A 112791-nucleotide genomic window follows, 5' to 3' on the forward strand; every position below is an offset into this window, starting at 1 on the left:
ATGGACCGCGCCTGCTTCTGCACCCGCGAGTCCCGACGGACGTCGTTGTCGACCAGGATCACCACGCGCGGGCGCCGGGCGGACGCGTCGTCGTCAGCCGGGACGTCGTCGGTTCGAGCATCGCCGGGCGGCAACATCGCGTTGGGCTCCCCACTGTGGATCGTGCGGTCCCGGGTTCGGGACGGCACCGCCGTACGATACCGAGGCGCGTCGCTTCTCCCGATTTCGCCTGCGAAAGGATTTTCTTGAACACCGACAGGCCCCGACGGCTCCTGTTCCTCGCCTTCGGGTTCCCGCCCGCGTTGAAGAGCTCCTCGTACCGGCTTCGGGAGATCGCGAACACCTTCGCTGCTGCCGGCTGGCAGGCGACCGTCCTCAACGCGGCACGGGAGATGTGGGAGAACGAGTTCGGCCTGGACGAGTCCTTGCTGGACAACGTGGACCCGTCGATCCGGGTGATCGAGCTCCCGCTCGCCCGGGCCGACCTGGAGACGGACATCCGCACCTTCGACGAGGCGCGGGCGCTGACCCCGGGACGCTGGTTGAAGGAGTGGCGGGAGAAGAACGAGGAGTCGTTCCCGGAACCGACCTTCGGTGGCTGGCGCGACGACCTGGAGCGCGTGGTGGTGGACCTGCATCGCGAGGACCCGTTCGACCTGGTCCTGGTGAGCTGTGTCCCGTACGTCTCCCTGGCTGCTGCGTTGCGCCTGCACGAGGAGCACCAGGTGCCGATGGCCGTCGACTTCCGCGACGGCTGGTCGGTCGACGTGATCCATGGGGGCGAGGCCTTCGAGAGGGACTCGATCAGCGGCCAGTGGGAACAGCGGGCGCTCGAGGCCACGACGTCGTTGTGGCTGGTCAACGAACCGATCGCCGATCACTATCGCCACCGGTATCCGGAGCTGACGGACAAGGTCCGCGTCGTCCGCAACGGATTCGACCGGGACAGCATCCCCACCGCGATCCCGCAGCCTCCGGTCGGGCCGCTGCGCTTCGGCTACCTCGGCACGATCAACTTCCGGCCCGAGTTCGTCAGCACCGTCCTGGGCGCATGGCGTGAGGCGCGCGCGACCAACCCGCTGCTCGAGGGCGCGACGTGGGACTGGCGGGGCAACCTCGGCGCCGGCGCGGTGCGCGGTTCCTCGGTCGTGCTGGAGCAGCTGATCGCAGCGGAAGCCGACGGAGTCACGTACGGCGGCCCGGTGCCCAAGCGCGATGTCGGGGAGTTCTACGGCAGCCTGGACGCCGTGACCTTCATGGTCATCGGCGGTGCGTTCATGACGTCCGGCAAGGTCTACGAGTGCATGGCGACGGCCCTGCCGATCGTCTCGGCCCACGAGGTACGGCACGACGCATCGACCCTGCTCGAGGGCTATCCCTTGTGGACCGGGGTGGCCGGGCTCGACCACGACTTCCTGGTCTCCGCGTTCGGCCGCGCTGCCGAGCTCGCGCTCGGTGCTGACGACGCGTTGCGTCGCTCCGCCCGCGACTACGCCGAGCAGTTCGAGCGGAGCCGGATCATGATCGATGCGGTGTCCGCACTCACCGACAAGGTGGCCCCCCGATGAGCGCGGTCGTGCTGTTCGTCGGAACCCGCCACGAGCCTCGCTTCCTGGCCGACGTGGTCCGCCAGTTCGAGGACCGCGGGGCGCAGGTCACCCTGGTGTCGGTCCCGTCCGTCGACGTACCGGTCGGTCCCGGGACCGAGGTGCGGCTCATCAACGAGGTCTCGGAGGGTCACCCGCCCGCCTTCTGGCGACGCAGCATCGTGGTCATCCCGCCGCGCCGGATGTGGTTCGAGATCGAGCGCGACGCATGGACCGTCCAGCGTGCGTTGGCCGCTGACCTCCTCGTTGCGGTCGACAACCGCGCCGTCTTCGCGGTCTGGCGCCTGGCCCAGCGCAATCCCCGGGCCGCGGCCCGGGCGGGCGTCTACGCCGGGCTCCAGTCACTCGACCGCCTCGGCGCCACGCCGGCCGTCGACCAGCCGGCGACGGACGCCGCGGCGGCGCCGAGGTCCACGCCCGACGTGCCCCAGCCGGAACAGCCGTCCTGGGTGGTCCGGGGCCGGCGCAAGGCCCGGCGCGTCGCCGGGCGGGTGCGTCGCTCGGCCACGAGGGTCCGGAGGCCCGAGGCTCCGCCGCCCGCCGTCGAGGAGACGCGGGTGCGGGCCGACGAGCTCGGCACCGTCGCCTTCGCGGAGCTCGCGGCAGCACGGGTTCCGGCGAACCTCACCGACGCGGTCGCCGCCGAGCTCGCGCACGCCGACCAGCTGCTGGCCGCAGGGGAGACCCGCAACGCGCTGGGGTCCTTCCTCACCGCGACGCGGCTCGCCTTCTACCCGGGCATCCACTTCGACTCGCTGGAGTCCCCCCTCGCGGCCGACCCGTCCGGGTTCACCGCGGCGCTGAAGGACAGCGAGGTGCTGCGCCGGCTGGCGACCCCTGCCGGACGCCGGCACCCGGCGGAGCCGGTCGATGCGGGCCGCCCACCCCGGGTGGTGATCGTGTCGAGCGGGAACACCAACTTCGTCGGGGCGATCACCGCGCGCCTCGAGCGCGACCGGGGTGCCGAGGTCAGGATCCTCGGCCCGGCCGAGCTCGGGATCCAGGGTGGCATGAACCCGATCCTCCAGTCCCTCATCAACGGCGACGGCCGTGCCGTGGAGATGGCCGAGGAGCGGCTCCGCGAGCACTACGACTGGGCCGACGTCGTCCTCATCGAGTGGTGCACGCCGACGGCGGCCTTCGCGACGTTGGCCGACCCGGGCACCGCACGGGTGGTGCTGCGGCTGCACAGCTTCGAGGCGTGGACCCTGTGGCCCCACCTGGTCGACTTCTCCCGCGTCGACGAGGTCGTCTTCGTCAGCGAGCACCTGCGCGAGCTGAGCCAGGCCGCCGTGCCCGCCCTGGCCGCCCATCCGGCGGTCGCCGTGGTCCCGAACGTGATCGACCTGGGCGGCTACGACCGGGCCAAGGACGAGGACGCCCGCTTCACGCTCGCGCTGATCGGCATTTCCGCGGTCGCCAAGGACGTGCGGTGGGCCATCGACGTCGTACGCCGGTTGCACGCGCACGACGAGCGCTACCGGCTGCTCCTGTTCGGGGACGACCTGGCGAACACCGGCTCCGCCATCGGCCGTGCGTACGACGCCGGGTACTTCGCCGACCTGAACGAGCTGGAGCCACGCGGCGTCGTCGAGCGTCGCGGCTACACCAACGACGTGCCCGGGGCGCTCCGCGAGGTCGGCGTCATCCTCAGCTCATCGGTGCGCGAGAGCGCGCACCTCGTCGTCGTGGAGGGTGCCGCCAGCGGCGCCGTACCGGTGGTGCGGGACTGGCCGTTCTTCGCCCACAGCGAGCACGGGGCACGCACCTTCTACCCCACACCGTGGGTGGTGGGCTCCGTCGAGGAGGCCGTCGCCCGCGTCCTGGCGACCACGGGGACCGCCGAACAGTGGCAGGCCGAGTCGGCGGCGGCTCGCCACGCGGCCGACCAGTGGGACGTGGCCGCGACGGGACCGGCCTTCGACGCGGCCCTGTTCGGGAAGTGAACAGCGCCGCGTCGTTTCCCTGACACGCGCCCGGCATGATTAGGTCGGGTGCGTTGGCGCGAGCCTGCAAGCAGTACGACGAGAGGACAAGAATGACCGACTCCGCGATTCAGAACATCCCGGCCGCCCGGCCGGTGATCGACGAGTCCGACATCCAGGCCGTTGTCGACGTCATGCGCTCCGGCATGGTGGTCCAGGGCCCGCAGGTGAAGGCGTTCGAGGAGGAGTTTTCTGCCGTCGTCGACGGGCGCCACTGCGTCGCCGTCAACAGCGGTACGTCGGCACTGCACCTCACGCTGCTCGCCCTCGGCTTCGGCCCGGGCGACGAGGTGATCTGCCCGTCGTTCACGTTCGCCGCGACGGCCAACGCGATCCGGCTCGTCGGTGCGACCCCGGTCTTCGCGGACATCCAGCCCGACACGTTCAACATCGACCCGGCCGCCGTCGAGGCGCTCGTGGGCCCGAGGACCGTCGCGATCATGCCGGTCCACCTCTACGGCCTGCCTGCTGACATGACGGCCCTCAACGCGATCGCGGAGCGCCACAACCTGGCCGTCGTCGAGGACGCCGCGCAGGCCCACCTCGCGGCGATCGACGGTCGCCCGGTCGGCTCGCTCGGCGTCGCCGGCTGCTTCAGCTTCTACCCGACCAAGAACATGCACTCCCTCGAGGGCGGCATGATCACCACGGCCGACGCCGAGCTCGCCCGCCAGCTGCGCCTGCTGCGCAACCAGGGCATGGAGCAGCGCTACGCCAACGAGGTCGTCGGCACCAACACCCGGATGACCGACGTCGCCGCAGCCGTGGGCCGCAACCAGCTCCGCCGCCTCGCGGGCTGGACGGACCAGCGTCGGGCCAACGCCGCGACCCTGACCGCCGGGATCACCGCGGCGGCCACGCCCGTCGTGCCCGAGGGCTACCTCCACTCGTACCACCAGTACACCGTCCGTTCGGCCGAGCGCGACGCGCTGCAGGCACGGCTCACCGAGCAGGGCATCGGCAGCGCGACGTACTACCCGACGCCGGTGCACCGCCTGAAGCCGTTCCTCACCGAGGCCGGCGTGCCCGACCCGCGCTGGGAGCTCCCGGAGACCGAGAAGGCCGCGCTGGAAGCGCTGTCGCTGCCGGTGTTCCCGACCCTCACCGCCGAAGAGCTCGACCGCATCGTCGTGGCGGTCAACGCATGACGCTGAAGGCCGGTCTGGTGGGCCTGGGCGCCATGGGGCGCAACCACGCACGCATCCTGTCGATCCTCGACGACGTCGAGTTCGTCGGTGCCGCCGACGCGGTCGTCACCGACCAGCGCGTCTCGCACGGAGCGCCGATCGTCCCCGACGTCGACGCCCTGATCGCGCTGAAGCCCGACTACGTCGTGGTGGCGGCTCCGACCGGCACCCACGAGGAGATCGGGCTCAAGCTCGCGGCGGCCGGCATCCACGCCCTGATCGAGAAGCCGCTCGCGCCGTCGGTCGACGGGGCCAAGCGCCTCGTCGACGCCTTCGCGGAGAAGGGCCTGGTCGGCGGTGTCGGCCACATCGAGCGCTACAACCCCGCCCTGCAGAGCCTGCGTACCCGCCTCGCAGCCGGGGACCTCGGCGAGATCTACCAGGTCGTCACCCGCCGACAGGGCCCGTTCCCCGGCCGGATCGCCGATGTCGGTGTGGTCAAGGACCTCGCGACCCATGACATCGACCTCACCGCGTGGGTCACCGGACAGAACTACGTCTCGGTGTCCGCGCGGGCTGCCCGCCGCAGCGGTCGCGAGCACGAGGACCTGATCGTGGTCGTCGGCGAGCTCGACGGTGGCGCCGTGGTCAACCACCTCGTCAACTGGCTGAGCCCGCTCAAGGAGCGGTCCACGGTGGTCACCGGTGAGCGCGGCGCGTTCGTCGCCGACACCCTGACCGCCGACCTGACGTTCTACGCCAACGGTGCCGTCCCGACCGAGTGGGAAGCCGTCAGCGCCTTCCGGGGCGTCGTCGAGGGTGACGTCACCCGGTTCGCGATCCCGAAGCGGGAACCGCTGCTGCGCGAGCACGAGCAGTTCCGTGACGCCGTGCTCGGCAAGGACGCCGACATCGTGACGCTCGCCCAGGGCATGCGGACCGTCGAGGTCGCCGCCGGCATCCTCGCGTCGTCGACGGACGGCGGAGTCGTCCGGCTCTAGGCCGGACACAGGCAGATGCACACGCCCGTCGTCGATGTCACCGTCATCATCCCGGTCTACAACACCGTCGACTACCTGAGCGCCTGCCTGGACTCCCTGATCGGCCAGACCATCGGCCACGAGCGGCTCGAGGTCGTGGCAGTCGACGACGGGTCGACGGACGGCAGCGGAGAATTGCTCGAGAAGTACGCGGCGTCGTACCCCGAGGTCGTCCGGGTGTTCCACCAGGACAACTCGGGCGGCCCGGCCGGACCGTGCAACGTCGGTCTCGAGCACGCGACGGGCCGGTACCTGTTCTTCCTCGGCTCCGACGACTACCTCGCGCTCGATGCGCTGGAGCGCCTGGTCCAGCGTGCCGATGAGTGGCAGGCAGATGTCGTGGTGCCGGTCTCCGAGGGAGTCAACGGCCGCAACGTCGACCAGCGGCTGTTCCGGAGCGAGCACCCGGACCTCGCCTACCCCGGCACGTTGCTCCCGTACTCACTGTCGAACACGAAGCTGTATCGGCGCGACCTCGTCGTCGAGCACGGGCTGCGCTATCCCCTGGACCTGCGCGTCGGCAGCGACCAGCCCTTCACCCTCGCGGCGATGCGCGCTGCGCGGCGGATCGGCGTGCTGGGCCGGCCGACGGCGTACTTCGCCGTCAAGCGCAGCGATGACAGCAACATCAGCTACAAGATCGACTGGCCGACCCGGCTGGCCGACCTGACGGCCGTCGTCGAGCACCTCTGCGAGATCGAGCCGCCGGGTGACGACCGGGATGCGCTGCTCGTGCGGCACTTCTCGTGGGAGTTCGACAAGCTCCTCACCCGCGACCTGCCCCTGCTCTCCGACGAGGACGGGGCCGGCCTCGTCGCCGCCCTGGCGGTGCTCGCGGAGCGCTACCTGACCGAGGGAGTCCGGCGCCGCCTCATCGTGCCGCGGCGGATTCGCTGGCACCACGTGATGGCGGGCGACCTGGCCGCGGTGCGCGCGGCCTCGGACGAGGCGCCGCCCACCGGGACGCTGCTGGTCGATGCCGCGGGAGCGTTCCGGATGCTGCCCGGTTTCCGCGACGGGCTCCCCGACGACCTGTTCGCGATCCCGCAGGGCGCGATCACGCCGTGGACCCAGAGCATCGAGACGGACGCAACGGTTCGCCTCGACGGCCACACGATCGTCGTGACCGGCTCGACGACCACGCTCGACCCGACGTCGGCGAAGCACGCGCACGTGACGCTCGGCCCCCTGGACGGCGCCGGCGAACCGCACCCGGCCCTCGACCTCCCGCCGGCCGAGGCGCCGCGGGTGCTGGCCAGCGGCCCGGTGACCATCGACGCCGACGGAGCCGTCCGGGCGGAGCTCGACCTGATGCCGTTCATCGAACAGGGCGGCAGCCGTGCCGGACTCCGGCTCCGGATCGAGACCGACGACCGGATCATCGACCGGCCCATCCGGGTGCCCGTGAGCGCTGTCTCCGAGGTGGCCACCCGATCGCGAAAGGTCGCCGTCAGGGTGACATCATCGACCGGGGATCGGGTCCTGGTCGACGTGGCCGTTCCACGGACACTCGCCCGCCGGGCAGCCGGACGGCTGCGCCGCGAACTCGGTCGGCTCGGAAGCAAATGAGGAGAGCAGGAAACGTGGACATCTGTGTGGTCGCGCTCGGCAAGATCGGGCTCCCCCTGGCAGTGCAGTTCGCCAGCAAGGGGCACCGCGTCGTCGGTGCCGACGTCGACCAGAATGCAGTCGACCTGGTGAATCGCGGCGAGGAGCCGTTCCCCGGCGAGGCCCACCTCGCCGAGAAGCTCCGCGAGGCCGTCGACGCCGGACTGCTGTCGGCCACCACCGACACCACCGCCGCGGTCGCCGCAGCGCAGGCAGTCGTCATCGTCGTACCCCTGTTCGTGGCGGCGGACGGCACGCCGAGTTGGGCGTGGATGGACGCGGCGACCGAGGCCGTGGGCCGTGGCCTGAAGCCGGGCACCCTGGTCAGCTACGAGACGACGCTGCCCATCGGCACCACCCGCAACCGCTTCGGCCCCAAGCTCGAGGAGCTCTCCGGGCTCAAGGCCGGCGAGGACTTCCACCTGGTGTTCAGCCCCGAGCGCGTGCTCACCGGCCGGGTGTTCGAGGACCTCCGCAAGTACCCCAAGCTCATCGGCGGCATCAACCAGGCCTCGGCCGACGCGGCCATGGACTTCTACCGCGCCGTCCTCGACTTCGACGACCGTCCCGACCTGCCCGAGCCCAACGGCGTGTGGGACCTCGGATCGTCGGAGGCCTCGGAGTTCGCGAAGCTCGCCGAGACGACCTACCGCGACGTGAACATCGGACTGGCCAACCAGTTCGCCCGGTACGCCGACCAGATCGACGTCGACGTGCTCAAGGTGATCGACGCGTCCAACTCGCAGCCCTACAGCCACATCCACCGCCCCGGCATCGCCGTGGGTGGGCACTGCATCCCGATCTACCCGCGGCTCTACCTGTGGAACGACCCCGCGGCCACGGTCGTGACGGCCGCTCGCGAGGCGAACGCCGGCATGCCGTCGTACGCCCTCGACCTGCTGGCGGCTGCGCACGGCGACCTCACCGGCCTGCCGGTGCTGGTGCTCGGTGCGGCCTACCGCGGCGCGGTGAAGGAGACGGCGTTCTCCGGCGTCTTCCCGCTCGTCGAGGGCCTGAAGGCCCGCGGTGCGGTGCCGTTCGTGTCCGACCCGATGTACACCGACGCCGAGCTCGAGGCGCTCGGCCTGCCCGCCCACCGGGGCGAGCCGGTCAGCGCCGCGATCGTGCAGGCCGACCACCCGGAGTACAAGGCGCTCACCCCGGCCGACCTGCCCGGCGTCACCGTCCTCGTGGACGGTCGCCGTGCGACGGACGCCGCCGCGTGGAACGTCGAGGGCGTCCGCCGGGTCGTCATCGGCGGCTGAGGACGCCGTCCTTCTCGTCGTAGACGTCACTGGTCTCGGGGCAGGTCCACTCGCCCGGCGCTGACTCGGTCAGGCGAACGCCCGCCCGGCCGACCCAGCCGATACGGCGGGCGGGGACGCCGGCCACCAGGGCGAAGTCGGGGACGTCGCGCGTGACGACGGCACCGGCGGCGACCAGTGCCCAGGCGCCGACCTTGAGGGGTGCGACGCACACGGCGCGCGCGCCGATGGAGGCGCCGTCGCCGATCTCGACACCGACCGCTTCCCAGTCGTGGGCGCGCTTCAGGTCGCCGTCCGGGGAGACCGAGCGGGGGTACTGGTCGTTGGTCAGTACGGCGGCCGGACCGATGAAGACCCCGTCGCCGAGCGTTGCGGGCTCGTAGACGAGTGCGTAGTTCTGCAGCTTGCAGCGATCGCCCATGGTGACGCCGGTGCCGACGTAGGCGCCGCGTCCGATCACGCAGCTCTCGCCGAGCGTCGCGTCCTCGCGAATCTGGGCCAGCTCCCAGACGGTGGTGCCATCGCCCAGCCGGGCCGAGTCCGCGACCTGCGCGGTGTCCTTGACGGTTGCATTCACGCTCCCACCGTACTGATGCACGCGGTCTGCCGACCGTTAGCCTCCTCCCCATGAGCGCGGCTGCGGCACCGTTGGTGATGGGCGTCGTCAACGTCACGCCCGACTCCTTCTCCGACGGTGGTCGGTACGACGACCCGCAGCGTGCGATCGCGCACGGGCTGCAGCTGCTGGCCGATGGCGCGGACATCCTCGACGTGGGAGGCGAGTCGACCCGGCCGGGTGCCACCCGACCCCTGCTCGCCGACGAGCTCGACCGCGTCGTACCCGTCATCGAGGCACTCGCCGCGCAGGGGGCCGTGGTGTCGGTCGACACGATGCGGTCCGAGGTCGCGGCGCGGGCCGTCGAGGCGGGTGCCGGGATCGTCAACGACGTCTCCGGCGGCCTGGCCGACCCCGCGATCCTCGACGTGGTCGCCCGCACGGGCGTCACCTACGTCGCGATGCACTGGCGTGCCCACAGCGACCGCATGCAGCAGCTCGCCGACTACGAGGGTGGCGTCGTCGAAGCGGTGCGTGCCGAGCTGGCTGACCGGGTGGCGGCCCTGCGCGCCGCGGGCATCGCCGACGACCGGATCGTGCTCGACCCCGGCCTGGGGTTCGCGAAGCTGGGCCACCACAACTGGGAGCTGTTGCGCCGACTGGACGTGCTGGCCGGTCTCGGGTTCCCGCTGCTGGTCGGCGCGAGCCGCAAGACGTTCCTGGGACGGCTCCTCGAGGACCCCGACGGCGAGCCGCGGCCGGTGGCCGAGCGCGAGGCGGCAGGGGTCGCGCTGTCCGCCCTGCTCGCCGCCGGCGTGGCCGGGACCCCGGTCTGGTGCCTGCGGGTCCACGATGTGCGCGCCCACCGCGACGCCCTTGCCGTTGCGGCACAGTGGGGCACTCAGAACGCTGATCGGGCAGCGACCGGGAAGGAACGCGCGTGACGGATGGTCCTCTGGATGAACTGAGCATCCTCGGCATCGAGTGCTTCGCACATCACGGCGTCTTCGACCACGAGCGGCGAGACGGGCAGGTCTTCAAGTTCGACCTCGTTCTCGGCGTCGACACCCGACCAGCGGCCGCATCGGACGACTTGCGCGACACCGTGGACTACGGAAGCCTCGTGGACCAGGTAGTAGCGGAAGTGACGAGGGACCCGGTCGACCTGATCGAGACCCTCGTGCAGCGGATTGCCGATGTGTGTCTGTTGGACCGTCGTGTTGAATGGGCGCGTGTGACCGTGCACAAGCCGGATGCGCCGATCCAGGCGACGTTCGCCGACGTACAGCTCACCGTCACCCGTCGTCGCGAGACGCCTGCAGCGGGAGACCGAACCGGAAAGGCAGAGGGCCCAGCATGACCGAGACCCCCAACCCGAACATCATCGATGCAGACACCCTGACGGGGGAGATGCGACCCATTCGTCGGGTGGTGATCGGCCTCGGCTCGAATCTCGGTGAACGGTTCGCGAACCTGCAAGGTGCAGTCGACGCGCTCGCCGACACCCCCAACGTCTGGGTCACCGGCGTCTCGCCGGTCTACGAGAGCGAACCGGTCGACTGCCCGCCGGACTCGGCGACCTTCCTCAACGCCGTGGTCCTGATCGACACCACGCTGTCGGCACACCGCCTGCTGGACCGCGCGCTCGCCATCGAGGACGCCTACGACCGGATGCGCAGCGACGTCAAGAACGCCCCGCGGACCCTCGACGTCGACCTGATCGCCGTCGGCGACCGCCGCAGCGAGACCGATGCCCTCCGCCTGCCGCACCCGCAGGCACACGAGCGCGCCTTCGTGCTGCAGCCGTGGAGCGACCTCGAGTCCGACGCCGAGTTCCCGGGCCTGGGCCCGGTCTCGGAGCTGCTCGCCAAGGTGGACACGAGCGGCCTGAAGCAGCGTGCTGACCTGGTCCTCGAGTTCGAGTGACCTAGGGCGTGGACCAGGACCCCGACAGCGGCAACCTGCGGCCCACCGCGCTGATCAGCCTGCTGGGCTGGGCGCTGGTGGGCCTGGTCGGCGGCTGGGCGGTCCATCCGCTCTGTGAGCGCCTGGGCGTCGTACCGCCTCTCGTGACGGCACCGCAGCCACTGGCCCTGCTCCTGCTGGCGGCGATCCTCGGCTACGTCGCCTGGGCGACCCACCGGGCCGTCCAGGTACGACGCGAGCGGCTCGAGGCACACAAGGCGGTCAACCGGCTGGTGCTGGCCAGGGCCAGCGCCCTGGTGGGCGCGCTGGTGGGCGGCGGCTACCTCGGTTACGCGATCAGCTGGATCGGCGATCCGGCCGAGCTCGCTGACGACCGACTGGTGAGGTCGCTGATCGCGACCGGTTGCGCGGTGGCTGCAATGGTGGCGGCCCTCCTGCTCGAGCGGGCCTGCCGGGTCCGCGAGGACGACCCCGAACCACGCTGACCGCACCTGCCAGCGGTCGACTCCGTTGCAACCCGTGTGACTGTTGTGACAGTTGTGTCAAGCGTGTCGTCCGTCTCATCCGGTCCCGGAGGCTTACCGTTCGGACATGACTTCCCCCGCCGGCAACCGTCGTCGTCAGCGGTCCACTCGTCTCCTGGTGGCCGTCGCTCTCCTCACGCTCGCGGCGCTGGCCGTTGCGGGTACCGCCGTGACCGGTTCGTGGTTGCTGGTCACCGTCGCTGCTGCGGGCTCCGTGGTCCTCGGCGCGGCCGCTCTCAAGATCGCCCACACCGAACTGATCGCCACCCGTCACGATGCTGCGCGCGACCGCGCCGGCCAGGCCCGCGCCTACGCCGACCTGACCGAGGTCCGTACGGCCGAGAACGTCGAGTTCGCGGCCGACATGACCGGCAAGCTCGCCAAGCGTGACGCCACCATCTCGCGGCTCGAGAAGCGCCTCGGCGACGCGGCCTCGGAGCTGGCCGACGCCCGCCAGGAGCTGGCCGACGCCCACGACCAGGCCGCGGAGGCCCAGCGGGTCGCCGAGCGCCTCGGCGAGCGGCTCACCGACGCCGAGGAGCGCGCCGGCCAGGCCATCGTGCGCGTTGCCGAGCTCGAGGCCGAACTCGACGTCCTGCAGGCCGAGTGGCAGCTGATGGAGTCGCGGACCCGCGGGAGCGCTCGCAAGGCGGTCTGACGCCACGGCTCACGGGGCCGGGGCGCAGCCGACCCGCGGGTGGGTCGATCGGATCGTTAGGATTCACGACAACCCGTAAGTCGACCGTCCGCCGTACCTGAAGGATCCACTCTTGGCCTACGACCGCGCGCGAGCCCGGCAGTCCCTGATCCGGCTCGCGAAGTCGGGGCCCGGACGGATGCGCGGCCCCGTCGGTCGGGCGACGCGTCGTTTCCGGATGGGTTTCTCCGGTCCACTGGTCTCCGTGGTCCTCCCGCTCAGCGACGACGAGACCACCCGGATCGGCCCCTGCCTGGACACCCTGCGGTCCCAGACCCACCGCAACCTCGACATCGTCGTGGTGCCCTATGGCCGCCATGACAAGGTGCTGGACCTCGCCCGGGGCCATGCCGTCGCCGACTGGCGGATCCGGATCCGCGGCAAGGCCCAGCGGAGCCTCGCGGCTGCGCGCAACGCCGGCATCGCGTCGGCCCGGGGCGGGCTCGTGGTCGTCGCCAGTGGCGGCGACGACTTCCTGCTGACCGCCATCGCCCGGCTGGTGACGGCGCACGAGGCGTCCGGTTCGCCGCTCGTGGTCGGCCAGATGAAGGAGCCGGACACCGTCGGCTGGGTCCTGGACGCGCCGTACGCCGCCGCACACCACGTGGACGTCTCCCGCACCACCCTGGCTGCGTCGCCCGTGGCGGTCACGGACCTCGGGGTCGGCAACAAGCTGTTCACCGCGGACCTCTGGCGCACGGCCGGTCTCCGGTTCGCCGATGCCCAGCCCAGCGGCGCCGATGTCGCCCTCGGCCTGCTGCGCCACGCGTCGACCTTCGACCTGCTCAAGCAGGCGACCTACGTCCCGACCGGCCGCAAGGACGGCGTCGGGGTGGGCTCGGTTCCCGACGTCCTCTCGGGTCTCGACGCGTGGATCCACGAGCACACGCGGACCTGGCAGGCGGTGACCGCGCTGGAGCTGCCCGATGCCCGCGACTGGTGGTTGTGGGGCCTCCTGGACGCGGCCGTGCAGCCGCTCCTGGCCGACGTCGAACGTGCCGACGACCGGCAGTGGCAGACCCTGCGGGACCACGTCAGCATGCTGCTGGAGTCGGCCGACGAGACGGTCTGGGCGCGTCTGTCGGCGGAGTCGCGCATCAAGATCTGGCTGTTGCAGCACGACCATCGCGAACAGCTGGCGTCGTACGCCGCGGCGCGCTTGTTCACCGGTGGCAGCCGAACGACCGTGGTCCGCGACGGCAAGGTCTTCGCCGAGCTGCCGTTCCACGACGACGAGGACCTCGCCATCCCGGCCGAGCTGTTCGAGATGTCGCCTGACGAGACGCGACTCTCGGCGGTGCTGCGCGACGTGCGCTGGGTCGGGGCCGAGGCCGTCGAGCTGAGCGTCTTCGCCGCCATCGACTTCGTCTCGATGTCCGCTCTCCCCGACGTGACGTGCGCCCTGGTCGACCAGGACTCGGGTGAGCGGATCGAGCTCGCGCTGCGCCAGGTCCGCGACCTGCGGGCCAACGAGGGGTGGGAACTGATGTCCCGCCGGTGCCAGGACGGTTCTTGGGGCGCCTTCCTCGCCACCGTCGCGGTGCCCGATCTGGTCGCCGCCTCCCGAACGGCAGGACTGCCGTCGGCAGGGCGCACCTGGCGACTCGACGTCACCCTCACCGTCGACGGCGTGACCCGGTCCGGGCCGGTCGCCCGCGTCGATGCGCAGGGCTCGGCCGGATTCGTCGGCGAGGACCACCTGGCGCCCCGGCCCGCCGCAGGCGCCCTGATCGGCTTCAGTCCGCGCGCCTCCCTCGCCGGCCTCCGGGTCCTCCCGGACACCGGCCCACGGTTGCGGTCGGTCGAGGTCACCGGCCGCACCGTCAGCGGCTCCCTGGACGACGCCGGTCTCTCCCTCGTCGCGGTCCGCGCGGCCGCGGGTGCGCTGCAGGCCCGCGCCGTGACCGTCGTGGCCGACGACGGGTCCACCACCTTCCGGCTCGACCTGCCTCCCGCCTGGACCGGCCAGAAGCACTGGTCGCTGGCCGCCCTGGGCGCCGACGGCACGGAGCACCCCATCGGGTGGCCCGCCGTCCACGAGCAGTGGCTGGGCGTCGGAGGTGGCGGGGTCGTCTTCAGCCGCAACGCCCACGGCCACGCCGAGCTCCTCGAGGCTGCCGGCGTGCTGGTCGTCGACGACGTGGTGGTCGACGACCTCGACGTCACCGTGACCGGCCGCTGGCTCGCAGCCGTTCCGCCCGCCGACGTACGCATCGAACTGGTGGGGCAGAAGGCCACCGTCCGCGGAACGATCGACCCCGAGGCCCCCTCCGGTGAGGTGCGCGTGGGCTTCCGCCTCGTCGGCGATCCCTGGGGCCTGCGCGAGGCACCGGTGCCGCTGGGCATCTATCCCGTCACCGTCGTCACCGGCGGCCAGTCGTCGATCGCCCCGCTCGGTGAGTCGGCCATCGACAAGCTGCACCAGTACACCGTCGGTCCGTCCTACACGTCGCGCCTGATGCGCTTCGGCCGCGACTGCAACATCGAGCTGCACCGTTCGATGGCGGACGACGAGCGCGGGCCGTACGCCCAGCAGGTGCTCCAGGACTGGTACGCCACCACGGACTTCCCGCTCGAGCGGGACGCCGTCTATCTCCAGTCGTACGTCGGTGCGTCGGCCACCGACAGCCAGTTGGCCATCCACGAGGAGCTGCGTCGTACGCACCCCGGGCTGACGATCTACTGGGGCGTTGCCGATGCTGCGTCGTGGGTCCCCGAGGGCGGCATCCCGGTCACCCTGAACACGCGTGAGTGGTACCGCGTCCTCGGCAGCGTCGAGTACCTCTGCCTCAACATCGACCCGGAGCGGTGGTTCGCCCGCAAGCCGGGACAGAAGATGCTGCAGACCTTCCACGGCTACCCGTCCAAGTCGATGGGCCTGCGGATGTGGCGGGGCAAGAACTTCACCCAGAAGCGGATCGACCTCGAGCTCGCGCGCACGTCGGGGGAGTGGGACCTGATCCTCACGCCCGAGCCGTCGATGGACGAGCACTACCGCCGCGAGTACGCCTACGACGGGCCGATCTTCAGCCACGGCTACCCGCGCGACGACGTCCTCGTGTCGGCAGACGCCACGGCGCTGCGGGAGGCGACCCGGCTCCGGCTCGGGATCCGTCCCGAGCAGAAGGCCGTCCTCTACGCACCGACCTGGCGCGACGACCTGGCCACCAACTGGCGCAGCGCCGAGATGGTGCACCACCTCGACCTGGAAGCAGCCAGCCGTGCGCTCGGGCCGGACTACGTCCTGCTGATGCGCGGTCACCGGTTCCACTCGACGGCCACCACCACGGGCGACGGCGCCGCACGCTTCCTCGACGTGACCGACTATCCCGAGATCAACCACCTGATCCTGGCGTCGGACGCTGCGGTGCTCGACTACTCCTCGCTGCGCTTCGACTTCGCCCTGACCCAGCGCCCGATGATCTTCCTGGTCCCCGACCTCGACTCGTACGTCGGCGGCGTCCGGGGCTTCCTCTACGACTACCGCGACTCCGCGCCCGGCCCCCTGGTCGACACCGCCGACGAGGCCGTGAAGCTGCTGCGGGACTTCGCAGGCCTCGAGCGCAGGTGTGCGCCCGAGCTGGCCCGGTTCCACGAGAAGTACAACCACCTCCAGGACGGCCAGTCCGCCCGCCGGGTGGTCGAGGCGTTCTTCGGCTGACGACCCCTCGGGCGACGACTTCGGGGGTTGAGCGGAGGGCCACTAACCTGTTCTCCATGTCGAACCCCGCGAAGAACGTGGCCGTCCTCCTCGCCGGTGGCGTGGGAAGCCGGGTGGGCCTCGACATCCCGAAGCAGCTGATCAAGGTCGCGGGCAAGACGCTGCTCGAGCACACCCTGGTCGCGCTGCACGACCACCCCGACGTCGACGAGCTGGTCGTGATGATGGCCCCCGGCCACACCGACGCGGTCCGCGAGATCACCCGCGCCGGCGCGTACCCGAAGGTCACCGCGATCCTCGAGGGCGGCGACACCCGCAACGCCACGACGCAGCTCGCGATCAACCACCTGCAGGCGAGCGCCGCGGGTGCCGACGTGCGGATCCTGTTGCACGACGCGGTGCGCCCGCTGGTCACGCCGCGGATCATCGGCGAGTGCTTCGCCGCCCTCGAGACGTACCCCGCCGTCGATGTCGCGATCCCGTCGGCGGACACGATCATCGAGGTTGCCGAGGACGACACGATCCGGAGCATCCCGCCGCGTGCGTCATTGCGCCGGGGGCAGACGCCGCAGGCCTTCCGCCTCTACGTCCTCGCGAAGGCCTACGAGATCGCCGCTGCCGACCCGGAGTTCACGGCCACCGACGACTGCAGCGTGGTGCTGCGCTACCTCCCGGACGAGCCGATCATCGTGGTGCACGGCGACGACCGGAACATGAAGGTCACCGAGCCGATCGACGTGTTCATCGCCGACAAGCTCTTCCAGCTGACCGGCATCGACCTGCCCCGCGCCCGGACGGACGAGGGCTACCGGACGGCGCTTGCCGGCAAGACGATGGTGGTCTTCGGCGGCAGCTACGGCATCGGCGCGGACATCGCAGCCCTCGCGTCGTCGTACGGCGCCACGGTGCTGACGTTCAGCCGGTCCACCACCAACACCGATGTGGGCCGACGCGCCGACGTGGCCGCTGCTGCGAAGCAGGCGATCGCCGCGACGGGCTCGATCGACTTCGTCGTCAACACCGCAGGCGTCCTGCCGCGCGGTGAGCTCCTGGAGACCAGCGAGGAGACGGTCTACGCCGCGACCGAGATCAACTACCTCGGCCCGATCTTCATCGCCCAGGAGTTCTTCCCGCACCTGGCCGCCTCGCGCGGCGCGCTGCTGCTCTTCACGTCGAGCTCCTACACCCGCGGTCGCAGCGGCTACAGCCTCTACTCCTCGGCGAAGGCGGCGACGGTCAACCTCACCCAGGCGCTCGCCGACGAGTGGGCCGACGCGGGAGTGCGGGTCAACTGCATCAACCCGGAGCGCACCGGCACCCCGATGCGGACCAAGGCGTTCGGTGACGAGGCGCCCGGGACGCTGCTCGATTCCCAGGTCGTGGCGCACACGTCGGTCGACGTACTGATCTCCGACCAGTCGGGCCACGTGTACGACGTCCGCAAGGACGACCCGTTCAGCCTCGGCGACTGAGCCACCCACGCATGCCCGCTAGCGTTCACGGTGTGAAGCGAATTCTCCTGCGGTCGGGGAAGGACCCGTTCGACGTGGTCAGCGTCGAGGAGTCGATCGAACGCGACGTCCTCGGGACCAACGCAGGCAACCTGATCTTCAGCAACGCCGCCCACAAGATCCTCTCGACGCCGGACACCCAGGTGGTCTCCAACGGCCTCGTCGTCTACCGCGGGCTCGTCGAGAAGATCAACAGCGAGTACGACGCCTTCGTCGTACCCCTCGCCAACGCCTTCCGGCCCAGCTTCGCGCCGGCGCTGCAGCGGCTGACGCGCGTCATCCGTCAGGTGAAGGTTCCCGTCGTCGTCCTCGGCGTCGGTGCACAGGCCAATGCCGAAGGGGATCTGGCCGCCCTCGGTCCGCTGGAGGACTCGGTGCGCGACTTCGTCTCGGCCGTCCTCGACCACGGCCCCACGATCGGCGTGCGCGGCGAGTTCACCGCCGACTACCTGGCGGGCCTGGGATTCCGCGACGTCGAGGTGATCGGCTGCCCGTCGATGTTCTTCGAGGGTCCCGTCCTGCCGACCATGAGGCCCGTCGGGGAGCTGACGGAGGCCTCGCGGATCGCCGTCAACGGCGCCCACTCCGCCGTACGGAGCCTGGGCCTGGACCGCATCATCGCGCGGATCCACGAGCAGTTCCCCCAGGCGACGTTCATCGGGCAGAACACCGCGGAGGCCGCGCAGCTGCGCTGGCGCGACATCGCGAGCCCGTCGGGGGCAGTGAAGCTGATGCCGACCCATCCGGAGCATCCGATGTTCCAGGAGGGCAAGGCACGGGTGTACGTCGACCCGGCGACGTGGATCGACGACCTGCGGGGCTTCGACGTCTCCATCGGTGCCCGGATCCACGGGAGCATCGCCGCCCTGCTCGCCGGCACCCCCGCAGTGGTGCTCTGTGGCGACGCCCGCACCCTCGAGCTGTGCCGCTACTTCGAGATCCCGCACCGGTTGCTGCGCTCGCTGCCCGAGGACGTCGACCCGGTCACCCTCGTGGAGGAGGCGGACTGGGCGCCGATGGTGCGGGGTCACCGCGAGCGCTACGACCGGTTCGCCGCGTACCTCGACAAGCACGGACTGGCGAACACGTTCGCCCACGGTGACGGGGGCGTTGCCTTCAACGAGCAGATGGCGGGCATCGACTTCCCGGACGGGATCGAGCCCTCGCAGCTCTCGGACCTGGAGGCCACCCGCGAGCACGTCGCGTGGCTGCGTGAACAGGCCCGGGAGGCACGGCGCCAGGACCAGGGTCGCCTCAGCCAGGAGCTGCTCGACCGCCTGTCGCCGGCCGGGGGCGCATCGCCCACGCGCCGCGCGGCCAGGCTGATCGCCCGTGCCGGGCAGCGCAGGGCCCGCGGCTGATGTGACAGGGGCCACGGGGGCACCCCGTTCCGCGGGTGGCGCAACCGGCGTACCGTTGTCTCGTCCCGGAACCCCGGGGCGCAGGAAAACGTGAGCACAACGTCCGGTACCCACCCCGGCTCCCCCCACCAGGGAGGAGTGGTCGGAGGGACGGGAACGAAAGGTTCTCAGATGTCCCACAAGTTCCGCGTGGGCGTGATCGGTGCTGGCCGCGTCGGCGCCGTCCTCGCTGCGGGTCTGCACGCCGCCGGTCACCATGTCGTGTCCGCTGCCGGCGAGTCCGACGCTTCTCGCCGCCGCGCCGCCGAGCTGTTGCCCGGTGTCCCGCTGCGCAAGCCGAGCGATGTCGCGCGCGACGCCGACCTGCTGCTGCTCACCGTCCCCGACGACATGCTCCCCAACGTGGTGCAGGTCCTCGCCGCGAGCGGTGCCCTCCGGGCCGGGCAGTACGTCGCCCACACCTCCGGTCGCCACGGCCTGGCCGTGCTCGACCCGGCCGCCGAGGTCGGCGCGCACGTGATCGCGCTCCACCCGGCGATGACCTTCACCGGCACCGTCGTCGACATCGAGCGCCTCCACGGCTGCGTCTTCGGCCTCACCGCCGGACCGGCGGAGCGCGAGGTCGCCGAGGGCCTCGTCGCCGACCTCGGCGGACGCCCCACCTGGGTGCCCGAGGAGATGCGCACGCTCTACCACGCGGGCCTCGCCCACGGCGCCAACCACCTCGTCACCCTCGTGAGCGAGGCGATGAGCATGCTCGCCGCCGCCGGGGTGGACGACCCGTCCGGCACCCTGCGCCCGCTGCTCGACGCCGCCCTCGACAACGCCCTCGCCCACGGAGACGCCGCCCTCACGGGGCCGATCGTCCGCGGCGACGTGCAGACCGTCGCGGCCCACTTGGCCGACATCTCGCGCAACGCACCCGACACCCTGCCGTCGTACGTCGCGATGGCCTGGGCCACGCTCGACCGCGCTGTCACCGACGGTCGCCTGATCCCGATCCGTGCGCAGAAGATGGCCGACGTGCTCGGTGCGTACGGCGACCGCGGCTTCAGTGGCGGCTTCACCCGTACCTCCGGCGACGCGGGAGCCGACCAGGCATGACCGCAACCACCACGCCGGCTGTCGCACGCAGCCGGGCAGACCTTGCCGGCCTGCTCTGGTCTCGAGACGGTCGCAGCGCGACCTCCTCGACCAACGGCACCGGGCCGGTCGTGCTGGTGCCCACCATGGGCGCGCTGCACGAGGGCCACGCGACGCTGATGCGCGCGGCCCGCGAGCGCGCTGGCAGCGATGGCGTCGTCGTGGTCTCGATCTTCGTCAACCCGCTGCAATTCGGAGCCGGCGAGGATCTCGACCGCTATCCGCGCACCTTCGACACCGACCTCGAGATGGCGGCGGCCGAAGGCGTCGACGTCGTCTTCGCGCCGGTCATCGCCGAGATGTACCCCGACGGCGTCCCGCACGACGGCGTGCCGTCGCAGGCGGTCACCGTCCAGCCCGGCCCGCTCGCCGACATCCTCGAAGGCGCCAGCCGCCCCGGACACTTCCGCGGTGTCCTCACCGTGGTTGCCAAGCTCTTCGGCCTGGTCCGTCCCGACGTCGCCGTCTTCGGCGAGAAGGACTACCAGCAGCTGACCCTGATCCGGCGGATGGTCTCCGACCTCTGCCTCGGCATCGAGATCGTCGGTGCCCCCACGGATCGGGAGCCCGACGGGCTCGCCCGGTCCAGCCGCAACCGGTACCTCGACGACGGACAGCGCCAGCACGCTGCCACGTTGAGCCGTGCCCTGCGTGCGGCCCAGGAACGGGCGCCGTACGGCGTCCCGGCGGCCCGTTGGGCAGCCATGAGCGTCATCAAGGAGGAGCCGGGCGTGGAGCTCGACTACCTCGCGCTCACCGACACCGGTCTGGGCGAGCTGCCCGACTTCCCGGAAGCCGGCACCGAAGGCCGGATCCTCGTTGCAGCCAGGGTCGGCACGACCCGGCTCATCGACAACATGACCCTGCAGTTCTGAGCAGTTCAAACTCCTGAGGGGGAACCCCATGCTGCGCACCATGATGAAGAGCAAGATCCACCGCGCGACCGTGACGCAGGCCGACCTGCACTACGTCGGCTCGGTCACCGTCGACGAGGACCTGCTCGACGCGGCCGACCTGCTGGCGGGCGAGCTCGTGCACATCGTCGACATCGACAACGGCGCCCGCCTCGAGACCTACACGATCGCCGGCGAGCGGGGCACCGGCGTCATCGGCATCAACGGTGCCGCCGCCCGCCTCGTGCACCCTGGCGACCTGGTCATCCTCATCGGCTACGGCCAGATGTCGACCGAGGAGGCCAAGGAGTTCAAGCCGAGCGTGGTCTTCGTCGACGCCGACAACAAGATCATGGCCACCGGTTTCGACCCGGCCGAGACCTTCGGCGACCCGAGCCTCGAGCGCGGCGACGTCACCGCGGCGCGCTGACCCGGCTCCGGATCAGTAGCCTGCAGGAATGTCTGACCACGTGGCCCCCAGTCCGACGGCCGTACGACGCCTTCCGGGACGACTGGACGCGCCCGGGCCCGGCTGGACCACCCGCGCCGACGTCGTCATCGTCGGCTCCGGCATCGCCGGGCTCACGGCTGCGCTGCGCCTGCGTGGGCAGGTCGACAAGATCCTCGTCGTCACCAAGGACGTCCTGGCGGCCGGCTCGACCCAGTGGGCCCAGGGCGGCATCGCCGCGGCGCTCGGTCCGGGCGACACCCCCGAGGAGCACGAGGTCGACACCCTCGTCGCCGGCGCGGGCGCCTGCGACCTGGACGCCGTCCGGGTGCTGGTCAACGAGGGCCCCGAGGCGGTCCGCGAGCTGATCGCGCTCGGCACCAACTTCGACCAAACCGACGACGGCGAGCTCTCGCTCACCCGCGAGGGCGGGCACCACCGCGACCGGATCGCGCACGCCGGCGGAGACGCCACGGGTGCTGAGATCCAGCGCGCGCTGATCGCGGCCATCGAGGCAGCCCCCGACATCGAGGTCATCCAGCACGCGCTGGCCGTCGACCTGCTGCTCGGCGAGGACGAGCGCGGCGTCACCGGCGTCGCGGGCCTGACCCTGCACGTCATCGGTGAGGGTGAGCGCGACGGCGTCGGTGCCGTCGACTGCCGCGCGGTCGTGCTGGCCAGCGGCGGTCTCGGCCAGGTGTTCTCGCAGACCACGAACCCGTCGGTCGCGACCGGCGACGGCATGGCGCTGGCACTGCGCGCCGGCGCGACGCTGCGCGACCTGGAGTTCGTCCAGTTCCACCCGACCGTGATGTACCTCGGACCCGACTCGCGCGGCCAGCAGCCGCTCATCTCCGAGGCGGTTCGCGGCGAGGGCGCGTTCCTCGTCGACGGCCCGCCGGAAGAGGGTGGCACCCGCTTCATGCAGGGCGTGCACGAGCTCGCCGACCTCGCTCCGCGCGACGTGGTCGCCAAGGCGATCATGAAGCGGATGATCGAGACGGGCCGGCCCCACATGTGGCTCGACGCCCGGCACCTCGGCGCGGAGTTCTGGGAGAAGCGCTTCCCGACCATCCTCGCCACGGCCCGCTCGCACGGGGTCGACCCGGTCACCGCGCTGATTCCCGTTGCGCCTGCCTGCCACTACGCCTCCGGCGGCGTCCGCACCGACCTCCACGGCCGTACCGACCTGCCCGGGCTCTACGCCACCGGCGAGGTCGCCTGCTCGGGCGTGCACGGCGCCAACCGGCTCGCGTCGAACTCGCTGCTCGAGGGACTCGTCTTCTCGCGGCGCATCGCCGACGTGCTGCCCGGCGAGATCGCCCCGTGGCGCGAGCCGTCCGAGGACGGCCGTACGGCGGGCCTCGTTGCCGGCGACGTGCGCCGGGAGCTGCAGGAGGCGATGTCCTCCAGGGTCGGCGTCCTGCGGACCGCGCCCGGCCTGGCCGAGGCCGGTGCGGTGCTCGACAAGCTCGCCGGCCACACCGCCGACGTCGTGGGGCAGGACGCGTGGGAGGCGACCAACCTGGTCACCATCAGCGCCGCCCTCACCGATGCCGCCGCGCTGCGCGAGGAGACCCGCGGTTCGCACTGGCGTGAGGACTTCCCCGATCGCGACGACGCCCACTGGGCCGGCCACTTCGACGTACGGATGAGCGACGGCGTGACCACGGTTGCGTTCGTGGCCTCGCCTGCGACCGACGGCACCGTGAATGGCGCCGTCGTCGGTGGAGGTGCGGCGTGATCGCCCGGACGCCGTACGACGCCCTGCCGGCGTCGCTCGTCGAGGAGATCGCCGCGGCCGGGCTCGACCCGAAGGCGGTCTACGACCACATCGCGCTGGCGTTCGAGGAGGACCTGCCCGGTGGCGCCGACGACGTCACCAGCGCCGCGATGCCCGACATGGGCCGCGCCGTGGCTGACTTCGTGGCGCGCGAGCCGGGTGTCGTCGCCGGCCTCGCGATCGCCGAGCTCTCGTTCCTCTACGCCCTCGGCGACACGGTGGAGCTGAGCGGGCGCGTGGCCGACGGCACGCGCGTCCAGCCCGGCGACGTCGTCCTCACGGTGGCGGGTCCCGTCCAGGGCGTCCTGACCGCCGAGCGCACCGCCCTCAACTTCGCGTCGCACCTGTCCGGCGTCGCCACGGCGACGGCCGCGTGGGTCGACGCCCTGGCCGGCACCAGCGCGCGGGTGCTCGACACCCGCAAGACACTGCCCGGCTGGCGCGCCCTGCAGAAGTACGCCGTCGCGTGTGGCGGCGGCGTCAACCACCGGTTCAGCCTCGTCGACCGGGCGATGGTCAAGGACAACCACGCCGTCGCTGCGGGTGGTGTCGTGGCCGCCTACCGGGCCGTCGTCGCCGCGAACCCCGGCCTCCGCGTCGAGGTCGAGGTGATGGACCTCGACGAGCTGCGCGACGTGCTCGCCGCCGGTTGCACCGAGGTGCTGCTCGACAACATGAGCACCGCGGACATGGCCGAGGCCGTCCGGATCAACCAGGCGGCCGGGGGCAACGCAACCCTCGAGGCGTCGGGTGGACTCACGCTCGAGCGCGCCCGCGAGGTCGCCGAGACCGGAGTCGACTTCATCTCGGTCGGTGCGCTGACCCACTCGGTCAACGTCTTCGACCTCGGCCTGGACTTCCGGACGACGTAGTCCCATGCCGCTGCTCGCCGCCGACATCGGCAACGCCCACACCGTCCTCGGGTTGCTCGAGGACGGCGACGTCGTTGCCGACTGGCGGGTGTCGACCGACGAGCGGCGTACTGCTGACGAGTGGTCGGTGCTGCTGCGCGGCCTCCTCGGTGACCTCGAGCAGGACGTCACCGGGATTGTCGTGTGCTCGACCGTTCCCGCCGGGCTCAATGCGTGGCGCGAGATGCTCGCGGTCCATTTCGCCGATGTCGCGCAGGTGATTGTCGAACCCGGTATTCGCACCGGAGTTCCGATCATGGTCGACAATCCCCGTGAAGTCGGCACCGACCGGATCATCAATGCCCTTTCCGCAGCGGCCGATTATTCGGGGCCCGCGATCGTCGTCGACTTCGGTGGGACGGCCACGACTTTCGATGTCGTCGATGCGCAGGGCCGGTACGTCGGCGGTGCGATCACGCCCGGAATCGAGATCTCCCTCGACGCCTTGAGCCGCGGTGGCGCGCAATTGCGGATGGTCGAACTCGTGCGACCGCGCGGCGTCATCGGCAAGAACACCGTCGAGGCACTCCAGTCAGGGATGGTCTTCGGCGTCGCCAGCCAGGTGGAGGGCATGGTCGAACGCCTGATTGCCGCGCTGGGATGCGTGACCGAGGACGTCGCGGTGATTGCCACCGGACACCTGGCTCCACTTGTTCTCGAGGAATGCCGCTGTTTCACCGACCATTCCCCGTGGTTGACCCTGCGCGGACTGGAAAAGGTGTTTCTGCGCAATCAACGCTGATTCAGATATTCGCGGCCGTGTGCTTTGATCGTGGCAATGCGACTCGTACGTCGAGTTGATTCCGATATTGCGACGAAAAGGAGATTATCCGATGGCCCAGAAGGTCAGCATCACACTGGTGGACGACATCGACGGCACCGAGGCGAGCCAGACAGTGGTCTTCGGCCTCGACGGCACCAGCTACGAGATCGATCTCAACGACAAGAACGCCGATGCGCTGCGCGAGTCGCTGGCGACCTACGTCGGCCACGGACGCAAGGTCGGCCGCGCCGCCCGCCGCGGTGCCCGTGCCGCGACCTCCGCCGACGGCGGTGCTTCCGCCAAGGAGATCCGCGAATGGGCCCGTTCCAACGGCTTCGCCGTCCCCGAGCGCGGCCGGATCCCCGCCGACGTACGTGAGGCGTTCGACTCCGCGAGCTGAGCATGTGGTGCAGGAGTACCCGCTTATGCGGGTATTCCTGCGCTCCTTGACTGTTGCAACGGCCAAGGAGCGCCAGTTTCCCCGCTTCAGCGGGGATTCCTGCACGTCCCTGTTCGCTGTCAGCGGACTGGAAATGAACCCGTACATGGAACGCGTAGGCTGTTCGAAGGGTTGTATCTCCAGAACTTCCCTGTGACGTGAGGAGCGTGCTGATGTTCGAGCGGTTTACTGACCGAGCCCGCCGTGTGGTCGTGTTGGCCCAGGAAGAGGCTCGCATGCTCTCCCACAACTACATCGGGACCGAGCACATCCTGCTCGGCCTGATCCACGAGGGTGAGGGAGTCGCCGCGAAGGCGCTGGAGTCCCTCGACATCTCGCTGGAGGCGGTCCGCGCCCAGGTTGAGGAGATCATCGGCCAGGGCCAGCAGGCGCCGTCGGGACACATTCCCTTCACGCCTCGTGCCAAGAAGGTGCTCGAGCTGTCCCTGCGCGAGGCGCTGCAGCTCGGCCACTCCTACATCGGGACCGAGCACATCCTGCTCGGCCTGATCCGCGAGGGCGAGGGCGTGGCCGCCCAGGTCCTCCAGAAGCTCGGCGCCGACCTCAACCGGGTGCGCCAGCAGGTCATCCAGCTGCTGTCCGGCTTCCAGGGCAAGGAGAGCGGTGCGTCCGCTTCCGCGTCCGGCAGCACGAGCGGTGGCGAGACCCCGTCGTCGTCGCTGGTCCTCGACCAGTTCGGCCGCAACCTGACGCAGGACGCCCGCGAGGGCAAGCTCGACCCGATCATCGGCCGCGCGCCGCAGATCGAGCGGGTCATGCAGGTGCTGTCGCGTCGTACCAAGAACAACCCGGTCCTCATCGGTGAGCCCGGTGTCGGCAAGACCTCGATCGTGGAGGGTCTCGCCCAGGACATCGTCAAGGGCAATGTGCCGGAGACGCTGAAGGACAAGCAGATCTACACGCTCGACCTCGGCGCCCTGGTTGCCGGTTCCCGCTACCGCGGTGACTTCGAGGAGCGGTTGAAGAAGGTCCTCAAGGAGATCCGCACGCGCGGCGACATCGTGCTGTTCATCGACGAGATCCACACCCTCGTCGGTGCCGGTGCGGCCGAGGGCGCGATCGACGCGGCGAGCATCCTCAAGCCGATGCTGGCCCGCGGCGAGCTGCAGACCATCGGTGCGACCACCCTCGACGAGTACCGCAAGTACCTCGAGAAGGACGCCGCGCTGGAGCGCCGTTTCCAGCCGATCCAGGTTCCCGAGCCCTCCGTCGCGGACACGATCGAGATGCTCAAGGGCATCCGGGACCGCTACGAAGCGCACCACCGGGTGACCATCACCGACCTGGCGCTCGTCTCGGCCGCGACCCTGGCCGACCGCTACATCTCCGACCGGTTCCTGCCGGACAAGGCGATCGACCTGATCGACGAGGCCGGCTCGCGCCTGCGGATCCGCCGGATGACGGCGCCCGCCGACCTGCGTGAGTACGACGACAAGATCAACGACGTTCGTCAGCGCAAGGAAGCGGCCATCGATGGTCAGGACTTCGAAGCCGCCGCGCGCCTGCGCGACGAGGAGAAGCAGCTGATCCTTGCCAAGTCGGACCGCGAGAAGCAGTGGCGCTCCGGTGACATGGACGAGGTCGCGGAGGTCGACGAGGAGCTGATCGCCGAGGTGCTGGCGGTCGCGACCGGCATTCCGATCATCAAGCTCTCCGAGGAGGAGTCCTCGCGACTGCTCAAGATGGAGGAGGAGCTCCACAAGCGGGTCATCGGCCAGGAAGAGGCCGTGCGCGCACTGAGCCGCGCCATCCGTCGTACGCGCGCCGGGTTGAAGGACCCCAAGCGCCCTGGTGGTTCGTTCATCTTCGCCGGCCCGTCCGGTGTCGGTAAGACCTGGTTGTCCAAGACGCTCGCCGAGTTCCTCTTCGGCGACGAGGACGCGCTGATCCAGCTCGACATGTCGGAGTTCAGCGAGAAGCACACCGTCTCGCGCCTCTTCGGCTCGCCTCCGGGCTACGTCGGCTACGAAGAGGGCGGTCAGCTCACCGAGAAGGTGCGCCGCAAGCCGTTCTCCGTGGTCCTCTTCGACGAGGTCGAGAAGGCCCACCCCGACATCTTCAACTCGCTGTTGCAGATCCTGGAGGAAGGTCGCCTGACCGACTCCCAGGGCCGGGTCGTGGACTTCAAGAACACCGTCATCATCATGACCACGAACCTGGGCACGAAGGACATCAACAAGTCCGTCAACCTCGGCTTCCAGCAGGGCAACGACGCCGCGGGCTCCTACGAGCGGATGAAGAACAAGGTGCAGGACGAGCTCAAGCAGCACTTCCGGCCCGAGTTCCTCAACCGTGTCGACGAGATCATCGTGTTCCCGCCGCTGTCGCAGGAGCAGATCGTCGCGATGGTCGACAACATGATCGCGTCGGTCGAGCTCCGGCTCAAGGACCGCGACATGCAGCTCGAGCTGACCCAGGCAGCGAAGAACCTGCTCGCCTCGCGGGGCTTCGACCCGGTGCTGGGTGCGCGGCCATTGCGTCGCACGATCCAGCGCGAGATCGAGGACACCCTCGCCGAGAAGATGCTCTTCGGCGAGGTCGGCCCCGGCCAGATCGTGCTCGTGGGCGTCGACGGCGAAGGGCCGGACGCGTCGTTCACCTTCGAGGGCCAGAAGGTCAACAGCGTCCCGGACATGCCGCCGCTGGAGACGGTCTCCGAGCCCTCAGGTGATGTCGCTGAGCTGTCCGGCGACTCGGACCCGCTCGCCAGCAACGAATAAGCAGGCACCGTCCGACCCGGTCCGTCATCGACGGGCCGGGTCGGACCTGCTTTGATCGGGTCATGGCGAGCATTCCTGACTACCGCTGGGGCACGGAGAACGCGTTCGTGCAGGGCCTGGCCGTCCGGATCGCGTCCAGCAAGCCGGGCTCGTTGGTGATCCGCAAGCTGATGCCCCTTGACCGCAAGGTCCTGCTGCGTACCCGGGGGCGTCGTACGGTGCTCGGGCCCATCGGGTTGCCCACGCTGTTGTTGGAGACGGTCGGCCGCAAGTCGGGCCAGAAGCGGCTGAGCCCGCTGCTGTATGCCCGCGATGCCGGTGAGTCGGTGATCGTGGTGGGCTCCAACTTCGGTCAGGCGCACCACCCCGCCTGGACCGGCAACCTGCTGGCCCAGCCCCAGGCGCGCGTCATCAGCGGTGGCACCGAGATCACGGTTCACGCCGAACTCCTCTCCGGTGACGAAGCGGACGCCGGATGGCAGAAGATGGTCGACCTCGCCGGCAACTACGCCGTCTACAAGACCCGTACCGATCGGGAGATCCGGGTCTTCCGCCTGACACCCTCCTGATGCCCGTGGGGTAGTCCCGGGCCAAAAGCACCGGATACCCGCGTGTCTCGGTGCTTTTGACCCGGGACTATCGCGGTCAGGGGAGGGCGTAGTGGCCGTCAGTGGTGCGGACGAGCAGGCCGTCGGCCAGCAGTGAGGCGAGGGCGCGTTCGCGCTGCACGGGTTCGTCCCAGGCTGCGTCCAGGCGTTGCTTCGGTACGGCGCCCGGGGCATCGCGCAGGACCGCGAGCAGCCGTCCGCGGCACTGCCGGTCGGTGCCCGCGTAGCCCTGCACCGGTCGCGGTGGTCCGTCGTACGACGGCGCGCCGGCCTGTTGCCAGGCGCAGGTGTCCCGCACCGGGCAGTCACCGCAGCGCGGCCGATCGGCGGTGCAGACCAGGGCCCCCAGCTCCATCACGGCGACCGACCACGTCGCGGCGGTCGGCGCATCGGGCGGCAGCAGGGCGGCGGCGAGGTCGCGCTCTGCGCGGTTGACCGAGCGCGCGGGGAACTCCACACCCGTCACCGTGCGCGCCAGCACCCGGCGCACGTTGGTGTCGAGCACGACCTGGCGTTGCCCGTAGGCGAACGCTGCAATGGCGGCCGCCGTGTAGTCGCCGATGCCGGGCAGGGCCAACAGCTCGTCGTAGGAGTCGGGCACCACGCCGTCGTGCTGCTCGGTGATCGCGACGGCCGCCGCGTGCAGGCGCAGGGCCCGTCGGGGATAGCCGAGACGGCCCCAGGCACGGACCGCTTCGCCGGAGGTGTCGGCGGCGAGGGCCGCCGGGGTGGGCCAGCGATCCAGCCAGGCCTCGTGGACGGGCAGCACCCGGACCACGGGGGTCTGCTGCAGCATGAACTCGCTGACCAGGACCGACCACGCGGATGCCTCGGGCCGACGCCACGGAAGGTCGCGAGCGTGCTCGTCGTACCACCGGAGAATCGGGTCGACCAGGCGTTCGTCGGGGTTCGCTGGGGTCGTCGTCATGGCAGACCCATTGTGACTTCGGCCCTGTCCGGCGGGTCAGCCGGGATCGTGGTGCGTGGCTGACTACCGTCGGTGGCATGTCGTCGCAGCGCCGTCCCTCCAGCGCCCGCGGCCGGACCACCCGCGGCCCGCTGCCGCCTGATGTCTACTGGCGGCGGCGCCTGTTCGTCGGCACCGTTGCCTTCTCGCTCGTGTTCGTGATCGCGCAATGGCTGACTGGTGGCAGCGACGGATCCTCGGACGAGACGCCCACGGCCGAGCAGGCCGGCGCGCAGGTGTCGGCGACGCAGACGGTGACCGCCGGCGACGCGACCTCGACCGCACCGGTGACCCCGGGTGCGAAGGCGACCCCGACCCTGGCTGCGCCGGAGGGCGTCTGCAAGCCCGCGGACGTCGCGGTCACTCCGTCCGTCGCAGGGGGTCAGGCCGCCGGAGCGAACGTCACCCTCAGCCTGTCGCTGCAGACCATCACGTCCGAGGCGTGCACGTGGCAGGTCGCCAGCAACAGCCTCACGGTGCGGATCGCCCAGGGCAAGGAAGAGATCTGGTCGACCCGTCAGTGCCGGAAGGCGGTGCCTTCCCAGTCCGTCGTCGTACGACGAGCGGTGGCCACCGTCGTCACGATGACCTGGAATGCCCGCGAGTCGAACCAGGGCTGCACCTCGCGCACCGCGTGGGTGCTGCCCGGTGACTTCACCATTGCAGCGGCTGCGCTCGGCGGGGAGCCGGCGGAGGCTGCGTTCAGCCTCGTGCGACCGGCCACGCGGACGATCGAAGTGACGCCGACGGACACGGCGACCAAGCCGACGACCTGAAGTCAGACGTAACGCTCGAGGATCGTCGACTCGGCGAGGCGGCTGAGCCCCTCGCGCACGCTGCGGGCGCGCAGCTCGCCGACGCCCTCGACGGCCTGGAGGTCGTCGATGCCGGCGGAGAGCAGCTTCTGCAGGGTGCCGAAGTGGTCGACCAGGCCCTCCACGACGTTCGTGGGGAGGCGGGGGACCTTCGTGAGCAGGCGGTAGCCCCGGGGCGCGACGGCGCCGTCGAGGTGTTCGCCGGTGCCGATGCCGAGCACCTTGGAGACGGCCGACGGGTCGACCAGGTCGGTTGCCGAGAGGGCTTCGAGCTTCGACAGCAGCTCGTTCGGGTCGCGGCTGCGGCGACGCGAGGGGACGTAGTCGCGGATCACGAGCTCGCGCTCGGTGTCGACGCCGGTGATCAGCTCCTCGAGCTGGAGCGCGAGGAGGCGGCCGTCGGTGCCGAGCTCCAGGACGTAGTCCTCGATCTCGCGCGCGATCCGGGTGACCATCTCCAGGCGCTGGGCGACGACGGCAACGTCGCGCACGGTGACGAGGTCCTCGATCTCCAGCGCGGACAGGGTGCTCGACACCTCGTCGAGGCGCAGCTTGTAGCGCTCCAGCGTCGCGAGTGCCTGGTTGGCGCGGGAGAGGATCTGGCCGGAGTCCTCGAGCACGTGGCGCACGTCGCCGACGTACGCGGCGATGATCTGCATCGACTGGGACACCGAGATGACGGGGTGTCCGGTCTGCTTGGCGACGCGGTCGGCGGTGCGGTGCCGGGTGCCGGTCTCCTCCGACGGAATGCTGTGGTCGGGCATCAGGTGGACGGCGGCCCGGATGATCCGCGTGAGGTCGCTGTCGACGATGATCGCGCCGTCCATCTTGGCCAGCTCACGCAGGCCCGTGGCGGTGAAGGGGACGTCGAGCTCGAAGCCGCCGGTGCACAGCGTCTCGACGAGCTTGTCCTGGCCGAGCACGATCAGCGCGCCGGTGCGGCCACGCAGGATCCGCTCGAGCCCGTCGCGCAGCGGAGTGCCGGGCGCGATCAGGGCGAGCGTCTCGCGGAGTCGGGGATCGGCCGACGTGATCACGAGGGCTCCTCCCTTGCTTGATGACTTGCCTGACGGACGGTGTTGATGAAACCTGCTGGTGAAACTGGAACGCTCGTACCCTATCCACCGCCGCGCACCATGGCGCGGGGTTATCGGTTCTGGCGTGTGTTCCGCTCCGTTCGGAACCGCTGCAGGAGCACGGTCAGTCGGCCGCTTCGAGGACCTCCAGTGCGTGCTTGGTACGACGGTCGAGGTGCAGCAGACGCAGGGCGGTCGCGACGTCGGGAGCCTCCACGACCCGCATTCCTTCGACCATGCGGTCCGTGCTGGCGCGCCGCACTCCTTGCGCGGCGCCCGGATCGGCCGGCACCACGGCCATCTCGAACCCGAGCCGCGCGGCTTCGGCGAGGCGCAGTGGCAGGTCGCGCACACGACGGAGCTCGCCGGACAGGCCGATCTCGCCCATCGCCACGACGCCGGCCGGTGGCGCGCTGACGAAGGTCGCCGACGCGACCGCGACGGCGACGGCGAGGTCGCTGCCGGGATCGGTGAGTCGCGCGCCGCCGACGGTGGACGCGAACACGTCGTGCTGGTGGAGCTTGATGCCGCAGTGCTGCTGGAGCACCGCGAGCACCATGGCCAGTCGCGAGCCGTCGAGCCCGGACGTCGTCCGCCGCGGGCGCTCGGCGGGGGAGACCGTCACCAGCGACTGGACCTCCGCCAGCAGGGGGCGACGGCCCTCCATCGTGACCGCGACGCAGGTGCCGGCGACCCGGCCGTGGTGGCGCTCGGTGAAGATCCCGGTGGGGTCGTCGACGGCGCGGATGCCGTCGGGACCGAGGTCGAAGCAGCCGACCTCGTCGACCGGGCCGAAGCGGTTCTTGACCGCGCGCAGCATCCGGAAGCGCGAGTCGCGGTCGCCCTCGAAGTGCAGGACGACGTCGACGAGGTGCTCCAGCACGCGGGGTCCGGCGATCCCGCCGTCCTTGGTGACGTGGCCGATCATCACGACCGTGATGTCGCGGCTCTTAGCCATCCGCACCAGTGCCTGGGCGACCTCCTTGACCTGGGTGACGCCTCCGGAGACGCCGTCGACCTCCGACGCGCTGATGGTCTGCACGGAGTCGACCACCACCATCTTCGGGCGGACCTGCTCGATGTGGGTGAGGACGGCTCCGAGGTCGGTCTCGGCGGCGAGGTAGAGCTCGTCGTGGATCGCTCCCGTGCGGTCGGCGCGCAGCCGCACCTGGGCAGGTGACTCCTCGCCCGTGATGTAGAGCGTGCGCTGCGAGCGCTGGGCGGTGCGGGCGGCGACCTCGAGCAGCAGGGTCGACTTGCCGACGCCGGGCTCGCCCGCCAGCAGCACGGCGGCGCCGGGGACGAGTCCGCCACCGAGCACCCGGTCGAGCTCGGGCACGCCGGAGAGGTGGTGCACCGCCGTGTCGGCGGAGATCTGCCCGATCGGCACCGCTGCCGAGGTCACGGCGGTGGCCGTCGTACGACTGGTGGAGGCACTGGACGTGGCCGCCTCGGCGACCGAGCCCCACGCCTGGCACTCGCCGCACCGGCCCACCCACTTGGCCGTGGACCAGCCGCACTCGCCGCATCGGTAAGTCGAACGTACTTTCGAACCAGCCATGCCCCAGACGTTAGGACATGCCTCCGACACGACCCGGAAGCCACGCCCGGTGGTGCGTGGGATCATGGGCCGGTGGACACCCCCCGGCCTCCGGCGACCCTCGCCGACGTCGCCGAGCGCGCGGGTGTGTCCCGCCAGACGGTCTCCAACGCGATCAACAGCCCCGACCTGCTGCGCGCCGACACCCTCGAGCGCGTGCGGGCGGTCATCGACGACCTCGGCTACACCCCCAACCAGGCCGCCCGACAGCTCCGCACCCGCTCCTCGCGCCTGATCGGCCTGCGCCTGACGCCGCCGCAGGAGTTCACCGCGAACATGGCGATGGACCGGTTCGTGCGGAGCCTGGTCGAGGCGTCGCGGGTGGTCGGGTACCACGTCCTGCTCCTGTCGACCGGCCCCGTCGCCGAGGGTGCCCGGCCCGAGCCGATGAGCGGGTACGACGACCTGCTCCGCTCCACGGCCGTCGACGCCTTCGTCGTCACCGACACGTATCTCGGCAACCAGCAGACGGTCGGACTGGCGCAGCGGCGGGCACCGTTCGTCGCGTTCGGCCGGCCGTGGGACGACCCGGGTGCCACGCACCCGTGGGTCGATGTCGACGGTGCTGCGGGCGTGCAGGCGGCGACCGACCACGTCCGCGAGCTCGGCCACGAGCGGATCGCGTGGGTGGGCTGGCAGCCGGGCTCACGCCTCGGCGAGGACCGCCGGTCGGGCTGGCACCGCGCGATGGCGGCCCACGGACTCTCGACGTCCGGCCTCGAAGCCGCTGTCGAGGACACCGTCGAATCGGGCCGCCAGGCCGCATCGGAGCTCCTCGACGCGGTCGGGCCGTCGGCCTTCGTCTGTGCCTCCGACACCCTCGCCGTGGGTGTCCTCCAGGCGCTCACCGACCGCGGGATGTCCGCAGGTCGCGACGTCGCCGTCGTCGGGTTCGACGACTCGCAGGTGGCGCAGGTGCTGGGCCTGACGTCGGTCCGGCAGCCGCTCGAGCAGGTTGCCGTCGAGCTGGTCGACGCCCTCACCGGACTGCTCGGGCCCACCGGGTACGACGGCGGCGGAGTCCTGCTCGCGCCGACACTCGCCGTTCGGCGTACGACCTCGGGCTGAGCAGAATCTCCTGCCCCGGAGGGGGCGACAAGGACACTGTCCGGGTGTGAGGATGACGTCGCAGCAATCCTGCATCTCTCTCGGAAGGAACATTCATGTCCTTTGGTGTCCATCGGCGACTCCGCGTCGCCGCCCTCACGGTCGCAACCGGCCTCACCCTGGCCAGTCTTGCCGTGACCGGATCCGGTGCCAGCGCGGCACCGACCGGCGCCCTCGACGGGCCGCCGTCCACCCCGGTCCCGATCTCCACGCCCGACGGCGTGGTGTCGGCGTACCTGCTGAACACGAAGATCGTGAACCCCGGCCAGGTTCGCCTGGTCGAGCGGGCGGTGCGCGCCGCGGACGGCGTGGTCGTCCAGACCTGGCCGCAGATCGGCGTCATCGTCGCGCACAGCGACCAGGCCGACTTCCGCGACCAGGTCCGCGCCCTCGCGGGCCGCGCGCTCGAGTCCGTCGGTGCCACCCGCACCGTGCCGGTGCTCGAGGGCACGCCCGACGGCGTCCCGGCCCCGTGGGGTCCCGGCAACGGCCAGATCGCCAGGAGTGCCACCGCTGACCGCAGCACCGACACGACCGGCGCCGAGGAGACAGTGGCCGTCGCGCCCGATCCGCGTGAGTCCGAGCAGTGGGACCTCGCCATGATCAAGGCCGACCAGGCGCACGAGATCACCGATGGTTCGAGCGATGTCGTCGTCGGCGTCCTCGACAGCGGCATCGACCCCGACCACCCCGACCTCGCGGCCAACATCGACGTCGCCGACTCGGTGAACTGCACCGACGCCGGCCGGCCGGACACCTCGGCCACCGGCTGGTACCCCACGACGAGCGACCACGGCACCCACGTGGCCGGCACCATCGGCGCCGCTCGCAACGGCACCGGCATCGTCGGCGTCGCCCCGGGCGTGAAGATGGCGTCGGTGAAGGTCGTCAGTGACGAGGGCTTCATCTACCCGGAGTTCGCGGTCTGTGGCTTCGTCTGGGCCGGCCAGCACGGCATGGACGTCACCAACAACAGCTACTACGTCGACCCGTTCATGTTCTACTGCGAGGACCAGGCCGACCAGTACGCCGCCAAGGAAGCCGTACGACGTGCGGTGACCTGGTCCACCGAGCAGGGCGTCGTGCACGCCGCTGCGGCCGGCAACGCGTCGTACGACCTGTCGAACAAGACGACCGACGACACCAGCCCGGACGACAGCACGCCGATCGTGCGGACGATCAACAGCGAGTGCGACGACATCCCGACCGAGCTGGACGGCGTCGTCACCGTCTCGTCGCTGGAGCGCTTCCCGACCACGGGCCTCGAGAACCGGCTGTCCGGATTCAGCAACCGCGGTCTCGGCGTCATCGACGTCGCCGCGCCCGGGTCGCGCATCCTGTCGACCATCGTCACCAACAACGGCTACGGCCTGAAGTCGGGTACGTCGATGGCGTCGCCGCACGTCGCCGGGGTCCTCGCACTGATGAAGTCGGTGCACCCGGACTGGACGCCCGCGCAGATGGTCGAGAAGCTGCGGTCCCAGGCCGACGACCACGCGTGCGTGGTCGCGACCGCCGGGGCGCCGTGCGTGGGCACCGACCAGGAGAACAGCTACTACGGCGAGGGCGTCGTCGACGCCCTCGACGCGGTCAGCTGACGGTCTGCTGACCGCCTGCTGGGCAGCGTCGTCAACCTCTGGTCAATACCTGCGTGACCAGAGGTTGACGGCGTAGTCCACCTCGACGCCGTCGTGGTGGCGCAGGATCTCCTCGGCGATCTCCGGCTTGAACTCGATGCGCACCACGGCCTCGAGGTCGGCTCGGTTCCCGAACCGCCAGCCCATGTCGACGCGATCGATCGTCCAGCCACGGATGGCCCAGAACCGTTCGGTGTCCTCGGGGGAGTCCAGGTGCGGATAGCCGCGCCGGAACCACCCGCCGAACGTGGAGCGCGAGCCGTCGTTGTCGATGACCAGCGCGGTGCCACCGGGCCGCAGCACCCGGTCGAGCTCGACCAGGCCGGGTTCGCAACCGCGTCCGAAGAAGTACGCCCACCGCGCCTGGACGACGTCCACGGACGAGTCGGGCAACGGGATCGCCTGCGCCGTGCCGGCCAGCACCTCGGCGTTGGTGGTGCCGCGCGCGCGGAGTCGGCGCTCGGCCAGCCGGATCAGCCCGGGGTGTGGCTCGACGCCGATGACCTTCGCCGCGGTCGTGGCGAAGCGCGGCAGGTGGAAGCCCGAGCCGCAGCCCAGGTCGAGCACGACCTGCCCGGACCAGTCGACCCGCGACTCCATGGCCGACCAGAGTCGACCGTCGGGGTCGGCGGCCTCGTTCTCGAGCTCGTAGGTGGCGGTGTGGTGCCAGATGTTCGGGCTCGGGATCGCGCCCTGCACCGGAGACACGCTCGGCCGATCAAGCTCAGATACGGACGATGCCGTTCGGCGTGAGGACCTGCGCGGCAAGGATGCCGGGGGTGCCGTGCGGAGCGACCCACTCGACCTTGACGTCCTCGAGCGGGGCTTCGACGGTCTCGCCGAGCCACTCGCTGACCCGCTGCGGGTCACCGGCGATCTCGATGCCCGCGAGGGACACGGTGCCGTCGGCGCCGGCGGACGGGTGCAGCTCGGCCGGGACGTCCCAGTTGATGAAGAAGGGGAGCTGCGGGTCGGCGATCAGGCCGTTGATGCCGATCTGCTGCCACTTCAGCGAGGTGCCGTCGGGGCGGTGCCGTGAGCCGGGTGCGGCCGCGCGGCCGAGGCGCTGCTCGACGACCGAGATGTCCGGGACGGCGACGGCCCAGCCGAGCCACCCGCCACCGAGGGCGGAGCGGGCCTTGACGGCCTGGCCGAACGGCGCCTTGTCGGATGCCGGGTGGTCGAGTGCCTGGACGATCTCGAGGTAGATGCCGTCGGCCAGCGGAAGGATCATGTTGACCGTGCCGAAGCGGGGGTGGACACCCCCGTCGACGAACTCGCGACCGAGTGCTGCGCCGAGGCGCGCAGCGGTGCTCTCGAGTCCGTCGGGTCCTGCCGCGTAGGAGAGATGGTCGAGGCGCATGTCAGACATTCTGAACATGGGCTGAGAGAACGAAACCGGCGGGGTACCGGTTTCTTGATGTCGAGAGGTGGTCGCCACTCCCGGTGCGGGTTCATCAAGGGATGCAGATGAGTCCTCACTTCCCTGCCTCTGCTCACCGGGGGAAGTGCAGGTTCACCAACATCCCTTGATGAACCAGCCTCAGCGCGGGTCGGCCGGATGCAGGGCCAGGGCCGACCGCGAACGCAGGTGCGCCTCGCAGTGGCGGACCAGTTCGTCGTACCCCTTGCGGCCGATCAGGGCGACCAGCTCGGCCTCGTTGGAGACGTAGACCGGCTCCATGGCGACATGGGCCTCGGTGTTGCCGGAGCAGTACCAGTCGAGGTCGTGGCCGCCGGCGCCCCAGCCGCGGCGGTCGTACTCGGTGATGCAGACCTCCGTGTACGACGACCCGTCCATCCGCTCGACCTCGCGGAAGGTGCGCCGGATCGGCAACTGCCAGCACACGTCCGGCTTGGTCTCGAGCGGGTTGCGGCCCTGGTCGAGGGCGAGCCCGTGGAGCGCGCATCCCGCTCCTGCGTGGAAATTGTCGCGATTCGCGAACACGCAGGAGCTCTGGCCGTCGACCTTGTGGGCGCGTGTCTTGCGTTCGCCGTCATCGTCCTTCTCCACCCAGTCCTTGCGCTTCACGGGACGTCCCGGGTGGTGCTGCCACTGCTCGGGAGTGAGCTGCTCGACGAAGCCGGCGACCCGCTCCTCGTCCTCCTTGTCGGCGAAGTGCGCGCCGAGGGTGCAGCAGCCGACGTCGGGGGAGTCGGCGTAGATGCCGGCACAGCCGTTGCCGAAGATGCAGGTGAAGGACGACGTCAGCCAGGTCAGGTCACAACGCAGGACCTCGGTCTCGTCGGCGGGGTTGGTGAATTCCACCCACGCGCGGGGAAAGTCGAGCGGGACCTCAGGCATCCGCCCAATCTAGAGGACTTCTCGTGGCTGGAGGCGCCACGACTAGTACCTTGGACGCATGCGGCTGGGCGTCCTCGACATCGGTTCCAACACCGGTCACCTCCTCGTGGTCGACGCCCACGACGGTGCCGCCCCGCTCCCGGCGTACTCCTACAAGGAGCCGCTCCGTCTCGCCGAACACCTCGACGCGGCCGGTGACGTGTCGCAGACCGGCATCGACGCCCTGGCTGCGTTCACGGCGCAGGCCGTCCGTGTGGCCGAGGAGAAGGGGTGCGAGGAGATGCTGTCCTTCGCGACCTCCGCGGTGCGCGACGCCGGCAACTCCGAGGCGGTCCTCGCGCACGTCGAGCAGCAGACCGGCGTGCGGATCGCCGTGCTCCCGGGGGAGGACGAGGCCCGCCTCACCTTCCTGGCCGTACGACGATGGTTCGGCTGGTCGGCCGGTCGACTCGCCGTCTTCGACATCGGCGGGGGTTCCCTCGAGATCGCGGCGGGCTCCGACGAACGCCCGACCGTGGCGTGGTCGCTGCCGCTGGGCGCTGCGCGCCTGGCCCGTGCGGACTTCGCGGAGGCCCCGTCCGAGGAGCACCTGCGCCAGATCCGCCGACGGATCCGTTCCGAGATCGCCCGCGATGCCGGCCACCTGTTGCGCGCCGGCACCACGCACCGGGCGGCCGCGACGTCGAAGACCTTCCGATCGCTCGCGCGCATCTGTGGCTCGGCGCCGTCCGGCGACGGTCCGCTGGTGCCGCGCAGCCTGCCCCTCGCCGAGCTGCGGCAGTGGATCCCCAAGCTGGTCGCGATGACGCCCGAGGAGCTGGCCGAGCTGCCCGGTGTGTCGCCGAGCCGCACCCACCAGATCGTTCCGGGCGCCCTGGTCGCCGAGGCGTGCATGGACATCTTCGATCTCGCCGAGCTCGAGATCTGCCCGTGGGCGTTGCGCGAAGGCGTGATCCTGGAGCGCATCGACAAGCTCGGCGTGGCCGACGGACCGTGACGGTCCCCGCGAACCGCCCTCGGATCGGACTGTCCACCAGTTCGGTCTATCCCGAGTCGACCGCGCACGGCTTCGCGTATGCGGCCAGCGTCGGCTACGAGGCGGTCGAGGTGATGGTCGGCATCGACGCGCTGTCGCAGCAGGTCAGTGCGGTCAAGCACCTCTCCGAGCACCACGAGATGCCGGTCAGTGCGATCCATGCGCCGTGCCTGCTGTTCACGCAGGCGGTCTGGGGAGTCGAGCCGTGGGGCAAGCTCGAGCGCTCCGCGGCGATGGCGCACGAGGTCGGTGCCGAGGTCGTCGTCGTCCACCCGCCGTTCCGGTGGCAGAAGGAGTACGCCCGCGACTTCGTCAACGGCATCGCTGCGCTCGAGGAGTCGTCGGGCATCGCGTTCGCCGTGGAGAACATGTATCCGTGGCGGGCCTCTCGCCGGCAGATGGAGATGTACCTGCCGGGCTGGGACCCGTCCGCGGAGCCCTACGCCAACACCACCATCGACCTCTCCCACGCGTCGATCGCGCGGTCCGACCCGATCGCGATGGCCGAGCGGCTCGGTTCCCGGTTGCGCCACATCCACCTGACCGACGGCACCGACTCCGCCAAGGACGAACACCTGGTGCCGGGTCGTGGCGACATCGGTGCGGCGGCCTTCCTCGAGCACCTGGCCGCCACCGGCTTCGCGGGCGAGGTGGTGCTCGAGATCAACACCCGGCGCTGCACGACCCGCGAGGAGCGCGAGGCGGACCTGCGCGAGTCGCTGGAGTTCGCCAAGCAGCACCTGACCGTCGTACCGGTGGAGGATCATTCGACGCATGGCGAGTGATGCGGTGGTGACGATCGAGGCGCTGCGGGTGGTCCGCGGCGGCAACGTCGTCCTCGAGGGCCTGGACCTCGTGATCGGCCCCGGCGTCACCGGCCTCCTGGGCCCTTCCGGGTGCGGGAAGTCGACCCTGTTGCGCAGCATCGTCGGCGTGCAGCGGATCGCCGCCGGCACCGTCACCGTTCTCGGGGTGGAGGCCGGAAGCCCCGCCGTGCGCGACCGCGTCGGCTACCAGACCCAGTCCTCCAGCGTGTACGACGACCTGACGGTCACCGAGAACCTCCGCTTCTTCGCGCGGGTGCTCGGCAGGTCGGCCGGCACCGTGGACGAGGCCGTGGCCGCGGTCGACCTCGGCAGCCACCGCGACAGCGTGGTGTCCCGGCTCAGTGGCGGGCAGCGATCGCGCGTCGGACTGGCCGTGGCGCTCCTCGGGAAGCCGGACCTGCTGGTCCTCGACGAGCCCACGGTCGGGCTCGACCCCGTGCTGAGGCGCGACCTGTGGGCGCTGTTCCACCGGATCGCGGACGCCGGCACGGCGGTGCTGGTGTCGAGCCACGTCATGGACGAGGCCGAGCGCTGTGACCACCTGCTGCTGATGCGCGAGGGGCGGATCCTCGCCCAGGGCACGCCTGCCGCCATCAAGGAGCGCGCGGGAGCCACCGACATCGAGAGCGCGTTCCTCGCCCTCGTCGAAGGGGACGCCGCATGAACCCGCGCGTCACGCTCGCCATCGCCACCCGCGTGCTGACCCAGCTGCGCCGCGACCACCGCACCCTCGCGATGCTGCTCGTCCTGCCCTGCCTGCTGCAGGCCTTGCTGTGGTGGGTCTTCCAGGACACGCCACTGGTCTTCGACCGGATCGGCCCGGCGCTGCTCGCGATCTTCCCGTTCTTCGTGATGTTCCTCGTGACCAGCGTGACGACGCTGCGCGAGCGGTCGAGCGGGACCCTCGAGCGGCTGTTCACCATGCCCATGGGTCGCCTGGACTTCCTGCTGGGCTACGCCCTCGCGTTCGGTGCCGTCGCAGCTGTCCAGGCCTCCTTCGCCGCAGGCGTTGCGATCGGCCTGCTCGACCTCGACATCCGAGGGGCCGCCGGACTGCTCGTCGTCGTCGGCGTGGCCGACGCGGTCCTCGGCACGGCGCTCGGCCTGTTCGTGTCCGCGTTCGCGCGCACCGAGTTCCAGGCCGTCCAGTTCCTGCCGGCGATCGTGGTGCCGCAGATCCTGCTGTGTGGCCTCCTCGTGCCGCGCGACCGGCTCCCGCGGGCACTCGAGGTCGTGGCCGACCTGTTGCCGTTGTCCTATGCGGTCGACGCCATGGAGCAGCTGGCGACGAGCACGCGCTCGGGCGAGGTGTGGCGCGACGTGGCGATCGTGGCCGGGTTCGCGGTCGCGGCACTGGCCCTCGGAGCGGCGACCCTCCGGCGTCGTACGGACTGATGAAGGCGGGCGGCGTGGGGTTGGTCTCATCCCTCGCTCGGCCACGAAACCCCCATTCCTTGGGCACTTTGCGTAGGTTGGAACCATGCGACCGGTTCGGGATTCACTCCTCGTGCTGGCGCGTAGCGGCACCGTCAAGAAGGTCGTGACGACGCTGCCGATCACTTCGGGAATCGTGCGCAGCTACGTGCCCGGCGAGACGGTCCGCGACGCCCTGACCGCCGTCGAGAGGCTTGCCGCGCACGGCATCCACACGACGATCGACCGCCTTGGCGAGGACGTCTTCGACGAGGCACAGGCAACGGCCACCGTCCAGGCCTACCGGATCCTGCTCGACAAGATCGCCGACCAGCGTCTTGGCAGCCGCGCCGAGGTGTCCCTGAAGCTCACCGCCGTCGGCCTGCTCCTCGATGACGGTGAGCGGATCGCGCTCGCGAACGCCCGCAAGATCTGTCGCGCGGCCAGCGGCGCGGGCACCACGGTCACCATCGACATGGAGGACCACACCGTCACCGACGCCACGCTCGGCATCGTGCTGGCCTTGCGGGAGGAGTTCCCGACGGTCGGCGCGGTCGTGCAGGCGTACCTCCACCGGACCGAGGCCGACTGCCGGACCCTGGCGTACGCCGGGAGCCGCGTCCGCCTCTGCAAGGGCGCGTACGACGAACCGGCCGACGTCGCGTTCACGGACCCCGGCGACATCGACCGGTCCTACGTCCGCTGCCTCAAGGCGCTCTTCTCCGGCGACGCCTATCCGATGATCGCCACCCATGATCCGCGGCTGATCGAGATCGCCGCGTCGCTCGCGAGCCGCTACGGCAAGGCGCCCGGCACCTACGAGTTCCAGATGCTCTACGGCATCCGCCCGGCCGAGCAGCGACGGCTGGCCGACAGCGGCGAGAAGGTGCGGGTCTACCTGCCCTACGGCGAGCAGTGGTACGGCTACCTGATGCGGCGACTGGCGGAGCGTCCGCAGAACCTGTCACTGTTTCTCACGTCCTTGATCTCCAGGAAGTGAGTGACGCATGACTGAGTCCCGACGGACTGCCGTGATCGGTGCCGGTGTGATGGGGGAGACCCTGTTGTCAGGCCTGATCCGGTCCGGCCGCGCCGTCGACCGGCTCGTCGTCGTCGAGAAGCGCGTCGAGCGCGCCGCCGAGCTCAGTGAGAAGTACGGCGTCTCCGTGGTCGCCGACGCCTCCGCTGCCGCAGAGGCCGACACCGTGCTGCTGGTCGTCAAGCCACAGGACATGTCCGACGTGCTCGCCGAGATCGGCCCGGCCCTGCGCCCCGGCCAGCTGCTCGTCTCGCTCGCGGCGGGCATCACCACCGGCTTCATCGAGTCGAAGGTCCCCGAGGGCGTCGCTGTCGTCCGGGTCATGCCGAACACGCCTGCCCTGATCGATCAGGGCATGGCTGCGATCTCGCCCGGTACCCACTGCGACGAGGGGCACCTCGCCGAGGCCGAGGGGTTGATGAGCTCGGTCGGGAAGGTCGTGCGCGTGCCCGAGAAGCAGCAGGACGCGGTCACCGCGATCAGCGGCTCCGGTCCGGCATACGTCTTCTTCGTCGTCGAGGCCATGATCGAGGCGGGCGTCCACCTCGGCCTGCCCCGCACCGTCGCCCACGAACTGGCCGTGCAGACCCTGGTCGGGTCGGCCCTGATGTTGCGCGAGACGGGCGAACACCCCGCCGTCCTGCGCGAACAGGTCACCTCGCCCGGCGGTACGACGGCCGCGGCACTGCGCGAGCTCGAGGTGCACGGCGTCCGTGCGGCCTTCCTCGCCGCCCTGGAAGCTGCCCGGGACCGGTCGCAGGAGCTCGGTTCGTAGGACGGTTCCTAGCTGGCGATCTGGCCGACCAGGTCGTTGAGCTCGGTCAGCCCGCGCACGGACTGGACGCGATCGCGGTCGCTGCGGGCGTCGTAGCGACCGTGGCGGTCGAGCAGGCGCGCCTGCAGGCCCGCCCGCTGGGCGCCGACGACGTCGTGGCGCAACGAGTCGCCCACCATCAGCGTCGAGGCAGGTGCGACGCCGAGCCGCGCGCACGCGGTGAGGTAGGACCGCGGGTCCGGCTTGGCGGCCGGGAGCGCTGAGGAAGCGAAGACGGGGACGTCCGGGCGGAGCAGGCCGGTGCGGCGCAGCTTGTTGGTCTGGATCGTCTCGTCGCCGTTGGTGAGGATGCCGAGCGGGATGCCGGCCCGGCGGACACGGGCGATCAGCGCTGCTGCGTCGTCGAACGCGCGCCAGGCTGCCTGGTAGCAGCCGAGGAAGCCGGCGAACACGTCGTCGGCCAGCTCGTCGTCGGCAAGGTCCCAGCTGGGCAGGAACGCACGGATCCGCACGCGCCGCTGCTCGGTGTAGGTCAGCTCCCGCCGCTGGGCGCGCTCGTAGTGGCGCGCCTCCAGCACGAACCAGCGCTCCACGTGGCTCTCGAGCTCGGCCGGCGACTCGGCCAGGCCCAGGCCCGTCAGCCATGCGCGCAGGCCCCGGTCGGCCGCGCCACGGTGGTCCACGAGCGTGTCGTCCAGGTCGAGGAGCAGCGCCTGGATCGTCATGTTGCGAAGTCTGCCAGCGACCGCCGACAGCACCGAGCGGCGGGCCGTGAACGAACCACACGGCTGTGACTTAACCGGCCCGGTCAAGACGACACGCCGCCACCTCAAAAGTTTCACTGGTGAATCTCTTCCCCACGCGTCACATCTGGCCCTATTGTCACGCTCAGGCGTCCGCAGAGTTCACTGCTGGGGAAGGCAGTGACGGGCGCGCAGAAAGCGGTGGTTGTCATGGCTCCTACGTCGCGCGAGCGCGCCGAGTCCCTTCCGGACCCGAAATTCCTCACCATCGCCGAGGTCGCCTCGGTCATGCGAGTTTCCAAGATGACCGTCTATCGACTGGTCCACAACGGCGAGCTGCCCGCGGTGCGGGTCGGGCGGTCGTTCCGGGTCACCGAGGACAACGTCAACGAGTACCTCCGCAAGTCCTTCTACGACGCTGGGTAGGTTGATCCCGGCCGGACACCACAGCCAGACCCCCGCCGTTGGCCGGGCTCGGGCTCACTCGCGTAAAGCGATCTTCATCCCATCTTCTTACGCTGATTCACCGGGGTCACTCGGTCACCGTTAGGCTGACCGGGTGCTCCGGGACTACCCGGAGCGTCGAACGTTCCGCTGGGCGACGTTGCCCGGCGACCTGGAGAGGTTCCACGTGGGTTCTGTCATCAAGAAGCGCCGTAAGCGGATGGCGAAGAAGAAGCACCGCAAGCTGCTGAAGAAGACGCGCGTTCAGCGTCGCAAGCTCGGCAAGTAATTCTTCTGCAGCAAGTGGTCATGCCGCGCGCACTGAGCGCGTCGGCCTGAGCTGAGGAGTCGGGGTATGGGCGCCGGTCGCACGGTCCTGGTCACGGGGGTCTCCCGTGACCTCGGGCGCACGTTCGCACGCACCCTTGCCACCGATCCCGGAGTCGACCGCGTCATCGGCGTCGACGTGATCCCGCCTCGCGGTGATCTCGGCGACGTCACCTTCGTGCGCGCCGACATCCGCACCCCGGTGATCGCCAAGGTGATCGCCAAGGAGGACGTCGACACAGTCGTCCACATGAGCGTCATCGCCACGCCCGGCTCGGCCGGGGCCCGCGGCACGATGAAGGAGCTCAACGTCATGGGGACGATGCAGCTCCTCGCGGCGTGCCAGAAGGCCGAGCAGGTCCGCCAGCTCGTCGTGAAGTCCTCGACCATCGCGTACGGCGCCAGCAGCCGTGATCCCGCGATGTTCACCGAGGACATGGAGCCCCGCCGCCCTGCGCGCACCGGCTACGCCAAGGACGTCACCGAGGTCGAGGGCTACGTCCGCGGCTTCGCACGCCGGCGTCCCGACGTCCAGGTCACCCTGCTGCGGTGCGCCAACGTGCTCGGTCCCCGGGTGATGAGCCCGCTGGCCTCGTACCTGCGGATGCCGGTGATCCCGACCGTGCTGGGCTTCGACCCGCGCCTGCAGTTCCTGCACGAGACCGACCTCAATCGCGTGCTGCGCCACGCGGTGCTCTCCGACACGGGCGGCACCTTCAACGTCGCCGGCGACGGCCTGGTCATGCTCTCCCAGGTGCTGCGCCGGATGGGCCGCACCAGCGTGCCGCTGCCCGGTGTTGCCTTCGGTGGCCTCGGTTCGGTCCTCAAGTCGGCCCGCGTGGCGGACCTGTCGCCCGAGCTGATGGCGTTCCTCACCTACGGCCGTGGCGTCGACACCACCCGGATGCGCACCGACCTCGGGTTCGAGCCGCAGTACTCGACCGCGGAGTCGCTGGCCGAGTTCGTCGCCACCCTGCCGCCCGCCGGCGGACGCGCGGACCGCGTCCTCGCTGCGCTGGCCGACCACCTGCCCCCGGTCGACGAGGACCGTCCCGCCCAGCTCACGCTTGCCGGAGACCACGATGGCCGACGCTGACATCATCCCGATCGGTACCCGCGGCCAGCCCGGCCGCGGCACCGGCACCCGACCGTCCTCGGCCGCGCGTGGCCTCGCGCCGAAGAGCGGTACGACGAAGAAGGCTGCGCCCGCGAAGCCGGAAGCGCCGACCGCCCCGACCGCCCCGACCGCCCCGACTGCCGAGCCCGACACCTCCGCGAAGGACGTCCGGACGTCGAAGCCGGCTGCTGAGGAGCCCGTCATCCGGACCGCGTCCGTGCTCGACGAGCCGGCCGCCGTACCCGCGGGGCTGACGGCTGCACGCACCGAGGAGCGCTCGAGCAACCCGTTGGCCGGTATCCCGGTCGGCGACTGGCTCGCCGCGTTCCAGCACGCCAGCCGCGAGCTGTTCGGCGACCAGTGGGAGCCCCAGCTGGCTCGCTTCCTGGCGTTCCTGCGTCGCCGCCTCACGGGCGACTACACCGTCGACGAGTACGGCTTCGACGAAGAGGTCACCACGCGCTTCTTCATGGCCGCGCTGCGCCCGATCGCGGAGAAGTGGTTCCGGATCGAGGTGCGCGGTGCGGAGAACATCCCCGCCACGGGCGGCGCCCTGGTGGTCTCCAACCACTCCGGCACGATCCCGGTCGACGGCCTGATGACCATGGTCTCGATCCACGACCAGACCGGGCGCCACCTGCGCCCGCTCGGTGCGGACCTCGTGTTCCGCCTGCCGATGGTCGGCGCCCTCGCCCGCAAGGGTGGTGCGACGCTGGCCTGCACCGAGGACGCCGAGCGGATGCTGCGCGGTGGCGAGCTCGTCGGTGTGTGGCCCGAAGGCTTCAAGGGCATCGGCAAGCCGTTCTCGGACCGTTACAAGCTGCAGCGCTTCGGTCGCGGGGGATTCGTCTCCGCCGCCCTGCGCACCGGCGTCCCGATCGTGCCGCTGTCGGTCGTCGGCGCCGAGGAGATCTACCCGCTCGTCGGCAACATCCCCTCGCTGGCGCGCCTCGTCGGGGTGCCCTACATCCCGATCACGCCGTTCTTCCCGCTGCTCGGTCCGCTCGGCCTGGTTCCGCTGCCCTCGAAGTGGCTGCTGGAGTTCGGCGAGCCCATCCGCACCGACGAGTACGACGCCGGCGCTGCCGAGGACCCGATGCTGGTCTTCAACGTGACCGACCAGGTGCGCGAGACGATCCAGCAGACGCTCTACAGCCTCTTGATGCAGCGCCAATCCGTCTTCAAGTAGTTTCGCCGAGCGCGTCTCCGGCGTAGATCCGGGGCAGCAAGCTGCCCGTCGACGCCTCCCGCCGCGCTGCCGGCGGCGCGGTTGCCTTGAGCACGACTTCAGTTGGCATGGCGGCAGGCCGGCTGTGCCGGTCGGGGACTGCAACAGTTGCCGGTGGGGCAACTACTGCAACAGGCCGCCGAGGAGTCCGCCGAGTCCGTCGACCAGGGTGCCGGTGAGCGTCTGCTCGCCGGGGGTCGGCGTGGAGCCGCCGCCGGGCAGACCGCCCGTGACGCCGTCGGTGACCTTGTCGATCACTTCGCCGACACCGTCGGTGACCTTGGTCGGCACCTCGGTGGGGTCGACGGGCGATGCGGGGCCGGTCGGCACCTCGGTCGGGAGCACCGGAGCCTTGCTCGGCTCGTCGTTCGGCTCGACCGTCCCGGTGCCGGGCGCGGTGACCGAGGCAGTGTCGGGGATCGTGCCGCTGAGCACGCTGCTGAGGGACTGCAGCGCGAAGTCGGGGATCTGGGCGAGGTCGCCCTCCGCACAGGCGGCACAGGCTTCCCAGGCAGCGACGTCGACCTGGCGAACGGTCTGCGTGGCGGTGATCAGGATCGAACGGCTCTCGCTCGGAACAACCGGTCCCAGCGCGCTCAGCACGTCCATGCTGTCAGCGGCGAAGGCCCGCAGTTCGGCGATCCGATCGCCCTCGCCCGTGGTGGCGTAGTCGTCGAGGGTGGCCTCGGACGCCTGCTCGGTCTGGTCGGTGAAGTCCTGCAGCGTCGAGGAGATCACGTCGGCGTCGGCGTCGTCGCGGGCAGCCAGCTCGCGCACCTCGCTGAGGCGCGACTCGGCGTGGGCCAGGAGCGTCTCGGCTCGCGAGGCCTCGTCGGCCTGCAGGTTGGTCTGGGCGTTCTCGATCGCACGCTTGACGGGGTACAGGACGTCACCCGGGAGGGCACTCTGCGAGGCCATGGCCATCGAGCCGGTGGCCGAGACGACGGCGAATCCGCCGACGACGGCCGCAAGGCGACGCTCGCGGGAGCCGCGGCGCTGGCGCGGGGTGAGCCGCGCGGCGAGCGCCTCGTCGACACGAGCGGGCTCGCGCTCGGCAGCGGCGATCAGCTGGGTGCGCAGGGAGGAGACGAAGTCGGGACGGGCGGTGACCGGTTCCACGGAGCGCAGCGCAGCAACCACGTCGAGCAGTTCGCGATGTCCCTCGATGTTGCCGGCCTTGCCGGTCACCAGGGCATCGAACTCCTCGGCGCGTCGCGACCAGGCGTTCCCGCGCATCACCATGTCCACCCTCGCTTGAGCAGGGTCAAGCAGACCCGTCCATCCGTACAGCAATCAAACGAGTGAACAACGGTGGAAGTTACGCGGGACAGGCCACGGCGGCGCGGCGCGGGGGCGGTCATCGCAGGCCCTCCGGCATCAGCTTCGCGAGATTGCGGACGCCGCGGAGCTGCAGCTGCTTGATGGCCCCGTCGCTGCGGCCCAGGGCCGTGGCGGTCTCGGCGATGCTCATGCCCTGCAGGAAGCGCATGATCAGGCAGTCGCGCTGCTCATTGGGCAGCTTGGTGAGGGACTCGAGCAGGATCTCGTTGGTGAGCCCGGCGAGAACAGCGTTCTCGGGTCCCTCTGTCGAGTCGTCGTGCTGGCCCATGTCCTCGGTGGTGAGCTCGAGGCGGGTGCGGCCGGCCTTGAAGTGGTCGGTGGCGAGGTTGCGGGCAATGGTCATCAGCCAGGCGCCGAAGTCCTTGCCCTGCCAGCGGAACGACGACATGTTGCGCAGGGCGCGGAAGAAGGTCTCCGAGCACAGGTCCTCGGCCACCACGACCGACCGGGTGCGGTAGTAGAGGAAGCGGTAGACCGAGGGCTGGTAGTGGTCGTACAGCATGCCGAAGGCCTCGGAGTCGCCGCCGCGGGCGAGCTCGACGAGGCCGATCAGGCGTTCGCGGGCTTCGGGGGAGTCCTCGGAGGAGGTGGCCAGGGTGGCGTCGCCGTACCCGGCCGGTCCGGAAGCGCCGCTGAACTCGTCGTTGGGGAGCTCGGCGTGGGCCTCGCTGAGCAGCCAGTGGTCCTCGCGACGGGCGCGCGAAGCGCCCGGAAGGCCACCCGTGCCAGCGATCGCGAGAGCCGGTTCGAGGGACAGTGCAGCGAGCACGGCGGCGCGCAGGGCGTCGAGCCCACGCGCGGTGCTGCTGCTTTCCCAGGTCATCCCCGGTCCCCTCCCTGTACCCCCACGGCGCATCCTACGGTGAAACCAATCAGAGTGTTACCCAAACCTGCGAACCGATCAGAGGGCCGATCGGACCAATTCAGGTGGTCACCCTGAGCGTCGCTGAGCCCCGTTCGCGGCCGGTCAGGACAGGAAGCGGCGGACCTGGCGTCGTACGACGGTGCCCGCGATCGCCGCCCCTGTAGCGGCGGTTCCGGCGATGAGCCCGGCGCGGGCCGCCTTGCGGCCGGTCCGGTAGTCGCGGATGCGCCACCCCTCGGCGCGGGCGTGGGCGCGGAGCTTCGCGTCGGGATTGATCGCACACGGGTCGCCGACGAGGCTCAGCATGGGCAGGTCGTTGTAGGAGTCGCTGTACGCCGAGCAGGCCGACAGGTCCAGGCCCTCGCGGTCCGCGATCGCCTGGACGGCGACCGCCTTCGCAGGTCCGTGCAGCATGTCGCCCACGAGGGCACCGGTGTAGACGCCGTCGACGTGTTCGGCGACGGTGCCGAGCGCCCCGGTGAGCCCCAGGCGTCGCGCGATCAGGCTGGCGATCTCGATCGGTGCCGCGGTGACCAGCCAGACCCGCTGGCCCTGGTCGAGGTGGATCTGGGCGAGGGCGCGCGTGCCCGGCCAGATCCGGTGCGCCATGCCCTCGTCGAAGATCTCCTCGCTGACCTCTTCGAGCTCGGCGACCGTGTGGCCGGCGATGAAGGCCAGCGCCGAGTTGCGGGCTTCGGCGACGTGCTCGGGGTCCTCGTTTCCGGAGATCCGGAAGTACGCCTGCTTCCAGGCGGCGCCGAGGATGTCGCGGGTGGTGAAGAACTTGCGGCGGTGCAGCCCGCGGGCCAGGTGGAAGATGCTGGCGCCCTGCATGACCGTGTTGTCGACGTCGAAGAACGCGGCCGCCCGCGTGTCGTTCGCCGGCGTCAGCGCACTCTCGACCTCCGCCGCGGCAGCAGCGGCCTCGCCTGCGAGCGTCGAACGCTGCTGCAGGTTCAGCCGGCGGGGGCGGTCGGCGGGGGTCATGCACCAATCCTAGGGATCGGCCGGTCCGTACGACCACCGGTCGTAGGATCGCCCCTATGTCATCTGCCGAGGCCACCGCTGCGCCGGACGTGGCAGCACTGGTGACGGCCGCTGCGACAGACTTTCCCGACCGGCTCGCGCTGGTCGAAGCCGGAGGTCGTGGCCTGACCTGGGGCGAGCTGGACGACGAGGTCGGACGCATCGCGACCGGGCTCGGCGCCGCCGGCATCCTGGCCGGCCACCGGGTCATGGTCGCCATGGGCAACCGCCTCGAGTTCGTGGTCAGCTACCTCGGCATCCTGCGCGCCCAGGCCGTCGCTGTCCCGGTCAATCCGGGCTCCACGGCCGAGGAGTTCGCGCGGATGATCACCGACGCCGGGGCGCGGCTGGTGCTCGCCGACGGCGGTGCAGTCGACGCGGTGCGCGCGGGCGTCGTACGACTTGAGGACGGCAGGTCGCCCCAGGTGATCGCGGTCGGTGCGGCCGCCGCCGATGGCGAGAGCACGTACGACGACCTGCGGGCCGAGCTCGGACAGGCGGTGCCGCCGCTCCTGGATCCCGAGAAGCTGGCGGTGCTGCTGTTCACGAGTGGCACGTCCGGGCTCCCGCGCGCCGCGATGCTCACCCATCGCGCGCTGCTCGCGAACGTCGCGCAGGTCGCCGATGTCGATCCGCCGATGATCCACACCGACGACGTGGTCCTCGGCGTGCTGCCGCTCTTCCATGTCTACGGCCTGGGTGCCGTGCTCGGCGGCGTGATCCGGCACCGGGCGAAGCTGGTGCTCGCCGAACGGTTCGACCCCGAGGGCACGCTCGACCTGATCGAGGACGAGGCCTGCAGCGTGATCCCGGTGGCGCCACCCGTGTTCGCTGCCTGGCGCCACGTCGACGCCCTGGCCGAGCGGCTCGGCCCGGTCCGGATGATCCTGTCCGGCTCGGCGCCCCTGGCGGCCGAGGTGATCGAGGAGTTCACCGCCCTGGCCGGAGTGCCCGTGCACCAGGGCTACGGCCTGACCGAGGCCTCGCCCGTGGTGACCAGCACCCTGTTGTCGGCGGGCTCCAAGCCGGGCTCGGTCGGTGCGGCCCTCACCGGCATCGACCTGCGGCTGGTCGACGAGGACGGACACGTGCTCGCCGGGTCCGAGGCCGACGACCCCGGCGAGATCCAGATCCGCGGCGCGAACCTCTTCAGCGGGTACTGGCCCGACGGTGCTGACGGCCCCGGCGCCGACGGCTGGTGGTCCACCGGCGACGTCGGTTTCCTCGACGCCGACGGCGACCTGTACCTCGTCGACCGGGTCAAGGAGCTGGTGATCGTCTCCGGCTTCAACGTCTACCCGAGCGAGGTGGAGGCGGTGATCAACGAGGTCCCCGGCGTCCGCCAGGCCGCGGTGGTCGGCACCCCCGACGAGAGCACCGGCGAGGCCGTCGTCGCGTACGTCGTCCCGGACGACGCCGGTGCGGACGCCGAGTCCCTGGTGGCAGCGGTCCGCGCATCGTGCGCCGAGCGGCTGGCGCCGTACAAGCGACCGGAGCGGGTGGAAGTGGTCGAGGCGTTGCCCCGCACGATCACCGGCAAGATCCGCAAGGGTGTGCTCCGCGGCGAGCAGCGCCGCCTCGCGATGGGCCTCCTCGAACCATGAGCGCTCCCCGGATCACGCTCTACGGCCGACCCGGCTGCCACCTCTGCGACGACGCGCGCCTGGTCATCGAGGCGATCTGTGCGGAGACCGGGGAGTCCTACGAGGAGATCTCGATCGACGACGACCCGGCGCTCGGCGACCGGTTCGCCAACGAGATCCCGGTGACCTTCGTCGACGGCAAGCAGCACGACTTCTGGCGCGTCGACCCCGAGCGGCTGCGGCGGGCACTCGCGGGTTGAGCCGGGTGCCTCCCCGGGAAGCACCACGGCCGCGACTATCCTCGGGCCACCATGCTCCTTCTCGTTTCGCCGCACCGCCGTCGGGTCGGCGTCGCGGTCGGCGTCGTCGCCGTCCTCGTCGTGCTGCTCCTCAGCCACTCGTTCGGCCGGGCCGTCCCGACCAACAACTACCGGCCGCTGATCACCACCGACGCCATCGAGAGCGGCTGCTACCCCCTGCCCGGTGACGCGAGGTTCGACGGCCTTGCCTACCAGGTGCGGTGGGACGAGGACGTCGCGACGCCCGAGGGCGAGCGGCGGCACCTCTACGGGCAGTACGACCTGGTGGACCGGGCCGAGGCGCAGCGGCTGCTGATCGCGGCCTTCACCAAGGTCGGATTCACCGTGGCAAGCACCAGCGCCGATCCTGATGCAGGCATCGACATCGGGCAGACCGTGTTGCGACGAGGGTCCACCGAGGTCAACCTGACCGTCACCGAGCTCCCCGACACCAGCGCCGAGACCCTCGTCCGGGGTGAGTTCGAGCTCGACCTGCCCGTCGTGGCGAAGGCCAAGGACGACCCGGTCTGCGACTTCCCCTCCTCCACCAAGCGATGGGCCGATGCCGGCAAGAAGCGTCGGGAGTCGATCAAGTGACCCGCCTCCTGCTGGCCCGACCCGCGTGGCTGCCGCGCCCCGAGATCCTGCTCGGCTGGCTCGTCGTCGCCCACGTCGTCCTCAAGCTGCTGATCTTCCCGCTGGTGATGCACGCAGCGCCCGTCGGTGACGAGTCGGCGTACCTCAACGGCGGGCGCGCGCTGTCCAACCTGCTGCGCGACAGCTTCGCCTTCACCTCACCCGACTCGGCCGAGCTCGAGCGCAACGTGGTGGCGTCGGGGTGGTTCATGCCCGGCATGCCGGTGGTGATCGCCCCGGTCTACCTGCTGTTCCCGGACGCGCCGATGTGGCTGGTCCGTGCCTACCTCGGGCTGTTCACGCTGGTCCTGTTCCTGATCGTGGTGCGCTCGGTGGCCCGTCGGCTCAGCCCCGGCTGGGCGTGCGTCCTGGTCGTCGTACCCGGTCTGATCCCGAGCTACGTCGTGTTCTCGTACGGCGCCTGGGGCGACCTGTGCGCCGGCCTGGTCCTGGTGCTGCTGATCGTCCACCTCGTGGAGATGTACCGGGGCCTGCGCGAGGGCAAGGCGCCGACCCTCAAGGAAGGGCTGGTGCTCGGCCTGCTCGCGACCGCCGAGCTCTACCTGCGCTCGAGCACGTCGCTGCTGCTCGCCGCCCTCGGTGTGGCGACCCTGGCGACGGCGGTCGTGATGCTGCGCGGGCGGGTCCGGCTGCGCGCCATCGGTTCGGCCGTGCTGGCCGGCGTGGTCTTCGTGCTGTTCCTCGCGCCCTGGTCGTACTTCGCGTCCGAGGCGCTCGGTGGCCGGGTGATGACGACCACCACCGTCCCGACCGTCATGGCCAACACGTTCGGCAACCGCAGCGAGGTCTGCTTCGGCCACTGCGATCCCGACAGCACGCAGTGGTTCCGGCCGCTGCGCTACGCCCGCGAGGTGGGCCGCTCGACCGACACCAGCGAGGTCGAGGTCCTCAAGCACATGTCGAGCTACGCACTGCGCGACCTGACGCCCTCGCACTACCTCGACCAGGTGGTGCACAACCTCGGTGCGTACTCGTTGCAACCGAACAACTTCACCGGCTACCTCCAGCCCGAGGAGGGTCGGGGGACCTTCGGCAACGCGGGCGCGCAGGTCGCCAACGCCGTCACCTGGGCGCTCTACGTCCCGCTGGTCCTGATCGGTGCGGTGTCGCTGTTGTTCCACGCACGTCGCAGCCTCGAGGCCCGGTTGCTCGACGTGCTGACCAAGCTGGCCCTCGGTGCCCTGCTGGTGCAGCCGTTCGTCCACATCGCCGGCGGGCGCTACTGGACGACGGCCGGTCCGATCCTCGCCATTGCGGCCTTCTCGTTCCTGCGCGAGCGCCAGCTCGCACGGCCCGGGGCCGTGCCGCCGCCGGAGGGGATCGTCACCGCGATGGACGGCACCGCCGTCACCTGGCTCGGGCGGGTGCAGGTGCTGCTGAGCGTGCTGACCGGCCTCGTGGCGGTCGTCCTGCTCGGCGCCGTGATCCTGTGAGCAACCCTGTTCCGGGCGCTCCTCTAGAGTCAGCCCCCATGGAAGGCACACGCGGCGACTCGGACGCCCCCGCGACGCACGACGGTCCCCGCCGGATCGCCTACGTCCTCCCCGTCTACAACGAGGAGGAGGGCATCGCCGTCTTCCACGCTGCTCTCGTCGAGGCGACCGCGGAGCGGCCCGACCTGGCCTTCGAGTTCGTGTACGTCGACGACGGCAGCCGCGACGCGTCCCTGGAACGCCTCATCGACCTGCGCGCCCAGGACCCCCGCGTCACCGTCGTCCAGTTCTCCCGCAACTTCGGGCACCAGCTCGCCGTGACCGCCGGGCTCGACCTCGTCGCCGAGGCGCAGTCGGCCGACGCCGTGATCGTGATGGACACCGACCTGCAGGACCCGCCGCGGGTCAGCGTCGAGATGATCGAGCGCTGGGAGGACGGCGTCGACGTCGTCTACGCACAGCGCCGGACCCGCAAGGACACCCCCTTCAAGCGGTTCACCGCGTTCGGCTTCTACTGGGTGCTCGACCGGCTCGCGTCGATCGAGATCCCGCGCAACGTCGGCGACTTCCGGTTGATGGACGCCCGCGTCGTCGCCGAGATCTCCCGCTACCGCGAGCACGACCGGTTCCTGCGCGGCATCGTGGCGCACGTCGGCTTCCGCCAGGAAGCGCACCTCTTCGACCGCGACGAGCGGTTCGCGGGCGAGACGGGTTACCCGTTCCGCAAGATGCTCAACTTCGCGGCGAGCGGCATCCTCGGCTTCTCGACCACGCCGTTGAAGCTGATCTCCCGCTTCGGCTTCGCGATCTCGGCCTTCAGCGTCCTGCTCGGCCTCTACGTGCTGGCCGTCCGCATCTTCAACCCCGACGAGTCCGTCCCCGGTTGGGCGTTCCTCGGCGTCGGCATGTTCATGCTCAGCGGCATCCAGCTCGTGATGATGGGTGTGATCGGCAGCTACCTCGGACGGATCTACGTCGAGGCGCAGGACCGGCCGCTGTACACCGTGGCCATGGTCGCGCGCGATGCCGTCGAGGCTCGCGAAGGGTCGGCCGTCGGTGTCGCTCCGCGCCGCCACCGTGACAGGGACCCGGGGGCGGAGTCCTGAGCCACCGGGCAACAGCGCTCCGGTTCGGCGCGGTCGGACTCTGCAACACCGCCATCGATGCGGTGCTGTTCGTGCTGCTGCACGACCAGCTCGGCATCACGGTCGCCAACTTCGTCTCCAGCAGCGCCGGCATGGTGTTCAGCTTCGTGGTCAACGGGCTGTTCACCTTCAAGGCCGACAAGCTCACGCTGCGGCACGCCGCGCTCTTCGTCGCCACCACCGGCCTGGTCATGTGGGTCGCGCAGCCGCTGTTGATCCATGGCTGGCTGTGGGTGCTCGAGCAGGGCCCGGACGTCACCCTGGCGGGCATGGCCGCGGACGACGTACGCATCTGGGGAGCGAAGCTCGCCTCGATCGCGTGCTGCCTGGTGCTGAACTTCGCTGCCTACCGCTTCGTGGTGTGGCCGGTCGAGCACCCGGGGGAACCGGCACCCAAGCTGGGCGAGTAGTCGCGGGGTGCGGGCGTCTTGTCGAGACGCTCCGAACCCCTCCGGGCACCCCGTGCAAGGGGGCTCACCAATTTTGTTCTCACGTTCACAAACTCCTACAGTGATCGAGCCGCGACCCACCTAGTTCTGCTGGTCGTGACTGGAAAGTGGAGCTGTGAGCACACGGAGTTCGACAGACGCCAACCGGGTCATCCCGGAGGCCACGGTCGCCCGCCTGCCGGTGTACCTGCGGGCGCTGACGGCTCTGGCCGACAGCGGTATCCGCACCTGTTCCAGCGAGGACCTCGCGATCGCAGCAGGCGTCAACAGCGCCAAGCTCCGCAAGGACCTGTCCCACCTCGGCAGCTACGGCACCCGCGGCGTCGGGTACGACGTCGACTACCTGCGCTACCAGATCGCCCGCGAGATCGGGGTCACCCAGGACTGGCCGGTCGTCATCGTCGGCATCGGAAACCTGGGCCACGCGCTCGCCAACTACTCCGGCTTCCGCAGCCGCGGCTTCCGGGTCGTCGCACTGCTCGACGCCGACCCCGACCTGATCGGCCAGACGGTCGCGGGCGTCGCCGTACGCGCGTTCGACGAGCTCGAGGCGATCGTGCAGGAGCACGACGTCGCGATCGGTGTCATCGCCACGCCCGCCCTCGCGGCACAGTCCGTCGCCGACCGGATGGTCGCGATCGGCATCACCAGCATCCTGAACTTCGCGCCGGCCGTGGTGGCCGTGCCCGAGGGCGTGGACGTGCGCAAGGTCGACCTGTCGATCGAGCTGCAGATCCTCGCCTACCACGAGCAGCGCAAGGCCAACGGTGCTGACGCCGCGGCCGCAGCCGCTGCTGTCACCGCTGATGGAGGTGCTGCATGAGCGTGCTGGTGGTCGGGATCTCCCACAACTCCGCGCCGATGTCGCTGCTGGAGCGCGTCGCCCTCGACGACGACGGCGTGCAGAAGCTCGTCGCCGACGCCGCCGCGTGCGAGCACGTCACCGAGGCCACGGTGATCGCCACGTGCAACCGCCTCGAGATCTACACCGAGGTCGAGCGGTTCCACGGCAGCATCGAGCAGATCTCCCGGCTCCTCGTCGAGCGCGCCGGCGAGTCGACCGAGGGGATGCTTCCGCACCTCTACGTCCACTACGACGACGGCGCGATCTCGCACCTCTTCCAGGTGGCGGCCGGCCTCGACTCGATGGCGGTCGGCGAGGGCCAGATCCTCGGCCAGACCCGCGATGCGCTGCGCCGCGGCCAGGAGCTCGGCACCGTCGGTCCCGCGCTCAACCTCCTCTTCCAGCAGGCGCTCCGCGTCGGCAAGCGCACCCGCGCCGAGACCGAGATCGACCAGGTCGCGCCGTCCCTGGTGAGTGCCGCCCTGGACGTCACCTCCGAGGCCGTCGGCCCCGTCGAGGGCAAGTACGTCGTCGTGGTCGGTGCCGGCGCGATGGCCGGTCTCGCCACCGCCACCGCCAGCCGTCTGAACGCCGGACACCTCGCGGTGGTCAACCGGTCCGTCGACGGTGCGGCCCGCCTGGCCGAGCAGTACGCCGCGCACGCCGTCCCGCTCGAGCAGCTCGGCGCCGAGATCTCCCGCGCCGACATCGTGATCAGCTGCACCGGTTCCTCGGGTGCCCTCATCGACCGCGCGATGGTCGAAGCGGCGCGCGCCGGTGAGCCCGGGCGCCCGCTCGCGCTGATCGACCTCGCCCTCCCGCACGACATCTCGCGCGACGTCCTCGACCTGCCCCGGGTGAGCCTGGTCGGCCTGGCCGAGCTGGCCAAGGTGTTGCAGGGCGGCGCGACCGGCCGCGAGGTCCAGGAGGTCCGCCGGATCCTGGCCGAGGAGGTCAACGCCTTCCTCGCCGCACGTCGCCAGGCCAGCGTCACGCCGACCGTGGTCGCCCTGCGCTCGATGGCCACCGGCGTCGTCGACGCGGAGATGACCCGCCTCGAGAGCCGGCTCCCGGACCTCGACGACCTGACCCGCGAGGAGATCCGCCACACGGTCCGCCGCGTGGCCGACAAGCTCCTCCACGAGCCGACCGTCCGGGTCAAGGAGCTCGCCAACGACCAGGGCGCCGTGTCCTACGCCGCTGCGCTGGCCGAGCTCTTCGCCCTCGACCCGGAAGCCGTCGACGCCGTCACCCGCCCCGTCGTCGTCGAGGAGGGTCCGTCATGAGGATCGGCACCCGCCGCAGTGCCCTCGCGACCACCCAGTCCGGCCACGTCGCCGACGCCCTGCGGGACCGGTTCGGCGTGGCCACCGAGCTCGTCGAGATCAACACCGACGGCGACCGCAGCCAGGCCTCCGGAGCACCGCTGTCCGGCCCCGGGTCCTCGGTCGGTGTCTTCGTCAGCGCCCTGCGCGATGCCCTGCTGGCCGGCGAGGTCGACGTCGCGGTGCACTCCCTCAAGGACCTCCCGACCTACCCCGCCGACGGCATCACGCTGGCGGCGATCCCGGTGCGCGAGGACCCGCGCGACGTCGTCGTGGCCCGCGACGGGCTGACCCTGGGCGAGCTGCCGCAGGGCAGCCGCGTCGGCACCGGATCGCCCCGCCGGGTCGCGCAGATCGAAGCCCTCGGGCTCGGCGTCGACCTCGTCGGCGTACGCGGCAACGTGGACACACGGATCGCCAAGGTCACCTCCGGTGAGTACGACGCCGTCGTCCTCGCTCGCGCCGGGCTGTCCCGCCTCGGTCGGGTGGACGAGGCGACCGAGGTGCTCGACCCGCTCCAGGTGCTGCCCGCTCCCGGCCAGGGCGCGCTCGCGGTCGAGTGCCGCACCGACGACGCCGCGACCCTCGCCGTGCTCGTGGGTCTGGACGACCCGGCGACCCGTGCTGCCGTCACCGCCGAACGTGCTGCGCTGGCCACCCTCGAGGGCGGCTGTTCGGCGCCCATCGGTGCCCTGGCCGACATAGCAGAAGGTGATGACGGCCCCGAATTGTGGTTGCGGGCCGTGGCGTTGTCCACTGATGGTGCGCTCGCGGTCCGCCGCTCCGCCGCCACGCCCCTGGGCGAGGACGAAACGACGTGGCCCGGCACCGCGGCCACGTTGGGCGCAGCCCTTGCCAAGGAAATGATCGAAGACGGCGCGGCCGAACTGACCACGCTCCCTGACCCATCCGCACGATCCGCAAAGGTGCACAACGCATGACGCGAGCCACGACAGCCAAGGCTGCCCCGACTCCCGCCTCCCCCCAGGCCCGCCCCGGTGGGGTCGCCTTCGTCGGCACCGGTCCCGGTGACCCCGACCTCCTGACCGTGCGTGCGGTGCGGCTCATCGAGGAAGCCGAAGTGATCATCACCGAGGACCCCACCCACGCGTCGCTCGTCGACGTCGTGCGGGCCCGTGCGGCGGCGACCGGCGAGCTGTCCTCCGACGTCGCTCCCGAGCTGATCGACGGTGGCTTCGGTGAGGACGGCCAGCCGCTCACGCACGCTGCCCGTTCGAAGGTGGTCGTCAAGCAGGCCAAGCGCCCCGTGCGCGTCGTCCGTCTCCTGGGCGGCGACCCGTTCCTCTACGCCTCGGGTCCCGAAGAGGCGCAGGCCGTGGCCAAGGCCGGTCTCCCGTTCGAGGTCGTCCCCGGCGTCTCCTCGGTCGGTGCGGTCCCGGCGTACGCCGGCATCCCGCTGACCACCAAGGACCACCGCGAGGTGTCCGTGGTGACCTGCAGCGACAAGGCCGTCGACTGGTCCCGGTACGCCGATGCCCCGACGCTGGTCCTGCTGTCCGCGGTCGGCCAGATCGCCGAGATCGCCAAGGCCCTCATCGCTGCCGGTCGCTCCCCGGAGACGCCCGTCGCGATGACCCGCGTCGGCACCACCACCGAGCAGCAGACCATCACCTCGACGCTCGAGCGGATCGCCGCCGACGCCCGCGCCGCCCGGATCGCGCCGCCGGCGATCACGGTCATCGGTGCCGTCGTCGACCTGCGCGAGAAGCTCTCGTGGTTCGAGACCAAGCCGCTGTTCGGCTGGCGCGTCCTGGTGCCTCGCACCAAGGAGCAGTCCGCGTCCCTCTCCAACCGGCTGCGCGAGTTCGGTGGCGTGCCGGAGGAGGTCCCGACCATCTCGGTCGAGCCGCCGCGCAACCCGCAGCAGATGGACAAGGCCGTCCGCGGCCTCGTCGAGGGTCGCTACGAGTGGATCGCGTTCACCTCGATCAACGCCGTGAAGGCAGTGCGCGAGAAGTTCGAGGAGTACGGCCTCGACGCCCGCGCCTTCTCGGGCCTCAAGATCGCCGCTGTCGGCGACAAGACCGCCCAGGCGATCGCCGACTGGGGCCTGCGTGCGGACCTGACGCCCTCGGGTGAGCAGTCCGCGGCCGGCCTGCTGGCCGACTGGCCCGAGTACGACGAGCAGCTGGACCCGATCAACCGGGTGTTCCTGCCGCGTGCCGACATCGCGACCGAGAACCTCGTCGCCGGCCTGATCGACCTCGGCTGGGAGTGCGACGACGTCACCGCGTACCGCACGGTCCGGGCGGCCCCGCCGCCGGCGCCGACGCGCGACGCGATCAAGACGGGCAAGTTCGACGCCGTCGTGTTCACGTCGTCCTCGACGGTGCGCAACCTGGTCGGCATCGCCGGCAAGCCGCACCCGTCGACGATCATCGCCGTCATCGGTCCGGCCACGGCCAAGACCGCCGAGGAGCACGGCCTCCGGGTCGACGTGATGGCGCCTGCGCCCGACGTCGAGCTGCTGGTGGAGGCCCTCGCCGGCTTCGGTGCCTCCCGTCGGGTGGCGATGCTCGAGGCCGGTGACCCCGTCACCAAGCCGAGCGACCGCAAGCCGTCGGCCCGTCGCCGCAAGACCGCCGCGGAGTAGTTCGTCCCGCTCTGGGTCGTGTGCCCGGGAGCCCGTCATGGCGGGGTCCCGGGCACACGACTGTTTTTGGTCGGACCCGACAAAAGTAGGATGGCGGCGTGACTGACATCGACCGCCCCGTCGTACGCCCCCGCCGCCTTCGTACGACGGCAGCGATGCGCGACCTCGTCGCGGAGACGAACCTGTCCGCAGGCCAGCTGATCCTGCCGATGTTCGTCCGCGAGGGCGCCAGCGAACCGATGCCGATCAGCTCGATGCCCGGCGTCGTGCAACACACCCGCGACTCGCTGCGCAAGGCGGCGGCGGAGGCGGCGGAAGCCGGACTGCGCGGCGTGATGCTGTTCGGGATCCCCGAGCACAAGGACGCGACCGGCTCCGGCGGCATCGACCCCGACGGGATCCTCAACGTCGCGATCGCCGACGTGGTGGCCGAGGTGGGGGAGGAGCTCGTCGTGATGAGCGACCTGTGCCTCGACGAGTTCACCGACCACGGACACTGCGGCGTCCTCGATGCCCAGGGCCGGGTCGACAACGACGCCACGCTCGAGCAGTACGCCGCGATGGCCGTCGTGCAGGCGCAGGCCGGTGCCGGCCTGGTCGGCCCCAGCGGAATGATGGACGGGCAGGTCGCCGTGATCCGCGCGGCCCTCGACGACGTCGGTCACACCGACGTCGGGATCCTTGCCTACTCCGCGAAGTACGCCTCCGCCTTCTTCGGGCCGTTCCGGGAGGCCGTGGACAGCTCGCTGACGGGCGACCGGCGCACCTACCAGCAGGACGGCCGCAATGCCCGCGAAGGCGTCCGGGAGGCCCTCCTGGACATCGAGCAGGGGGCAGACATCGTGATGGTGAAGCCCGCCCTGGCCTATCTCGACGTGCTGCGCCGTGTCGCGGACGCCGCCGCCGACTTCGGGGTGCCCGTGGCGGCCTACAACATCTCCGGCGAGTACTCCATGGTCGAGGCCGCTGCCGCCCACGGGTGGATCGAGCGGGAGGCCGCGATCCTGGAGACGCTCACCTCGATCCGTCGTGCCGGCGCCGACATGATCCTGACGTACTGGGCGACCGAGGCCGCCGGACTGTTGCGCCGCTGACGCAAACGACGAGAGCCCCGGACCGTTGGTCCGGGGCTCTCGTTCGTTGTTCTGGTGTTACGGCGCCGCGAGGCCGTAGCTCAGCAGGCAGTTCAGCAGCTGGACCGTCTGGGTGAGCTTCGGGTAGGCCGCCTTGCAGGCGGGTCCGGCCTCGGCCTTGACGAGCGGGCCGAGGAGGCCGCTGATCAGGTTCGAGGTGACCGCGCCGACGCCGTCGTCGACGGTCTCGATGACCGGGTCGAGCGGCGTGTTGGTCTTCGGGATCGTCGGCGTGCCGCCGGGGGTCTCGCCGCCGGGGGTCTCGCCACCGGGGGTCTCGCCACCGGGGGTCTCGCCACCCGGGGTCTGGCCGGTGCCGCCGGTGCCGCCGGTGGACGAACCACCGGTGCTGCTGGAACCGCCCTTGCTGCCCTTCTTGTGGCCCGAGTTGAAGCTCGGCGGCTCGGGAACGACGTAGCCCGCGGCGGTCGAGTTGTTCGGCACCGAGGTGAAGTCGCCCTCGAGGTAGGCGTTCATGATCTTGAGGACCAGGTCGACGTACGCCTGGCTGTGGTTGTAGCGGTAGACCGAGGCGCGCTGGCCGACGACCGTGGAGAGGTCGCCGTCGCCCGAGCAGAGGTAGACGGCGGCCGCGAGAGCAGCGTCGTCGATGTCCTGCGGGTTGCGGGCGGCGTCGTCGTCGGCGTCCACGCCGACGACCTGCCAGGTCGAGGGGATGAACTGCATCGGGCCGACGGCGCGGTCCCACTTGGCGTCGTTGTCGTAGACACCGGCGTCGGTGTCCGAGATCGCCTGGGTGTTCTTGGTGCCGTTGAGCGGGAGGCCGTAGATGCCCGGGGTGGCCACACCGTCGTCGTTGAGGACGTTGCCGCCGAAGCGACCGTGGTTGGACTCCACACGGCCGATCGCGGCGATGAGCTGCCAGGTGATGTTGCAGGACTCGTCCGCGGAGTTGATGACCGTCTCGGCACGCTGGTAGGCAGCGAGAGCGGCGGCCGGGATCGCGTTGGTCGACGCGGCGGAGATGATGCCCGCCTCGTTGCCACCGTTGAGACCCTCGACGTTGGCCGGGTCGGAGAAGCTGGCCGGGTCCTCGATGGACTCCTCGGGCACGCTGGTGCCGTCGGTGACCTGTCCCGGACCCTCAGCGGCGATGACCGGCGCTGCGACGCTGCCGATACCGGCAACGGATGCGGTCCACGCTGCTGAAAGCAGAGCGAGCGGAATGATGGTGGCGACGCGCTGCAGACGCCCCAGACGCTTCCTCGACATGTATCGGACTCTCTCCCCGGGCCTTTCGGCCGATTTCCGTGGGCCACTCCCTCGCTGGGCCCACCCGTGCGTCACGCGTAGTCCGGTGACCCACGATGTGGGCCAACCGAATGGCATGACACCTGGACAACGAAGTTTGACACACCGACGTTACGGGTGTCACATGTTCCCGCTCACAAAGCGGACGGCGTGGTATGTGCCCGACGAACTAGTCCCGGGGGCCAATCGGACCGCGATGGCGGGCGGCTGGGGTCGATCAGTGACAATGGCGCGGTGCCCGACCTCGTGATCACCGGCCCCACCACCGGCCCCACCAGCGGCTCCGACGCCCTCTTCGCCCGGGCCCGGGCAGTGACTCCCGGCGGGGTCAACTCGCCGGTCCGCGCCTTCAACGCGGTCGGCGGAACCCCTCGTTTCATCGCCTCCGCGACCGGTCCCTGGTTGACCGACGTCGACGGCAACACCTACGTCGACCTGATCTGCTCGTGGGGCCCGATGCTGCTGGGCCACGCCCACCCGGCCGTCGTCGAGGCCGTGCGTGAAGCGGTCGGTCGCGGGACGTCGTACGGCACGCCGACGGAGGGCGAGGTCGCGCTGGTGGAGGCGATCGTCGCGCGCACCCCCGTCGAGCGCCTGCGCCTGGTCTCCTCGGGCACCGAGGCCACCATGTCGGCGATCCGGCTGGCGCGCGGCTTCACCGGCCGCGACGTCGTCGTGAAGTTCGCCGGTTGCTACCACGGCCACGTCGACTCGCTCCTTGCGTCGGCCGGCTCGGGCCTGGCCACCTTCTCCGTCCCGGGCACGCCCGGCGTACCGGCCAGCTCGACCGACCTCACCGTGGTCCTGCCCTACAACGACCCGGCTGCGGTCACCGCCGTCTTCGCCGAGTACGGCGACCGGATCGCCTGCCTCATCACCGAAGCGGCGCCCGGCAACATGGGCGTGGTCCCGCCGGCGCCGGGCTTCAACAAGTTCCTCGCCGAGACGTGTCGTGCCCACGGCGCCCTGTTCATCAGTGACGAGGTGATGACCGGGTTCCGGGTCTCCGCGTCCGGCCAGTGGGGCACCGACGGTGCCGTCGAGGGCTGGGCCCCCGACCTGACGACCTTCGGCAAGGTGATGGGCGGTGGCTTCCCGGCCGCCGCGTTCGGCGGCCGGGCCGACGTGATGGCGCACCTCGCACCCGAGGGGCCGGTCTACCAGGCGGGCACGCTGTCCGGGAACCCGATCGCCACCGCCGCCGGCCTCGCCACCCTGACTGCCGCCGACGACGCGGTCTACGCCCGGCTCGACGTCGTCGCCGACGCGCTGCGTGCCGGCGCGGCCGAGGCGTTCACGGCCGCTGGCGTCCCCCACGTCATCCAGTCCACGGGCTCGATGTTCTCGGTGTTCCTCACCGAGGAACCCGTCACCAACTACGCCGAGGCGCAGCGCACCGACGTGGCGGCGTACGGCGCCTTCTTCCACGCGATGCTCGACCGCGGCGTGCACCTGCCGCCGTCGGCGTACGAAGCCTGGTTCGTGTCGTCGTCCCACGACGACCGCGCCGTCGAGCACGTCCTTGACGCCCTTCCCGCTGCAGCCGAGGCTGCCGCGGCCGTTTCCGGGGAGACCGCATGAGCACGCCCGACACCGTCGTCCACCTGGTCCGCCACGGCGAGGTCCACAACCCGGGGGGTGTCCTCTACGGCCGCCGCGACGGGTTCCACCTGTCCACCCGCGGCCTCGCGATGGCCGACCGGATCGGGGAGGCGCTCGGAGGCAACGACATCACGGTGCTCCGCTCGTCGCCGCTGGAGCGGGCCCAGGAGACGGCGGCACCGCTCGCGGCGAAGCTCGGCCTCGAGGTCACCCTCGAGCCGCGGGTCATCGAGTCGACCAACCAGTTCGAGGGGCTCACCTTCGGCAAGGGCAACAACGCGCTGCGCAACCCGCTGCTGTGGCGCCACCTCTACAACCCGTTCAAGCCGTCGTGGGGTGAGCCGTACAAGGCCATCGTCGAGCGGATGATGGCGGCCGTCCACGACGCCCGCGTCGCCGCGACGGGCCACGAGGCCGTCCTGGTCTCGCACCAGCTCCCGATCTGGACCACCCGTCTGGCCGCCGAGAAGCGTTCGTTCCTGCACGACCCGCGCAAGCGCCAGTGCACGCTGTGCTCGATCACCTCCTTCCACTTCGCCGGCGAGGAGCTGGTCCAGGTCAGCTACGCCGAGCCCGCCATCGACCTGATCCCGACCGGCGACATCGCCGCGCCGTTCTCGGCCGGTGACGCGCCGGAGGAGAACAAGCCGGAGGGAACGCCTCCCGAATGACCCGCATGACCCGCAGGAGTCGTGTCGCCCGTTCGGTGGCACTGATCGCCGCCGTGGTGCTGATGGCCGGATGCTCGGACATCGGCGGTACCGGCGACCTCGACTACGTCCCCGGCGACGGCCAGGTCATCGAGGTGGCGAAGGGCGACCGGGAGGACCCCGTCGACTTCGCCGGTACGACGGTCCAGGGTGACGCGCTGGACGTGACCGACCTGCGCGGCAAGGTCGTCGTCCTCAACGTCTGGTGGTCCGGCTGCGGTCCGTGCCGCACCGAGATGCCGATGCTGGTCGACACCGAGGCCGAGGTCGACGCCGACGAGGTGGCCTTCGTCGGGATCAACATCCGCGACCTGGCGCCCGAGAACGCGGCGGCGTTCGAGCGCGACCGGGGGGTCGAGTACCCCTCCCTCTACGACCCGGGCAGCGAGACCCTGCTGCGCCTGGGCAAGTTCTCCCCGCACGCCACGCCCGCCACGATCCTGCTCGACAAGGACGGCCGTGTCGCTGCGCTGATCAACGGACCCATCCCGTCGAAGAGCACGCTCTCCACGCTGATCGACGACACCCTGGCCGAGAGCGACTGATGGGCGAGTGGTTCACGGAGCAGGCCTCGGTCGGCTCGCTCGGCCTGGCCGTGCCGGTGGCGTTGATCGCCGGCCTGGTCTCCTTCTTCTCCCCGTGCGTGCTGCCGCTGCTCCCGGGTTACCTCTCCTATGCCACCGGCCTGTCCGGAGCAGACCTTGCCAGTGGCGAGGCGGGCCAGCGTCGCGGCCGGATGCTGGCCGGGTCCGTGCTTTTCGTGCTGGGCTTCGCGGTCGTCTTCGTGTTCGCCGGCACGGCCTTCGGTGGCTTCGCAGCCGAGCTGCAGCAGTGGGAGAACACGATCACGCTCGTGCTCGGCGTGCTGCTGATCGTGCTCGGCCTGTCGTTCGCCGGGCTGGTGCCGTTCCTGCAGCGCGACTTCCGGATGCACAAGGTGCCGGCCGTCGGCCTGGGGGCCGCGCCGGTGATCGGCGCGATGTTCGCGATCGGCTGGAGCCCCTGCATCGGCCCGACCTTCGGGGCGATCCTGAACCTGACGTACGCCGACGGCGCCACCGCAGCGCGCGGCGGGCTCCTCGCCCTCTGCTACGCCCTGGGCCTGGGCCTGCCGTTCGTCCTGGTCGCGGTCTTCTACAACCGCACCGTCGGCGCCCTGCGCTGGGTCCGGCGCCACCAGGTCGCGGTGATGCGCACGGGCGGGTTCTTCCTCGTCGTGATCGGCGTGCTGATGGTCACCGGCTGGTGGGACCACGTCGTCCAGTGGGCGCAGCTGCGCACCGTCGACTTCGGGGAGACCGCGCTGTGAGCACCTCCGGCCCGAAGCCCGACGCCCGCGAGCGCCGTCCCGGGGAGCTGACCGCGCGCGAGTTCGCCCGGTGGGTCTGGCGACAGATCTCCTCGATGCGCACTGCGCTGATCCTGCTGCTGGTCCTCGCCCTCGCTGCCATCCCCGGATCGGTGATCCCGCAGCAGGGCGTCGACTCGCTCGCCGTCACCCGCTGGAAGGACCAGCACCCCAAGCTGACCCCGCTGTACGAACGCCTCGACCTCTTCTCGGTCTACAGCTCGCCGTGGTTCTCCGCGATCTACCTGCTGCTCACCCTCTCGCTGGTCGGCTGCATCGTGCCGCGCCTGTTCGTCTACCTCCGCGCGCTCCGTGCCCAGCCCCCGGCAGCGCCGCGTCACCTGTCGCGGCTGCCGGCCCATGCGTCGTACACGACGGACCTGACGCCGGACGAGGTCCTCGACCGGGCGCGTGCGGTGCTCGGCCGCCGGCACCGGCTGCGGGCCGACGCCGAAGGTGGCGACGCCGTCTCGGCCGAGCGGGGCTACCTGCGCGAGGCCGGCAACCTGGTCTTCCACCTGTCAGTGCTGATCGTGCTGGCCGGGTTCGCGGTCGGCGGGCTCTGGGGCTACCAGGGCGGCGTGATCCTCGTTGAGGGCAGCACCTTCAGCAACAACCTCACGCAGTACGACGACTTCAAGCCGGGCGGACTGTTCACCCAGCAGCAGATGAAGGACTTCCGGTTCAGCGTCAACGAGTTCCGGGTCGACTGGCTCAGGGACGGGCCGCGCGCGGGCCAGGCCCGCAAGTTCGAGGCCGACCTGTCCTACCGCGAGGGCCAGTCCGACGCGAAGGACTACACGCTGCGGGTCAACCACCCGCTGAACGTCGACGGCACCGAGGTGTTCCTGATCGGCCACGGGTACGCCCCCGTGATCACGGTGCGCGACGGCAAGGGCGACGTCGTCGCGACCGGGCCGACCGTGTTCCTGCCGCAGGACGCGACCTTCCTGTCCTTCGGCGTCGTCAAGGCGCCCGCCGCCAAGCCCGGCCAGATCGGGCTCGAGGGCCTCTTCTACCCGACGTTCGAGATGGTCGATGGCGATCCCGTCACCGTCTTCGGTGATGACCTGTTCCCCACGCTGTCGCTGCTGGCCTACACCGGTGACCTCGGCCTGGACGACGGTCGCTCCCAGTCGGTCTACGTGCTCGACAAGTCGAAGGCCACCCCGGTCGAGGGCGAGGACGGCAAGCCGTTCCGCCTCGACCTGCAGATCGGCGACACCGTCGAGCTGCCGGACGGCCTGGGCTCGGTCACCTTCGACCGGGTCGACCCGTGGATCCGGGTCCAGATCAGCCAGACCCCGGGCAAGGGCGTCGCGCTGCTCGGTGTCGTGCTCGCCCTGATCGGGCTCTGCATGTCGCTGTTCCTGCGGCCACGACGGGTCTGGGTGCGGGCGGTCGCGGGTTCGGGGGACACAATGGACGGCACGGGCGGCACTCGGGTCGAGGTCGCCGTACTCGATCGCTCCGGCAACGGTGAGACGGACGAGATCCTCGCCAGACTGTTGGCGCAACTGCAGGAGGCACCGAAGTGAGCAACACCGCGTGGGAGACCCTGAGCAACCAGGCGGTTGCGATGGCGGGTCTCGTCTACTTCATCGCGCTGCTCGTCCACCTTGCGGAGTGGGCGGCGATGCGCCAGCCCGCGGGCGAGCTGGTCGCGGCCGGCGGTGGCGACGGGTCTCGAGACGGTCGCAGTGCGACCTCCTCGACCTCCGAGGTGGAGCGAGGTGCGCGGGACACCTTCTTGAGCCGCCTCGGCTCCCGGCTGACGATCGCGTTCCTGGGTCGCCTCGGCTTCCTGCTGACGATCGTCGCCTGCGCGGTGCACTTCGTGGCCCTGCTCGGGCGCGGCATGGCCGCCGACCCCAACCGGGTGCCCTGGGGCAACATGTACGAGTTCACCGTGTCCGGGACCTTCGTCGTGACGCTCCTGTACGTCGGCCTGCACAAGAGGTTCGGCCTCGCCTGGATGGGCCCCATCGTCGTCGGCTTCGTGCTGACGGTCCTGATGACCGCGGTGATCTGGCTGCACGACGAGGTCGCGCCGCTGACCGAGGCGCTCAACTCGCCCTGGCTGGTCATCCACGTCGTGTCGGCCGTGATCGCCACCGGCACGTTCACCCTCGGTGGCATCGCCTCGATCATGTACCTCGTCCGGATGCGGGCCGAGCGTCGCGCCGCCGCCGCGGGACGGGAGCTCTCCCGCTGGATGGGCCGCGTGCCCGATCTGCCGGCGCTGGACCGCCTCGCCTACCGCGTGCACGCCTTCGCGTTCCCGGTCTGGACCTTCGCGGTGCTGATCACCGGCCCGATCTGGGCGCACGAGGCCTGGTCCCGCTACTGGAACTGGGACCCCAAGGAGGTGTGGGCGTTCATCACGTGGGTGGTCTACGCCGGCTACCTCCACGCCCGTGCCACCGCCGGCTGGAAGGGCCGCAAGGCCGCCATGCTCGCGCTCGTCGGCCTCGCCACCCTGTGGTTCAACTTCATCGGGATCAACTACTTCTCGACGACCAGCCAGCACTCGTACGCCGTCGAGCGGTTCGTCGATGACGCGCCGGCGCCCGCGCTGGTCTCCCTGTTGTAGGGGTGCTGGTTCGATGTCCCTGACCATCGTCACCGGAGGAACACGCGGCATCGGTGCCGCCATCGCGGCTCGACTGGCAGGCGAGGGCCACGACCTGGTGCTCGGCTACCTCAGTGACGAGGCGAGTGCCCGCGCGACGGCCGACGTGATCGCCGCTCTCGGCGTCCGCTGCGTCACCGTCCGCGCCGACCTGACCACCGACGCCGGGATCGAGGAGCTGTTCGCCCGCGCCGCCGAGGTGGGTCCGATCACCGGCGTCGTGAACAACGCGGGTGCGACGTACCGCTTCGCGCCGCTTCACGAGACGCCGACCGAAGAGATCCGGCGGACCATCGACATCAACCTGACCGGCCCGATCCTGGTGGCCCGCGCAGCGGTGGCGCTCCTGGACCGCGGCGGTGTCATCGTCAACATCACCTCGGGGGCCGCGACCATCGGTTCGCCGGGGGAGTACGTCCACTACGCCGCGGCCAAGGCCGGCCTGGATGCGGCTACGCGGGGCCTCGGCCTCGAGGTCGCCGACCGCGGCATCCGGGTCGTCGCGATCGCACCGGGCCTGATCGCGACCGACCTGCACGCCACCACCGGCGACCCGGAACGGGTGGAACGGATGGCGCCGCAGATCCCGCTCGGCCGGGCCGGTCAGCCCGAGGAGATCGCCAACGCGGTCGCGTGGCTGATGAGCGACCAGGCGGCGTACGTCACCGCCACCACGCTGCGGGTGGCCGGCGGTCGCTGACCGGCGTGCTCGCTCGGACCACCCGTTCCGCAGGTTGATTGATATCAATCAACCTGGTGAGGGAGGGGTCAGGAGTCGGACGTGGGGGCAGGCGGGGTGGGCGGGTCCGGCGGCTTCGCGTCGCGGGCCTGCTTGCGGCGCTTGCGCTCCAGGTCGCGCAGGAACGACTCGTCGTCGTCCGGGGCAATCGGGCGGCTGGGCGGCTGGGGCCGGGACGGGCGGCGCTTGGCCGGGGAGGCTCCGGGGCCGCGGTCCTGCATCCAGCGGATCGCGAGATACGTCACGACCGCGAAGACGATGACCACCAGCAGGAACTTCACACCCTCAGCGTAGGCCCGGCCCGGTCATCTCGTTGCCGGATGCCCGTGCCCGGACGTCCGGGCACGACGCCTACCCTGTGCGGGTGAAGGAGTTCTGGATCTACACCGGCCTGCGCCTCGCCTTGTTCATCGCCGCGTTCTGCACCATCTTCGGCGTGTGGTTCCTGGTGGCGGACTCCGTCAACCTGCTGCTCGTCGTGGTGTTCGCGTTCCTGGTGAGCGGCCTCGCGTCGTACACACTGCTCGCGCGGCAGCGCAATGCGTTCGCCCACCGGGTCGCCGGACGGGCGGACCGGATCGTCGATCGGTTCGAGGAATCGCGCGCCAAGGAAGACGACGACTGACAGTCTGCGCGAGCGCGTCTCCGGCGCCCGGTAGGGGCAGCAAGCTGCCATCGCGCCTCTCGACGCGCTGCCGCGCCGCGGTTGACTTTGCAAGGGCTCGAGTTGGCATGGCGACAAGCCAGCCGGCGCCGGGTCAGTCCTCAGGCAACAACCAGGCCGAGGCCGGTCAGGATCGCCCAGCCCAGCTCGGCGATGCCGGTCTGCTGGAGCACCGGGATCAGCGCCGGTCCGCGCGCGCCACCCAGGACGATGCGCGCCGCGCTGGCCGCCGGGAGCAGGAAGCCCAGGCCGAGCAGCGCCCACCACGTGGTGAGGACGGCGAGGCCGATGACGGCGGCCGCCGAGGCCAGCACGAGCAGGGCATAGAACTTTCGGGTCCGGGCGTCGCCCAGGCGTACGGCGAGCGTCATCTTCCCTGAGACCGTGTCGGTCGGGATGTCGCGCAGGTTGTTGGCCACGAGGATCGCGCAGGCCAGGGCGCCGACACCGGCACCGGCCACGACGGACGCCCAGCCGATGGTGCCCCATGACTCGGTCTGCACCCAGGTGGTGCCCACCACGGCCACGAGTCCGAAGAACACGAAGACCATCACCTCGCCGAGGCCGAGGTAGCCGTACGGCTTCGAGCCGCCGGTGTAGAACCACGCGGCCAGCACGCAGACCGCCCCGATCGCGACCAGCCACCACGACGTGGTGGCTGCCAGGGCGAGTCCGGCAACGCCGGCGACGCCGAAGGCGAGGAACGCTGCGCGCTTCACGGCGGCCGGCGTCGCGAGCCCGGAGCCGACCAGGCGCAGCGGTCCGACGCGCTCGTCGTCGGTGCCGCGGATGCCGTCGGAGTAGTCGTTGGCGTAGTTCACCGCCACCTGGAGGGCCAGGCTCACCACGAGCGCGAGCAGCGCCTTCCACCACACCGCGTGGTCGTCGTACGCCGCAAGGGCGGTGCCGGCCAGGACGGGGGCGACGGCTGCGGGCAGGGTCCGGAGGCGGGCGCCGGCGATCCAGTGGGCGGGGGTGGCCATGATCGGCGATTCAAGCAGGTTCGGGTGCCGGGCGTGGCGCAGGGGTCGAGCGCTCCAGGTGCCGTTCGGCTGCACGGGAGGCCGGATGGATGGCTATGGCCGCCACCAGCACGATCGCGGCGATCACCAGCCAGCCCTGTGCACCCCACTCCATCGCGAGGAACGTGTAGGCGGCCGGGGCCCAGACCGAGCCGACAGTGTGGCCCAGCTGGCTGACGCCCTGGTACTCCCCGCGGCGGTTCGGGTCCGACAGCTCGGCCTGCAGGCCCCACTCGCCGGCCGACTGGAACAGCTCGGCACCGGTGACCGTGACGTGACCGATCCAGACCAGGGCGATGGTCACCCAGCCGATCGTGTCGTGGGTGACCAGGACGATCCCGCAGGACAGCATGAAGAACACTGCTCCGCGGCGCTGGGCGCGCAGCGAGTCGGAGACGGTCGTGATGCCGCGCGCGGCAGCGACCTGCAGGGCCACCGCCATCACCGTGTTGGTGCCGAACAGCCAGGCCAGCAGGACGCGTGGTGCGTCGGTCTCCTCGACCAGCCACAGCGGGATCACCACGTTGAGCAGGACCTGGTGCGTGGCCAGCACGCCGCCGAAGATCGACATCAGGAGGTAGCCCCGGTTGCGCAGCGCACTCTGCTTGTCGCCGGCGTCGTCGAAGGCCGCCTCGAGCGCCGACTCGGCCTGCTCCTCCGTCGCCGCGTGTACGGCGGCCGGGAGTCGTGACACGAGCAGGGCATTGAGCAGCAGCAACCCGGCGGTGATCAGCGGTACCGCGCGGATCACGTCGTTGCTGTTGGTCGCCAGGGCGACACCGGCGAGCAGTGCGCCGAAGGTGTACCCGACGTTGCGGGCGGCCCGGAAGTAGGCGTTGGACGAGACGCGTTCCTCGCGGGGGAAGATGTCGAAGCGGTAGGCGTTGCGGGCTGCCCGGCTCCCGACCTGCACGGCCTCGAGCAGGATCATCATGGCGATGAAGGTGGCGAGGCCGCCGACGGCGAGCCACGCGACGTAGAGCAGCGCCTCGATGAGCGATGCGATGGCCCAGACCCGGCGGGCGCCGTACCGGTCACTGAGCTTGCCGAGCGGCACGGCCAGGAAGAACGACACGACGCCGGCGACGGTCAGCCCGAGGCCGACCTGCGCGGCGCTGAGGCCCACGATCTGGGTGAAGAAGACGGCGCTGCCGGTGAGGAAGACGCCGTCTCCGAATGCCGAGAGGACCGATTGGGCCGAGAGCCGGCGGACCAGGGAAGTCGGGCCGGCGAGACGCAGGAGGCGTTCCGAGACTTGTCTTGACATCAAGACGATTTTACGACGCGACCGGGCTCCGTGTCGAACGTTTTTCTGCCGCGGCGACCAACCACCCGAAGATTGCCGGGCCGGTCGGGTCGTGCGGCCATTCGTTCCAGGTGAGCTCGGGGTGCCACTGCACGCCGAGCACCGGCCAGCCCGGGTGCCGGGGCTCGACGGCCTCGATCACCCCGTCGCCCGCCCAGGCCGTGGGGACCCACGTCGGTCCCGGATCCTCCACTGCCTGGTGGTGCAGCGCGCTGGTCGTCGAGGCCGCGCCGATCAGGGTGCCCACGATCGAACCGGGTGCGGTCGTGACAGCGTGCCCCGTCGCGGGATGATCGTGGTCCACGTCGGTGCGCAGCGTCCCGCTGAACGCGACGACGAGGACCTGCAGGCCGCGGCAGACGCCGAGCACCGGGACTTCGTCGACGGCGGCCGCCCGGACCAGGTCGATCTCCTCCTCGTCCCGCCCGGCGTCCACGTCGCGCGCCGCCCCCGGCACGCCGCCGTAGCGGGCGGGATCGATGTCGCCACCGCCCGTGAGGACCAGGGCGTCGAGCACGCCGAGCAGGTCGATGCCGGCGCCCGGCGGCACCACGACCGGCAGCCCTCCGCTCGCGCGGATCGCCGTCGCGTAGGACTGCGGGGCGCCGTACACGGGGAGGGTCCCGAAGGGCCTCGGGACGTCGTACCCGTGGCCGGCGATGCCGATCACGGGCCGTCCCGCCGTGGACCGTCTCATCGGGTCACATCGCGACCAGGGCCGTCACCCCGAGGGCGACGCCGGAGAGGTAGGTGAACATCGCGCCCGAGTCACGGACCGGGCCGTGGGCCGCGAGCGTCGTGGCGCGGAGCATGCCGTAGGCGTGGGTGAACCGGGCGGCGGCGGCCACGATCGCCAGGGCGTCGAGCCACCAGCCGTCGGTCAGCGTCGAGCAGACGACGAGCAGGACGACGAGGGTCGGCACGTACTCCGCCGCGTTGCCGTGTGCGCGCTGCGCAATGAGCAGGCGGTCGGCGGGGTCGGTCGGCATCTGCGGTCCCTTGTCGCCGCGGATCGCCCGGTGCCGGGTCACGTTGGCGCCGAGGAGGAACAGCAGGATGCCCATCAGGGCGATGCAGGTGATCACGATCGTGCTCATCGGGTGGCCATCACTTTCAGGTCGGAAGGGGAGGAGGGGTGGGTCTCGTCGAGGTCGAGCAGCCGGCGCACGATCGCGCCGGAGAGGTCGGTGCCGAGCAGGGCGTCGGTCTTGGCCATCCCGCCGGGACAGGTGACGTTGACCTCGATCAGCCGGCCGTCGATGACGTCGAGCCCGGCCAGGGCGATGCCGTGCTGGCGCAGCAGGGGAGCGAGGGCGTGGGCGATGTGGCGATCCGCGTCGTCGACCTCGGCGGGTGCGCACGGCATGCCGATCCGGAAGTCGTCGTTGTCGGGGCGCCGCAGCACCGCGCCGGCGATCTCCCCGTCGAGCAGGAACAGGCGCTTGTTGCCGGCCTCCACGCGAGCGAGGTACTCCTGCATGATCACGTGCCGGGTCCCGCCCGCGGTGGCCGACTCCGCGAGCGCCCGTGTTGCTCCGTCGTCGTGCAGCAGCCACACGTCGTGGCCGGCGAAGCCGTCCACGGGCTTGATGACCGCCGCCCCGTGGTCGGCCACGAACCGCCGCACTTCCGCGGGTTCGGTGGTGACCAGTGTGGTCGGGCAGAGCTCGGGGAAGCGCAGGGCGACGGCCTTCTCGTGCAGGGCGCGCACTCCCTCGGGCCGGTTGGTCACGCGGGTGCCGGCCGCCTCGACGAGGTCGAGGAGGTACGTCGTGTGCAGGTAGCGCGCATCGACGGGCGGGTCGATGCGCAGCAGCACTAGGTCCATCCGCTCCGCGACGTCGAACCGGGTCCGCTCGACGACGTGGAACCAGTCGCGCTCCACGATCCAGCGGTGGTCCCGGCCCCGCGTGCGCGGGGCGAGCACGACGCGCGCGGCCAGCGTCCGCACGCGACCGTCGACCACGGACAGGTCCGCGGGTGTGCTGATCCAGACCGGGACCTCGAGGCGCTGCAGTGCCGCCACCAGGCCGACCGTCGCGTCGATGGTGGGGTCGATGTCGGCCACCGGGTCGGTGACGACCAGGACGTTCATGCCGCCACCTCCATCGCCCGACGCGAGCCGAGGAGGGCCAGGCCGCGCTCTGCGTCGCCGGTCCCGGCGGCCGCAGCCGCCCAGTGCTCGGCGAGCCGGGACTGTTCGCCCGCCAGGGAGGCGAGGGCGGTACGGCGGCGCTCGTCGTCGTACAGCAGAGCGGCGAGGCCCTCGGCCAGCTCCCCGACGTCCTCGGCGCGCTGGGCGTCCGGGAACCGGACCTCCAGGTAGCTGCCGCGCGGCCGCACCGGAGGGAAGAGCGTGGACAGATGTGCCTCGACGCCTTCGCCGAGGAAGTCCATGGCGCTGGTCGCGAACGAGGAGTACGCCGCCACCGGGTCGCCGCGCAGGAGCCGGTCGTCGAACGCTGTGCGGTCCGGGTCGGCGGCCAGCCACGTCGTGAGCCGGCCGGTGGGGCCGGTGCTGCGTGCGGTCGCGGCGGCAAGGAACGGGCCGGCGAGGAGCAGGAGTCGCCACTGCTCGAGGCCGGCGCGGCCCGGCCACCAGTCGAGGCACACCTGGGTCGAGGTGGTGTGGCGCATCATCCGGCGTCCCGCGGGGCCGATCGTGTCGAAGTGGCGCTCCATGGCGTCGTACCGCGGCGAACGCAGGAACCGGGAGGTGGTGGGCTCGCAGGCCCGCACCGGCTGGGCGTACAGGACGATCCCGGAGCCGAGCAGGTCCGCGGCGAGTGCCTGGGTCACCTCGACGAGGTGGCGTCCGGCCGCCGCCGCGGACGGTGCGACGGGAAGGCTGAGCTCGACCTGTCCGCCGGGCTCGAAGCTGACCCAGGGGGCGTAGGGACGTCCAGCGACCGCGTCCCGGACGCGCGTCGGATCGACGCTGCTGCCGTTGAAGAAGTCGACCGCGAAGAACTCCTGCTCGACGGCGGCGCGCACCGTGCGGGTGCCGCCGGCGTACAGGGGGCGGAAGAGCCGGGCGACCTGGGAGTGGATCGTTCGTGCATCCATGACAACTCCTGATAAAGTAAGGTTACCTGTCAGATAATGGAAGGCAACCTGTCAAATGTCAAGCGAACTGGTCCGTCCGGATTTCGAACCCTTCATCGCGCTCACCGAGAAGGCGGCGCGGGCGCTGAGCTACGACATGCTGGCCCACGCGCACCGTGCCGGGTTCACGGAGATCGGCGGCTCCCACAACGCGGTCTTCGCCACGCTGGGCCCCGAAGGCTCGCGCGCTGCCGACATGGCGCAGCGCGTCGGTATCACCCGCCAGTCGATGGGCGAGGTGGTCCGCGACATGGTCCGTCTCGGGATCCTGGAGATGGTCGAGGACCCGACGGACCGGCGGGCGAAGCTCGTTCGCTATTCCGAGTACGGGAAGAAGGTCGCGCAGGAGGGCTTCAACCACATCATGGAGGTGGAGGACATCCTGCGTGACGAGTTCGGCGCGGCCGACCTGGAGACCACCCGCAAGGTGCTGCTCCGGGTCAGGGAGATGCTCAGGCCGGATCCGGCGTGAGTGCTGCGTCCGGCACGGTCTCCTCCTCGGGCGGGAAGTTCCGCTGGGCGAAGCCCTGGGCCATCCGCACCGACGGGCCCATCCCGAGCGACGCGAGCACGATGATCGCCGCGATCACCAGCCAGCCCTCCGCGCCCCAGGAGAGGGCCAGGAATGTGTAGAGGGCCGGCGCCCACTTCGAGCCGAGCGCGCCGAAGATGTCGTTGACGCCCTGGTACTCCCCGCGCCGCTTCGGGTCCATCAGCTCGGCCTGGAACGACCAGCTGGCACCGGAGACGGCGAGCTCGGCGCCGGTCACCGTCACGTGCCCGAGCCACACCAGCAGCACCGTGATCAGCCCGACCGTCGAGTGCGTGACCATCGTGATCACGCACGAGACCACGAAGAAGCCCGAGCTGATCCAGATGTAGCGCAGCCCGTCCTCCAGGGTCCGCACCCCCTTCGACGTGTACGCCGGCAGGAAGATGCAGAGCACCGTGTTGGTGCCGAACAGCCACGCCAGCAGCACGTGCGGTGCGTCGGTGGCCTCGACCAGCCACAGCGGGATCACGATGTTGAGCAGCACCTGGTTGGTCCACAGCGTGCCGAGGAAGAACGACACCAGCATCCAGCCCCGGTTGCGCATCGGACCCGGTCCGATCGGCTTCACCCGGGTCTCGCCGCTGGCCACCCGCAGGTCGTGCGGTGCGTCGGGGAGTCGACTGATCCAGAACGCGTTCGCCAGCAGCAGCGCGGCCGCGAACAGCGGGGTCCAGCGGATCACCTCCAGGCTGTCGAAGGCCAGGGCGACGCCACCGATGATCGCGCCGAGGGTGAAGCCGACGTTGAGCGCGGAGTACATGTAGGCCTGCGTCTCGACCCGCTCCTTGGTGGGGAGGACGTCGAGGACGTAGGCGTGGTGGGAGGAGTGGCCCGCGGAGTCGAACAGCGCGAAGGCGACCGCCAGGGCGACGTACTCCCAGAAGGACCCGACGAACGGCAGCACGCAGAAGCACGCCACCCGGAACACCGTCGAGATCACCCACACCCGCTTCGGGCCGAACCGGTCGACGACGCGACCGGCGGGATAGGCGAAGAGGAATTCCGCGATCCCGGCGATGGTGAGGGCCAGTCCGACCTTGCCCGCCGACATCCCGACCACCTGCGTGAGGAACACCGCGCTACCGGTGTTGAACGCACCGTCGCCGGTGGAGAACAGCATCGATTGCAGGGCGAGGCGGCGCGACAGGGGAGTGGGCGGGATCAGGCGACGGAAGACGCCGGACGTGCCCGATCCTGTGTCCGGGACAGGTGTGCTCATCGCGCCCATACTCGCCCGCACCGCTAGCGTCTGTCAGGTGGATTTCTGGACGGTGCGCGGCAACCCCGACGAGGTGGTCGCCGGCCTGCGCTCGTGGCTCTTCGAGGGCGACACCTCCACACGTGCCCTGGTGGTCGAGACGTCCGGTTCCACGGGCGTTCCCAAGCGCGTCCTGCTCACCCGCGAAGCACTGCTGGCCTCCGTCCACGCGTCCGCCGCGCGGCTGGGCGCCACCGGTCCCTGGGTCCTCGCCGTGCCGCCGACCTTCGTCGCCGGGGTGCAGGTCGTCGCGCGGTCGCTGGTGGCCGGCCACGACCCGGTGCTCCTGGGGGAGGCGGGCTGGCCGGAGGGGTCGGGCTGGTTCGTGTCCCTCGTCCCCACCCAGCTGACCCGGATGCTCGACACCCCCGATGACCTGTCCGCCCTGCGCCGTGCGCACACCGTGCTCCTCGGCGGCGGACCGATCGGACCCGCGCTGCGCGCCCGGGCCGCCGCGGCCGGCGTCCACGTCGTCGCCACCTACGGCTCCGCCGAGACCGCCGGCGGCTGCGTGTACGACGGCCTGCCCCTCGACGGCGTCGCGATCGCGCTCGGCGAGGGTGGCCGGATCCGGATCGCCGGCCCCACCCTGTTCACCAGGTACGTCGACCAGCCCGACCTCACCCGCGAGACGCTCGTCGACGGGTGGTTCCTCACCTCCGACGCCGGCCGCATCGACGAGGACGGACGCCTGGTCGTGATCGGCCGGATCGACGACGTGATCGTCAGCGGCGGGCTGAACGTGCCGGGCCCCGCCGTCGCCGAGCGGTTGCTGGCCCACCCCTCGGTCGCTGAGGCCGAGGTGCTCGGCGTACCGGACCCGGAGTGGGGCAACCGCGTCGTCGCTTTTCTCTCGTTGGTCGAGGAGGTCGCGCAGCGACCGTCTCGCTCGTTGGTCGAGGAGGTCGCGCAGCGACCGTCTCGAGACCTCCAGACCACCCTCCGCGACTGGGTCGCCGAGACCCACCCCCGCGCCTGGGCACCCCGCCAGTTCGTCGTCCTCGATGAGATCCCGCTGCTGCCGAACGGCAAGCCCGACCGCCAGGGACTCCTCTCGCTGGTCGAGGAGGTTGCACCGTGAAGATCGTCGCGATCCCGATGCGCACCCGCTTCCGCGGCATCACGGTGCGCGAGGTGGCACTGCTGCGTGGACCCGGCGGCTGGGGCGAGTGGAGCCCGTTCCTGGAGTACCCGCCCGACGTGGCCGAGGCCTGGCTCCGCTGCGCCGAGGAGTCGGCGGCCGGTGACTGGCCGGCCCCGCTGCGCACCTTCGTCCCGGTCAACGTCACCGTCCCCGCGGTCGGTCCCGAGCGCGCGCACGCCATCGTGCTCGACGGCGGTTGCCGGACGGCCAAGGTGAAGGTGGCCGAGCCCGGCCAGACCCTTGCCGACGACGAGGCCCGGGTCGAAGCGGTGCGGGACGCGCTGGGTCCCGACGGGCGGATCCGGGTCGACGCCAACGGCGCCTGGTCCGTCGACGAGGCCGTGCTCGCCATCGGGCGTCTCGATCGCGCCGCCGGTGGCCTGGAGTACGCCGAACAACCGACCGCGTCCGTCGAGGACCTCGCCCGGGTGCGCCGGCGGGTGGACGTCCCGATCGCCGCCGACGAGTCGATCCGTCGCGCCGAGGACCCCTATCGGGTGCGGGACCTCGAGGCCGCCGACATCGCCGTGCTCAAGGTGCAGCCGCTCGGCGGGGTACGCGCCTGCCTGGAGATCGCCGAACGGATCGGCCTCCCGGTCGTGGTGTCGTCCGCGCTCGAGACCTCGGTCGGCATCGCCGCCGGCGTCGCGCTCGCCGCCTCCCTGCCCGACCTGCCGTACGCCTGCGGGCTGGCCACGGTGCAGCTGCTCACCTCGGACGTCGTCGCCCACCCCCTGCTCCCCGTCGACGGAGCCCTGCCCGTGCTCCGGCCCACGGTCGACGTACGACAGCTGACGGCGCTGGGCGCCGCCCCGGATCGTGTCGAGCACTGGGAGGCCCGGCTCGCCGCGGTGCGCGAGCTGCGGGAGGATCGTCGATCATGAGCTCCCCGACCTCTGCCGAGAGCGCTGCTGACAGCGCCGCCGACCTGGCGGACGCGCTGGTGGCCTGGCTCGCTCGGGCCGGGGTCACCGACGTCGTCGTCGCGCCGGGATCGCGCAATGCCCCGTTGTCGATGGCGTTGTGGGCGTCCGCGCAGGCTGGTGGAGCCCGCCTGCACACCCGCATCGACGAACGGACGGCCGGCTTCCTGGCCCTCGGGCTGACCAAGGGCGGCTCGCGCGCAGCGGTGCTGACCACGTCGGGAACGGCCGTCGCCAACCTGCACCCGGCGGTCCTCGAGGGAGTCCACGCAGGCGTCGGCCTGATCGTGGTCTCCGCCGACCGCCCCGCACGACTGCGCGGCACCGGTGCCAACCAGACCACCGAACAGACCGGCATCTTCGGTCCCCTCCTGGCGTCGTACGACGTCGCGACCGTCGCCGCACTGGACGCGGTCGCCGCGCCGCCGCACGACGTCGTCCACGTGAACCTGCAGCTCGACGCCCCCCTCGTTCCTGACGTGCCCCGGGTTGCGAGGCTCGCTGACGCTCGCACCTCGACCAGCGGGCCGATGGCACGGCAGCCGGGGGTTGAGGTGCCAGGCGTGCCAGCGGCGAGCCTCGAACCCACTGCCCTGCCCCGCGGCCCCCGCACGGTCGTGGTGGCCGGCGACGACTCGGGACCGCCGGCCCGCCAGCTGGCCGAGGCTGCCGGCTGGCCGTTGCTGGCCGAGCCGACCAGCGGCGCCCGCACCGGCGAGAACGCCCTGCGCACCTACCGCCTGCTCGTCGGCACGGACCTCGGCGCGCGCATCGAGCGGGTCGTGGTCTTCGGTCGCCCGACCCTGTCCCGCCCCGTCACCCGTCTTCTCGAGCGTCCCGATGTCGAGGTGCTCGTGGTGCCCGGCCGCGGCATCTGGCCGCCGAAGCCGGAGGGCTCGACGGCGATCTTCGCGCCGCGCTGGACTGAGGACGAGGTGGACGACCCGGCCTGGTTCGATGCCTGGAAGCAGGCCGATCGCGCGCTGGGTCGCCGGATCGACCGGTTGCTCGCGGACCAGCCCACCCTGACGCCGTACGACGTCGCGGGGGCCACGTTCGCTGCCCTCCCCGCGGCCGGGCTGCTCGTCGTCGGCGCGTCGAGCCCGGTGCGCGACCTGGACCTGATGGCGCGCCCGCCGGCCGTCGGCACCCGCCGCAAGGTGATCGCCAACCGGGGCCTCGCGGGCATCGACGGCACGATCAGCACGTCGATCGGCGCTGCCCTCGGTCGCTCGCTCGTTGGTCGAGGAGGTCGCTCTGCGACCGTCTCGAGACCACGGAACCTCGCACTGATGGGGGACCTGACGTTCCTGCACGACCAGACGGCGTTCGTGCTCGGCCCCGACGAACCACGGCCCGACCTGACGATCGTGGTCGCCAACGACGACGGCGGTGCGATCTTCTCGATGCTCGAACAGGGTGCGCCTGCCCACGCCGCGTCCTTCGAGCGGCTCTTCGGGACGCCGCACGGGATGGACCTGGGCAGCCTGTGCGCGGCCGCCCGGATCCCGCACCTGCGCGTCGCGTCGCGCCCCGAACTCGAGCACGCGCTCGCCAGCCCCAATGGCGGCATCGAGGTCATCGAGGCCACGATCAGTCGCGTCGGTCGGCGCGACCTGGACCTCCAGATCCGCGCCCTCGCCACCACCCCCGAGGAGCGGTAGCCATGGACATCGCACTCCTGCTCGTTGCCATCGCGGTGGTCGTCCTGACCGTCACCGCGATCTCCGAACGCGTCGAGATCCCCGCCCCGCTGACCCTGGTCGTGGTGGGCGTCGCGGCGTCGTACGTCCCGGGCGTGCCCGAGCTGCGCCTCGAGCCCGAGGTGGTGCTGCTCGGACTGCTGCCACCCCTGCTCTACTCCGCGGCCGTCAACACCTCGCTCGTGGACTTCAACGCCAACCGGCGCCCGATCCTGTTGCTCTCCGTAGGGCTGGTCGCCTTCACGACCGTGGGCGTCGCCGTGGTGGTCCGGACCGTCATCCCCGAGATCCAGTGGCCGCTCGCGCTGGCGATCGGTGCTGTCGTCGCGCCGCCGGACGCCGTTGCCGCGACCGCGATCGGTCGCCGGATCGGGCTGCCACGACGGGTGGTCACCATCCTCGAGGGCGAGTCCCTGCTCAACGACGCGACCGCGCTGGTCGCGCTGCGGACCGCGGTGCTGGCCATCGGCGCGACCGTGACGGTGTGGGAGGTCGGGTTCGACTTCGTGCGCGCGGCCGGTGGCGGCCTCGTCGTCGGCGTCCTTGCCTTCCTCGTGGTCGGCTTCCTCCGCAAGAAGATCACCGACCCGCTGATGGACACCGCCATCTCGCTGGTGATCCCGTTCGCGTCGTACATCCTCGCTGAGGAGATCCACGCCTCCGGTGTGGTCGCAGTCGTCGTCGCCGGTCTCCTGCTCGGACACGTCGCCCCGATCCTGCAGACCGCCCAGTCGCGGATCGCGGAGCGCACCAACTGGCGCACCATCGCCTACGTCCTCGAGAACACGGTCTTCCTGCTGATCGGCCTGCAGGCCGACTGGCTGCTCGCCGAGGTCGAGGAGAGCGAGTTCGGGGTCGGCACCATCGCGACCGCCTGCGCCGCCACGCTGGTCGCGGTCGTCGTGCTCCGCATGGTCTGGGTCTTCGTCTCCCGCTTCCTGCTGATCCGTCCCGGTCCTGACCCCGTGACGGGCGAGCGGGCCAGCTGGCGGTACTCGTTCCTCATCGGCTGGGCCGGCATGCGTGGTGTGGTCACGCTCGCCGCGGCCTTCACCGTCCCGGAGAACACCGAGCACCGCGAGGTGCTGCTGATCGTCGCGTTCGCCGTGGTGGCCGGCACCCTGCTCGGCCAGGGCCTGACCCTGCCGTGGGTCGCCCGCCGGCTGCGCGTCCCCTCGCCCGACCCGCACGACGACGCCCTCGCCCGCGCGACGCTGCTGCAGCAGGCAGCGAAGGCCGGCTTCCACAAGCTCGACGAGCTGGCCGAGGACTGCAGCGACCCCCACCGGGTCAGGGACCTGATCATCCAGCGCATCGAGCAGCGCAACTTCGCCGCGTGGGAACGCCTCGGCACCACCGAGGGCGAGGAGAGCCCGAGCGACCTCTACGCCCGTTGGCGCGGGGAGATGATCGACGCCGAACGCCGACGGGTGCTGGAGATCCGCTCGACGGGCACTGTCCCGTCGGAGATCGTCAGCGAGGTGCTCGCCATGCTCGACGTCGAGGAATCGATGCTGGACGCTGCGGAGGCCGAACGCGCCGAGCTCCGGAGCACGACGACCGTCAGCCGTGCCGACGGGTGCGAGCACCTCGCATCGCTGCCCCTCCTCGACCCGCCGGCCGAGCTCGCCTGCCCGGCCTGCGTCGCCGAAGGTGAGCGCTGGGTCGCGCTGCGGATGTGCCTGTCCTGCGGGCAGGTGGGCTGCTGTGACTCCTCGCCCGGCCGCCACGCCACCGCGCACTTCCGTGCGGAGCAGCACCCGGTGATGCGCTCGATCGAGCCGGGCGAGGACTGGCGGTGGTGCTTCGTGCACCACCAGACCGGATAGCGTTGGCGCCATGCGACTGACGAAGTTCGGGCACGCCGCCGTACGAATCGAGTCCGAGGGCACCACCGTGTTGCTGGACCCGGGTGTCTGGACCCAGCGCGAGGCGGTCGACGGGGTCGACGCCGTGCTGATCACGCATGAGCACCCCGATCACTACGACCCCGAGCACCTGCGCGCGACCGACGCGCCCATCTACACGATCGCTGCCGTCGCCGCGCAGATCCGCGACACGGCACCCGACGTCGCCGAGCGCGTGACGGTCGTGGCACCCGACGAGAGCTGGCAGGTCGGCAGCATCGGCGTCCGCGCGATCGGCGAGCTGCACGCCGTGATCCACCCGGACCTGCCGCGGTTCCACAACAGCGGGTACGTCCTGACGGTGGGTGACCAGACCGTGTTCCACCCCGGCGATGCCCTGACCGTGCCGGGCCTCCCGGTCGACGTACTCCTGGCGCCGGTGTGTGCGCCCTGGATGCGGGCCAGCGAGGGTGTCGACTTCGCCCGATCCGTGGGCGCCGCGCGCAACGTGGCGATCCACGACCGGATCTACTCCGGCGAGGGCCTCGGCATCATCGACGGCCAGTTCGGCCGCCTGCTCGGGGCGCGGGGTCTCGACTACGTCCGGTTGCCCGACGGTTCCGACCTGTAGGCAGGGTCCGGGACTCTCAGGTGGACCGGGCATGATGGCCCGATGCCGATCGCACGTTCGTCCCTTGCCGGTGCCGCCACCGGAGTCGTCCTTCTTGCCGGTGCCGTCGGTTTCGGCGTGGGCCTGCCGGAGCTCGTCGAGGACCCCGGCGCCAGCGCAGCCGAGCTGCCGGCGCTGCCCGACCGCCTCGATGACCGGTTCATCTCGCTCTCCGAATCGACGCCCGAGGACTTCAAGGCCGACTCGCCCGAGGACGTGACCGACGCCAACGACATCGCGAAGGCGTTCGGGGAGGCGGAGAAGAAGGCGATCGCCAACCTCACCGACGTGTACGGCGATGCCGACATGCGCTACTACCGTGACATCGACGCGAGCCTGGCGGCGCTCAACGACCCCACCGGCCAGACCAGGTCGGCCGAGATCATCGTCACCGTGGTCCCGGGGCCGGCCGGCCCGGTGCTCCCGCAGGGCCCGTTCGAGAACAACCAGAACGGCGCCCACTACGAGCTCAAGAAGCTCGGCGGCCACCCGTGCGCCGTGCAGTGGGTCGAGTCGGTCGACCCGACGACGGGGGTCCCGACGGGCGAGGAGCTGACCGGCGCCAACTACCAGATCGGGTGCCACGTGCAGGCCGACGGCGTGACCTTCGACGTCGTCAGCAACGGGCTGGACCCGGAGGAGTACGTCCACTACGTCGACGTACTCCTCGAGAAGACCGAGGGCTGACCCTCCCGGTCAGCTCCAGTAGACGATGACCTTGTCGCCCACGGCGACCTGGTCGAACAGCCACGCCACGGCGTCGCGATCCCGCACGTTCACACATCCGTGCGATGCGCCGTTGTAGCCGTTGGCTGCGAAGTCCGGCGAGTAGTGCACGGCCTGGCCGTCCGAGAAGAACATCGCGAACGGCATCGGCGTGTGATAGAGGCTCGACACGTGGTTGGGGCTCTTGCGGGTCACGTGGAACGCGCCCTCGCGGGTCGGCAGCTCGGCCGAGCCGAACCGGACGTCGACGGTCTTGCGGACCTGGCCGTTCACGACCCAGCGCAGGGTCCGGCTGCTCTTGTCGACACACATCACGCGGCCGGTCTTGCAGCGCGGGTCGAGCGCGCCCGGCTTGTTGCCCCCGTTGCCCGGGGGCGGCTGGTTGGTGAGCTCCGCCCTGGTCGGCACGCGGGTCATCGCGTGCAGTCGGTCGAGGGTGCGCTTGTCGACCTCGCCGGTCACCTCGAACCCGCGCTTGGCCTGGAAGCCGCGGACCGCCTTCGTCGTGAGGTCGCCGTAGTTGTCGGTGACATCTCCGCTGAACCAGTCGATCTGCTTCAGCCGCGCCTGGAGGTCGCGGACGTCGGGGCCGCGGTCACCGGGGGAGAGCAGCGCCGGTCCGGCGGGCGGGGGACCGGGATCCTTGGTGGGCTGGGGATCCGTGCTCGGCGTCGGGTCGTCCGTCGCATCGGTCGGGTCGTCGGTCGGGTCTTCGGTCGGGTCGGCCGGCACGTCGGTCGCGTCGTCGACGGGGTCGTCGTTGCCTGCGCCGTTGCCCGGCATCTCACCGGGCATCTGGTCGTCCTCGCCCAGGGACGCGCCCGCGGCCTGCGGGCCGCTCTCCCACGGCAGGGTGTCCTTCTGGACGGCCCAGCCGACGCCGTACGCCAGTACGGAGCACAGGGCGGCCACCAGCGTGATGAGGCTGATCCGGCGAGCGACGCGCGTCTTGGTCTTCATGCCTAGGGAGACGCCACGGAAGGCCAGTTGGTTGCGAACGACTTTTGCTCACCCGCCGATCAGTGGGTAATGCGTGCGTAGGTACGCTTCCGCGGTGGCCCGCGCAGAGCTCGACAAGCAGCCCGCCGATGTCCGACGGATGTTCGACACCGTCGCGCGGCGCTATGACCTGACCAACGACATCCTCTCCTTCGGCCAGGACCGCCGCTGGCGCAAGGAAGTGCTGGACGCCGTCGATCCGGCGTACGGCGACATGGTGCTCGACCTCGCGGCCGGCACCGGTACGTCCAGCCAGCCGTTCCGCGACGCGGGCGCGACCGTCGTACCGTGCGACTTCTCGATCGGGATGCTGCAGGTGGGCAAGAAGCAGTTCCCGCACCTGCCCTTCACCGCCGGCGACGGCACGAAGCTGCCGTTCCGCGACGCCACCTTCGACGCGGTGACCATCTCGTTCGGCCTGCGCAACATCGTCGACCCCCGGGCCGGTCTGGCCGAGCTGCGCCGGGTCACCAAGCCCGGCGGCCGCCTCGTGGTGTGCGAGTTCAGCCACCCGACATGGGCCCCGTGGCGCACCGTCTACCTCGAGTACCTCATGAAGGCCCTCCCGGCCGTCGCCACCGCGGTGTCCTCCGCGCCCGACGCCTACGTCTACCTCGCCGAGTCCATCCGCGCCTGGCCCGACCAGCGCGGGCTGGCCGACCTGATCAGCGCCGCCGGCTGGAACGCGCCCGAGTGGCGCAACCTGAGCGGCGGCATCGTGTCGCTGCACCGCGCCACCGCCTGACCGGCGCCGGCATGGAGAAGGTCGTCTGGACGCCCACGGCGGCGGAGGTCTCCGCGGTCATCCGGGGCGTCGTAGTCGTCGTCCTCCGGCGGAGCTTCGCCGTGGTCGGCGCGACCTGCGTCGGTATCGGTCTGGTCGGCAGCCTCGTTGCTGGCCCGGCAGCCACCGCCCCGGGGGTGGCCATCGCGCTGGCGATCCTCGTGCCGTTCTTCACCGTGGTGACCTACAGCCGGAACGCGCGCGTGATCCGTGCGGCGTATCCCGTCGGTGTCGAGGCCTCCGCCGAGGCGACGGACGACGGCCTGCGCCTGGTCTCCGCCGCTGCAGACGTGCAGCTGCCCTGGAGCCGTCTGGCTCGCCCGCGGGTGGGTGCCGCCGTGGTGGCCTTCCGCGACACGCTCACCCGGCGACCCACGGCCGTCCCGCGGCAGCTCTTCCCCGACGAATGGCTCCCGCGGCTCGACCCGACCAGCTCCTGACGTCCGCGCACGGTCGCGCACGGGCGGGTGACTTCGGTGTCGGACGGCTGCCCCTCGCTGGCGCTTCGGGGTGCCGTCGTCGGCGCCTGAGCGGCATCTCCCTTCCCCCAGTGCATCGGGCGCCGACGGCGGGGCCCCGCTCGTAAGCCAGCGATGGCGGGCCGGGAGGCGCCGAAGGCACCCGACGGGGCCAAGATTTTGCCAAGCCCTCCGTGCCCTAAATCCGCAGGTCAGGCACTGCTTTCGGGTTGACCGACCCCCCTGTCGCGACCCTTCGATGGAGTGGCAGGATGTGGGCCACACCACTAGTGATTCTGTTCACAAGGTCACGAGAGGGAGGCTCATGGAGCTCTACACACCGGTTCTGGTCCTTGCCGCACTCGCCGCGCTGTTCGCGGTCGGGTCCGTGGCGATGAGCACCCTCGTCGGGCCGCGCCGCTACAACCGCGCGAAGCTCGACTCCTACGAATGCGGCATCGAGCCGACGCCGCAGGCGCTCAGCGGCCGCTTCCCGGTGAAGTACTACATCACCGCGATGCTCTTCATCGTCTTCGACATCGAGATCATCTTCCTCTACCCGTGGGCCCTGCACCTGGACGCCATGGCGTGGTTCGGCCTGGTCGAGATGATCCTGTTCATCGCCACGGTCTTCGTGGCCTACGCATACGTCTGGCGCCGCGGCGGATTGGATTGGGACTGACCCATGGGTGTTGAGGAGAAGCTCCCGAGCGGGGTTCTGTTGACCACGGTCGAGGGACTGGCCGGCTACATGCGCAAGGCCAGCTTCTGGCCCGCGACCTTCGGCCTGGCCTGCTGTGCCATCGAGATGATGACCTCGGGCGGCCCGAAGTACGACCTCGCCCGGTTCGGCATGGAGGTCTTCCGCGCCAGCCCGCGCCAGGCCGACCTGATGATCGTGGCCGGTCGGGTGAGCCAGAAGATGGCGCCCGTCCTGCGCCAGATCTACGACCAGATGGCCGAGCCCAAGTGGGTCCTCGCCATGGGCGTGTGCGCCAGCAGCGGCGGCATGTTCAACAACTACGCGATCGTCCAGGGCGTCGACCACGTCGTGCCCGTCGACATGTACCTCCCCGGGTGCCCGCCGCGCCCGGAGATGCTGATCGACGCGATCCTCAAGCTGCACGACAAGGTCCAGGCCACGCCTCTCGGCGCGAACCGCCTGGCCCAGATCCGCGAGATGGAGGCCGAGGGACTCGTGGCAGTGCCGACCGGTGACATGAGGGGAATGCTCCGGTGACCGACGAGAACGTCCCGGCGAAGCCCGACGAGGCCGCCCCGGTCGAGGTCCGCGCGGTCGGAGAGCGCCACGGCATGTTCGGTGTCCGCGGCAGCGGCGACACCAGCGGCTTCGGTGGCCTGGTCGCCCCCGTCGTACTCCCGACGGCCGCGCAGCGGCCCTTCGGTGGCTGGTTCGACACGGTGGCCGACAAGCTCGACGCACTCATCGAGAGCGTCGTCATCCACCGCGGCGAGATCACCTTCCACGTCCACCGCGACAACCTGCTCGCGGTCGCGAAGCTGGTGCGCGACGACCCGGCGCTGCGCTTCGAGTTCCTCTCCGGCGTCAGCGCGGTGCACTACCCCGGTGACACCGGGCGCGAGCTGCACGCCGTCTACCACTTCATGTCCTACACGTGGAACCGCCGGATCCGCGTCGAGGTCAGCGCGCCCGACGGCGACGCCCATGTCCCGAGCCTGGTCCCGCTCTACCCCGCGGCCGACTGGCACGAGCGAGAGACGTGGGACATGTTCGGGATCGTCTTCGACGGACACCCGGCACTGACGCGGATCCTGATGCCCGACGACTGGCCGGGCCACCCGCAGCGCAAGGACTACCCGCTCGGCGGCATCCCTGTCGAGTACAAGGGCGCCAGCATCCCGCCGCCGGACCAGCGCAGGAGCTACTCATGACCACCGATCAGGACTTCTACGCCGGCACCGGCGAGACCGGCGACGGCAAGGTCTTCACCGTCACCGGCCAGGACTGGAGCGAGATCGCCTCGGGCCTGGGCGAGGGCGACGCCGCGGAGCGGGTCGTCGTCAACATGGGCCCGCAGCACCCGTCCACCCACGGCGTGCTCCGGCTGATCCTGGAGATCGAGGGCGAGACGGTCACCGAGGCCCGCTGTGGCATCGGCTACCTCCACACCGGCATCGAGAAGAACATGGAGTACCGCTCCTGGGTGCAGGGCGTCACGTTCTGCACCCGGATGGACTACCTCTCGCCGTTCTACAACGAGATGACGTACGTCCTGGGCGTCGAGCGGCTGCTCGACATCGAGGACGACATCCCCGAGAAGGCCCAGATCATGCGGGTCCTGCTCATGGAGCTCAACCGGATCTCGTCCCACCTGGTCTGCATCGCGACCGGTGGCATGGAGATCGGCGCGCTGACCGTGATGACCATCGGCTTCCGCGAGCGGGAGCTGGTCCTGGACCTGTTCGAGCTGATCACCGGCCTGCGCATGAACCACGCGTTCATCCGTCCCGGCGGTGTCGCCCAGGACCTGCCGCCCGGTGCCCTCGACGACATCCGCTCCTTCGTCGCCCTGATGAAGAAGCGCCTTCCCGAGTACGCCGCGCTCTGCAACGCGAACCCGATCTTCAAGGCCCGCCTCGTCGACGTCGGCCACCTGGACCTCGAGGGCTGCATGGCGCTCGGCCTCACCGGCCCGGTCCTGCGCAGCACCGGCTACGGCTTCGACCTGCGCAAGGCCCAGCCGTACAGCGGCTACGAGACCTACGACTTCGACGTGCAGACGTGGGACACCGCTGACTCCTACGGCCGGTTCCGCGTACGCCTCAACGAGATGTGGGAGTCGCTGCGGATCATCGAGCAGGCCGCCGACCGCCTCGCGAAGCTTGAGGGCGCGCCGGTGATGGTCGGCGACAAGAAGATCGCCTGGCCCAGCCAGCTGTCCATCGGCAGCGACGGCATGGGCAACAGCCTCGACCACATCCGCCACATCATGGGTGAGTCGATGGAAGCGCTGATCCACCACTTCAAGCTCGTCACCGAGGGCTTCCGGGTGCCGGCCGGGCAGGCGTACGTGCCGGTCGAGTCGCCCCGCGGCGAGCTCGGGGCGCACGTCGTGTCCGACGGCGGCACGCGACCGTTCCGCGCGCACTTCCGCGATCCCTCGTTCAACAATCTCCAGGCGATGGGCGTGATGAGCGAAGGCGGCCAGATCGCTGACGTCATCGTCGCGATCGCCAGCATCGACCCCGTCATGGGAGGCGTGGACAGATGAGCACCCCACCGATCGACGAGAAGACGCTCGCCGAGCTCCGCGAGATCTCCGAGCGCTACCCCGAGCCGCGCTCCGGCCTGCTCCCGATGCTGCACCTCGTGCAGTCGGTGCAGGGCCGGGTCACGCCGGAGGGGATCGAGGCCTGCGCCGCGGTCCTCGACATCAGTGCCGCCGAGGTCAGCGGAGTCGCGACCTTCTACACGATGTACAAGCGTCACGGCGTCGGCGACTACCACGTCGGGGTGTGCACCAACACGCTCTGCGCGGTGATGGGTGGCGACGAGATCTTCGCCCGTCTCAAGGACCACCTCGACATCGGCAACGACGAGGTCGCCGTACAACGGCAGGGTGACTCGAAGACCGTCAGCCTCGAGCACATCGAGTGCAACGCGGCGTGCGACTTCGCGCCGGTGATGATGGTCAACTGGGAGTTCATGGACAACCAGACGCCCGATTCCGCGGTCCAGCTGGTCGAGTCGCTGCGCGCCGGCCACGACGTGTCCTCGACCCGCGGCCCGAAGCTCTGCAGCTGGCGCGAGGCCGAGCGCGTGCTCGCCGGCTTCCCCGACGGTCGGGTCGACGAGGGCCCTACGGCCGGACCTGCCAGCCTCGCGGGCCTCAAGATCGCGCGCGAGCGCGGCTGGACGGCTCCCGACGCACCCACGACTCCTGCGGTCGAAGCCAAGGAGTCGGGCAAGTGAGCGACATGTTGACCCCGGTCCTCACCGACATGTGGGACGTCGAGCAGGGCTGGAAGCTGGCGCCGTACGCGTCGAAGGGCGGGTACGCCGCCCTCGACGTCGCGTTCGGCATGAGCCAGGACGACGTCATCACCGCCGTCAAGGACAGCGGCCTGCGGGGCCGCGGTGGTGCCGGGTTCCCGACCGGGATGAAGTGGTCGTTCATCCCGCAGGACAACCCGCGGCCCAAGTACCTCGTCGTCAACGCGGACGAGTCGGAGCCGGGGACCTGCAAGGACATCCCGTTGATGATGGGCAACCCCCACGTCCTCGTCGAGGGCGTCATCATCAGCTCCTACGCCATCCGCGCGAACAAGGCCTTCATCTACATCCGCGGTGAGGTCCTGCACGTCATCCGTCGGGTGCAGGCGGCCGTCGAGGAGGCGTACGCCGCCGGCCACCTCGGCAAGGACATCCACGGTTCCGGCTACGACCTCGACATCGTCGTCCACGCCGGCGCGGGCGCCTACATCTGTGGCGAGGAGACCGCGCTGCTCGAGGGCCTCGAAGGCCGTCGCGGCCAGCCGCGGCTGCGCCCGCCGTTCCCCGCGGTCGCCGGCCTCTACGCCAGCCCGACCGTCATCAACAACGTCGAGTCCATCGCGTCGGTGCCCGCCATCATCAAGAACGGCGCGACCTGGTTCTCATCGATGGGCACCGAGAAGTCCAAGGGCCACGGCATCTTCTCGCTCTCGGGCCACGTCGAGAAGCCCGGCCAGTACGAAGCCCCGCTCGGCATCACGCTGCGCGAGCTGCTCGAGCTCGCCGGCGGCATCCGCAACGGCCACGAGCTGAAGTTCTGGACGCCCGGTGGCTCCAGCACACCGTTGCTGACCGCCGAGCACCTCGACATCGCGCTCGACTTCGAGGGCGTCGGCGCGGTCGGCTCCATGCTCGGCACGCGCGCCCTGCAGATCTTCGACGAGACCGTCTGCGTCGTGCGGGCCGTGCTGCGCTGGACGGAGTTCTACAAGCACGAGTCCTGCGGCAAGTGCACCCCGTGCCGCGAGGGCACCTGGTGGCTGGTCCAGGCGCTCACGCGCCTCGAGAACGGCCAGGGCTCGGAGGCGGACCTCGACCAGCTGCTCGACCAGTGCGACAACATCCTGGGCCGCTCGTTCTGCGCCCTCGGTGACGGTGCGACCAGTCCGATCTCCAGCTCCATCGCGCACTTCCGCGAGGAGTACCTCGCCCACCTGTCGCACGGCGGGTGTCCTTTCGACGCGGCCCGGTCGACTGCCTGGGCCGGGACGGAGGTCAGCGCATGACCACGAACGAGATCGAGAAGACCGACCTGGTCACCGTCACGATCGACGGCGTCCAGGTCAGCGTCCCCAAGGACACCCTGGTCATCCGTGCCGCGGAGCAGATCGGCGTGCAGATCCCGCGGTTCTGCGACCACCCCCTGCTCGCGCCCGCCGGTGCGTGCCGGCAGTGCCTGGTCGACGTACCCGATGCCGGCAACGGCCGGGGATTCCCCAAGCCGCAGGCGTCCTGCACGCTCCCGGTGGCCGAGGGCATGGTCGTCAGCACCCAGGAGTCCAGCCCCGTCGCCGACAAGGCGCAGCGCGGTGTCATGGAGCTGCTGCTGATCAACCACCCGCTGGACTGCCCCGTCTGCGACAAGGGCGGCGAGTGCCCCCTGCAGAACCAGGCGATGTCCAACGGGCAGGGAGAGTCGCGCTTCTCCGACGACCGCAACCGCGGCGTGAAGCGGACCTTCCCGAAGCCGATCAACCTGTCGCCGACGGTCCTGCTGGACCGCGAGCGCTGCATCGTGTGCCAGCGCTGCACGCGCTTCGCCGACGAGATCGCCGGTGACCCGTTCATCGAGCTCCTCGAGCGCGGTGCGCAGCAGCAGATCGGCATCGCCGAGGACGCCCCGTTCCTGTCGTACTTCTCGGGCAACGTGATCCAGATCTGCCCGGTGGGTGCGCTCACCTCCGAGCAGTACCGCTTCCGGTCCCGTCCGTTCGACCTCGTCTCGACGCCCGGTGTGGCCGAGCACGACGCGTGCGGCTCGGCGATCCGGATCGACCACCGTCGCGGCAAGGTGCTCCGCCGCCAGTCCGGCAACGACCCGGCCGTCAACGAGGAGTGGATCACCGACAAGGACCGCTTCGCGTTCGCCTACGCGCAGTCCGACGACCGCCTCACCTACCCGCAGGTGCGCGACGACGACGGCAGTCTCCGTCCGGCGTCGTGGCCCGAGGCGTTCGCCGTTGCTGCGCGCGGCCTGGCTGCGGCGAAGCAGGCCGGCGGCGTCGGCGTGCTCACCGGTGGTCGGTTGTCCGTCGAGGACGCCTACGCCTACAGCAAGTTCGCCCGGGTTGCCCTCGGCACGAACGACATCGACTTCCGTGCGCGCCCCCTCTCCGCTGAGGAAGCCTCCTTCCTCGCCTCGTCGGTGGCGCTGACCGGCCCCGGCTCCGGGGGAGTGACGTACGACGACCTGGAGTCCGCCGCGAAGGTGGTCCTCGTGGGCCTGGAGCCCGAGGACGAGGCCGGCGCGATCTTCCTGCGCCTGCGCAAGTCGGTCCTGGCCGGCGGCACCGAGGTGGTCAGCCTGGCGCCGTACACGACCCGCGGGCTGGCGAAGCTCTCCGCCCGGGTCATCCCGACCGTTCCCGGCGACGAGGCCGCCGGCCTCGATGCCCTGGCCGGCGAGCTCGACGCGGGCAGCGTGCTGCTCGTCGGCGAGCGCCTCGCCACCATCCCCGGTGCCCTGGCCGCGGCGGCTGATGTCGCCGCCTCCAGCGGTGCGCGCCTGGCCTGGGTGCCGCGCCGTGCAGGTGACCGCGGTGCCGTCGAAGCCGGTTGCCTGCCGAACCTGCTTCCGGGTGGACGCCCGGTGGCCGAGGCGGATGCGCGGATCGACGTCGCTGCGGCCTGGGGCGTCGATTCGCTGCCCGAGACCGCTGGACGCGACGCGGACGGCATCGTCGCTGCGCTGGGTGCCGGTGACCTCAACGGACTCGTGATCGCCGGCGTCGACCCCGACGACACCGCCGATCCTGCCGCCACGCGTGCCGCGATCGCAGCGGCCGGCTTCGTGGTCGCGTTCGACCTGCGCAGCACCGAGGTGACCGCCGCCGCCGACGTGGTGTTCCCGGTCGCCCCGACCACCGACAAGTCCGGCACCTTCGTCAACTGGGAAGGGCGGGTGCGGCCCTGGGAGGCCGCCCTGCGCAACCCGGCCTCGCTGCCCGAACTGCGGGCGCTCGCCGGTGTCGCCGAGGAGCTGGCCCAGCTCGGCCAGGGGAGCCCGCTCGGCTTCCGCACCGTCGACGAGGCTCGCGCCGAGATGTCGCAGCTCGGACCGTGGGACGGCGCCCGCCCCGCGCTGGTGCTCCCGGCGAAGAAGGCCGCGAAGAAGCCCGCGAAGAAGCCCGCTCGCGCCGGCGTCACCGTCGCGCTGGCCACCTGGAAGCAGCTGCTCGACAACGGTTCGCTGCAGGACGGCGACAAGTACCTCAAGGCGACCGCACGCACGCCGGTGGCGCTGGTGACCCGGGAGACCTACGACGCCCACGGTCCGACCGTCACGCTGACCGGCGACCGCGGATCGGTGACCCTGCCGGCCGAGATCTCCGACGACCTGGTCGACGGCGTGGTCTGGGTGCCGGCGAACTCGGTCGGGAACGGCGTGCTCGCTGACCTCGCCTCGCCGGGCACGGCAGTCACGATCACGGGAGGTGCGGCATGAACACCGGACTCGGTGCGTTCGGCAAGGACGTCTGGTGGGTCGTCGGCATCAAGACCCTGCTGGTCTTCCTGGTGCTGGTGCTCCTGACCCTGTTCAACATCTGGCTGGAGCGCCGGGTCGTGGCCCGGATGCAGCACCGGATCGGCCCCAACGTGCACGGCCCCTTCGGCCTCCTGCAGTCCCTGGCCGACGGCGTGAAGCTGGCGTTCAAGGAGGACCTGATCCCGAAGGCCGCCGACAAGGTGGTCTTCGTGCTCGCGCCGGTGATCTGCGTGGTGCCGGCGTTCGTCACCTTCGCGGTCATCCCCTTCGGCCCCGAGGTGGGCTTCTTCGGTGAGCGGACCCCGCTCCAGCTCACCGACATGCCCGTCGCCGTGCTCTTCGCGATGGCGATCGCCTCGATCGGGATCTACGGCATCGTCCTCGGCGGCTGGTCCAGCGGGTCGACGTACTCCCTGCTGGGCGGGCTGCGCTCGAGCGCGCAGATGATCTCCTACGAAGTCGCCATGGGCCTCGCGCTCGTCGCGGTCTTCATGTACGCCGGCTCGATGTCGACGAGCGAGATCGTCGCTGCGCAGGACGACGTCTGGTTCGGCCTGATCCTGCTGCCGTCGTTCGTGATCTACGCGATCGCGATGGTCGGCGAGACCAACCGCGCGCCGTTCGACCTCCCCGAGGCCGAGGGCGAGCTGGTCGGCGGCTTCCACACCGAGTACTCCAGCCTGAAGTTCGCCCTGTTCTTCCTCGCCGAGTACATCAACATGGCGACCGTCTCGGCCCTGGCCACCACGCTGTTCCTCGGCGGCTGGCACGCTCCGTTCTGGATCGACGAGGTCTGGGCGGGCGCGAACGAGGGCTACTGGCCGGTGCTGTGGTTCTTCGGCAAGGTCTTCTTCTTCATCTTCGTGTTCATCTGGCTGCGTGGCTCGCTCCCGCGGTTGCGCTACGACCAGTTCATGGCCTTCGGCTGGAAGCGGCTGATCCCGATCGCGCTGGTCTGGATCATCGCTGTCGCCACCATGCGCGTGGCCCGCAACGAGGGTGTCTTCGACGGCGGCTTCAGCGCCAACCCGCAGTTCTGGATGATCGCGATCGGCGTGGTCCTGGTGGTCATGCTGCTGACGTTCCTGATTCCCGAGGGCAAGGACGACTCCTCGATCGTGTCCGTCACGACTCCACGGCCCGGGGGCTACCCGGTGCCGCCGATGCCGGCCGGTGGAGCCGTCCAGGGCGCAGCAGCGCCGCTGACCTTCCGGTCCGACGTCCACACCGACACGCGCACCGCCGACAATCCAATGGATGCAGGGGTACCCCATGGCTGACCACTCGGGGCAGAACGGCCCCACGCTCAAGGAACAGCTCTGGGACCCGGTCGCCGGGTTCGGAGTGACCTTCCGGACGATGTTCCGCAAGGTCGTCACCGAGCAGTACCCCAAGGAGAAGTTCCCCACGGCGCCCCGGTTCCACGGCCGCCACCAGCTCAACCGCTGGCCCGACGGTCTCGAGAAGTGCATCGGGTGCGAGCTGTGTGCGTGGGCCTGTCCCGCGGACGCGATCTACGTCGAGGGTGCCGAGAACGTCGACGGTGAGGGCGAGGAGTCGGCACGGTTCTCGGCCGGCGAGCGCTACGGCCGCGTCTACCAGATCAACTACCTGCGCTGCATCCTCTGCGGCCTGTGCATCGAGGCCTGCCCGACCCGGGCTCTCACGATGACCAACGAGTACGAACTGGCCGACGACAACCGGGCGGACCTGATCTACGAGAAGTCCGACCTGCTGGCCCCGCTGCTGCCCGGAATGCAGCAGCCGCCGCACGAGATGCAGCTCGGCAAGGACGACCTGGCCTACTACCGCGGGGACTTCGCGGCCCCGATCCCGGTGCCGGCGGTGCCGGCGACGGACGGCAACGCAGGGGGCCACGCATGACCGCGTTCTGGGTGCTCGCCCCGATCATGGTGCTGGCCGCGCTCGGCCTGCTGTTCGTCCGCAAGGCCGTGCACGCCGCGCTGCTGCTGGCGGTCGTGATGATCAGCCTGGCCGTGCTCTACGCCGTCCTGGAGGCACCGTTCCTCTTCGCGGTGCAGATCATCGTCTACACCGGCGCGATCCTGATGCTGTTCCTCTTCGTGCTCATGCTGGTCGGCGTCGACGCCTCCGACTCCCTGGTCGAGACGATCAAGGGCCAGCGGGCGTTGTCCTGGTTCGTCGGCCTGGCGTTCGCCGTGATCATGGTCGTCGGCCTGACCCAGCTCACCTTCGGTACGGCGGTCGGGCTCGACGGTCCTGATGGGGCGAACGAGGGCGGCAACGTCCAGGCGCTCGCCAACCTGCTCTTCTCGCGCTACGTCTTCGTGTTCGAGACCACCAGCGCGCTGCTGATCACGGCCGCGGTCGGCGCCATGGTGCTCGCGCACCGCGAGCGGCTCACCCCGCGTCGTACCCAGGCCGACATCGCCGCCGCCCGGATCCGGGCCTACGCCGAGACCGGCGCGCACCTCGGACCGCTGCCCCCACCGGGCGTCTACGCACGGCACAACGCCGTCGACACCCCCGCCCTGCTGCCTGACGGCAGCCCGGCCGCGGCGTCGGTGTCCCGGGTCCTCGCGGCCCGCGGCACGATGCGGCCCGCCGGCCTGCGCGACATCGACAAGATGCAGGCCCAGATCGGGGGCGACCCGACGCAAGCGCCCGAAGTGGCGGGCAGGACCGGCGCGGCGGCGTCCACCGAGGAGGACCCGAAGTGACCGAGTACGTCGTCCTGTCGGCGATCCTGTTCACGATCGGATCGATCGGGGTGCTGACCCGCCGCAACGCGATCGTGGTGTTCATGTGCGTCGAGCTGATGCTCAACGCGTGCAACCTGGCCTTCGTGGCGTTCGCTCGCCAGCACGGCAACCTCGACGGCCAGATCGCGGCCTTCTTCGTGATGGTGGTGGCTGCGGCCGAGGTCGTCGTCGGACTCGCGATCATCATGACCATCTTCCGGACCCGTCGCTCGGCCTCGGTCGACGACGCGAGCCTGCTGAAGTTCTGAGGACCGGACCATGAATGCACTCTCTGCTGTCGCGCTCGCTTCCAGCGAGACCCACATCCCCGTCGTCGCACCCAGCGAGGCCGACGGCATCTTCAACCTGCTGTGGCTGATCATCGCGCTGCCGCTGTTCGGCGCCGCCGTGCTCCTGCTGCTCGGCAACCGGCGGACCAAGGCCTACGGCCACTGGATCGGGCTGGCGACGATCACCGGCTCCTTCGTGCTCAGCCTGGTGATGTTCCTGCAGCTGCTCGGCCGCGACGAAGGTGACCGGCAGGTCGCGAAGCACCTGTGGACGTGGATCGAGGCGGGCCACCTCGACGTCGGGCTCGACCTGCTCTACGACCCGCTGTCCTCGCTGTTCCTGCTGCTCATCACGGGCGTCGGTGCGCTGATCCACCTGTACTCCGTCGGTTACATGGAGCACGACCCGCGCCGGTCGCGCTTCTTCGCCTACCTCAACCTGTTCGTCGCCGCGATGCTGATGCTGGTCCTCGCGGAGAACTACGTCGGACTGTTCCTCGGCTGGGAAGGCGTCGGCCTGGCGTCGTACCTCCTGATCGGGTTCTGGCAGCACAAGCCGTCCGCCGCGGCGGCGGCCAAGAAGGCGTTCGTCATCAACCGGGTCGGCGACATGGGCCTGGGCCTGGCGATCTTCTTGATGTTCGTGACCTTCGGTACGACGAGCTTCAGTGGCGTCAGTGCACTCGCCGGTGGTGCCAGCGAGACCACGCTGACCTGGATCGGCGTGCTGCTGCTGGTCGGTGCCTGCGGCAAGTCCGCGCAGGTGCCGCTGCAGGCCTGGCTGCTCGACGCGATGGAGGGCCCGACCCCGGTCTCGGCCCTGATCCACGCAGCGACCATGGTCACGGCCGGTGTCTACCTCGTGGTCCGCTCCAACTTCATCTTCGAGCTCGCGCCGAACGCCCAGACCGCGGTGGTCATCGTGGCCACGGTGACGCTCCTGTGGGGTGCGATCATCGGTTGCGCGAAGGACGACATCAAGAAGGCCCTGGCCGGTTCCACGATGAGCCAGATCGGCTACATGATGCTCGGCGCCGGCCTCGGTGTCGCGGGCTACGCGTTCGCGATCTTCCACCTGCTCACGCACGGCTTCTTCAAGGCCAACATGTTCCTCGGCGCCGGTTCGGTGATGCACGCGATGGACGACGACGTGGACATGCGCCACTACGGCGCCCTGAACAAGCTGCTCCCCGTCACCTTCCTGACCTTCGCCATGGGTTACCTCGCGATCATCGGCTTCCCGCCGTTCTCGGGCTTCTGGTCCAAGGACAAGATCATCGAGGTCGCCCTGATCGAGAACCCGGTCGTCGGCATCTGCGCCCTGCTGGGTGCCGGCATCACGGGCTTCTACATGACCCGCCTGATGCTGATGACCTACTTCACCAACAAGCGCTGGGAGAAGGGCGTGCACCCGCACGAGAGCCCCAAGGTGATGACGATCCCGCTGATCGTCCTCGCCGCGCTGTCGGTCCTCGGTGGCCTGATGCTCGCCAGCAACTGGATCGTCGAGTGGCTCAGCCCGGTCGTCGGCCACGCCGAGCACCACGAGCCGCCGATCCCGGTCATCGTGATCACGCTGATCACCGTCGCGGTGGTCGCGGTGGGTGTCGGGCTCGCCTGGTTCCTCGTCGGCAAGCAGGACGTCCCGCGGACCGCGCCGGCCGACGTCTCCTTCGCCACGAAGGCGGCCCGTGCCGACCTGTACGGCGACGCGATCAACGACGGACTGGTGGTCGCGCCGGGCAAGGCAACCGTCACGGCCCTGGTGGCCGGTGACCGGACGCTCGTCGACGGCGCCTTCACGGGCGGTTCGACCATCCTCACCGGTACCGGTGAGTGGATCCGCCGGCTGCAGAACGGCTACGTCCGCACCTACGCACTGTCCATCCTCGTGGGCGCGGTCATCCTCGTCCTGACCCTCGTGGCGGTGAACTCGTGAACGACTTCCCGATCCTGAGCCTGCTGGTCTGGCTCCCGATTGCCGGCGCCATCGCGGTCGCCCTGCTGCCCGCCGCGGTCAGCAAGGTCACCGGCCTGACCGTCGCGCTCGCGACCCTGGTCCTCGGCCTGGTCATCGCGCTGAACTACGACGTCGACGGCGGCCGCCAGTTCGAGGAGGTGCACGACTGGATCGAGGCGTTCGGCGTGCACTACGCCTTCGGGCTCGACGGCCTCGGCCTGCTGATGGTGCTGCTCACCGTGCTGCTCGTGCCGGTCGTGCTCGGTGCCGAGTGGCTCAAGGCCGACGACGCCAACGGTGCCGGTGCGAAGGCGTTCGTCGCCTGGGCGCTGGCGCTGGAAGGCCTGTCGCTCGCGGTGTTCTGCGCCACGGACGTCTTCCTGTTCTACGTCGTCTTCGAGGCCACCCTGATCCCGGCCTACTTCCTGGTCGGCGGATTCGGCCGCGAGGGACGGGGCGCGGCAGCCCTCAAGTTCCTGATGTTCCAGCTCGCGGGCGGCCTGATCCTGCTCGCCTCGGTCATCGGCCTGTACGTCGTCTCCGCCCAGGCGGGCGAGCCGTCGTACCTCCTCAAGGACCTCGAGAAGCTCGACATCGGCACCGAGGCCGGCCGCTGGCTGTTCTTCGGCTTCTTCATCGCCTTCGCGATCAAGGCACCGTTGTTCCCGGTCCACACCTGGCTGGCCGACACCACCGAGAAGGCGACCCCCGGCACCGGTGTGCTGCTGGTCTGCATCCTCGACAAGATCGGCACGTTCGGAATGCTGCGGTTCTGCCTCGGGATCTTCCCCGAGGCGTCGCAGTGGGCGACCCCGCTGGTCGTCGTCCTCGCCCTGATCTCGGTCGTGTACGGCGCCCTGGTGGCCATCGGGCAGGACGACGTGTTCCGCCTGATCGGTCTGACCTCGCTCAGCCACTTCGGCCTGATCACGCTCGGCATCTTCACGATGAGCACGCAGGGCGGCACGGGCGCGATCCTCTACATGGTCAACCACGGTCTCGGCACGGCGGCGCTGTTCCTCGTCGCGGGCTACCTCTACGACCGTCGCGGCACCTCGCTGATCAGCGAGATGGGCGGCATCGAGAAGGTCGCCCCGATCCTGGCCGGCCTGTTCCTGATCGCAGGTCTTGCCACCCTCGGCCTGCCGGGCCTCTCGCCGTTCGTCAGCGAGTTCCTGGTGCTGCTGGCTGCCTTCGACTACGGCTGGTACGTCGGCGCGATCGCGATCACCGCGGTCGTCCTGTCGGCGATCTACGTGCTGTGGATGTACCAGCGCACGATGACCGGCCCGACCTCGGCAGACCTCGAGGACACCAAGGACCTCGGCGTTCGCGAGATCGTCGCGGTGGCGCCGCTGATCGCGGCGCTGGTGTTCTTCGGCTTCTACCCTGCGCCGCTGCTCGATGCGGCGAACCCGATGGTCGGTGACCTGCTCGAGCAGGTCGGGGTCCATGACGACCCACCGGCCGTCGAGGGCTGGTTCAGGTTCGAGGGCACGTCCGAAGGGGAGGCGCACTGATGGAGTTCACCAAGCCCGAGGTCGAGTACTTCGAGCTCCTCCCGCTGCTCCTGGTCCTCGGTGGCGCCTGCGTCGGCGTCCTGATCGAGGCCTTCCTCGCCCGCGGCGCCCGCCGCATCCCGCAGATCACGCTGGCCCTGTCGGTGCTCGTCGCCGCACTGGTCTCCACGATCGTCGTCGGCACTGACCTCCAGGAGCACAGCGGCGCGGGTGGCAGTGACGGCCGCGGCATCGTCGGGGCCGAGGGCAGCGTCATCGTCGACGGTCCCACCGTCTACCTCTGGGCGCTGGTGCTCATCTTCGCCATCGGTGGCGTCGCACTGTTCGCCGAGCGGCGCCTCGAGGGTGGGGTCTCTGCCTTCACCGGCCAGGCGGCCGCCCTCCCCGGCACGGACACCGAGCGCGAGGCCTCGACCCGCGGCCTCGAGCACACCGAGGTCTACCCGCTGATGCTGTTCGCGGTCGGCGGCATGCTGCTGTTCCCCGCGTCGGGTGACCTGCTGACGATGTTCGTCGCGCTCGAGGTCCTCTCGCTCCCGCTGTACCTGCTGTGCGGCCTCGCCCGCCGGCGTCGCCTGCTCAGCCAGGAAGCGGCGATGAAGTACTTCCTGCTCGGCGCCTTCGCGTCCGGCTTCTTCCTGTACGGCGCCGCGCTGGTCTACGGCTACTCCGGGTCGGTGACCTTCGCCGGCATCAACGAAGCCGTCCGCGCGGGCGGGCCGAACCACGGCCTGCTCCTGGCCGGCATCGCGCTGCTCGCGGTGGGCCTGCTGTTCAAGATCGGTGCCGCACCCTTCCAGGCGTGGACGCCCGACGTCTACCAGGGGGCCCCGACCGCCGTCACGGCCTTCATGGCCGCCGGCACCAAGGTCGCCGCGTTCGGCGCCCTGCTGCGCCTGATGTACGTCGCCTTCGGTGGCGAGCGCTGGAGCTGGGTGCCGATGCTGTGGGTCGTCGCGATCGCGTCGATGCTCGTCGGTGCGGTCCTGGCCGCCGTACAGAACGACGTGAAGCGGATGCTCGCGTACTCCTCGGTCGCGCACACCGGCTTCCTGCTGGTCGGTGTCCTCGGTGTGCAGGGGGCCGACGAGCTGGCGAAGGGGCAGTACACCTCCCTCGAGGGCGTGCTGTTCTACCTCACGACGTACGGCTTCTCGATGATCGGTGCCTTCGCGATCGTGATGCTGGTGCGCGACGCCGGTGGCGAAGCGACCCACTACGACCGGTGGGCCGGCCTGGGCCGTCGCTCGCCGCTCGTGGCCGGAGCATTCGCGTTCTTCCTGCTGTCGATGGCCGGCATCCCGCTCACCGCCGGCTTCATCGGCAAGTGGGCCGTCTTCACCTCCGCCATGTCGGCGGGCGCGTGGCCGGTCGTCCTCGTCGCGATCGCGTCCAGCGTCATCGCGGTCGGCTTCTACGTCCGGCACATCCGCCTGATGTTCTTCACCGAGACCCACCCTGACGGCGCCGGAGAGGTCACCGCGTCCTCGCTGTTGACCTCCGGCACCATCATCGTGTGCCTGGCCGCGACCCTCGTGCTGGGCATCGTGCCGGGGCCGGTGCTGGACCTGGTGACGAATGCGGGAGACTTCATCAGGTGAGTGCTTCCGCGAGCCCGGCCGAACTGGCCCTGCCGATCGTCGACACTGCCCTCGCCGAGCGCCTCCGGGAGCGGATGGCGACGGTGGAAGAGGCCCTCTTCGGTCACGCGACCAGCCGGGCGCCGTACGTCACGGAGGCGGCACGCCACCTGCTGGCGGCTGGCGGCAAGCGGTTCCGCCCGCTCCTGGTGCTGCTCGCGGCCGAGGTCGGACCGCGCCCGGACGCTCCCGAGGTGCTCACGGCGGCCTGCGTCGTCGAGATCACCCACGTCGGCTCGCTGTACCACGACGACGTCATGGACGAGGCGGACCTGCGTCGCGGCGCCGACTCGGCGAACTCGCGCTACGACAACCTCGTCGCGATCCTGACCGGGGACTTCCTGTTCGCCAAGTCCTCCGAGCTGACGTCCCAGCTGGGCCCGGAGGCCGTGCGGATCCAGGCAGAGACCTTCACGCGCCTCGTCGAGGGCCAGATCCTCGAGACGGTGACCCCCGGCCCCGAGGACGACGCCCTCCAGCACTACCTCGAGGTCGTCGCAGGCAAGACCGGTTCGCTGATCGCCACGTCCGCCCACTACGGCGCCCTGTTCTCCGGTGCCGACCCGTCCGTGGTGTCCGCGCTGAAGGAGTACGGCGAGCTCGTCGGTACGGCGTTCCAGCTCTCCGACGACATCCTCGACATCGCCTCCGAGACCGAGGAGTCGGGCAAGACGCCCGGCACCGACCTCAAGGAGGGCGTCCCGACGCTGCCCGTGCTGATGGCGCGGGCGTCGACCGACCCGGGCGACGCGCGCCTGCTCGAGCTGCTCGACCCCGCGAAGTCCGACCTCGCCGGCGACGCCGACCTGCACGCCGAAGCGCTGGGCCTGCTGCGCAAGCACCCGGCAATGGAGGAAGCCCGGTCGTACGTCGTCGCGCGTGCCCAGGAGGCCAAGCAGCTCCTCTCGGTGCTGCCCGAGGGTTCGGTGCGCTCCGCGCTCGAGGCGTTCGCCGACGTCGTCGCGGTCCGCTCCGCCTGACCCCTCCGCCGGTCGAGGCTCGCTGATCGGTGGAGCCTTCCACGGGCTCGGCCGAACCGCTGCCGCACGACCTCGTCAATCTGTAGCAGATCAACTAACTTTGATCGCGATGAGCACCTTGGCCACCAATCAGGACCTCGACCCCGTCGCGCTGCGTCGGGCGTTCGGTGTCTTCCCGACCGGAGTGGTCGCGCTTGCTGCCGACGTCGACGGCGTGCCCGTGGGACTGGCTGCCAGCTCCTTCACCACCGTCAGCCTGGACCCGCCCCTGGTCTCGGTGTCGGTGGCGCACACGTCGAAGACGTGGCCCGACCTGCGCCGCGCCCGGCACTTCGGTGTCACCGTCCTGGCCGATCACCACGGCAACCTCTGTCGCCAGTTGTCGGGCCCGGTCGCCGACCGGTTCACCGGCATCGACCTGACGGTGGCGGACGACGGTGCGGTCACCCTCGACGAGGGACTGGTCCGGTTCTCCTGCTCGCTCTACCGCGAGGTGGAGGCCGGCGACCACGTCATCGTGCTGCTCAAGGTGGAGGCCGTCGACCACGCCGAGCACGGAGCCGAGGGACATCCCCTCGTCTTCCACCGCAGCGGCTTCGGTCGCATCGAACGGTCCGCCTGACCCCCTGACTGTCTCGCGCGGCGGGGCGTGCACCCCGCTTCCGCCGCGCGAGACACCCGCGTGAAGATCAGTCGATGGTCCAGGTGTCGCCGGCGTTGATCAGCGCGGAGAGACGGTCCTCGGCGGTCCCGGTGACCTTGCTGACCGCGTCGCTGACCTGAGCGCGAGCCTGGTCGTCGTACGTCGGCCGCTCGACCTGGCGGAAGATGCCGATCGGGCTGCGGTTGAGGTAGTCGGCCGCGGTGAGCCGGCTGATCGCGAACGCCGTGGACGGGTCCGGGTCGTGCGCGTCGTGGACCAGGACCTGGTCGGCGCTCACCGAGCTAGTGTCGACGACCTCGACGTTGCCCGAGGCCGAACGCACGAGTGCCTTGTCGCCGAGGCCGGCCTCGGCGCGGACGCCGAAGGTGATCGGCTGGCCGTGGACCAGCGGGATGACCGCGTAGTCCTTCTCGCCCTTGTGGTCACCCATGCCCTTGATGGCGTCGAAGGCGCCGTCGTTGAAGATCGGGCAGTTCTGGTAGATCTCGACGAACGACGTGCCGCGGTGGGCGGCAGCTGCGGCGAGCACCGCGGTGAGGTGCTTGCGGTCCGAATCGATGGTCCGGGCGACGAACGACGCCTCGGCGCCGAGGGCCAGGGACACCGGGTTGAACGGGTGGTCCAGGGAGCCGACGGGCGTCGACTTGGTGACCTTCCCGACCTCGCTGGTGGGGGAGTACTGGCCCTTGGTGAGGCCGTAGATCCGGTTGTTGAACAGCAGGATCGTCATGTTGACGTTGCGGCGCAGCGCGTGGATCAGGTGGTTGCCACCGATCGAGAGCGCGTCACCGTCACCGGTGACGACCCAGACCGACAGGTCCTCGCGGGCGGTGGCGATGCCGGTGGCGATCGACGGCGCACGGCCGTGGATCGAGTGCATGCCGTAGGTGTCGAGGTAGTACGGGAACCGGCTGGAGCAGCCGATGCCGGACACGAACACGATGTTCTCGCGGCGCAGGCCCAGGTCGGGCAGGAAGCCCTGGACGGCCTTGAGGACGGCGTAGTCACCGCACCCGGGGCACCAGCGGACCTCCTGGTCGGAGGTGAACTCCTTGGCGGTCTGGGTCACGCCCTCGTCGACGGCGGGAACCAGCTCGGTGCCGGTGCGGGCGCCGGGGAGCGGCAGGTCGATGGTCGTCATCGGGGTCCCCGATCGATTGTTGAGCGGAGGAGCGAAGCGGGGGAGGTCAAGAATCGAGTGGGGTGATTCATGAGACGGGTGCCTCCTCGTGGTCGGCAGGCGGATTGAGTCCGTGTTCGCCGAGGTCGACGTCCTTGCCCTCGGCCTCGCCGACGAGCGCGCCGACGGCTTCGGCCAGCTCGGCCGCCTTCAGCGGGAGGCCGTAGACGTGGTTGTAGCCGATGGCGTCGACGAGGTACTCGGCGCGCAGCATCTTCGAGAGCTGGCCGAGGTTCATCTCGGGGACCAGCACCTTGTCGTAGGACTTGAGGATGGCGCCGAGGTCGTTCGGGAACGGGTTGAGGTGGCGCAGGTGGACCTGCGCGACGTTGTAGCCGGCGCGACGTACCCGACGGCAGGCGGCACCGATCGGGCCGTACGTCGAGCCCCAGCCGATGACCAGGACCTTCGCCTCGCCGGACGGGTCGTCGATCTCCAGGGGCGGGAGGGAGTTGGCGATCCGCTGGATCTTCTCCTGGCGGATCCGCACCATCCGGTCGTGGTTGACCGAGTCGTAGGAGATGTTGCCGTGGCCCTCGCCCTTCTCGAGCCCGCCGATGCGGTGCTCGAGGCCGGCGGTGCCGGGGATCGCCCACGGACGGGCCAGGGTCTCCTCGTCACGCAGGTAGGGCCAGTACTCGTCCGGCTCCCCGCTTCCACCATCAGCGAGGCTCTTCGCCGAGGCGTGGTTGGGCTCGGTGGCGAAGTTCGGGTCGATGACCGGCAGGTCGTCGATCGAGGGGATCGCCCACGGCTCGGAACCGTTGGCGAGGTAGCCGTCGGACAGCAGCATCACCGGGGTGCGGTACGTGACCGCGATCCGGGCGGCCTCGACCGCGGCGGCGAAGCAGTCACCGGGCGACTGCGGGGCGACGATCGGCACCGGGGCCTCACCGTTGCGGCCGTACATCGCCTGCAGCAGGTCGGACTGCTCGGTCTTGGTCGGCAGGCCGGTGGACGGGCCACCGCGCTGCACGTTGACGACCAGCAGCGGGAGCTCGGTCATCACCGCCAGGCCGATCGCCTCGCCCTTCAGTGCGATACCCGGGCCCGAGGTGGTCGTGACGCCCAGGTGCCCGGCGAACGAGGCGCCGATCGCGGCACCCACGCCGGCGATCTCGTCCTCGGCCTGCAGTGTGGTGACGCCGAAGCTCTTGTGGCGCGAGAGCTCGTGGAGGATGTCGGAGGCCGGGGTGATCGGGTACGAACCCAGGAACACCGGCAGGCCCGACCGCACGCCCGCAGCAACCAGGCCGTAGGAGAGCGCCAGGTTGCCGGTGATGTTGCGGTACGTCCCGGACTTCATCTTCGCGGGCTTGATCTCGTACTGCACCACGAACGTCTCGGTGGTCTCACCGAAGTTCCAGCCGGCCTTGAACGCGGCCAGGTTGGCGCCGAGGATGTCGGGCACCTTGGAGAACTTCTTCTCCAGGAACTTCACGGTGGGCTCGGTCGGGCGTCCGTACATCCAGGACAGCAGGCCCAGCGCGAACATGTTCTTGGCCCGCGAGGCGTCCTTGCGGGACAGGCCCCACTCCTTGACGGCCTCGACCGTGATGCCGGTCAGGTCGACCGGGTGGACCTGGAAGTCGGCCAGCGGGTCGTTGACCTCGCCGAGCTGGTCGAGCGGGTTGGCGTCGTACCCGGCCTTGTCGAGGTTGCGCTTGGTGAAGTCGGCCGTGTCGACGATGATCGCCGCGCCCTTGGGCAGGTCGCCGAGGTTCGCCTTCAGGGCGGCCGGGTTCATCGCGACCAGCACGTCGGGGCGGTCACCCGCGGTGAGGATGTCGTGGTCGGCGAAGTGGATCTGGAACGACGACACCCCCGGCAGCGTGCCCTGAGGGGCCCGGATCTCGGCAGGGAAGTTCGGCAGGGTCACCAGGTCGTTGCCGAAGACGGCCGACTCCTGGGTGAAACGGTCACCGGTCAGCTGCATGCCGTCACCGGAGTCACCGGCAAACCGGATGATCACCCGGTCCAGCTGCTTGACCTGCTTGGTCTGGCTCACGCTTCGGTCCACTTCTCTCAACATCAGGCGGCTGCCGCTGGTCGGCGTCGCAGCAGCGACAGGTGAGGACGATTCTAGGTCGAATCTAGAACGTGTTCCACTTTTGGCGGACAGGTGTCCAGTCCTCGCCTGGCTGGCGACGTGCGCAGCGGCCCTCCCACGATAGTCCGCCCGCGCAGCCAGCCCCCCGTGAAGCCAGTTCTTGGGCGGCGGCGCGCCGTGAGGTCGGTCACGTTCTGGACCATTCCATCTCAAACTGCGACCACTATCTCTCTAATGTGTATTATTCCACTCGAGTTTATAGAACCGGCGTGGGGCCGGCCTGAAGCAAGGAATGGGTGCAATGAAGCGAGTGATCAAGGCTGCGGCCCTGGCAATGACCGGCGCACTGGCGCTGTCTGCGTGCTCGAGCGCAGGCGGCTCGGACAGTGCGGACACCATCGGGATCTACGGCTTCGCCGTCCCGCAGGCCGCCAACGAGGCGATTGCCGACGAGTTCAACAAGACCGACGAGGGCAAGGGCGTCAAGTTCTCCGGTTCGTACGGCGCCTCGGGCGAGCAGAGCCGCAAGGTTGCCGACACCAAGGGCAAGGACGTCGACTACGTCCACTTCTCCCTCGAGGGTGACGTGACCCGCCTGGTCGACGCCGGCCTCGTCGACGAGGACTGGAACGCCGGCCCGAACAAGGGCATCGTCTCCTCCTCGGTGGCCGTCATCGCCGTCGAGAAGGGCAACCCGCTCGGCATCAAGGGCTGGGAAGACCTGACCCGCGACGACGTCAACGTGATCACCGCCGACCCGGCCAGCTCCGGCGCCGCCCGCTGGAACATCCTCGCGCTCTACACCCACGCGCTGGCCCTCGGCCAGACCGAGGCGCAGGCTGACGAGTACCTCAAGAAGGTCTTCGCCAACGTCACCACCTGGGCCGCCAGCGGCCGTGAGGCGACCGAGGCCTTCAAGAAGGGCGTCGGCAACGTGCTCATCACGTACGAGAACGAGGCCATCCTGGCCAAGCAGAAGGGCGAGGACCTCGACTACATCCTCCCCGACACGACGTTCCTGATCGAGAACCCCGGCGCCGTGCTCAAGGACGCCGACCCGGTCGCCAGCGACTGGCTGGAGTTCGTCCTCAGTGACGCCGGCCAGACCGAGTTCGTGAAGAAGGGCTTCCGCCCCGTCGGTGGCCTGGACATCTCCAGCATCGAGGTCGACGGCGCGAACGACCCCGCCAGCCCGTTCCCGGCTCCGTCGAAGAAGTTGTACACGATCGATGAGCTGGGCGGCTGGAAGGCCGTCACCAAGGAATGGTTCGGCAAGGACGGCGAGAAGCTCCGCTTCGACAACCTGTACGCCGAAGCAACGAAGCAGTGACGGAAGTACTCGTCAAACCTGCTGGGCCGGCTCGCACGTCGAGTCGGCCCAGTGGGCTGTTCCGGCTGACACCGGCCTCGGGCATCGGTCTCGGTATTGCACTGGTCTGGTTCAGCGTGCTGGTGCTGCTGCCGCTCGCGGCGGTCGTGGGGGCCGCTGCGGCCGGTGGCTGGGGCGCGTTCTGGAACACGCTGACCGACGCGCAGACCTTCGCTGCGCTGCGGCTCACCGTGATCGAGGCCGGCCTCGTCACGATCGTCAACGGCATCCTCGGGACCGTGGTGGCCTGGGTGCTCGTCCGTGACCAGTTCTTCGGCAAGCGGATCCTGGACGTCGTCATCGACATCCCGTTCGCGCTGCCGACGATCGTGGCCGGCCTCGTGCTGCTGAGCCTCTACGGCCCGGAGAGTCCCGTCGGGATCAACATCGTGAACACCCGCCAGGGCATCTTCCTGGCGTTGCTGTTCGTGACGCTGCCCTTCGTGGTGCGGACCGTGCAGCCGGTGCTGATCGAGCTGGACGCGGACGTCGAGGAGGCTGCGGCCTCCCTCGGTGCCTCGCGCTTCACGACGTTCCGCCGGATCATCCTGCCGAGCCTGGTGCCGGCGATCACGGCCGGCTCGTCGCTCGGCTTCGCCCGCGCGATCAGTGAGTTCGGCTCGCTCGTGCTCATCTCCGGCAACACGCCGTACCAGACCGAGGTCGCCTCGCTGAAGATCCTCAAGTTCATCGAGGGCGACAACCAGGCCGGAGCTGCGGCGGTCGCCGTGCTCCTGCTGCTGGTCGCGATCTTCACCATCGTCGTGCTCGACCTGGTCTCGCGGAGGGTGGCGCGTCGTGGCTGACACATCGACCATCCGCGGTCGCAAGGGCCCGGTCACCTACGTGATGCGGTTCTTCGTCATCGCCTACCTCTCGGTCCTCGTCGTGTGGCCCCTCTACGAGGTCACTGCGCGGACGTTCGCGCCGATCGAACGGGGTGCCGAGGGTGGCATCGCGGCGTTCCTCGAGCGGCTCCAGGACCCGTCGGTGACCTACGCGTTCCAGCTGACCGCGACCTGTGCGTTCTGGGCGGTGCTCATCAACACCGTCTTCGGTGTGGGCATCTCGCTGCTGCTGGTGCGCTACAAGTTCCCGGGACGACGAGTCCTGTCGGTGCTCGTCGACCTGCCGATGTCGGTCTCGCCGGTCGTGGTCGGCCTCGCGCTGGTGCTGGCCTACAGCAGTGGCCAGGGCTGGTTCGGCAGTGCCCTGGAGTCCGCGGGCATCTTCATCATCGGTACGACGCCCGGCCTGATCATGGCCACCGCGTTCGTCAGCCTGCCGCTGGTGGTGCGTGATATCGTGCCCGTGCTCGAGGAGATCGGCATCGACGCCGAGCTCGCTGCGAGCAGCCTGGGCGCCAGCGGATGGCAGACCTTCCGCCGGATCACGCTGCCCAGCATCAAGTGGGCCGTCGTGTACGGCGTCGTGCTGAGCCTGGCCCGTTCGCTCGGTGAGTTCGGGGCCGTGAAGATCGTCAGCCCCGGCGCCGAGTTCCGCGGCGAGACCGCCACCATCCTCATCCAGAACCGCTACACCAACTACGAGGAGCCGACGGCGTACGCCGCCGCATTCGTGCTCGTGCTCGCCTCTGTGCTGGCCCTCGTCGTCGTGTCGCTCATCCGCAAGCCGGAGGACCACAAGTGAGCATCGAAGTATCCGGGATCAACAAGAAGTACGGCGATTTCATCGCCCTGGAGGACATCAACGTCTCCCTGCCGACGGGCCAGCTCACCGCGCTCCTCGGTCCCAGCGGTGGCGGCAAGTCCACGCTGCTGCGGATCATCGCCGGCCTCGACACGGCCGACAGTGGCTCGGTCGAGATCGAGGGCGTCAACGCGACCCGGCTGCCCCCGCAGAAGCGCAACGTCGGCTTCGTGTTCCAGCACTACGCGGTCTTCAAGCACATGACGGTCGCCAAGAACGTCGCGTTCGGCCTGGAGATCCGCAAGCGCCCCAAGGCCGAGGTCAAGGCCAAGGTCGCCGAGCTCCTCGAGCTCGTGCACCTGTCGCAGTTCGCCCACCGGCTGCCGTCTCAGCTCTCGGGCGGCCAGCGCCAGCGCCTCGCCCTGGCTCGTGCCCTCGCGGTCGAGCCGAGCGTGTTGCTGCTCGACGAGCCGTTCGGTGCGCTGGACGCGAAGGTCCGCAAGGAGCTGCGTGACTGGCTGCGTCGCCTGCACGACGAGGTCCACGTGACGACCGTGTTCGTGACGCACGACCAGGAGGAGGCCATGGAGGTCGCCGACGAGATCGTGGTCATCAACAACGGCCGGATCGAGCAGATCGGCACCCCCGACCAGTTGTACGACGAGCCCGCCAACGACTTCGTGATGGGCTTCCTCGGCGACGTCACCCGGCTCGGCAACGTTCGCCTCCGTCCGCACGACATCGAGCTGGCCCTGTCTCCGGCCGTCGCGCCGGGCACGCCGCCCGCTTTCGCGGGGACGATCGTCCGTTCGCTGCGGGTGGGCTTCGAGGTGCGGCTGACGGTCGACGTCGAGGGCCAGGGGGAGACCACGCAGGTCGTCCTGTCCCGCACGCACGCGCGGGCGCTCGAGCTGGACGCCGGTACCCGGGTCTGGTTGCGCCCCGCCACCGGCGCCACCTCGGTGCCGGTGCTGGGAGTCGCTTCCGCCTGAGCAGTGACCCAACGCCAAGGGCGTACGCCCTAGTCTGGGACCCGTGAGCTATCTGCGAGCGACACGGGTCCTGGGCTGGCTGCTCGCGATCGCGGTGCTGGTGTCGGTCGTCCACTACATCGACAACTACGTCAACTACGACGACTACCCGGTGCCCGCATCGGACAGCTCGCTGCCCGTGCCGTCGGCCGCCCTGGTCGCCTTCGGCTGGTTCCTGTTCACGGCCTTCGGTGCCATCGGGCTGTTGCTGTGGTTCCGGCGCCACATCACCACGGCTGCCATCGCCCTGACCGGTTACTCACTGTCGGGGCTGGTCGGCATCGCGCACTACACGATCCCGGGCGCCACCGACATGGTCTGGTGGCGCCAGGCGCACGTCATCGCCGACATCATCTGCGGAGTCGCGGTCCTCGCCTTCGCCCTGTGGGCGGCGCGCAACTCCAGTGAGCTCATTCCGCCGGGTTCCCAGCCTGCCCGGACCGCGCCAGGGACTCAGCGCGCTTCTTGAGCCCCTCGGCGTGACGGCGGAAGCCGTCGGCCACGCGGCCGGGGCCGGCCAGCTTCACGAGCGGGCCGCTGAACTCCTCGACCGTCGTGTACGACGTCGGGCCACCCGGTCGCTGTGACAGGCGTTGGTGCCGCACACCGCGCACGAGGCCGAGCTTCGACGGCAGGCCCTCGTAGACGTAGGACATGAGGGCGGTCGTCGTACCGCTGGCCGGGTCGGTGGTCGGTCCGTCCAGGGCGGTGATCCGCTCGGGGGAGCGGGTCTTCTTCCCGTCGGCCCAGACCACGTGCA

At 70.4% G+C, this 112791-nt stretch carries 110 protein-coding genes (2 of these 110 cut by a window edge); 85 read left to right on the forward strand and 25 right to left on the reverse strand.

Features of this window, described 5'->3' with window-relative positions:
• Positions 1 to 188, reverse strand: the start of a protein-coding gene (locus ACOACQ_RS19590; protein ID WP_420289108.1) for a glycosyltransferase family 4 protein. 1444 nt of this gene lie to the left of the window's left edge; only the first 188 of its 1632 coding nucleotides appear in the window; it begins with the start codon at positions 186 to 188; its stop codon lies off the left edge, out of view.
• 57 nt (positions 189 to 245) lie between these two features.
• Here ACOACQ_RS19590 and ACOACQ_RS19595 point away from each other — a divergent pair, with 57 nt between their 5' ends.
• The 6 genes from ACOACQ_RS19595 (at position 246) to ACOACQ_RS19620 (ending at position 8632) form a co-directional block, all read left to right on the forward strand.
• Positions 246 to 1568: a hypothetical protein gene (locus ACOACQ_RS19595; protein ID WP_420289109.1), complete on the forward strand. Its 1323-nt coding sequence runs from the start codon at positions 246 to 248 to the stop codon at positions 1566 to 1568.
• A complete protein-coding gene (locus tag ACOACQ_RS19600) occupies positions 1565 to 3553 on the forward strand; it encodes a hypothetical protein (RefSeq protein WP_420289110.1) in 1989 nt (662 codons plus the stop codon). Before ACOACQ_RS19595 ends, ACOACQ_RS19600 begins: the two co-directional genes overlap by 4 nt.
• 92 nt (positions 3554 to 3645) lie before the next feature.
• Entirely contained in the window at positions 3646 to 4740 is a 1095-nt protein-coding gene (locus ACOACQ_RS19605; protein ID WP_420289111.1) for a DegT/DnrJ/EryC1/StrS family aminotransferase, read from the forward strand.
• Entirely contained in the window at positions 4737 to 5720 is a 984-nt protein-coding gene (locus ACOACQ_RS19610) for a Gfo/Idh/MocA family protein (protein ID WP_420289112.1), read from the forward strand. Before ACOACQ_RS19605 ends, ACOACQ_RS19610 begins: the two co-directional genes overlap by 4 nt.
• Before the next feature lie 15 nt (positions 5721 to 5735).
• Entirely contained in the window at positions 5736 to 7328 is a 1593-nt protein-coding gene (locus ACOACQ_RS19615) for a glycosyltransferase family 2 protein (RefSeq protein ID WP_420289113.1), read from the forward strand.
• A 14-nt stretch (positions 7329 to 7342) separates the two neighbouring features.
• On the forward strand, positions 7343 to 8632 hold the full coding sequence (locus ACOACQ_RS19620) for a nucleotide sugar dehydrogenase (protein WP_420289114.1): 1290 nt from the start codon (positions 7343 to 7345) through the stop codon (positions 8630 to 8632).
• Here the strand turns inward: ACOACQ_RS19620 and ACOACQ_RS19625 are convergent.
• Positions 8619 to 9209 carry an acyltransferase gene (locus tag ACOACQ_RS19625; RefSeq protein WP_420289115.1) on the reverse strand — a complete coding sequence of 197 codons (591 nt, stop codon included), beginning with the start codon at positions 9207 to 9209 and terminating at the stop codon, positions 8619 to 8621. The genes ACOACQ_RS19620 and ACOACQ_RS19625 overlap by 14 nt on opposite strands.
• 50 nt (positions 9210 to 9259) lie before the next feature.
• On the opposite strand from ACOACQ_RS19625, the gene folP reads away from it, so the two are divergent.
• The 17 genes from folP (at position 9260) to ACOACQ_RS19710 (ending at position 28558) form a co-directional block, all read left to right on the forward strand.
• Positions 9260 to 10132 (forward strand): dihydropteroate synthase, encoded by an 873-nt coding sequence (folP, locus tag ACOACQ_RS19630; RefSeq protein ID WP_420289116.1) that lies wholly within the window; start codon positions 9260 to 9262, stop codon positions 10130 to 10132.
• Complete coding sequence (folB, locus tag ACOACQ_RS19635) at positions 10129 to 10548, forward strand: dihydroneopterin aldolase (RefSeq protein ID WP_378600372.1); 420 nt, start codon at positions 10129 to 10131, stop codon at positions 10546 to 10548. Before folP ends, folB begins: the two co-directional genes overlap by 4 nt.
• Positions 10545 to 11114, forward strand: a complete 570-nt coding sequence (folK, locus tag ACOACQ_RS19640; RefSeq protein WP_378600375.1) for a 2-amino-4-hydroxy-6-hydroxymethyldihydropteridine diphosphokinase — start codon at positions 10545 to 10547, stop codon at positions 11112 to 11114. The genes folB and folK overlap by 4 nt, the downstream gene beginning before the upstream one ends.
• Before the next feature lie 8 nt (positions 11115 to 11122).
• Entirely contained in the window at positions 11123 to 11599 is a 477-nt protein-coding gene (locus tag ACOACQ_RS19645) for a DUF3180 domain-containing protein (protein WP_420289117.1), read from the forward strand.
• A gap of 106 nt (positions 11600 to 11705) precedes the next feature.
• Positions 11706 to 12296: a hypothetical protein gene (locus ACOACQ_RS19650; RefSeq protein WP_378600380.1), complete on the forward strand. Its 591-nt coding sequence runs from the start codon at positions 11706 to 11708 to the stop codon at positions 12294 to 12296.
• A gap of 112 nt (positions 12297 to 12408) precedes the next feature.
• Positions 12409 to 15996, forward strand: a complete 3588-nt coding sequence (locus ACOACQ_RS19655; RefSeq protein WP_420289118.1) for a CDP-glycerol glycerophosphotransferase family protein — start codon at positions 12409 to 12411, stop codon at positions 15994 to 15996.
• Between the two features lie 56 nt (positions 15997 to 16052).
• Positions 16053 to 17468, forward strand: a complete 1416-nt coding sequence (locus ACOACQ_RS19660) for an SDR family NAD(P)-dependent oxidoreductase (protein ID WP_420289119.1) — start codon at positions 16053 to 16055, stop codon at positions 17466 to 17468.
• A gap of 32 nt (positions 17469 to 17500) precedes the next feature.
• A complete protein-coding gene (locus ACOACQ_RS19665) occupies positions 17501 to 18868 on the forward strand; it encodes a polysaccharide pyruvyl transferase family protein (protein WP_420289120.1) in 1368 nt (455 codons plus the stop codon).
• 171 nt (positions 18869 to 19039) lie between these two features.
• Positions 19040 to 19972 (forward strand): Rossmann-like and DUF2520 domain-containing protein, encoded by a 933-nt coding sequence (locus ACOACQ_RS19670; RefSeq protein WP_378600394.1) that lies wholly within the window; start codon positions 19040 to 19042, stop codon positions 19970 to 19972.
• The gene (gene panC, locus ACOACQ_RS19675) at positions 19969 to 20886 is read left to right on the forward strand and encodes a pantoate--beta-alanine ligase (RefSeq protein WP_420289121.1); all 918 of its coding nucleotides are present in this window, start codon (positions 19969 to 19971) and stop codon (positions 20884 to 20886) included. Before ACOACQ_RS19670 ends, panC begins: the two co-directional genes overlap by 4 nt.
• A 28-nt stretch (positions 20887 to 20914) precedes the next feature.
• On the forward strand, positions 20915 to 21334 hold the full coding sequence (gene panD / locus ACOACQ_RS19680; protein WP_378600399.1) for an aspartate 1-decarboxylase: 420 nt from the start codon (positions 20915 to 20917) through the stop codon (positions 21332 to 21334).
• 28 nt (positions 21335 to 21362) lie between these two features.
• A complete protein-coding gene (locus ACOACQ_RS19685) occupies positions 21363 to 23096 on the forward strand; it encodes an L-aspartate oxidase (RefSeq protein WP_378600402.1) in 1734 nt (577 codons plus the stop codon).
• Positions 23093 to 24007 carry a carboxylating nicotinate-nucleotide diphosphorylase gene (nadC, locus tag ACOACQ_RS19690; RefSeq protein WP_378600404.1) on the forward strand — a complete coding sequence of 305 codons (915 nt, stop codon included), beginning with the start codon at positions 23093 to 23095 and terminating at the stop codon, positions 24005 to 24007. The genes ACOACQ_RS19685 and nadC overlap by 4 nt, the downstream gene beginning before the upstream one ends.
• A gap of 4 nt (positions 24008 to 24011) precedes the next feature.
• Complete coding sequence (locus tag ACOACQ_RS19695) at positions 24012 to 24788, forward strand: type III pantothenate kinase (protein WP_378600407.1); 777 nt, start codon at positions 24012 to 24014, stop codon at positions 24786 to 24788.
• A 91-nt stretch (positions 24789 to 24879) separates the two neighbouring features.
• Positions 24880 to 25209, forward strand: coding sequence for a histone-like nucleoid-structuring protein Lsr2 (locus ACOACQ_RS19700; RefSeq protein WP_378600409.1), 330 nt, complete (start codon positions 24880 to 24882; stop codon positions 25207 to 25209).
• Between the two features lie 212 nt (positions 25210 to 25421).
• Positions 25422 to 27989, forward strand: a complete 2568-nt coding sequence (locus tag ACOACQ_RS19705) for an ATP-dependent Clp protease ATP-binding subunit (protein WP_378600412.1) — start codon at positions 25422 to 25424, stop codon at positions 27987 to 27989.
• Between the two features lie 62 nt (positions 27990 to 28051).
• Positions 28052 to 28558: a nitroreductase family deazaflavin-dependent oxidoreductase gene (locus ACOACQ_RS19710; RefSeq protein WP_420289122.1), complete on the forward strand. Its 507-nt coding sequence runs from the start codon at positions 28052 to 28054 to the stop codon at positions 28556 to 28558.
• 76 nt (positions 28559 to 28634) lie between these two features.
• On the opposite strand, the gene ACOACQ_RS19715 is transcribed toward ACOACQ_RS19710, so the two are convergent.
• Positions 28635 to 29525 (reverse strand): A/G-specific adenine glycosylase, encoded by an 891-nt coding sequence (locus ACOACQ_RS19715; RefSeq protein ID WP_378600417.1) that lies wholly within the window; start codon positions 29523 to 29525, stop codon positions 28635 to 28637.
• A gap of 77 nt (positions 29526 to 29602) precedes the next feature.
• Between ACOACQ_RS19715 and ACOACQ_RS19720 the strand changes: the two genes are divergently transcribed.
• Complete coding sequence (locus ACOACQ_RS19720) at positions 29603 to 30340, forward strand: hypothetical protein (protein ID WP_378600419.1); 738 nt, start codon at positions 29603 to 29605, stop codon at positions 30338 to 30340.
• A 2-nt stretch (positions 30341 to 30342) separates the two neighbouring features.
• Here the strand turns inward: ACOACQ_RS19720 and disA are convergent, their stop codons facing one another.
• Both disA and radA read right to left on the reverse strand, forming a co-directional pair.
• Entirely contained in the window at positions 30343 to 31413 is a 1071-nt protein-coding gene (gene disA / locus ACOACQ_RS19725) for a DNA integrity scanning diadenylate cyclase DisA (RefSeq protein ID WP_378600452.1), read from the reverse strand.
• A 166-nt stretch (positions 31414 to 31579) separates the two neighbouring features.
• Positions 31580 to 33016 carry a DNA repair protein RadA gene (gene radA, locus ACOACQ_RS19730; RefSeq protein WP_378600422.1) on the reverse strand — a complete coding sequence of 479 codons (1437 nt, stop codon included), beginning with the start codon at positions 33014 to 33016 and terminating at the stop codon, positions 31580 to 31582.
• A gap of 72 nt (positions 33017 to 33088) precedes the next feature.
• Here radA and ACOACQ_RS19735 point away from each other — a divergent pair, with 72 nt between their 5' ends.
• A complete protein-coding gene (locus ACOACQ_RS19735; protein ID WP_420289123.1) occupies positions 33089 to 34123 on the forward strand; it encodes a LacI family DNA-binding transcriptional regulator in 1035 nt (344 codons plus the stop codon).
• 95 nt (positions 34124 to 34218) lie between these two features.
• On the forward strand, positions 34219 to 35760 hold the full coding sequence (locus tag ACOACQ_RS19740; RefSeq protein ID WP_420289124.1) for a S8 family serine peptidase: 1542 nt from the start codon (positions 34219 to 34221) through the stop codon (positions 35758 to 35760).
• Between the two features lie 42 nt (positions 35761 to 35802).
• Here ACOACQ_RS19740 and ACOACQ_RS19745 read toward each other — a convergent pair whose 3' ends face one another.
• The 3 genes from ACOACQ_RS19745 to ACOACQ_RS19755 all read right to left on the reverse strand — a co-directional run bounded on the left by ACOACQ_RS19745 (position 35803) and on the right by ACOACQ_RS19755 (position 38104).
• Positions 35803 to 36507 (reverse strand): class I SAM-dependent methyltransferase, encoded by a 705-nt coding sequence (locus tag ACOACQ_RS19745; protein WP_420289125.1) that lies wholly within the window; start codon positions 36505 to 36507, stop codon positions 35803 to 35805.
• A gap of 16 nt (positions 36508 to 36523) precedes the next feature.
• Entirely contained in the window at positions 36524 to 37162 is a 639-nt protein-coding gene (locus ACOACQ_RS19750) for a VOC family protein (protein ID WP_378600432.1), read from the reverse strand.
• Between the two features lie 180 nt (positions 37163 to 37342).
• Complete coding sequence (locus ACOACQ_RS19755) at positions 37343 to 38104, reverse strand: hypothetical protein (RefSeq protein ID WP_378600435.1); 762 nt, start codon at positions 38102 to 38104, stop codon at positions 37343 to 37345.
• Positions 38105 to 38162: 58 nt separating this feature from the next.
• On the opposite strand from ACOACQ_RS19755, the gene ACOACQ_RS19760 reads away from it, so the two are divergent.
• From ACOACQ_RS19760 to proC, 6 genes are all read left to right on the forward strand, one after another.
• Positions 38163 to 39101 carry a Ppx/GppA family phosphatase gene (locus ACOACQ_RS19760; RefSeq protein WP_420289126.1) on the forward strand — a complete coding sequence of 313 codons (939 nt, stop codon included), beginning with the start codon at positions 38163 to 38165 and terminating at the stop codon, positions 39099 to 39101.
• Positions 39098 to 39925 (forward strand): sugar phosphate isomerase/epimerase family protein, encoded by an 828-nt coding sequence (locus tag ACOACQ_RS19765; RefSeq protein WP_420289127.1) that lies wholly within the window; start codon positions 39098 to 39100, stop codon positions 39923 to 39925. The genes ACOACQ_RS19760 and ACOACQ_RS19765 overlap by 4 nt, the downstream gene beginning before the upstream one ends.
• Positions 39915 to 40631 (forward strand): ABC transporter ATP-binding protein, encoded by a 717-nt coding sequence (locus ACOACQ_RS19770; protein WP_420289128.1) that lies wholly within the window; start codon positions 39915 to 39917, stop codon positions 40629 to 40631. Before ACOACQ_RS19765 ends, ACOACQ_RS19770 begins: the two co-directional genes overlap by 11 nt.
• Positions 40628 to 41362, forward strand: a complete 735-nt coding sequence (locus tag ACOACQ_RS19775) for an ABC transporter permease (RefSeq protein ID WP_420289129.1) — start codon at positions 40628 to 40630, stop codon at positions 41360 to 41362. The genes ACOACQ_RS19770 and ACOACQ_RS19775 overlap by 4 nt, the downstream gene beginning before the upstream one ends.
• An 85-nt stretch (positions 41363 to 41447) precedes the next feature.
• Positions 41448 to 42380 carry a proline dehydrogenase family protein gene (locus ACOACQ_RS19780; RefSeq protein WP_420289130.1) on the forward strand — a complete coding sequence of 311 codons (933 nt, stop codon included), beginning with the start codon at positions 41448 to 41450 and terminating at the stop codon, positions 42378 to 42380.
• A 7-nt stretch (positions 42381 to 42387) separates the two neighbouring features.
• On the forward strand, positions 42388 to 43194 hold the full coding sequence (proC, locus tag ACOACQ_RS19785) for a pyrroline-5-carboxylate reductase (RefSeq protein ID WP_420289131.1): 807 nt from the start codon (positions 42388 to 42390) through the stop codon (positions 43192 to 43194).
• Between the two features lie 8 nt (positions 43195 to 43202).
• On the opposite strand, the gene ACOACQ_RS19790 is transcribed toward proC, so the two are convergent.
• Positions 43203 to 43919, reverse strand: coding sequence for an HAD family hydrolase (locus ACOACQ_RS19790; protein WP_378597768.1), 717 nt, complete (start codon positions 43917 to 43919; stop codon positions 43203 to 43205).
• A 228-nt stretch (positions 43920 to 44147) separates the two neighbouring features.
• Between ACOACQ_RS19790 and ACOACQ_RS19795 the strand changes: the two genes are divergently transcribed.
• From ACOACQ_RS19795 to ACOACQ_RS19810, 4 genes are all read left to right on the forward strand, one after another.
• Positions 44148 to 44363, forward strand: coding sequence for a helix-turn-helix domain-containing protein (locus ACOACQ_RS19795; RefSeq protein ID WP_182379057.1), 216 nt, complete (start codon positions 44148 to 44150; stop codon positions 44361 to 44363).
• A 205-nt stretch (positions 44364 to 44568) separates the two neighbouring features.
• Positions 44569 to 44670 carry a 30S ribosomal protein bS22 gene (locus ACOACQ_RS19800; protein WP_008356322.1) on the forward strand — a complete coding sequence of 34 codons (102 nt, stop codon included), beginning with the start codon at positions 44569 to 44571 and terminating at the stop codon, positions 44668 to 44670.
• A gap of 66 nt (positions 44671 to 44736) precedes the next feature.
• Positions 44737 to 45804, forward strand: a complete 1068-nt coding sequence (locus tag ACOACQ_RS19805) for an NAD-dependent epimerase/dehydratase family protein (RefSeq protein ID WP_378597769.1) — start codon at positions 44737 to 44739, stop codon at positions 45802 to 45804.
• Positions 45791 to 47014: a lysophospholipid acyltransferase family protein gene (locus ACOACQ_RS19810; protein ID WP_420289132.1), complete on the forward strand. Its 1224-nt coding sequence runs from the start codon at positions 45791 to 45793 to the stop codon at positions 47012 to 47014. The genes ACOACQ_RS19805 and ACOACQ_RS19810 overlap by 14 nt, the downstream gene beginning before the upstream one ends.
• A gap of 162 nt (positions 47015 to 47176) precedes the next feature.
• Here ACOACQ_RS19810 and ACOACQ_RS19815 read toward each other — a convergent pair whose 3' ends face one another.
• The 3 genes from ACOACQ_RS19815 to ACOACQ_RS19825 all read right to left on the reverse strand — a co-directional run bounded on the left by ACOACQ_RS19815 (position 47177) and on the right by ACOACQ_RS19825 (position 50246).
• Positions 47177 to 48295, reverse strand: a complete 1119-nt coding sequence (locus ACOACQ_RS19815; RefSeq protein ID WP_420289133.1) for a DUF5667 domain-containing protein — start codon at positions 48293 to 48295, stop codon at positions 47177 to 47179.
• Between the two features lie 115 nt (positions 48296 to 48410).
• Complete coding sequence (locus ACOACQ_RS19820; RefSeq protein ID WP_378597772.1) at positions 48411 to 49217, reverse strand: sigma-70 family RNA polymerase sigma factor; 807 nt, start codon at positions 49215 to 49217, stop codon at positions 48411 to 48413.
• Positions 49218 to 49361: 144 nt separating this feature from the next.
• Positions 49362 to 50246, reverse strand: a complete 885-nt coding sequence (locus tag ACOACQ_RS19825; RefSeq protein WP_378597773.1) for an HAD family hydrolase — start codon at positions 50244 to 50246, stop codon at positions 49362 to 49364.
• A 56-nt stretch (positions 50247 to 50302) separates the two neighbouring features.
• On the opposite strand from ACOACQ_RS19825, the gene ACOACQ_RS19830 reads away from it, so the two are divergent.
• The 11 genes from ACOACQ_RS19830 to hemB all read left to right on the forward strand — a co-directional run bounded on the left by ACOACQ_RS19830 (position 50303) and on the right by hemB (position 61728).
• Positions 50303 to 51889, forward strand: a complete 1587-nt coding sequence (locus tag ACOACQ_RS19830) for a class I adenylate-forming enzyme family protein (RefSeq protein ID WP_378597774.1) — start codon at positions 50303 to 50305, stop codon at positions 51887 to 51889.
• Positions 51886 to 52128: a glutaredoxin family protein gene (locus tag ACOACQ_RS19835; RefSeq protein ID WP_378597775.1), complete on the forward strand. Its 243-nt coding sequence runs from the start codon at positions 51886 to 51888 to the stop codon at positions 52126 to 52128. The genes ACOACQ_RS19830 and ACOACQ_RS19835 overlap by 4 nt, the downstream gene beginning before the upstream one ends.
• 51 nt (positions 52129 to 52179) lie before the next feature.
• Positions 52180 to 52764 (forward strand): hypothetical protein, encoded by a 585-nt coding sequence (locus ACOACQ_RS19840; protein WP_378597776.1) that lies wholly within the window; start codon positions 52180 to 52182, stop codon positions 52762 to 52764.
• On the forward strand, positions 52761 to 54257 hold the full coding sequence (locus ACOACQ_RS19845) for a hypothetical protein (RefSeq protein WP_378597777.1): 1497 nt from the start codon (positions 52761 to 52763) through the stop codon (positions 54255 to 54257). The genes ACOACQ_RS19840 and ACOACQ_RS19845 overlap by 4 nt, the downstream gene beginning before the upstream one ends.
• Before the next feature lie 38 nt (positions 54258 to 54295).
• A complete protein-coding gene (locus tag ACOACQ_RS19850; protein WP_378597778.1) occupies positions 54296 to 55363 on the forward strand; it encodes a glycosyltransferase family 2 protein in 1068 nt (355 codons plus the stop codon).
• On the forward strand, positions 55360 to 55812 hold the full coding sequence (locus tag ACOACQ_RS19855; protein WP_378597811.1) for a GtrA family protein: 453 nt from the start codon (positions 55360 to 55362) through the stop codon (positions 55810 to 55812). The genes ACOACQ_RS19850 and ACOACQ_RS19855 overlap by 4 nt, the downstream gene beginning before the upstream one ends.
• A 154-nt stretch (positions 55813 to 55966) precedes the next feature.
• Positions 55967 to 56674: a redox-sensing transcriptional repressor Rex gene (locus ACOACQ_RS19860; protein ID WP_378597779.1), complete on the forward strand. Its 708-nt coding sequence runs from the start codon at positions 55967 to 55969 to the stop codon at positions 56672 to 56674.
• Positions 56671 to 57981, forward strand: a complete 1311-nt coding sequence (locus tag ACOACQ_RS19865) for a glutamyl-tRNA reductase (protein ID WP_378597780.1) — start codon at positions 56671 to 56673, stop codon at positions 57979 to 57981. Before ACOACQ_RS19860 ends, ACOACQ_RS19865 begins: the two co-directional genes overlap by 4 nt.
• A complete protein-coding gene (hemC, locus tag ACOACQ_RS19870; protein ID WP_378597781.1) occupies positions 57978 to 58961 on the forward strand; it encodes a hydroxymethylbilane synthase in 984 nt (327 codons plus the stop codon). Before ACOACQ_RS19865 ends, hemC begins: the two co-directional genes overlap by 4 nt.
• Positions 58958 to 60634, forward strand: a complete 1677-nt coding sequence (locus tag ACOACQ_RS19875) for a uroporphyrinogen-III synthase (protein ID WP_420289134.1) — start codon at positions 58958 to 58960, stop codon at positions 60632 to 60634. Before hemC ends, ACOACQ_RS19875 begins: the two co-directional genes overlap by 4 nt.
• Before the next feature lie 98 nt (positions 60635 to 60732).
• Entirely contained in the window at positions 60733 to 61728 is a 996-nt protein-coding gene (hemB, locus tag ACOACQ_RS19880; protein WP_378597783.1) for a porphobilinogen synthase, read from the forward strand.
• A 57-nt stretch (positions 61729 to 61785) separates the two neighbouring features.
• Here the strand turns inward: hemB and ACOACQ_RS19885 are convergent, their stop codons facing one another.
• Positions 61786 to 63000, reverse strand: coding sequence for a lytic murein transglycosylase (locus ACOACQ_RS19885; protein WP_378597784.1), 1215 nt, complete (start codon positions 62998 to 63000; stop codon positions 61786 to 61788).
• A 273-nt stretch (positions 63001 to 63273) separates the two neighbouring features.
• On the opposite strand from ACOACQ_RS19885, the gene hemL reads away from it, so the two are divergent.
• Genes hemL through ACOACQ_RS19920 form a run of 7 tightly spaced genes read left to right on the forward strand, consistent with a single transcriptional unit; the run spans position 63274 to position 70031 of the window.
• Positions 63274 to 64620, forward strand: a complete 1347-nt coding sequence (gene hemL / locus ACOACQ_RS19890; RefSeq protein WP_420289135.1) for a glutamate-1-semialdehyde 2,1-aminomutase — start codon at positions 63274 to 63276, stop codon at positions 64618 to 64620.
• Entirely contained in the window at positions 64617 to 65312 is a 696-nt protein-coding gene (locus ACOACQ_RS19895) for a histidine phosphatase family protein (RefSeq protein WP_378597786.1), read from the forward strand. Before hemL ends, ACOACQ_RS19895 begins: the two co-directional genes overlap by 4 nt.
• A gap of 5 nt (positions 65313 to 65317) precedes the next feature.
• Complete coding sequence (locus ACOACQ_RS19900) at positions 65318 to 65896, forward strand: TlpA disulfide reductase family protein (RefSeq protein WP_378597787.1); 579 nt, start codon at positions 65318 to 65320, stop codon at positions 65894 to 65896.
• Positions 65896 to 66660: a cytochrome c biogenesis CcdA family protein gene (locus ACOACQ_RS19905; RefSeq protein WP_378597788.1), complete on the forward strand. Its 765-nt coding sequence runs from the start codon at positions 65896 to 65898 to the stop codon at positions 66658 to 66660. Before ACOACQ_RS19900 ends, ACOACQ_RS19905 begins: the two co-directional genes overlap by 1 nt.
• Complete coding sequence (gene resB / locus ACOACQ_RS19910) at positions 66657 to 68237, forward strand: cytochrome c biogenesis protein ResB (protein ID WP_378597789.1); 1581 nt, start codon at positions 66657 to 66659, stop codon at positions 68235 to 68237. The genes ACOACQ_RS19905 and resB overlap by 4 nt, the downstream gene beginning before the upstream one ends.
• The gene (gene ccsB / locus ACOACQ_RS19915) at positions 68234 to 69292 is read left to right on the forward strand and encodes a c-type cytochrome biogenesis protein CcsB (RefSeq protein WP_378597790.1); all 1059 of its coding nucleotides are present in this window, start codon (positions 68234 to 68236) and stop codon (positions 69290 to 69292) included. Before resB ends, ccsB begins: the two co-directional genes overlap by 4 nt.
• Positions 69293 to 69305: 13 nt before the next feature.
• Positions 69306 to 70031, forward strand: a complete 726-nt coding sequence (locus ACOACQ_RS19920; protein ID WP_378597791.1) for an SDR family NAD(P)-dependent oxidoreductase — start codon at positions 69306 to 69308, stop codon at positions 70029 to 70031.
• Positions 70032 to 70099: 68 nt separating this feature from the next.
• Here ACOACQ_RS19920 and ACOACQ_RS19925 read toward each other — a convergent pair whose 3' ends face one another.
• Entirely contained in the window at positions 70100 to 70351 is a 252-nt protein-coding gene (locus tag ACOACQ_RS19925; RefSeq protein WP_378597792.1) for a hypothetical protein, read from the reverse strand.
• Positions 70352 to 70434: 83 nt separating this feature from the next.
• Between ACOACQ_RS19925 and ACOACQ_RS19930 the strand changes: the two genes are divergently transcribed.
• Positions 70435 to 70695 carry a DUF4229 domain-containing protein gene (locus tag ACOACQ_RS19930; protein ID WP_378597793.1) on the forward strand — a complete coding sequence of 87 codons (261 nt, stop codon included), beginning with the start codon at positions 70435 to 70437 and terminating at the stop codon, positions 70693 to 70695.
• A gap of 140 nt (positions 70696 to 70835) precedes the next feature.
• Here the strand turns inward: ACOACQ_RS19930 and ACOACQ_RS19935 are convergent, their stop codons facing one another.
• From ACOACQ_RS19935 to ACOACQ_RS19960, 6 genes are read right to left on the reverse strand one after another with little or no spacing between them, the layout of a single operon-like run.
• Entirely contained in the window at positions 70836 to 71717 is an 882-nt protein-coding gene (locus tag ACOACQ_RS19935; protein WP_378597794.1) for a 1,4-dihydroxy-2-naphthoate polyprenyltransferase, read from the reverse strand.
• A 10-nt stretch (positions 71718 to 71727) separates the two neighbouring features.
• Positions 71728 to 73023 carry an MFS transporter gene (locus ACOACQ_RS19940; RefSeq protein WP_378597795.1) on the reverse strand — a complete coding sequence of 432 codons (1296 nt, stop codon included), beginning with the start codon at positions 73021 to 73023 and terminating at the stop codon, positions 71728 to 71730.
• 10 nt (positions 73024 to 73033) lie between these two features.
• Positions 73034 to 73759, reverse strand: coding sequence for a gamma-glutamyl-gamma-aminobutyrate hydrolase family protein (locus ACOACQ_RS19945; protein WP_378597796.1), 726 nt, complete (start codon positions 73757 to 73759; stop codon positions 73034 to 73036).
• A 4-nt stretch (positions 73760 to 73763) separates the two neighbouring features.
• A complete protein-coding gene (locus ACOACQ_RS19950) occupies positions 73764 to 74159 on the reverse strand; it encodes an MAPEG family protein (protein ID WP_378597797.1) in 396 nt (131 codons plus the stop codon).
• On the reverse strand, positions 74156 to 75157 hold the full coding sequence (locus ACOACQ_RS19955) for a glutathione synthase (RefSeq protein ID WP_378597798.1): 1002 nt from the start codon (positions 75155 to 75157) through the stop codon (positions 74156 to 74158). The genes ACOACQ_RS19950 and ACOACQ_RS19955 overlap by 4 nt, the downstream gene beginning before the upstream one ends.
• Positions 75154 to 76128, reverse strand: a complete 975-nt coding sequence (locus ACOACQ_RS19960) for a glutamate-cysteine ligase family protein (protein ID WP_378597799.1) — start codon at positions 76126 to 76128, stop codon at positions 75154 to 75156. The genes ACOACQ_RS19955 and ACOACQ_RS19960 overlap by 4 nt, the downstream gene beginning before the upstream one ends.
• Positions 76129 to 76183: 55 nt before the next feature.
• On the opposite strand from ACOACQ_RS19960, the gene ACOACQ_RS19965 reads away from it, so the two are divergent.
• Entirely contained in the window at positions 76184 to 76639 is a 456-nt protein-coding gene (locus ACOACQ_RS19965) for a MarR family winged helix-turn-helix transcriptional regulator (protein WP_378597800.1), read from the forward strand.
• On the opposite strand, the gene ACOACQ_RS19970 is transcribed toward ACOACQ_RS19965, so the two are convergent.
• A complete protein-coding gene (locus ACOACQ_RS19970; RefSeq protein WP_378597801.1) occupies positions 76620 to 77939 on the reverse strand; it encodes an MFS transporter in 1320 nt (439 codons plus the stop codon). The genes ACOACQ_RS19965 and ACOACQ_RS19970 overlap by 20 nt on opposite strands.
• Before the next feature lie 37 nt (positions 77940 to 77976).
• Between ACOACQ_RS19970 and ACOACQ_RS19975 the strand changes: the two genes are divergently transcribed.
• The 6 genes from ACOACQ_RS19975 to ACOACQ_RS20000 are packed head-to-tail and all read left to right on the forward strand — an operon-like array spanning position 77977 to position 84952.
• Positions 77977 to 79059 carry an AMP-binding protein gene (locus ACOACQ_RS19975; RefSeq protein WP_378597802.1) on the forward strand — a complete coding sequence of 361 codons (1083 nt, stop codon included), beginning with the start codon at positions 77977 to 77979 and terminating at the stop codon, positions 79057 to 79059.
• The gene (locus ACOACQ_RS19980; RefSeq protein WP_378597803.1) at positions 79056 to 80006 is read left to right on the forward strand and encodes an o-succinylbenzoate synthase; all 951 of its coding nucleotides are present in this window, start codon (positions 79056 to 79058) and stop codon (positions 80004 to 80006) included. The genes ACOACQ_RS19975 and ACOACQ_RS19980 overlap by 4 nt, the downstream gene beginning before the upstream one ends.
• Positions 80003 to 81709, forward strand: coding sequence for a 2-succinyl-5-enolpyruvyl-6-hydroxy-3-cyclohexene-1-carboxylic-acid synthase (gene menD / locus ACOACQ_RS19985; RefSeq protein ID WP_378597804.1), 1707 nt, complete (start codon positions 80003 to 80005; stop codon positions 81707 to 81709). Before ACOACQ_RS19980 ends, menD begins: the two co-directional genes overlap by 4 nt.
• A 2-nt stretch (positions 81710 to 81711) precedes the next feature.
• The gene (locus tag ACOACQ_RS19990; protein ID WP_378597805.1) at positions 81712 to 83577 is read left to right on the forward strand and encodes a Na+/H+ antiporter; all 1866 of its coding nucleotides are present in this window, start codon (positions 81712 to 81714) and stop codon (positions 83575 to 83577) included.
• A 10-nt stretch (positions 83578 to 83587) separates the two neighbouring features.
• A complete protein-coding gene (locus ACOACQ_RS19995) occupies positions 83588 to 84226 on the forward strand; it encodes an MBL fold metallo-hydrolase (protein ID WP_378597806.1) in 639 nt (212 codons plus the stop codon).
• Between the two features lie 42 nt (positions 84227 to 84268).
• Complete coding sequence (locus ACOACQ_RS20000) at positions 84269 to 84952, forward strand: hypothetical protein (RefSeq protein ID WP_378597807.1); 684 nt, start codon at positions 84269 to 84271, stop codon at positions 84950 to 84952.
• Positions 84953 to 84961: 9 nt separating this feature from the next.
• Here the strand turns inward: ACOACQ_RS20000 and ACOACQ_RS20005 are convergent, their stop codons facing one another.
• Positions 84962 to 85951 (reverse strand): L,D-transpeptidase family protein, encoded by a 990-nt coding sequence (locus tag ACOACQ_RS20005; protein WP_420289136.1) that lies wholly within the window; start codon positions 85949 to 85951, stop codon positions 84962 to 84964.
• 94 nt (positions 85952 to 86045) lie between these two features.
• Here ACOACQ_RS20005 and ACOACQ_RS20010 point away from each other — a divergent pair, with 94 nt between their 5' ends.
• The 18 genes from ACOACQ_RS20010 to ACOACQ_RS20095 all read left to right on the forward strand — a co-directional run bounded on the left by ACOACQ_RS20010 (position 86046) and on the right by ACOACQ_RS20095 (position 104709).
• Positions 86046 to 86735: a demethylmenaquinone methyltransferase gene (locus ACOACQ_RS20010; RefSeq protein ID WP_378597809.1), complete on the forward strand. Its 690-nt coding sequence runs from the start codon at positions 86046 to 86048 to the stop codon at positions 86733 to 86735.
• 11 nt (positions 86736 to 86746) lie between these two features.
• Positions 86747 to 87214 (forward strand): hypothetical protein, encoded by a 468-nt coding sequence (locus tag ACOACQ_RS20015; RefSeq protein WP_420289137.1) that lies wholly within the window; start codon positions 86747 to 86749, stop codon positions 87212 to 87214.
• A gap of 343 nt (positions 87215 to 87557) precedes the next feature.
• Positions 87558 to 87914, forward strand: a complete 357-nt coding sequence (locus tag ACOACQ_RS20020) for an NADH-quinone oxidoreductase subunit A (RefSeq protein ID WP_420289138.1) — start codon at positions 87558 to 87560, stop codon at positions 87912 to 87914.
• 3 nt (positions 87915 to 87917) lie between these two features.
• Positions 87918 to 88472, forward strand: a complete 555-nt coding sequence (locus tag ACOACQ_RS20025; protein ID WP_378597621.1) for a NuoB/complex I 20 kDa subunit family protein — start codon at positions 87918 to 87920, stop codon at positions 88470 to 88472.
• Positions 88469 to 89146 carry an NADH-quinone oxidoreductase subunit C gene (locus tag ACOACQ_RS20030; RefSeq protein ID WP_378597620.1) on the forward strand — a complete coding sequence of 226 codons (678 nt, stop codon included), beginning with the start codon at positions 88469 to 88471 and terminating at the stop codon, positions 89144 to 89146. The genes ACOACQ_RS20025 and ACOACQ_RS20030 overlap by 4 nt, the downstream gene beginning before the upstream one ends.
• Complete coding sequence (locus ACOACQ_RS20035; protein ID WP_378597619.1) at positions 89143 to 90486, forward strand: NADH-quinone oxidoreductase subunit D; 1344 nt, start codon at positions 89143 to 89145, stop codon at positions 90484 to 90486. The genes ACOACQ_RS20030 and ACOACQ_RS20035 overlap by 4 nt, the downstream gene beginning before the upstream one ends.
• The gene (nuoE, locus tag ACOACQ_RS20040) at positions 90483 to 91187 is read left to right on the forward strand and encodes an NADH-quinone oxidoreductase subunit NuoE (RefSeq protein ID WP_420289139.1); all 705 of its coding nucleotides are present in this window, start codon (positions 90483 to 90485) and stop codon (positions 91185 to 91187) included. Before ACOACQ_RS20035 ends, nuoE begins: the two co-directional genes overlap by 4 nt.
• A 5-nt stretch (positions 91188 to 91192) precedes the next feature.
• Positions 91193 to 92494, forward strand: coding sequence for an NADH-quinone oxidoreductase subunit NuoF (nuoF, locus tag ACOACQ_RS20045; RefSeq protein WP_378597624.1), 1302 nt, complete (start codon positions 91193 to 91195; stop codon positions 92492 to 92494).
• Positions 92491 to 94932 carry an NADH-quinone oxidoreductase subunit G gene (locus ACOACQ_RS20050; RefSeq protein WP_420289140.1) on the forward strand — a complete coding sequence of 814 codons (2442 nt, stop codon included), beginning with the start codon at positions 92491 to 92493 and terminating at the stop codon, positions 94930 to 94932. The genes nuoF and ACOACQ_RS20050 overlap by 4 nt, the downstream gene beginning before the upstream one ends.
• Positions 94929 to 96254 carry an NADH-quinone oxidoreductase subunit NuoH gene (gene nuoH, locus ACOACQ_RS20055; RefSeq protein ID WP_378597616.1) on the forward strand — a complete coding sequence of 442 codons (1326 nt, stop codon included), beginning with the start codon at positions 94929 to 94931 and terminating at the stop codon, positions 96252 to 96254. The genes ACOACQ_RS20050 and nuoH overlap by 4 nt, the downstream gene beginning before the upstream one ends.
• On the forward strand, positions 96247 to 96858 hold the full coding sequence (nuoI, locus tag ACOACQ_RS20060; RefSeq protein WP_420289141.1) for an NADH-quinone oxidoreductase subunit NuoI: 612 nt from the start codon (positions 96247 to 96249) through the stop codon (positions 96856 to 96858). Before nuoH ends, nuoI begins: the two co-directional genes overlap by 8 nt.
• Positions 96855 to 97676 carry an NADH-quinone oxidoreductase subunit J gene (locus tag ACOACQ_RS20065; RefSeq protein ID WP_378597614.1) on the forward strand — a complete coding sequence of 274 codons (822 nt, stop codon included), beginning with the start codon at positions 96855 to 96857 and terminating at the stop codon, positions 97674 to 97676. The genes nuoI and ACOACQ_RS20065 overlap by 4 nt, the downstream gene beginning before the upstream one ends.
• Positions 97673 to 97966, forward strand: a complete 294-nt coding sequence (nuoK, locus tag ACOACQ_RS20070) for an NADH-quinone oxidoreductase subunit NuoK (RefSeq protein ID WP_141800503.1) — start codon at positions 97673 to 97675, stop codon at positions 97964 to 97966. Before ACOACQ_RS20065 ends, nuoK begins: the two co-directional genes overlap by 4 nt.
• 10 nt (positions 97967 to 97976) lie before the next feature.
• Positions 97977 to 99926, forward strand: a complete 1950-nt coding sequence (gene nuoL / locus ACOACQ_RS20075; RefSeq protein ID WP_378597613.1) for an NADH-quinone oxidoreductase subunit L — start codon at positions 97977 to 97979, stop codon at positions 99924 to 99926.
• Complete coding sequence (locus tag ACOACQ_RS20080) at positions 99923 to 101467, forward strand: NADH-quinone oxidoreductase subunit M (protein WP_420289142.1); 1545 nt, start codon at positions 99923 to 99925, stop codon at positions 101465 to 101467. The genes nuoL and ACOACQ_RS20080 overlap by 4 nt, the downstream gene beginning before the upstream one ends.
• On the forward strand, positions 101467 to 103068 hold the full coding sequence (nuoN, locus tag ACOACQ_RS20085) for an NADH-quinone oxidoreductase subunit NuoN (protein ID WP_378597611.1): 1602 nt from the start codon (positions 101467 to 101469) through the stop codon (positions 103066 to 103068). The genes ACOACQ_RS20080 and nuoN overlap by 1 nt, the downstream gene beginning before the upstream one ends.
• On the forward strand, positions 103065 to 104087 hold the full coding sequence (locus tag ACOACQ_RS20090; RefSeq protein WP_378597610.1) for a polyprenyl synthetase family protein: 1023 nt from the start codon (positions 103065 to 103067) through the stop codon (positions 104085 to 104087). The genes nuoN and ACOACQ_RS20090 overlap by 4 nt, the downstream gene beginning before the upstream one ends.
• 109 nt (positions 104088 to 104196) lie before the next feature.
• Positions 104197 to 104709 carry a flavin reductase family protein gene (locus ACOACQ_RS20095; protein WP_378597609.1) on the forward strand — a complete coding sequence of 171 codons (513 nt, stop codon included), beginning with the start codon at positions 104197 to 104199 and terminating at the stop codon, positions 104707 to 104709.
• 67 nt (positions 104710 to 104776) lie between these two features.
• Here ACOACQ_RS20095 and ACOACQ_RS20100 read toward each other — a convergent pair whose 3' ends face one another.
• Positions 104777 to 105892, reverse strand: coding sequence for a 2-oxoacid:ferredoxin oxidoreductase subunit beta (locus ACOACQ_RS20100; RefSeq protein ID WP_378597608.1), 1116 nt, complete (start codon positions 105890 to 105892; stop codon positions 104777 to 104779).
• 67 nt (positions 105893 to 105959) lie between these two features.
• Entirely contained in the window at positions 105960 to 107963 is a 2004-nt protein-coding gene (locus ACOACQ_RS20105; protein ID WP_378597607.1) for a 2-oxoacid:acceptor oxidoreductase subunit alpha, read from the reverse strand.
• Positions 107964 to 108282: 319 nt separating this feature from the next.
• Here ACOACQ_RS20105 and ACOACQ_RS20110 point away from each other — a divergent pair, with 319 nt between their 5' ends.
• Genes ACOACQ_RS20110 through ACOACQ_RS20130 form a run of 5 tightly spaced genes read left to right on the forward strand, consistent with a single transcriptional unit; the run spans position 108283 to position 112500 of the window.
• On the forward strand, positions 108283 to 109311 hold the full coding sequence (locus tag ACOACQ_RS20110) for an extracellular solute-binding protein (protein WP_378597606.1): 1029 nt from the start codon (positions 108283 to 108285) through the stop codon (positions 109309 to 109311).
• Positions 109308 to 110156 (forward strand): sulfate ABC transporter permease subunit CysT, encoded by an 849-nt coding sequence (gene cysT / locus ACOACQ_RS20115; protein WP_378597605.1) that lies wholly within the window; start codon positions 109308 to 109310, stop codon positions 110154 to 110156. The genes ACOACQ_RS20110 and cysT overlap by 4 nt, the downstream gene beginning before the upstream one ends.
• On the forward strand, positions 110149 to 111000 hold the full coding sequence (locus tag ACOACQ_RS20120) for a sulfate ABC transporter permease (RefSeq protein WP_420289143.1): 852 nt from the start codon (positions 110149 to 110151) through the stop codon (positions 110998 to 111000). The genes cysT and ACOACQ_RS20120 overlap by 8 nt, the downstream gene beginning before the upstream one ends.
• Positions 110997 to 111992 carry a sulfate/molybdate ABC transporter ATP-binding protein gene (locus ACOACQ_RS20125; protein WP_378597603.1) on the forward strand — a complete coding sequence of 332 codons (996 nt, stop codon included), beginning with the start codon at positions 110997 to 110999 and terminating at the stop codon, positions 111990 to 111992. The genes ACOACQ_RS20120 and ACOACQ_RS20125 overlap by 4 nt, the downstream gene beginning before the upstream one ends.
• Positions 111993 to 112035: 43 nt before the next feature.
• On the forward strand, positions 112036 to 112500 hold the full coding sequence (locus tag ACOACQ_RS20130; RefSeq protein ID WP_378597602.1) for a hypothetical protein: 465 nt from the start codon (positions 112036 to 112038) through the stop codon (positions 112498 to 112500).
• Here the strand turns inward: ACOACQ_RS20130 and ACOACQ_RS20135 are convergent.
• A protein-coding gene (locus tag ACOACQ_RS20135; protein ID WP_378597601.1) for an SRPBCC domain-containing protein crosses the window boundary here: on the reverse strand, positions 112442 to 112791 show its 3' portion. It continues 148 nt past the right edge of the window; only the last 350 of its 498 coding nucleotides appear in the window; the start codon falls outside the window, past its right edge; its stop codon occupies positions 112442 to 112444. The two genes, ACOACQ_RS20130 and ACOACQ_RS20135, sit on opposite strands and share 59 nt — an antisense overlap.

Source organism: Nocardioides sp. CPCC 206347 (assembly GCF_048654605.1).
Classification (GTDB): domain Bacteria; phylum Actinomycetota; class Actinomycetes; order Propionibacteriales; family Nocardioidaceae; genus Nocardioides.

Coding starts and splice junctions, on each gene's coding strand:
- ACOACQ_RS19600 (WP_420289110.1), top strand. CDS start 1,565: ATGAGCGCGGTCGTGCTGTTCGTCGGAACCCGCCACGAGCCTCGCTTC.
- ACOACQ_RS19605 (WP_420289111.1), top strand. CDS start 3,646: ATGACCGACTCCGCGATTCAGAACATCCCGGCCGCCCGGCCGGTGATC.
- ACOACQ_RS19610 (WP_420289112.1), top strand. CDS start 4,737: ATGACGCTGAAGGCCGGTCTGGTGGGCCTGGGCGCCATGGGGCGCAAC.
- ACOACQ_RS19615 (WP_420289113.1), top strand. CDS start 5,736: ATGCACACGCCCGTCGTCGATGTCACCGTCATCATCCCGGTCTACAAC.
- folP (WP_420289116.1), top strand. CDS start 9,260: ATGAGCGCGGCTGCGGCACCGTTGGTGATGGGCGTCGTCAACGTCACG.
- folK (WP_378600375.1), top strand. CDS start 10,545: ATGACCGAGACCCCCAACCCGAACATCATCGATGCAGACACCCTGACG.
- ACOACQ_RS19650 (WP_378600380.1), top strand. CDS start 11,706: ATGACTTCCCCCGCCGGCAACCGTCGTCGTCAGCGGTCCACTCGTCTC.
- ACOACQ_RS19660 (WP_420289119.1), top strand. CDS start 16,053: ATGTCGAACCCCGCGAAGAACGTGGCCGTCCTCCTCGCCGGTGGCGTG.
- ACOACQ_RS19670 (WP_378600394.1), top strand. CDS start 19,040: ATGTCCCACAAGTTCCGCGTGGGCGTGATCGGTGCTGGCCGCGTCGGC.
- panC (WP_420289121.1), top strand. CDS start 19,969: ATGACCGCAACCACCACGCCGGCTGTCGCACGCAGCCGGGCAGACCTT.
- panD (WP_378600399.1), top strand. CDS start 20,915: ATGCTGCGCACCATGATGAAGAGCAAGATCCACCGCGCGACCGTGACG.
- ACOACQ_RS19685 (WP_378600402.1), top strand. CDS start 21,363: ATGTCTGACCACGTGGCCCCCAGTCCGACGGCCGTACGACGCCTTCCG.
- ACOACQ_RS19695 (WP_378600407.1), top strand. CDS start 24,012: ATGCCGCTGCTCGCCGCCGACATCGGCAACGCCCACACCGTCCTCGGG.
- ACOACQ_RS19700 (WP_378600409.1), top strand. CDS start 24,880: ATGGCCCAGAAGGTCAGCATCACACTGGTGGACGACATCGACGGCACC.
- ACOACQ_RS19705 (WP_378600412.1), top strand. CDS start 25,422: ATGTTCGAGCGGTTTACTGACCGAGCCCGCCGTGTGGTCGTGTTGGCC.
- ACOACQ_RS19710 (WP_420289122.1), top strand. CDS start 28,052: ATGGCGAGCATTCCTGACTACCGCTGGGGCACGGAGAACGCGTTCGTG.
- ACOACQ_RS19715 (WP_378600417.1), bottom strand. CDS start 29,525: ATGACGACGACCCCAGCGAACCCCGACGAACGCCTGGTCGACCCGATT.
- ACOACQ_RS19720 (WP_378600419.1), top strand. CDS start 29,603: ATGTCGTCGCAGCGCCGTCCCTCCAGCGCCCGCGGCCGGACCACCCGC.
- radA (WP_378600422.1), bottom strand. CDS start 33,016: ATGGCTGGTTCGAAAGTACGTTCGACTTACCGATGCGGCGAGTGCGGC.
- ACOACQ_RS19740 (WP_420289124.1), top strand. CDS start 34,219: ATGTCCTTTGGTGTCCATCGGCGACTCCGCGTCGCCGCCCTCACGGTC.
- ACOACQ_RS19750 (WP_378600432.1), bottom strand. CDS start 37,162: ATGCGCCTCGACCATCTCTCCTACGCGGCAGGACCCGACGGACTCGAG.
- ACOACQ_RS19755 (WP_378600435.1), bottom strand. CDS start 38,104: ATGCCTGAGGTCCCGCTCGACTTTCCCCGCGCGTGGGTGGAATTCACC.
- ACOACQ_RS19760 (WP_420289126.1), top strand. CDS start 38,163: ATGCGGCTGGGCGTCCTCGACATCGGTTCCAACACCGGTCACCTCCTC.
- ACOACQ_RS19770 (WP_420289128.1), top strand. CDS start 39,915: ATGGCGAGTGATGCGGTGGTGACGATCGAGGCGCTGCGGGTGGTCCGC.
- ACOACQ_RS19775 (WP_420289129.1), top strand. CDS start 40,628: ATGAACCCGCGCGTCACGCTCGCCATCGCCACCCGCGTGCTGACCCAG.
- ACOACQ_RS19780 (WP_420289130.1), top strand. CDS start 41,448: ATGCGACCGGTTCGGGATTCACTCCTCGTGCTGGCGCGTAGCGGCACC.
- proC (WP_420289131.1), top strand. CDS start 42,388: ATGACTGAGTCCCGACGGACTGCCGTGATCGGTGCCGGTGTGATGGGG.
- ACOACQ_RS19790 (WP_378597768.1), bottom strand. CDS start 43,919: ATGACGATCCAGGCGCTGCTCCTCGACCTGGACGACACGCTCGTGGAC.
- ACOACQ_RS19795 (WP_182379057.1), top strand. CDS start 44,148: ATGGCTCCTACGTCGCGCGAGCGCGCCGAGTCCCTTCCGGACCCGAAA.
- ACOACQ_RS19805 (WP_378597769.1), top strand. CDS start 44,737: ATGGGCGCCGGTCGCACGGTCCTGGTCACGGGGGTCTCCCGTGACCTC.
- ACOACQ_RS19810 (WP_420289132.1), top strand. CDS start 45,791: ATGGCCGACGCTGACATCATCCCGATCGGTACCCGCGGCCAGCCCGGC.
- ACOACQ_RS19815 (WP_420289133.1), bottom strand. CDS start 48,295: ATGGTGATGCGCGGGAACGCCTGGTCGCGACGCGCCGAGGAGTTCGAT.
- ACOACQ_RS19820 (WP_378597772.1), bottom strand. CDS start 49,217: ATGACCTGGGAAAGCAGCAGCACCGCGCGTGGGCTCGACGCCCTGCGC.
- ACOACQ_RS19825 (WP_378597773.1), bottom strand. CDS start 50,246: ATGACCCCCGCCGACCGCCCCCGCCGGCTGAACCTGCAGCAGCGTTCG.
- ACOACQ_RS19830 (WP_378597774.1), top strand. CDS start 50,303: ATGTCATCTGCCGAGGCCACCGCTGCGCCGGACGTGGCAGCACTGGTG.
- ACOACQ_RS19835 (WP_378597775.1), top strand. CDS start 51,886: ATGAGCGCTCCCCGGATCACGCTCTACGGCCGACCCGGCTGCCACCTC.
- ACOACQ_RS19840 (WP_378597776.1), top strand. CDS start 52,180: ATGCTCCTTCTCGTTTCGCCGCACCGCCGTCGGGTCGGCGTCGCGGTC.
- ACOACQ_RS19850 (WP_378597778.1), top strand. CDS start 54,296: ATGGAAGGCACACGCGGCGACTCGGACGCCCCCGCGACGCACGACGGT.
- ACOACQ_RS19865 (WP_378597780.1), top strand. CDS start 56,671: ATGAGCGTGCTGGTGGTCGGGATCTCCCACAACTCCGCGCCGATGTCG.
- hemC (WP_378597781.1), top strand. CDS start 57,978: ATGAGGATCGGCACCCGCCGCAGTGCCCTCGCGACCACCCAGTCCGGC.
- ACOACQ_RS19875 (WP_420289134.1), top strand. CDS start 58,958: ATGACGCGAGCCACGACAGCCAAGGCTGCCCCGACTCCCGCCTCCCCC.
- ACOACQ_RS19885 (WP_378597784.1), bottom strand. CDS start 63,000: ATGTCGAGGAAGCGTCTGGGGCGTCTGCAGCGCGTCGCCACCATCATT.
- ACOACQ_RS19895 (WP_378597786.1), top strand. CDS start 64,617: ATGAGCACGCCCGACACCGTCGTCCACCTGGTCCGCCACGGCGAGGTC.
- ACOACQ_RS19900 (WP_378597787.1), top strand. CDS start 65,318: ATGACCCGCAGGAGTCGTGTCGCCCGTTCGGTGGCACTGATCGCCGCC.
- ACOACQ_RS19905 (WP_378597788.1), top strand. CDS start 65,896: ATGGGCGAGTGGTTCACGGAGCAGGCCTCGGTCGGCTCGCTCGGCCTG.
- ACOACQ_RS19920 (WP_378597791.1), top strand. CDS start 69,306: ATGTCCCTGACCATCGTCACCGGAGGAACACGCGGCATCGGTGCCGCC.
- ACOACQ_RS19935 (WP_378597794.1), bottom strand. CDS start 71,717: ATGGCCACCCCCGCCCACTGGATCGCCGGCGCCCGCCTCCGGACCCTG.
- ACOACQ_RS19940 (WP_378597795.1), bottom strand. CDS start 73,023: ATGTCAAGACAAGTCTCGGAACGCCTCCTGCGTCTCGCCGGCCCGACT.
- ACOACQ_RS19945 (WP_378597796.1), bottom strand. CDS start 73,759: ATGAGACGGTCCACGGCGGGACGGCCCGTGATCGGCATCGCCGGCCAC.
- ACOACQ_RS19950 (WP_378597797.1), bottom strand. CDS start 74,159: ATGAGCACGATCGTGATCACCTGCATCGCCCTGATGGGCATCCTGCTG.
- ACOACQ_RS19955 (WP_378597798.1), bottom strand. CDS start 75,157: ATGAACGTCCTGGTCGTCACCGACCCGGTGGCCGACATCGACCCCACC.
- ACOACQ_RS19960 (WP_378597799.1), bottom strand. CDS start 76,128: ATGGATGCACGAACGATCCACTCCCAGGTCGCCCGGCTCTTCCGCCCC.
- ACOACQ_RS19965 (WP_378597800.1), top strand. CDS start 76,184: ATGTCAAGCGAACTGGTCCGTCCGGATTTCGAACCCTTCATCGCGCTC.
- ACOACQ_RS19970 (WP_378597801.1), bottom strand. CDS start 77,939: ATGAGCACACCTGTCCCGGACACAGGATCGGGCACGTCCGGCGTCTTC.
- menD (WP_378597804.1), top strand. CDS start 80,003: ATGAGCTCCCCGACCTCTGCCGAGAGCGCTGCTGACAGCGCCGCCGAC.
- ACOACQ_RS19990 (WP_378597805.1), top strand. CDS start 81,712: ATGGACATCGCACTCCTGCTCGTTGCCATCGCGGTGGTCGTCCTGACC.
- ACOACQ_RS19995 (WP_378597806.1), top strand. CDS start 83,588: ATGCGACTGACGAAGTTCGGGCACGCCGCCGTACGAATCGAGTCCGAG.
- ACOACQ_RS20000 (WP_378597807.1), top strand. CDS start 84,269: ATGCCGATCGCACGTTCGTCCCTTGCCGGTGCCGCCACCGGAGTCGTC.
- ACOACQ_RS20005 (WP_420289136.1), bottom strand. CDS start 85,951: ATGAAGACCAAGACGCGCGTCGCTCGCCGGATCAGCCTCATCACGCTG.
- ACOACQ_RS20015 (WP_420289137.1), top strand. CDS start 86,747: ATGGAGAAGGTCGTCTGGACGCCCACGGCGGCGGAGGTCTCCGCGGTC.
- ACOACQ_RS20020 (WP_420289138.1), top strand. CDS start 87,558: ATGGAGCTCTACACACCGGTTCTGGTCCTTGCCGCACTCGCCGCGCTG.
- ACOACQ_RS20025 (WP_378597621.1), top strand. CDS start 87,918: ATGGGTGTTGAGGAGAAGCTCCCGAGCGGGGTTCTGTTGACCACGGTC.
- ACOACQ_RS20035 (WP_378597619.1), top strand. CDS start 89,143: ATGACCACCGATCAGGACTTCTACGCCGGCACCGGCGAGACCGGCGAC.
- nuoE (WP_420289139.1), top strand. CDS start 90,483: ATGAGCACCCCACCGATCGACGAGAAGACGCTCGCCGAGCTCCGCGAG.
- nuoF (WP_378597624.1), top strand. CDS start 91,193: ATGTTGACCCCGGTCCTCACCGACATGTGGGACGTCGAGCAGGGCTGG.
- ACOACQ_RS20050 (WP_420289140.1), top strand. CDS start 92,491: ATGACCACGAACGAGATCGAGAAGACCGACCTGGTCACCGTCACGATC.
- nuoH (WP_378597616.1), top strand. CDS start 94,929: ATGAACACCGGACTCGGTGCGTTCGGCAAGGACGTCTGGTGGGTCGTC.
- nuoI (WP_420289141.1), top strand. CDS start 96,247: ATGGCTGACCACTCGGGGCAGAACGGCCCCACGCTCAAGGAACAGCTC.
- ACOACQ_RS20065 (WP_378597614.1), top strand. CDS start 96,855: ATGACCGCGTTCTGGGTGCTCGCCCCGATCATGGTGCTGGCCGCGCTC.
- nuoL (WP_378597613.1), top strand. CDS start 97,977: ATGAATGCACTCTCTGCTGTCGCGCTCGCTTCCAGCGAGACCCACATC.
- nuoN (WP_378597611.1), top strand. CDS start 101,467: ATGGAGTTCACCAAGCCCGAGGTCGAGTACTTCGAGCTCCTCCCGCTG.
- ACOACQ_RS20095 (WP_378597609.1), top strand. CDS start 104,197: ATGAGCACCTTGGCCACCAATCAGGACCTCGACCCCGTCGCGCTGCGT.
- ACOACQ_RS20100 (WP_378597608.1), bottom strand. CDS start 105,892: ATGACGACCATCGACCTGCCGCTCCCCGGCGCCCGCACCGGCACCGAG.
- ACOACQ_RS20105 (WP_378597607.1), bottom strand. CDS start 107,963: ATGTTGAGAGAAGTGGACCGAAGCGTGAGCCAGACCAAGCAGGTCAAG.
- ACOACQ_RS20110 (WP_378597606.1), top strand. CDS start 108,283: ATGAAGCGAGTGATCAAGGCTGCGGCCCTGGCAATGACCGGCGCACTG.